The 112,729-nt window shown below is 52.5% G+C and carries 91 protein-coding genes, 2 tRNA genes and 1 pseudogene; 66 read left to right on the top strand and 28 right to left on the bottom strand.

Annotated features, from left to right (window positions below):
* The first annotated feature begins 50 nt into the window (after positions 1 to 50).
* Both EA58_RS21615 and EA58_RS16615 read left to right on the top strand, forming a co-directional pair.
* Positions 51 to 139, top strand: a tRNA-Gly gene (locus EA58_RS21615).
* Positions 140 to 179: 40 nt separating this feature from the next.
* Positions 180 to 255: transfer RNA gene (locus tag EA58_RS16615), tRNA-Gly, on the top strand.
* Between the two features lie 915 nt (positions 256 to 1,170).
* Here the strand turns inward: EA58_RS16615 and queG are convergent.
* Entirely contained in the window at positions 1,171 to 2,304 is a 1,134-nt protein-coding gene (gene queG, locus EA58_RS16620; protein WP_036755383.1) for a tRNA epoxyqueuosine(34) reductase QueG, read from the bottom strand.
* A gap of 188 nt (positions 2,305 to 2,492) precedes the next feature.
* Here queG and EA58_RS16625 point away from each other — a divergent pair, with 188 nt between their 5' ends.
* The 18 genes from EA58_RS16625 (at position 2,493) to rplI (ending at position 20,840) form a co-directional block, all read left to right on the top strand.
* Positions 2,493 to 3,998 (top strand): bifunctional ADP-dependent NAD(P)H-hydrate dehydratase/NAD(P)H-hydrate epimerase, encoded by a 1,506-nt coding sequence (locus EA58_RS16625; RefSeq protein WP_051642167.1) that lies wholly within the window; start codon positions 2,493 to 2,495, stop codon positions 3,996 to 3,998.
* A 14-nt stretch (positions 3,999 to 4,012) separates the two neighbouring features.
* Positions 4,013 to 4,477: a tRNA (adenosine(37)-N6)-threonylcarbamoyltransferase complex ATPase subunit type 1 TsaE gene (gene tsaE, locus EA58_RS16630; RefSeq protein ID WP_036755385.1), complete on the top strand. Its 465-nt coding sequence runs from the start codon at positions 4,013 to 4,015 to the stop codon at positions 4,475 to 4,477.
* Positions 4,478 to 4,481: 4 nt separating this feature from the next.
* Positions 4,482 to 6,179, top strand: coding sequence for an N-acetylmuramoyl-L-alanine amidase (locus EA58_RS16635; RefSeq protein WP_036755387.1), 1,698 nt, complete (start codon positions 4,482 to 4,484; stop codon positions 6,177 to 6,179).
* Positions 6,180 to 6,193: 14 nt separating this feature from the next.
* Positions 6,194 to 8,311, top strand: a complete 2,118-nt coding sequence (mutL, locus tag EA58_RS16640) for a DNA mismatch repair endonuclease MutL (RefSeq protein WP_036755389.1) — start codon at positions 6,194 to 6,196, stop codon at positions 8,309 to 8,311.
* A complete protein-coding gene (gene miaA / locus EA58_RS16645; RefSeq protein WP_036755392.1) occupies positions 8,304 to 9,239 on the top strand; it encodes a tRNA (adenosine(37)-N6)-dimethylallyltransferase MiaA in 936 nt (311 codons plus the stop codon). The genes mutL and miaA overlap by 8 nt, the downstream gene beginning before the upstream one ends.
* A gap of 86 nt (positions 9,240 to 9,325) precedes the next feature.
* The gene (gene hfq / locus EA58_RS16650; RefSeq protein WP_036755395.1) at positions 9,326 to 9,592 is read left to right on the top strand and encodes an RNA chaperone Hfq; all 267 of its coding nucleotides are present in this window, start codon (positions 9,326 to 9,328) and stop codon (positions 9,590 to 9,592) included.
* 25 nt (positions 9,593 to 9,617) lie between these two features.
* Positions 9,618 to 10,907 (top strand): ribosome rescue GTPase HflX, encoded by a 1,290-nt coding sequence (gene hflX, locus EA58_RS16655; protein ID WP_036755398.1) that lies wholly within the window; start codon positions 9,618 to 9,620, stop codon positions 10,905 to 10,907.
* Positions 10,908 to 10,962: 55 nt separating this feature from the next.
* Positions 10,963 to 12,117: an FtsH protease activity modulator HflK gene (gene hflK / locus EA58_RS16660; RefSeq protein WP_036755401.1), complete on the top strand. Its 1,155-nt coding sequence runs from the start codon at positions 10,963 to 10,965 to the stop codon at positions 12,115 to 12,117.
* Between the two features lie 2 nt (positions 12,118 to 12,119).
* On the top strand, positions 12,120 to 13,118 hold the full coding sequence (gene hflC / locus EA58_RS16665; protein ID WP_036755623.1) for a protease modulator HflC: 999 nt from the start codon (positions 12,120 to 12,122) through the stop codon (positions 13,116 to 13,118).
* An 89-nt stretch (positions 13,119 to 13,207) separates the two neighbouring features.
* Positions 13,208 to 13,399 (top strand): DUF2065 domain-containing protein, encoded by a 192-nt coding sequence (locus tag EA58_RS16670; RefSeq protein ID WP_036755404.1) that lies wholly within the window; start codon positions 13,208 to 13,210, stop codon positions 13,397 to 13,399.
* A gap of 122 nt (positions 13,400 to 13,521) precedes the next feature.
* Complete coding sequence (locus tag EA58_RS16675; RefSeq protein WP_036755407.1) at positions 13,522 to 14,820, top strand: adenylosuccinate synthase; 1,299 nt, start codon at positions 13,522 to 13,524, stop codon at positions 14,818 to 14,820.
* A 190-nt stretch (positions 14,821 to 15,010) separates the two neighbouring features.
* The gene (motX, locus tag EA58_RS16680) at positions 15,011 to 15,637 is read left to right on the top strand and encodes a flagellar protein MotX (protein ID WP_036755410.1); all 627 of its coding nucleotides are present in this window, start codon (positions 15,011 to 15,013) and stop codon (positions 15,635 to 15,637) included.
* 258 nt (positions 15,638 to 15,895) lie between these two features.
* A complete protein-coding gene (rnr, locus tag EA58_RS16685) occupies positions 15,896 to 18,439 on the top strand; it encodes a ribonuclease R (protein ID WP_036755412.1) in 2,544 nt (847 codons plus the stop codon).
* Entirely contained in the window at positions 18,439 to 19,176 is a 738-nt protein-coding gene (gene rlmB / locus EA58_RS16690) for a 23S rRNA (guanosine(2251)-2'-O)-methyltransferase RlmB (RefSeq protein WP_036755415.1), read from the top strand. The genes rnr and rlmB overlap by 1 nt, the downstream gene beginning before the upstream one ends.
* Before the next feature lie 235 nt (positions 19,177 to 19,411).
* Positions 19,412 to 19,798: a 30S ribosomal protein S6 gene (rpsF, locus tag EA58_RS16695; protein WP_036755418.1), complete on the top strand. Its 387-nt coding sequence runs from the start codon at positions 19,412 to 19,414 to the stop codon at positions 19,796 to 19,798.
* Positions 19,799 to 19,805: 7 nt separating this feature from the next.
* On the top strand, positions 19,806 to 20,108 hold the full coding sequence (gene priB, locus EA58_RS16700) for a primosomal replication protein N (RefSeq protein ID WP_036755421.1): 303 nt from the start codon (positions 19,806 to 19,808) through the stop codon (positions 20,106 to 20,108).
* A 16-nt stretch (positions 20,109 to 20,124) separates the two neighbouring features.
* A complete protein-coding gene (gene rpsR / locus EA58_RS16705; RefSeq protein ID WP_002539422.1) occupies positions 20,125 to 20,352 on the top strand; it encodes a 30S ribosomal protein S18 in 228 nt (75 codons plus the stop codon).
* A gap of 35 nt (positions 20,353 to 20,387) precedes the next feature.
* Complete coding sequence (rplI, locus tag EA58_RS16710; RefSeq protein WP_036755427.1) at positions 20,388 to 20,840, top strand: 50S ribosomal protein L9; 453 nt, start codon at positions 20,388 to 20,390, stop codon at positions 20,838 to 20,840.
* Between the two features lie 90 nt (positions 20,841 to 20,930).
* Here rplI and EA58_RS16715 read toward each other — a convergent pair whose 3' ends face one another.
* Complete coding sequence (locus tag EA58_RS16715) at positions 20,931 to 21,698, bottom strand: DUF481 domain-containing protein (protein ID WP_235199633.1); 768 nt, start codon at positions 21,696 to 21,698, stop codon at positions 20,931 to 20,933.
* A gap of 285 nt (positions 21,699 to 21,983) precedes the next feature.
* On the opposite strand from EA58_RS16715, the gene EA58_RS16720 reads away from it, so the two are divergent.
* Together EA58_RS16720 and alr are read left to right on the top strand one after the other, a co-directional pair.
* Positions 21,984 to 23,381 carry a replicative DNA helicase gene (locus tag EA58_RS16720; protein ID WP_036755431.1) on the top strand — a complete coding sequence of 466 codons (1,398 nt, stop codon included), beginning with the start codon at positions 21,984 to 21,986 and terminating at the stop codon, positions 23,379 to 23,381.
* Between the two features lie 27 nt (positions 23,382 to 23,408).
* Positions 23,409 to 24,488: an alanine racemase gene (gene alr / locus EA58_RS16725; protein ID WP_036755434.1), complete on the top strand. Its 1,080-nt coding sequence runs from the start codon at positions 23,409 to 23,411 to the stop codon at positions 24,486 to 24,488.
* Positions 24,489 to 24,605: 117 nt separating this feature from the next.
* Here alr and EA58_RS16730 read toward each other — a convergent pair whose 3' ends face one another.
* Positions 24,606 to 26,072 (bottom strand): RimK family protein, encoded by a 1,467-nt coding sequence (locus EA58_RS16730; protein WP_036755437.1) that lies wholly within the window; start codon positions 26,070 to 26,072, stop codon positions 24,606 to 24,608.
* Between the two features lie 75 nt (positions 26,073 to 26,147).
* Between EA58_RS16730 and EA58_RS16735 the strand changes: the two genes are divergently transcribed.
* Complete coding sequence (locus tag EA58_RS16735; RefSeq protein ID WP_036755440.1) at positions 26,148 to 27,263, top strand: GNAT family N-acetyltransferase/peptidase C39 family protein; 1,116 nt, start codon at positions 26,148 to 26,150, stop codon at positions 27,261 to 27,263.
* Here EA58_RS16735 and EA58_RS16740 read toward each other — a convergent pair.
* Positions 27,241 to 27,663, bottom strand: coding sequence for a secondary thiamine-phosphate synthase enzyme YjbQ (locus EA58_RS16740; RefSeq protein ID WP_036755442.1), 423 nt, complete (start codon positions 27,661 to 27,663; stop codon positions 27,241 to 27,243). The genes EA58_RS16735 and EA58_RS16740 overlap by 23 nt on opposite strands.
* A 531-nt stretch (positions 27,664 to 28,194) precedes the next feature.
* Here EA58_RS16740 and pgi point away from each other — a divergent pair.
* Positions 28,195 to 29,847 (top strand): glucose-6-phosphate isomerase, encoded by a 1,653-nt coding sequence (pgi, locus tag EA58_RS16750; RefSeq protein ID WP_036755447.1) that lies wholly within the window; start codon positions 28,195 to 28,197, stop codon positions 29,845 to 29,847.
* A 73-nt stretch (positions 29,848 to 29,920) separates the two neighbouring features.
* Here pgi and EA58_RS16755 read toward each other — a convergent pair whose 3' ends face one another.
* The 4 genes from EA58_RS16755 to ypfJ form a co-directional block, all read right to left on the bottom strand.
* Positions 29,921 to 30,130 (bottom strand): cold-shock protein, encoded by a 210-nt coding sequence (locus EA58_RS16755; RefSeq protein ID WP_036755448.1) that lies wholly within the window; start codon positions 30,128 to 30,130, stop codon positions 29,921 to 29,923.
* A gap of 248 nt (positions 30,131 to 30,378) precedes the next feature.
* The gene (locus EA58_RS16760) at positions 30,379 to 30,843 is read right to left on the bottom strand and encodes a chemotaxis protein CheX (protein WP_036755449.1); all 465 of its coding nucleotides are present in this window, start codon (positions 30,841 to 30,843) and stop codon (positions 30,379 to 30,381) included.
* 36 nt (positions 30,844 to 30,879) lie between these two features.
* Complete coding sequence (zur, locus tag EA58_RS16765) at positions 30,880 to 31,326, bottom strand: zinc uptake transcriptional repressor Zur (RefSeq protein WP_036755450.1); 447 nt, start codon at positions 31,324 to 31,326, stop codon at positions 30,880 to 30,882.
* A gap of 342 nt (positions 31,327 to 31,668) precedes the next feature.
* Positions 31,669 to 32,559, bottom strand: a complete 891-nt coding sequence (gene ypfJ / locus EA58_RS16770; RefSeq protein WP_036755451.1) for a KPN_02809 family neutral zinc metallopeptidase — start codon at positions 32,557 to 32,559, stop codon at positions 31,669 to 31,671.
* Between the two features lie 518 nt (positions 32,560 to 33,077).
* On the opposite strand from ypfJ, the gene EA58_RS16775 reads away from it, so the two are divergent.
* A complete protein-coding gene (locus EA58_RS16775; protein WP_036755453.1) occupies positions 33,078 to 34,649 on the top strand; it encodes a S8 family peptidase in 1,572 nt (523 codons plus the stop codon).
* A gap of 91 nt (positions 34,650 to 34,740) precedes the next feature.
* Here the strand turns inward: EA58_RS16775 and EA58_RS16780 are convergent, their stop codons facing one another.
* The 8 genes from EA58_RS16780 to EA58_RS16815 all read right to left on the bottom strand — a co-directional run bounded on the left by EA58_RS16780 (position 34,741) and on the right by EA58_RS16815 (position 52,560).
* Complete coding sequence (locus EA58_RS16780) at positions 34,741 to 35,049, bottom strand: hypothetical protein (protein WP_036755455.1); 309 nt, start codon at positions 35,047 to 35,049, stop codon at positions 34,741 to 34,743.
* Entirely contained in the window at positions 35,042 to 36,676 is a 1,635-nt protein-coding gene (locus EA58_RS16785; RefSeq protein ID WP_036755457.1) for a hypothetical protein, read from the bottom strand. The genes EA58_RS16780 and EA58_RS16785 overlap by 8 nt, the downstream gene beginning before the upstream one ends.
* Before the next feature lie 33 nt (positions 36,677 to 36,709).
* Positions 36,710 to 37,828: a VWA domain-containing protein gene (locus EA58_RS16790; protein WP_036755459.1), complete on the bottom strand. Its 1,119-nt coding sequence runs from the start codon at positions 37,826 to 37,828 to the stop codon at positions 36,710 to 36,712.
* Positions 37,825 to 40,293, bottom strand: a complete 2,469-nt coding sequence (locus EA58_RS16795) for a DUF5682 family protein (protein ID WP_036755461.1) — start codon at positions 40,291 to 40,293, stop codon at positions 37,825 to 37,827. Before EA58_RS16795 ends, EA58_RS16790 begins: the two co-directional genes overlap by 4 nt.
* Entirely contained in the window at positions 40,286 to 41,383 is a 1,098-nt protein-coding gene (locus EA58_RS16800; RefSeq protein WP_036755463.1) for an ATP-binding protein, read from the bottom strand. Before EA58_RS16800 ends, EA58_RS16795 begins: the two co-directional genes overlap by 8 nt.
* Before the next feature lie 126 nt (positions 41,384 to 41,509).
* Positions 41,510 to 45,133 carry a DUF4132 domain-containing protein gene (locus EA58_RS16805; RefSeq protein ID WP_036755466.1) on the bottom strand — a complete coding sequence of 1,208 codons (3,624 nt, stop codon included), beginning with the start codon at positions 45,131 to 45,133 and terminating at the stop codon, positions 41,510 to 41,512.
* 75 nt (positions 45,134 to 45,208) lie between these two features.
* Positions 45,209 to 48,847, bottom strand: coding sequence for a DUF4132 domain-containing protein (locus EA58_RS16810; protein ID WP_036755468.1), 3,639 nt, complete (start codon positions 48,845 to 48,847; stop codon positions 45,209 to 45,211).
* 77 nt (positions 48,848 to 48,924) lie between these two features.
* On the bottom strand, positions 48,925 to 52,560 hold the full coding sequence (locus tag EA58_RS16815; RefSeq protein WP_036755469.1) for a DUF4132 domain-containing protein: 3,636 nt from the start codon (positions 52,558 to 52,560) through the stop codon (positions 48,925 to 48,927).
* A gap of 292 nt (positions 52,561 to 52,852) precedes the next feature.
* Between EA58_RS16815 and EA58_RS16820 the strand changes: the two genes are divergently transcribed.
* From EA58_RS16820 to yqfB, 3 genes are all read left to right on the top strand, one after another.
* Complete coding sequence (locus EA58_RS16820; RefSeq protein ID WP_036755472.1) at positions 52,853 to 53,296, top strand: hypothetical protein; 444 nt, start codon at positions 52,853 to 52,855, stop codon at positions 53,294 to 53,296.
* A 37-nt stretch (positions 53,297 to 53,333) separates the two neighbouring features.
* On the top strand, positions 53,334 to 53,717 hold the full coding sequence (locus tag EA58_RS16825; RefSeq protein ID WP_036755474.1) for a hypothetical protein: 384 nt from the start codon (positions 53,334 to 53,336) through the stop codon (positions 53,715 to 53,717).
* A gap of 195 nt (positions 53,718 to 53,912) precedes the next feature.
* The gene (gene yqfB, locus EA58_RS16830) at positions 53,913 to 54,230 is read left to right on the top strand and encodes a N(4)-acetylcytidine aminohydrolase (protein WP_036755477.1); all 318 of its coding nucleotides are present in this window, start codon (positions 53,913 to 53,915) and stop codon (positions 54,228 to 54,230) included.
* A 67-nt stretch (positions 54,231 to 54,297) separates the two neighbouring features.
* Here the strand turns inward: yqfB and EA58_RS16835 are convergent, their stop codons facing one another.
* The 5 genes from EA58_RS16835 to EA58_RS16855 all read right to left on the bottom strand — a co-directional run bounded on the left by EA58_RS16835 (position 54,298) and on the right by EA58_RS16855 (position 58,710).
* Entirely contained in the window at positions 54,298 to 54,675 is a 378-nt protein-coding gene (locus EA58_RS16835; protein ID WP_051642168.1) for a hypothetical protein, read from the bottom strand.
* A 175-nt stretch (positions 54,676 to 54,850) separates the two neighbouring features.
* The gene (locus tag EA58_RS16840; RefSeq protein WP_036755479.1) at positions 54,851 to 55,561 is read right to left on the bottom strand and encodes a hypothetical protein; all 711 of its coding nucleotides are present in this window, start codon (positions 55,559 to 55,561) and stop codon (positions 54,851 to 54,853) included.
* 289 nt (positions 55,562 to 55,850) lie between these two features.
* Positions 55,851 to 56,147 (bottom strand): PAAR domain-containing protein, encoded by a 297-nt coding sequence (locus tag EA58_RS16845; RefSeq protein WP_036755482.1) that lies wholly within the window; start codon positions 56,145 to 56,147, stop codon positions 55,851 to 55,853.
* Positions 56,147 to 56,719, bottom strand: a complete 573-nt coding sequence (locus tag EA58_RS16850; RefSeq protein ID WP_036755485.1) for a DUF6931 family protein — start codon at positions 56,717 to 56,719, stop codon at positions 56,147 to 56,149. The genes EA58_RS16845 and EA58_RS16850 overlap by 1 nt, the downstream gene beginning before the upstream one ends.
* Entirely contained in the window at positions 56,719 to 58,710 is a 1,992-nt protein-coding gene (locus EA58_RS16855; RefSeq protein WP_036755488.1) for a type VI secretion system Vgr family protein, read from the bottom strand. The genes EA58_RS16850 and EA58_RS16855 overlap by 1 nt, the downstream gene beginning before the upstream one ends.
* Positions 58,711 to 59,666: 956 nt before the next feature.
* On the opposite strand from EA58_RS16855, the gene EA58_RS16860 reads away from it, so the two are divergent.
* From EA58_RS16860 to EA58_RS16955, 20 genes are all read left to right on the top strand, one after another.
* Positions 59,667 to 61,052, top strand: a complete 1,386-nt coding sequence (locus EA58_RS16860) for a type VI secretion system protein TssA (RefSeq protein ID WP_036755490.1) — start codon at positions 59,667 to 59,669, stop codon at positions 61,050 to 61,052.
* Between the two features lie 31 nt (positions 61,053 to 61,083).
* Entirely contained in the window at positions 61,084 to 61,602 is a 519-nt protein-coding gene (locus EA58_RS16865; RefSeq protein ID WP_036755493.1) for an Hcp family type VI secretion system effector, read from the top strand.
* 70 nt (positions 61,603 to 61,672) lie between these two features.
* Positions 61,673 to 62,182 carry a type VI secretion system contractile sheath small subunit gene (gene tssB, locus EA58_RS16870; RefSeq protein WP_036755496.1) on the top strand — a complete coding sequence of 170 codons (510 nt, stop codon included), beginning with the start codon at positions 61,673 to 61,675 and terminating at the stop codon, positions 62,180 to 62,182.
* Positions 62,182 to 63,663 carry a type VI secretion system contractile sheath large subunit gene (tssC, locus tag EA58_RS16875; RefSeq protein ID WP_036755499.1) on the top strand — a complete coding sequence of 494 codons (1,482 nt, stop codon included), beginning with the start codon at positions 62,182 to 62,184 and terminating at the stop codon, positions 63,661 to 63,663. The genes tssB and tssC overlap by 1 nt, the downstream gene beginning before the upstream one ends.
* A gap of 48 nt (positions 63,664 to 63,711) precedes the next feature.
* Positions 63,712 to 65,073 (top strand): type VI secretion system contractile sheath domain-containing protein, encoded by a 1,362-nt coding sequence (locus EA58_RS16880; protein WP_036755502.1) that lies wholly within the window; start codon positions 63,712 to 63,714, stop codon positions 65,071 to 65,073.
* The gene (gene tssE, locus EA58_RS16885; RefSeq protein ID WP_036755504.1) at positions 65,070 to 65,486 is read left to right on the top strand and encodes a type VI secretion system baseplate subunit TssE; all 417 of its coding nucleotides are present in this window, start codon (positions 65,070 to 65,072) and stop codon (positions 65,484 to 65,486) included. Before EA58_RS16880 ends, tssE begins: the two co-directional genes overlap by 4 nt.
* Complete coding sequence (tssF, locus tag EA58_RS16890; protein WP_036755507.1) at positions 65,479 to 67,284, top strand: type VI secretion system baseplate subunit TssF; 1,806 nt, start codon at positions 65,479 to 65,481, stop codon at positions 67,282 to 67,284. The genes tssE and tssF overlap by 8 nt, the downstream gene beginning before the upstream one ends.
* On the top strand, positions 67,266 to 68,261 hold the full coding sequence (locus tag EA58_RS16895; RefSeq protein WP_036755510.1) for a type VI secretion system baseplate subunit TssG: 996 nt from the start codon (positions 67,266 to 67,268) through the stop codon (positions 68,259 to 68,261). Before tssF ends, EA58_RS16895 begins: the two co-directional genes overlap by 19 nt.
* A complete protein-coding gene (gene tssH / locus EA58_RS16900) occupies positions 68,258 to 70,867 on the top strand; it encodes a type VI secretion system ATPase TssH (RefSeq protein ID WP_036755513.1) in 2,610 nt (869 codons plus the stop codon). Before EA58_RS16895 ends, tssH begins: the two co-directional genes overlap by 4 nt.
* A gap of 143 nt (positions 70,868 to 71,010) precedes the next feature.
* Entirely contained in the window at positions 71,011 to 72,171 is a 1,161-nt protein-coding gene (locus tag EA58_RS16905) for a D-alanine--D-alanine ligase family protein (protein WP_036755516.1), read from the top strand.
* A 3-nt stretch (positions 72,172 to 72,174) separates the two neighbouring features.
* On the top strand, positions 72,175 to 74,448 hold the full coding sequence (locus EA58_RS16910) for an MFS transporter (RefSeq protein WP_036755519.1): 2,274 nt from the start codon (positions 72,175 to 72,177) through the stop codon (positions 74,446 to 74,448).
* Entirely contained in the window at positions 74,445 to 75,584 is a 1,140-nt protein-coding gene (locus EA58_RS16915) for an ABC transporter substrate binding protein (RefSeq protein WP_036755522.1), read from the top strand. The genes EA58_RS16910 and EA58_RS16915 overlap by 4 nt, the downstream gene beginning before the upstream one ends.
* 98 nt (positions 75,585 to 75,682) lie before the next feature.
* On the top strand, positions 75,683 to 76,324 hold the full coding sequence (locus EA58_RS16920; protein WP_152548092.1) for a transporter substrate-binding domain-containing protein: 642 nt from the start codon (positions 75,683 to 75,685) through the stop codon (positions 76,322 to 76,324).
* A 34-nt stretch (positions 76,325 to 76,358) separates the two neighbouring features.
* A complete protein-coding gene (locus EA58_RS16925) occupies positions 76,359 to 77,321 on the top strand; it encodes a type VI secretion system-associated FHA domain protein (protein WP_036755525.1) in 963 nt (320 codons plus the stop codon).
* Positions 77,321 to 77,803, top strand: a complete 483-nt coding sequence (gene tssJ, locus EA58_RS16930; protein ID WP_036755635.1) for a type VI secretion system lipoprotein TssJ — start codon at positions 77,321 to 77,323, stop codon at positions 77,801 to 77,803. Before EA58_RS16925 ends, tssJ begins: the two co-directional genes overlap by 1 nt.
* Positions 77,803 to 79,119 (top strand): type VI secretion system baseplate subunit TssK, encoded by a 1,317-nt coding sequence (tssK, locus tag EA58_RS16935; protein ID WP_036755528.1) that lies wholly within the window; start codon positions 77,803 to 77,805, stop codon positions 79,117 to 79,119. The genes tssJ and tssK overlap by 1 nt, the downstream gene beginning before the upstream one ends.
* A gap of 6 nt (positions 79,120 to 79,125) precedes the next feature.
* Positions 79,126 to 80,268 (top strand): type IVB secretion system protein IcmH/DotU, encoded by a 1,143-nt coding sequence (icmH, locus tag EA58_RS16940; RefSeq protein WP_036755531.1) that lies wholly within the window; start codon positions 79,126 to 79,128, stop codon positions 80,266 to 80,268.
* Position 80,269: 1 nt separating this feature from the next.
* A complete protein-coding gene (tssM, locus tag EA58_RS16945) occupies positions 80,270 to 83,725 on the top strand; it encodes a type VI secretion system membrane subunit TssM (protein ID WP_036755534.1) in 3,456 nt (1,151 codons plus the stop codon).
* Entirely contained in the window at positions 83,725 to 84,342 is a 618-nt protein-coding gene (locus EA58_RS16950; RefSeq protein WP_051642169.1) for a protein kinase domain-containing protein, read from the top strand. Before tssM ends, EA58_RS16950 begins: the two co-directional genes overlap by 1 nt.
* Positions 84,339 to 85,319: a hypothetical protein gene (locus tag EA58_RS16955; protein ID WP_036755537.1), complete on the top strand. Its 981-nt coding sequence runs from the start codon at positions 84,339 to 84,341 to the stop codon at positions 85,317 to 85,319. Before EA58_RS16950 ends, EA58_RS16955 begins: the two co-directional genes overlap by 4 nt.
* 89 nt (positions 85,320 to 85,408) lie before the next feature.
* On the opposite strand, the gene EA58_RS16960 is transcribed toward EA58_RS16955, so the two are convergent.
* A complete protein-coding gene (locus EA58_RS16960; RefSeq protein ID WP_036755540.1) occupies positions 85,409 to 86,374 on the bottom strand; it encodes a GlxA family transcriptional regulator in 966 nt (321 codons plus the stop codon).
* 1,651 nt (positions 86,375 to 88,025) lie between these two features.
* Between EA58_RS16960 and EA58_RS16980 the strand changes: the two genes are divergently transcribed.
* Both EA58_RS16980 and EA58_RS16985 read left to right on the top strand, forming a co-directional pair.
* Positions 88,026 to 88,301: a hypothetical protein gene (locus tag EA58_RS16980; protein ID WP_036755552.1), complete on the top strand. Its 276-nt coding sequence runs from the start codon at positions 88,026 to 88,028 to the stop codon at positions 88,299 to 88,301.
* A gap of 86 nt (positions 88,302 to 88,387) precedes the next feature.
* On the top strand, positions 88,388 to 88,738 hold the full coding sequence (locus EA58_RS16985; protein ID WP_036755555.1) for a hypothetical protein: 351 nt from the start codon (positions 88,388 to 88,390) through the stop codon (positions 88,736 to 88,738).
* A 244-nt stretch (positions 88,739 to 88,982) separates the two neighbouring features.
* Here EA58_RS16985 and EA58_RS16990 read toward each other — a convergent pair.
* Positions 88,983 to 89,890, bottom strand: a pseudogene (locus tag EA58_RS16990) (IS30 family transposase).
* A 161-nt stretch (positions 89,891 to 90,051) separates the two neighbouring features.
* Here EA58_RS16990 and EA58_RS16995 point away from each other — a divergent pair.
* The 9 genes from EA58_RS16995 (at position 90,052) to EA58_RS17035 (ending at position 99,407) form a co-directional block, all read left to right on the top strand.
* A complete protein-coding gene (locus EA58_RS16995; RefSeq protein ID WP_051642170.1) occupies positions 90,052 to 90,513 on the top strand; it encodes a lysozyme in 462 nt (153 codons plus the stop codon).
* Positions 90,500 to 91,324: a hypothetical protein gene (locus EA58_RS17000; RefSeq protein ID WP_036755560.1), complete on the top strand. Its 825-nt coding sequence runs from the start codon at positions 90,500 to 90,502 to the stop codon at positions 91,322 to 91,324. Before EA58_RS16995 ends, EA58_RS17000 begins: the two co-directional genes overlap by 14 nt.
* Positions 91,325 to 92,335: 1,011 nt before the next feature.
* Positions 92,336 to 93,364, top strand: coding sequence for a tRNA dihydrouridine(20/20a) synthase DusA (dusA, locus tag EA58_RS17005; protein WP_036755564.1), 1,029 nt, complete (start codon positions 92,336 to 92,338; stop codon positions 93,362 to 93,364).
* 235 nt (positions 93,365 to 93,599) lie between these two features.
* Complete coding sequence (pspG, locus tag EA58_RS17010) at positions 93,600 to 93,818, top strand: envelope stress response protein PspG (protein ID WP_036755568.1); 219 nt, start codon at positions 93,600 to 93,602, stop codon at positions 93,816 to 93,818.
* A gap of 161 nt (positions 93,819 to 93,979) precedes the next feature.
* Positions 93,980 to 94,636, top strand: coding sequence for a TIGR04219 family outer membrane beta-barrel protein (locus tag EA58_RS17015; protein ID WP_036755571.1), 657 nt, complete (start codon positions 93,980 to 93,982; stop codon positions 94,634 to 94,636).
* 116 nt (positions 94,637 to 94,752) lie between these two features.
* Positions 94,753 to 94,986 (top strand): hypothetical protein, encoded by a 234-nt coding sequence (locus EA58_RS17020; RefSeq protein WP_036755575.1) that lies wholly within the window; start codon positions 94,753 to 94,755, stop codon positions 94,984 to 94,986.
* Positions 94,987 to 95,141: 155 nt separating this feature from the next.
* Positions 95,142 to 96,962, top strand: a complete 1,821-nt coding sequence (locus EA58_RS17025; RefSeq protein WP_036755578.1) for an assimilatory sulfite reductase (NADPH) flavoprotein subunit — start codon at positions 95,142 to 95,144, stop codon at positions 96,960 to 96,962.
* Positions 96,962 to 98,653: an assimilatory sulfite reductase (NADPH) hemoprotein subunit gene (gene cysI, locus EA58_RS17030; RefSeq protein WP_036755581.1), complete on the top strand. Its 1,692-nt coding sequence runs from the start codon at positions 96,962 to 96,964 to the stop codon at positions 98,651 to 98,653. Before EA58_RS17025 ends, cysI begins: the two co-directional genes overlap by 1 nt.
* Positions 98,646 to 99,407, top strand: a complete 762-nt coding sequence (locus EA58_RS17035; RefSeq protein WP_036755584.1) for a phosphoadenylyl-sulfate reductase — start codon at positions 98,646 to 98,648, stop codon at positions 99,405 to 99,407. The genes cysI and EA58_RS17035 overlap by 8 nt, the downstream gene beginning before the upstream one ends.
* 171 nt (positions 99,408 to 99,578) lie before the next feature.
* On the opposite strand, the gene EA58_RS17040 is transcribed toward EA58_RS17035, so the two are convergent.
* Together EA58_RS17040 and EA58_RS17045 are read right to left on the bottom strand one after the other, a co-directional pair.
* A complete protein-coding gene (locus EA58_RS17040) occupies positions 99,579 to 100,067 on the bottom strand; it encodes a DUF2780 domain-containing protein (protein ID WP_327078558.1) in 489 nt (162 codons plus the stop codon).
* A gap of 179 nt (positions 100,068 to 100,246) precedes the next feature.
* Positions 100,247 to 100,867, bottom strand: coding sequence for an FKBP-type peptidyl-prolyl cis-trans isomerase (locus tag EA58_RS17045; protein WP_036755587.1), 621 nt, complete (start codon positions 100,865 to 100,867; stop codon positions 100,247 to 100,249).
* Positions 100,868 to 101,005: 138 nt separating this feature from the next.
* Between EA58_RS17045 and EA58_RS17050 the strand changes: the two genes are divergently transcribed.
* The gene (locus tag EA58_RS17050) at positions 101,006 to 101,683 is read left to right on the top strand and encodes a LysM-like peptidoglycan-binding domain-containing protein (RefSeq protein WP_036755590.1); all 678 of its coding nucleotides are present in this window, start codon (positions 101,006 to 101,008) and stop codon (positions 101,681 to 101,683) included.
* A gap of 41 nt (positions 101,684 to 101,724) precedes the next feature.
* Here EA58_RS17050 and EA58_RS17055 read toward each other — a convergent pair whose 3' ends face one another.
* The 3 genes from EA58_RS17055 to EA58_RS17065 all read right to left on the bottom strand — a co-directional run bounded on the left by EA58_RS17055 (position 101,725) and on the right by EA58_RS17065 (position 104,884).
* Positions 101,725 to 102,189, bottom strand: coding sequence for a GNAT family N-acetyltransferase (locus EA58_RS17055; protein WP_036755593.1), 465 nt, complete (start codon positions 102,187 to 102,189; stop codon positions 101,725 to 101,727).
* Between the two features lie 76 nt (positions 102,190 to 102,265).
* Positions 102,266 to 102,838, bottom strand: coding sequence for a Crp/Fnr family transcriptional regulator (locus EA58_RS17060; RefSeq protein WP_036755596.1), 573 nt, complete (start codon positions 102,836 to 102,838; stop codon positions 102,266 to 102,268).
* Positions 102,839 to 102,928: 90 nt separating this feature from the next.
* Positions 102,929 to 104,884: a bifunctional 2',3'-cyclic-nucleotide 2'-phosphodiesterase/3'-nucleotidase gene (locus EA58_RS17065; protein ID WP_036755599.1), complete on the bottom strand. Its 1,956-nt coding sequence runs from the start codon at positions 104,882 to 104,884 to the stop codon at positions 102,929 to 102,931.
* A gap of 395 nt (positions 104,885 to 105,279) precedes the next feature.
* On the opposite strand from EA58_RS17065, the gene cysG reads away from it, so the two are divergent.
* Genes cysG through cysQ form a run of 6 tightly spaced genes read left to right on the top strand, consistent with a single transcriptional unit; the run spans position 105,280 to position 112,185 of the window.
* On the top strand, positions 105,280 to 106,692 hold the full coding sequence (cysG, locus tag EA58_RS17070) for a siroheme synthase CysG (protein ID WP_036755602.1): 1,413 nt from the start codon (positions 105,280 to 105,282) through the stop codon (positions 106,690 to 106,692).
* A gap of 13 nt (positions 106,693 to 106,705) precedes the next feature.
* The gene (cysD, locus tag EA58_RS17075; protein WP_036755605.1) at positions 106,706 to 107,614 is read left to right on the top strand and encodes a sulfate adenylyltransferase subunit CysD; all 909 of its coding nucleotides are present in this window, start codon (positions 106,706 to 106,708) and stop codon (positions 107,612 to 107,614) included.
* Between the two features lie 11 nt (positions 107,615 to 107,625).
* Positions 107,626 to 109,050 carry a sulfate adenylyltransferase subunit CysN gene (gene cysN, locus EA58_RS17080; protein WP_036755609.1) on the top strand — a complete coding sequence of 475 codons (1,425 nt, stop codon included), beginning with the start codon at positions 107,626 to 107,628 and terminating at the stop codon, positions 109,048 to 109,050.
* A 6-nt stretch (positions 109,051 to 109,056) separates the two neighbouring features.
* Positions 109,057 to 110,784: an SLC13 family permease gene (locus EA58_RS17085; RefSeq protein ID WP_036755611.1), complete on the top strand. Its 1,728-nt coding sequence runs from the start codon at positions 109,057 to 109,059 to the stop codon at positions 110,782 to 110,784.
* Positions 110,785 to 110,808: 24 nt separating this feature from the next.
* Entirely contained in the window at positions 110,809 to 111,426 is a 618-nt protein-coding gene (cysC, locus tag EA58_RS17090) for an adenylyl-sulfate kinase (RefSeq protein ID WP_036755614.1), read from the top strand.
* Positions 111,427 to 111,441: 15 nt separating this feature from the next.
* Positions 111,442 to 112,185 (top strand): 3'(2'),5'-bisphosphate nucleotidase CysQ, encoded by a 744-nt coding sequence (gene cysQ / locus EA58_RS17095; RefSeq protein WP_036755617.1) that lies wholly within the window; start codon positions 111,442 to 111,444, stop codon positions 112,183 to 112,185.
* Positions 112,186 to 112,729: the final 544 nt, after the last annotated feature.

Here is a 112,729-nt window from a genome sequence, read left to right on the forward strand (position 1 = left end):
TGTCGCTCCAAATTAAAAGGTTGTCATCGTGCCTGACGATGAAAAGAGATGCGACACTAGCTCAGTTGGATAAGCGCAGCTTGCCAAGATTGAGGTCACGCTAGCTCCTTGAAGATCAGGAACCTCGTGTGTCGCTCCAAATTGAAAAGCTGTCATCGTGCCTGACGATGAAAAGAGATGCGACACTAGCTCAGTTGGTAGAGCGCAACCTTGCCAAGGTTGAGGTCACGAGTTCGAACCTCGTGTGTCGCTCCAAATTAAAAGGCTGTCATCGTGCCTGACGATGAAAAGAGATGCGACACTCACTCAGTTGGATAAGCGCAGCTTGTCAAGATTGAGGTCACGCTAGCTCCTTGAAGATCAGGAACCTCGTGTGTCGCTCCAAATTTCCTAGGTGATAGGATACTCTCAGTTTGAGTAATTCAAATCTGTAGAATCAAAACCATTACTGTGAAGTAATAGTCTTTGAGGCCAGTTGAACTTTGCCTCGTGAGGTTCAACAGGACAATGTCCAGGCCACCTCAGCTCATGACAGTATTTATGAGCATTAATCAACATCATCCGAAATCAGTGAAAGCAGCCGTAAGGTTGTTTTTTTTGTCTGAGAAGAAGATGCTCTGTACTCCCATACTGAGAAGTATTGGCGACCATCAATGATGAAAATCAAAGCAAGAGAATGCCTGGGCTATCCAGCTGCTTTGATCACGACTCAAAATCCAGTGCACTGAATCTGAGCAGTATTTTTGCTTAGAGGATTGCTGCAAACACATCCCGATCGTTTCGTTGCATAGTATGATGCACAGACTTATCCACATCTTTTAGCCTGTGGGTAAGTTGGTTGATTACATGTGCTGTCTTCTTGTGTATAACTCTGTGTACTTCTAAAGATATCCCCATTATCCCAAGAGATGTAGAAATCCATCAACATGGCAATATGTTGTTTTTATTGGGTTTTTATTGTCTCATTCCTAGGTTGTAAACAGCCTGATCATATAATGATCATAGTGAATAACATTATTTTAGGGATTGCTGGTGGGTTGTGCTTAATAACCAGTGTTCAGAACCAAAATGGTGCAAATGAAATTGTTTTCCACATACAAGAAAGGCTGATCAGGATCGCGTTTTGTAGCCCGTGACTCTCCCTGAGGCAAGTGCGGAGTTCGTTGAAGATTAGGCGTCGCGAGGGAGGCCTTTCTCTACAATGCGGATCAGGCGTTTGGTTTTGTTCGGCAGAATATCGACGCTGGCGGCCGCACGTTTCTCCTGCTGGCGAGTAATGGCCCAGTCAAGATGTTCATCCAGCATGCTGTCCAATCCTTTGCGTTCAATGAGTGCGTCAAGTAGCGACGGGTCGTAAGGTGCATTGCCAATTGCGACGCTGAGGTTTCGGAGCCACTTGATATGGCCGATACGCCGGATGGCTGAGCCTTCAGTCTGTTTCTGAAATGTCGCCTCATCCCATTGGAACAGGGTAAGCAAGTCTTGCTGATAAAGTTGTGGCCGGCAATGGTAGTCCTGCTCGCTTGTGACATCTGCTGCCCGGTTATAGGGGCAGACTAACTGGCAGTCATCACAACCGTAAATCCGGTTGCCCATAGCCTCACGAAATTCTTCAGGGATGACGCCATCCAGCTCAATGGTCAGGTAAGAGATACAACGACGCGCATCAATCACCCCTTCGGCCACAATGGCCTGAGTTGGGCAACTGGTCATACAGGCGACACATTTCCCGCATTGATTCTCAACGGGGCCATCGACTGGCAATGGTAGATCAATCAGCAGTTCGCCAAGAAAAAACCAGGAACCAGCATCTTCACTGAGAATTAATGAATGTTTGCCAGTCCAGCCTAATCCTGCTTTTTCCGCTAATGGTCGTTCCAGGATCGGGGCGGAATCAACGAAAGGCCGGTAACCAAAGCTTCCTACGGCCTGTTCAATTTTCTGCCCAAGCTGTTTGAGGCGGTTGCGGACCAGTTTGTGATAGTCACGGCCCAGCGCATACCGGCTGATGTAGGCTTGATGAGGTTGTTTCAGGGTTTGGGCAAATCCGGCTTCCGGTGGCAGATAATTCATTCGCACACTGATCACCCGGACGGTCCCCGGCAGTAGTTCGGCAGGGCGGGCGCGCATCATGCCATGACGGGCCATCCAGTCCATCTCACCATGGTATCCGGCATCCAGCCAGCGTTGGAGCTGTGCTTCATGCTTCGACAGGTCTACATCGCAGATCCCAACATGCTGAAAACCGAGCGCTTTGCCCCATTGTTTGATATCGCTGGCCAGTTGCTGGAAGTCGAGGGTCATGGTGATGCCGTCTGATGGATAAATCGGGGGCCGGAGTGTAGCACAGTTCGGACCGGGAAAAATAATTCGGAGTGGTGAAAAATAACGCACCGGTCGTTGTGCCTTTTTGCGCTTTTCGGCACTATTTTAGAGTATACGTCTGAGATGGCGTGTCCCTTTCAACAGATAATCACCGGGAAACCATTGAGATGACACATCAGCGCTTACCGCAGATCGCTTTTCGTGCCGCGCAGGTCCGTCAGGGAGAACAGGCGGCTGCACGACAATTGGGGTGGCCCATGTATCAGCTGATGGAAAGTGCCGGGACGGCGGTGTATGAGCATCTCCGCAGTACTTATCCGACAGTGCGTCATCTGCTGGTGTGCTGTGGCGGAGGGAACAATGGTGGCGATGGTTATATTGTGGCACGTCTGGCAAGGTTGCATGGCTTGCGAGTGACGCTTTGGCAGCTCGGTGATGCAGCCCGCTTGCAGGGGGATGCGGCTACGGCAAGGGATGCATGGTTGGCTTGTGGCGGGATCATTCAATCTCCTCAGACGATGATACCGGCCGAAACCGAGGTGATTGTGGATGCGTTGCTCGGAACTGGCCTGAGTGGTGCAGTCCGGCCTGATGCAGCGGCATTGATCGGCACCATTAATGTGACCGGAAAGCCGGTGGTGGCTGTGGATATTCCCTCGGGTCTCTGTGCCGATACCGGTCGCTGTCTGGGCGAAACGGTTCAGGCACATCAGACGGTGACTTTGATTGGTGTGAAACGGGGATTGCTGACCGGACAGGCTGCACAGTACCGGGGAGAGCTGATTTTTGCCGGTCTGGGCGCCGAGACAGCTCTGAAACAGGCCGTGCAATCTGAAGTCAGCATTATTCAGTCGTCTGAGATTCAAGACCTGTTACCGCCCAGAGCTCGAACGGCTCACAAGGGCAGCAATGGCCGGGTTCTGTGTGTGGGAGGGAATCAGGGGATGGGCGGTGCGATTCGCCTGGCCTCGGAAGCCAGCGCCCGCAGTGGTGCCGGTCTGACCGCTGCCACCACACATGCTGACAATGTGCTGGCAATTCTGACCGCCCGGCCTGAGATAATGGCTCAGAGCTGGCAGCAGGATTCAGACGAGTCTGGCCGGATACTGTCTGAACGGATGCGCTGGGCCAATGTGATTGTGATGGGGCCGGGGCTGGGGCAGAATGCCTGGGGGCAGGCACTGTATTGTCAGCTGAATACACTGAGTGATGAACAGGCGCTGGTGCTTGATGCCGATGGATTGAACTTATTGGCCCGTTCGCCAGACTATAAAAAGAACCGAATTTTGACGCCTCATCCAGGGGAGGCAGCCCGATTATTAAATGTATCCGTGGCTGAGGTGGAAGCCGATCGTTTTGCTGCCGCTGAGTTACTGCAACATCGTTATGGTGGTGTGGTCGTTTTGAAAGGTGCCGGCACTGTGGTATTTGATGGTCATCGGCATATGGTTTGCCTAGCCGGGAACCCGGGCATGGCCACAGGCGGAATGGGCGATGTGCTTGTCGGGTTGATTGGAGGCTTACTGGCACAGGGGCTGACATTGTCACAGGCGGCCCGGGTGGGCGTGTGGGTCCACAGTCGTGCGGCGGATCTGGCTGCAGAAGTAGGAGAACGGGGCTTGCTGGCCGGTGATCTCTTTGCGTATATTCGACAATTGATAAATCTAAGATAAAGACAACGACAACAATGCAGACTTTGAAATTAATGTTGGCCGACGAAGCGGCAACCGTTTCTTTTGGTCAACAGCTGGCGCAGGCCTGTGAACGACAAACCACGATTTACCTCCATGGCGATTTGGGAGCCGGAAAGACCACATTTTGTCGTGGTTTCATTCGTGCCTTGGGTCATCAGGGGAATGTGAAAAGTCCGACGTACACCCTGGTTGAACCTTACGAGCTGCCCCCCTGGCAGGTCTATCATTTCGATCTTTACCGTTTGGCTGATCCGGAAGAACTGGAGTTTATGGGCATCCGTGACTATTTCACCACAGATGCCATTTGTCTTGTGGAATGGCCGGAGAAAGGCACTGGTTTACTTCCTCCGCCTGATCTGGATGTTGAGCTGCGTTATGTCGATCAGCATCGTCAGGTCGAAGTCACGGCCAATAACGGGTATGGCATGGCGTTAATTCAGAAACTGGAGCAGAGTTGAGTTCATGGGTTGGCGCAGAAGTTTTTCTTTGTTGGTTCTGTTCGCTGGGCTTTGCAGCACCGCTGTGCTGGCGAATGAAATTGAAGGGATTCGTGTATGGCCAGCCCCGGATGAAACCCGGGTGGTGTTGGACATGGAGGAAGAGCCGACTTTCACCTATTTCACACTGACCAAGCCGGATCGCCTGGTTGTAGATTTGAAAGCGACTTCACTGAAAACCGCTTTACCTGTCCTGGTGAAAGACAGTGACGTGCTGAAAAAAATCCGAAGCAGCAGCCCGCCGGAGAAAGGTACCTACCGGCTGGTTTTTGAAACCCGGACGACCACCTCCCCAAAGATTTTTAAACTGGCACCCACGCCAGATGGTCACTATAGCCACCGTCTGGTGTTGGATTTGCCGCACGCTGCTCAGCCGGACAAGGTCAAACCGACACAGAACAAATCCACGTCTCAGGTCATCAAGAGTATCCATTTGCCCTATGGCTCGGACGATATCATCGTGGCGATCGATGCCGGGCATGGGGGGGAAGACCCGGGCTCGATTGGTCCGAGCCGCAAGTATGAAAAAAATGTCACCCTGAATATTGCCAGGAAAGTCGCTGATCGCATTAATGCGACCCCCGGCATGAAGGCCGTACTCACTCGACGCGGTGACTACTTTGTCAATCTGAATAAGCGCTCGGAAATTGCCCGGAAGAATAAAGCACACCTGCTGGTTTCGATTCATGCCGATGGTTTCCATCAACCGCAGCCTCGTGGTGCATCGGTTTGGGTTCTGAATACCCGTCGTGCGAATACAGAAATCGGCCGCTGGCTGGAACAACATGAGAAGCAGTCGGAACTCCTGGGTGGCGGGGATGTGCTGTCGGGCGGACAGGATGATCAGTATTTGAGCATGGCTGTGCTGGACTTGCAGTTCAGTCATTCCCAGAAAGAGGGCTACGATGTTGCCAGCCGGGTGCTGCGGGAACTGGCGAAGGTGACTCAGTTACATAAGTCAAAACCTGAGCATGCCAGTCTGGCGGTGCTGAAATCACCGGACATTCCTTCACTGCTGGTGGAAACCGGCTTTATCACCAATCCGAAGGAAGAGCGGTTGCTGAACAGCCGCAGTCATCAGAACAAGATCTCTGAAGCCGTCTATAAAGGTGTGTTGGCCTATTTCGATGACAAGCCCCCCGAAGGGACTTTGTTTGCTGCCCGGAAGCATGGGATTAAGCATAAGGTCGCCAATGGGGAATCACTGAGTGTGATCGCGAGTCGATACGGGACGTCAGTTGAAGCGATACGTCAGATGAACCAGTTGTCATCCAGCGTGGTCAAAGTGGGCCAGATCTTGCGGATCCCGGCGGTAAAAACTGCCGCTGGGCATCCGGCCTCAGGGGCTGTCTCTCTTGTTAAAAGCAATGTGATGCATACCGTGCGGCGGGGCGAATTTTTGGGTAAGATTGCCGGCCAGTACAATGTGCCGGTAGACAGCATCCGTCAGGCCAACAAGCTACGCTCAGATGAGCTGGCGATAGGCCAGAAACTCGTGATTCCGGTACAGCGTCAGGTGGTGGAGCACACAGTGCGCCGGGGCGAGTTCCTGGGCAAGATTGCTGCTCACTATGGGGTCAGCATCAATCGTATCCGCGAAGTGAACCAGCTCCGTTCAGATACATTGGCTGTGGGCCAGAAACTCAAGATTCCAAGCAGTTAATTGCAGGTCTGATTATGCCGATTCAGATATTACCCGCCAGACTGGCGAACCAGATCGCCGCCGGTGAAGTGGTTGAACGACCCGCGTCAGTTGTGAAAGAGCTGGTGGAAAATAGTCTGGATGCCGGTGCGACCAAAATTGAAATCGATATCGACAAAGGTGGCAGCCGGACGATTCGGATCCGTGATAACGGTCAGGGGATCCCAAAAGATGAATTGGAACTGGCGCTGAGTCGCCATGCGACGTCTAAAATTTCGACGCTGGATGATCTGGAAGCCATTGCAAGCCTTGGTTTTCGGGGCGAGGCGCTGGCCAGTATTAGCTCGGTGTCGCGATTGACCTTAACATCACGGACTGAATCACAGCCGGAAGCCTGGTCTGCGTATGCGGAAGGCCGGGACATGCAGGTGCAGCTCAAGCCAGCCGCTCACCCGGTGGGAACGACGCTGGAGGTGCTGGATCTGTTTTTCAACACCCCGGCCCGCCGGAAGTTCCTGCGGACCGAGAAAACCGAATTTGCCCATATTGATGAATTACTCAAGCGCATTGCACTCAGTCGGTTTGATGTCAGTATTCTGCTGCGCCATAACGGAAAACTGATCCGACAGTACCGTGCGTCGGAGACTCAGGCGCAGAAAGAGCGCCGTCTGGCGGCCGTCTGTGGTCAGGGTTTTCTGCAGCATGCTGTCTCGCTGGAGCTGGGGCATGGGGATTTACGATTGTCTGGCTGGATCTGTACCCCGCAGGGGGCGAGGGCTCAGAACGACTTGCAGTACTGCTATGTGAATGGCCGGATGATGAAAGATAAGCTGATCAATCATGCGATTCGTCAGGCTTTTGAAGGTGCATTAGCTCCGGAGCAGTATGCAGCCTATGTGCTTTTCATTGAGGTCGATCCCCATCAGGTTGATGTCAACGTCCACCCAGCCAAGCATGAGGTGCGCTTTCATCATGCCCGGCTGGTCCATGATTTTATTTATCAGGGCGTACAAAGTGCCTTGCAACAGACGGTTGTGGAAAGTGATATTTACACCGCACCGGAACGGGCGTCTGCCCGGTCTTATCAGGTCGAAGAGCCTGTACCTGCGGTCAATGCTCCGTCTCAGAATACCGACTTGCAGCCCCCCGCGTCTGATGCACTGGATGCAATTGCCAACACGCCGGCTTACCCGCGTCAGGCACCAGCCGAAACGTGGTTCGAGCAGACCGCGGCAGCAAGTCAGCCAGCCGAACAAGAGAAAACGGGTCGTGACGCAGCCAGTCGGGAACACCGTACATCGCGTGATATGGCTGCTTCGGCTCCACGTCCGGCCAGCAGCCGCAGCACGTCCCCGCGTCAGTTTGGCAACGAATCACCGTCGAAAGCAGAAGTTGCGGCTTATCAGGCACTGATGCAGACGCCGGCACAGGTTCCCTCATCATCGGATCAGCCAAAGCCAGTCTCTGAGCCTGCACCGTCAGTTACGAGTGGGAATGCCTGGCGGGAGGCACCGGCGCCAGTCCAGCGTGGCCCGGTGCAACGTGGTCCGGTACTGAACTCCCAGCCGGAACAGGGATTAGGCAAGGCATTGTCTGTGATTGCCGGGCGCTATCTGCTGGTCACTCATGGAGACGGTGTCGCATTGCTGTCGCTGGAAGAAGCGGAACGGTTGAGAGTTCAAGGCCAGTTGCGCTTTGCCTGCAAAGACGGCCTCAAACCACAGCCATTGCTGATCCCGCTGGCGATTCCGGCAACCCCTGCGTTGTTCCGAAGTGCGGAGCAGCATCGTGCTGTTCTGAATCAGCTGGGGATTCAACTGAGAGGCAAAGGACAGGACAAGCTGGTGATTCTGGCTGTGAGCCAGCCGCTGCGTCAACAGAATCTGCAAGCGGTGATCCCAGCCTTGCTGGAACAACTGAATGTTTTGTCTGAAGCGGGTGACCAGCGAAGTGAAAGTGAATACTGGGAAGCCCTGTTGGCGTGGTTATCGGTTAAACTGGCGGCTGGCAGTGACAAATTCAGCTTGTCTCAGGCCATCACCTTACTGGGTGAACTCGAACAGCTTTGGGGCGATGCCCTGGAAACTTATGATTCCCGGTTGCTGCGTCCGGTAGACCTGCAGCCGGCTTTAGAAGCATTTCAACATGACTAAAACTCTTCCTCAGGCCATTTTTCTGATGGGGCCGACAGCTTCAGGCAAAACAGATCTGGCCATTCGTCTGCGTCAGCAGCTACCCGTCGAGCTGATCAGTGTGGATTCAGCCCTGATTTACCGGGGTATGGATATCGGAACCGCTAAGCCGGATGCGGATGAGCTGGCACAGGCCCCACATCGTTTGCTTGATATCCGTGATCCGTCTCAAAGTTATTCTGCGGCGGATTTTCGTGAAGATGCCCTCAAAGAAATGGCAGATATTGTCAATGCTGGTCGCATACCATTATTGGTGGGCGGCACGATGCTCTATTACAAGGCACTGTTGGAGGGGCTTTCGCCGCTACCAGCGGCAGACCCGGCCATTCGTGCTGAAATTGAGCAACAGGCCAGAGAACGGGGATGGCTGTCTCTGCATGAGGAATTGCAACGGATTGATCCTGTCTCTGCGACACGGATCCATCCAAATGATCCCCAACGCTTGTCGCGGGCATTGGAAGTTTTCCGAATTTCAGGTAAAACTTTAACTGAGTTGACCCAAACGCAGGGGGAAACATTACCTTATCAGGTTCACCAATTTGCGATAACACCCAAGGATAGGGCTATTCTGCATCAGAGGATCGAGCAGCGTTTTGACAAAATGATCAAAGCAGGCTTTGAACAGGAAGTTCGAGCGCTGTATGAGCGAGGGGATCTGCACCCGGATCTTCCTTCTGTTCGCTGTGTAGGTTACCGTCAGATGTGGGATTATTTTGATGGCAATTGCACGCTGGATGAAGCGATTTATCGTGGTATCTGTGCAACCCGTCAGTTAGCCAAGCGGCAAATCACCTGGCTTCGCAGCTGGAAAGATTTGACTTGGTTGGATAGCAGTGATGTAGAGAATGCGTTACAAACAGTCACAAACTCCGTTAGCCGTGAGGTTTGATTAACGTGTATACTCATCCCTGCTTTGCGTATTGTTAATTTTGTTCATTGAAACATACAACTACAATCAAATAAGGAAAAGAAAGAATGGCTAAGGGGCAATCTCTACAAGACCCGTTTTTGAATGCGCTGCGTCGTGAAAGAATCCCGGTTTCGATTTACTTGGTCAATGGTATTAAGCTTCAGGGCCAGATTGAGTCATTTGACCAGTTCGTGATCCTGCTGAAAAACACAGTCAACCAAATGGTTTATAAGCACGCCATTTCTACTGTCGTACCGGCACGTCCGGTGAATCATCACCATTCTGGTGAGCGTCAGGCGTCCGAACGTGGCCAGGAAAAAACAGAAGAATAAGATTCTTCGATAAGGAGTTGATTGCTTGTTTGACCGTTATGAAGCCGGTGAACAGGCAATTCTTGTTCATATCAACTTCACGCAAGAAGGGGAGTGGGAAGATCTCAGCGAGTTCGAAATGCTGGTCTCCTCGGCGGGAGTCAACACGCTGCGTGTGATTACAGGCAGCCGACAGGCTCCCCACCCTAAGTATTACGTGGGAGAAGGTAAAGCACAGGAAATTGCCGATGCGGTCAGAGCCGAAGGGGCCGAGATCGTCATTTTTAACCATTCACTCTCACCTGCCCAGGAGCGAAACCTGGAACGGTTGTGCAAATGCCGGGTTCTGGACAGAACCGGATTGATCCTGGACATCTTTGCTCAGCGTGCGCGAACCCATGAAGGGAAGCTGCAAGTCGAGCTGGCGCAGCTACGTCATATTTCTACCCGCTTGATCCGAGGCTGGACTCACCTTGAACGACAAAAAGGGGGGATTGGTCTGCGCGGTCCGGGGGAAACTCAGCTTGAAACGGACCGTCGTTTGTTGCGGGAACGGATCAAAGCGATCCTACGTCGTCTGGATAAAGTTTCCAAGCAGCGTGATCAGGGGCGACGAGCCAGAAGCCGGGCGGATATTCCGACGATTTCGCTGGTGGGCTATACCAACGCCGGTAAATCGACGCTGTTTAATCAGGTGACGAATGCTGAGGTGTACGCTGCGGATCAACTGTTTGCGACATTGGATCCGACCCTGCGAAAAATTGAAGTGGAAGATGTCGGCACAAGCATTCTGGCAGATACGGTGGGTTTTATCCGCCATTTGCCGCATGACTTGGTGGCTGCATTTAAAGCCACACTCAAAGAAACGCAGGAAGCGACCTTGTTGTTGCATGTGGTGGATGCCAGTGATGAGCGTTACCGTGAAAATATTGATGCGGTCAATGCTGTGCTGGAAGAGATTGAGGCCAGTGACGTTCCTGTTCTGGTTGTCATGAATAAGATCGATAACCTGGAAGACGCTGAACCGCGGATTGAACGCGATGAAGATGGGATTCCACGTCGAGTCTGGGTGTCTGCCCGGGAAAGACTGGGGATTGATCTTCTCTTCACGGCACTAACAGAACGCTTGGCTGGAACGATGGTGATGCACACACTACGTTTGCCGCCGGCAGTCAGCGGGCGTATCCGCAGCAAGTTCTATCAGCTGGGAGCGATTGTTCGGGAAGAGTATGAGCAAGATGGCAGCCTGCTACTGGATGTCCGTCTGCCCATGACGGACTGGGCAAGGTTGCAAAAAAGAGAAGAGCAGGGGCTGGATGACTTTATCCTTGCCTGATGGACTGCTAGAGTAATAAAAAACTGTCGTCATATCATATTGATGGAGTTCTATAATGGCGTGGAATGAGCCTGGAAACAACGGTGGCCGCGATCAGGACCCTTGGGGGAACAAGAATCGTGGTGGCCGGGATCAAGGGCCGCCTGATCTCGATGAAGTGTTTGCAAAACTGAGTCGTAAGTTTGGTGGTATTTTTGGGAACAAGCGAGGACCTTCAGGTGGCGGTAGTGCCGTCGGTCTTGGGGTGATTGCCGCTATCGCTGCTGCGATTTGGGGATTTTCTGGTTTTTATACCGTCGGCGAAGCTGAGCGTGGTGTAGTACTGCGGTTTGGTAAATTCTATGAAATGGTTGATCCGGGTCTGAACTGGAAACCGACTTTCATTGATGATGTTGAGCTGGTGAATGTGCAGGCGATTCGTTCTCTGCGCAGTTCCGGACTCATGCTGACGAAAGATGAAAACGTCCTGAAAGTTGAAATGGAAGTTCAGTACAAGGTGTCTGATGCGCAGAAATATCTGTTCAGCGTGACCAATGCGGACGACAGTCTGCGTCAGGCCACGGATTCAGCTCTGCGTGCGGTTATTGGTGACTCCACGATGGATGAAGCGCTGACGCGTGGTCGTCAGACGATTCGTGCCAATACTCAAACAGATATCGATAAGATTATCGAAACGTACGACATGGGTATTCTGGTTGTGGATGTGAACTTCCAGTCTGCACGTCCGCCGGAAGCGGTGAAGGATGCGTTCGATGATGCAATTGCGGCGCGTGAGGATGAAGAACGTTTTGTTCGTGAAGCGGAAGCTTACAGCAACGACATTCTGCCGAAAGCGACAGGTCGTGCTGAGCGTCTGAAGAAAGAAGCAGAAGGTTACACGGAGCGTGTCGTGAACGGTGCATTGGGTGAGGTGGCTCAGTTTGAGAAACTGCTGCCTGAATACCATGCGGCGAAAGAAGTCACCCGAAACCGTCTGTATCTGGAAACCATGGAACGTGTTTACGGTAATACCAGTAAAGTGATGGTGGATTCAAAGTCAGGCAGCAATCTGCTGTACCTGCCTCTGGATAAGCTGATGAATCAGACAGAGCAAACCAAGAAGCAGGCCAGTCCATCCAGTACCTATGGCATTGAGCTAGAGAAGTCTGAAGATACTTCTTCATCTTCTCCGGCACCACGTGCTGATACGGGTCGTCAGGGGAGATATTAATGATGCGTAAGTTAATGATCCCGCTCGTGGTGATTCTCATCGCTGTGGTGTTGATGTCTATCTTCGTGGTGAAAGAGGGCGAGCGTGGCATTGTGGTTCGTTTTGGTCGAATCATTAAAGATGACACAACCAATATGGCGCAGGTTTATGAACCTGGCTTGCACTTTAAAGTCCCGGTGTTTGACCGTGTGCGTACGCTGGATGCCCGTATCCAGACCATGGATGACCAGGCGGACCGTTTTGTGACGTCTGAGAAAAAAGACGTGATTATCGACACTTACGTGAAGTGGCGTATTCAGGACTTTGGTCAGTACTACCTGGCAACCGGCGGTGGCAATACCTCGACGGCTGAAGGTCTGCTGAAGCGTAAAGTGGTGGATAGCCTGCGTGCACAGATTGGTTCGAAAGAGATCAAGCAAATTGTGTCTGGCCCGGATCGCGGCAATAACGTCGATGAAGGCGCTGTGCCTGAAGAAGATAAAAGTGTCGCGATTGCTTCTGAAATCGTCGAAGAAGTCGCACCGAAGAAAGAGCTGGAAGGCCAGCGTGACAAAATCATGGCTGATGTTCTGGCGGAAACTCAGATCAGTGCCCGTGACTTAGGGATCGAAGTTGTCGACTTCCGGATGAAGAAGATCAACCTGCCAGATGAGATCAGCGAGTCAATTTATCGCCGGATGCGTGCTGAGCGTGAGTCGGTTGCCCGTAAGCACCGTTCTCAGGGCCGTGAGAAAGCGGAAGTGATTCGTGCGCAGTCTGAGCTGGAAGTGGCCAAGATCATCTCGGATGCTGAACGGGTTGCCCGTATTCAACGTGGTGATGCTGATGCGAAAGCAGCAGATATTTACGCGACGGCGTTCAACAAAGATCCAGAGTTCTATAACTTCCTGCGTTCTCTGAAAGCCTATGAAAATAGCTTTAGCTCGAAGCAGGACATTCTGGTCGTGGATCCGAACAGTGAATTCTTCAAGTACATGAAGGAATCCAACAGCGTGAACTAAGACGGTTCGATGCTGACAAAAAGACAAGGCAATTGCCTTGTCTTTTTTTTTGTCTGAAATTGAGAGAAATTCCGCTCAGGAGAAAAAGCATGAAAGTATTCTGGTTGGCAGTCGGGTTGGTTCTGATTCTGGAAGGACTGGGACCGATGCTGGCCCCCAGGGGCTGGCGGGAGATGGTGAGTCAGTTGAGCCGTCAGAATGATCAAACTTTACGTCGGATTGGTGGCTGTTTAGTCGTCGCCGGTGGTGTTATTGCCTATATCATGTTCAATCGGCTGTAAATCTCAACCTGAGGTAATCGTGAAGCTTGCCTTAGGAATTTCTGGCTCATGGTCAAAAAATGACTGCAAGCAAATTTGTAAGGTGCTAGAATCCATTTTTAACAACTGATAGATGAAGAAAGATGGCAAACAATGTAGTCGTTCTCGGCACCCAGTGGGGTGACGAAGGTAAGGGCAAGATCGTTGATCTGCTAACTGAAGATGCACAGTATGTGGTTCGCTACCAGGGTGGCCACAACGCGGGTCATACCCTTGTCATTGACGGTGAGAAAACTGTCCTGCACTTAATCCCTTCAGGCATTCTGCGTGAAAACGTGAAATGCATTATCGGTAACGGTGTTGTCCTTTCTCCTGATGCGCTGCTGAAAGAAATGGAACCGCTGGAAGCCCGTGGTATTCCAGTTCGTGAGCGTTTATTCCTGTCAGAAGCTTGTCCACTTATTCTTCCATATCATATTGCTCTGGATCAGGCGCGTGAACTGGCTCGTGGCAAAAAAGCCATTGGTACGACGGGTCGTGGTATCGGTCCTGCTTATGAAGATAAAGTTGCTCGTCGCGGTCTGCGCGTGGGTGACCTGTTCGATAAGGCGACGTTTGCTGAGAAACTGAAAGAAGTCATGGCTTACCATAACTTCCAGCTGGAGCATTACTACAACGCTGAACCTGTCAGCTACGAAGAAGTGCTGGAAAGTGTAATGGCTCAGGCGGATATCCTGACTGCGATGGTCATTGATGTGACTCAGGAACTGGATGACGCTCGTCAGCGTGGCGACAAAATCATGTTCGAAGGTGCACAAGGCACGCTGCTGGACATCGACCACGGTACATACCCGTATGTCACCTCTTCAAACACGACTGCTGGCGGTGTTGCGGCTGGTTCTGGTTTCGGTCCTCGTCACCTGGGTTACATCCTGGGTATCGCGAAAGCGTACTGTACTCGTGTCGGTGCGGGTCCTTTCCCAACGGAACTGGATGATGCTATCGGTGAGCACCTGGGCGTGAAAGGCAACGAGTTTGGTGCAACCACTGGTCGTAAACGTCGTTGTGGCTGGTTCGATGCCGTTGCAATGCGTCGTGCAGTACAAATCAACTCTGTGTCTGGCTTCTGTCTGACCAAGCTGGATGTGCTGGACGGTCTGGAAGAAATCAAGATCTGTACTGGCTACAAAATGCCAGACGGCAAGATCCTGACTGTTTCACCAATGGCTGCAGATGCGTTTGAAAGTGTCGAGCCAATCTACGAAACGATGCCAGGCTGGACAGAGAACACCTTTGGTGTGAAATCTCTGGAAGAGCTGCCTCAGGCCGCGCTGAACTACATTGCGCGTCTGGAAGCGCTGACTGGTGTGCCAATTGACCTGATTTCAACTGGCCCAGACCGTAACGAAACCATCATCAAGGTTCACCCGTACGCAGGCTAATGCCCCGGTGAATTGAACTGATGCTCAAAAGCCAGCCGTAAGGTTGGCTTTTTGTTTTTCGCTTTCGCAAATTTTGGCTAAAGTCTGAGTTATCACTGCCGATAGATTTCATACGCTGCGTTTCCACCTGAGGTTGATTCAGGAGAAACTGGCTTTGTTGTATGAAGTGTCGATCAAAAGAGAGAGCGGAATGGTTCTGCGTGCAACCGTATTTTCAGCTTTATTGGTGTCCTTGCCAGTAAGCGCCATAACAGATGTTGGTGAAGCTGTCCCTCTGTATTCAGAGGCGGAACTGATCCATCTGTTTGACGACAATCAGCAGTTGCAGCGCGTGAAAGCGGATGACTGCCAGCTGGTGCAGGATATTGAAGCCCGTGCTGAGCGGGTGGAGTCGCCCGCCTATCAGTTTCTCTATGGTGATATGCTGGCCTGGGGCGTCTGTGTGAAACGCGACGTGGAGCAGGGGCTGTATTATATGGAATCGGCTGCGCGGCAAGGGCTACCGTCGGCACTGGAACAACTTGGCCGTTATTATGCCAAAGGCACATTGGTGCAACAGGACAGAGAACGTGCCATTCCTTATCTGCGTGAAGCCGCAGCGATGGGTCATCTGGCCGCCCGTATTGAGTTGGCAGAGTTACTGATCCAGAATTACGGCAGTCCGCTGGATTATGAAGATGCCTACCGCTGGCTCTATCAGTCTGCAACGGCTGATCGTCAAACTCACCGTAAGATCACCAAGTTACGCTACGATTTAGAACAGCGTATGCCATCCAATGTGGTTGCCCGCGCCAAACGCCGCGAGAGTTTCTGGTAATCCTTCTGATCGCGGCGATTTTGGGGCCGCGGTATCTTTTCAGTCAGTGAGCGCTTAGAATGTGTTCTGAGCGGCCTCTGTTTTGTCGCGTAGCCAAGGTTGCCAAATGTCAGGCAACTGCACAGATAATGCGTGCAAGCGACTGATTTACACGCACTGAAAGTTTTCATTGATTGGAGCGGAACTTGACCTGCTCCCCACTAATTTTTGATGGCAGTTATATACTTAGGTTCATTAGCTGCCAATACGGATTATTTTATGTCCAAAGGTACAACTGATTTACCTGTCGATCCTTTCCGCGAGCGGGAAGCTCAGAATTACGAAAATCCCATCCCCAGCCGTGAATTGATTTTAGAAGTCATCCGTGGCTTCAGCACCCCTGTGAATCGTGATCAGCTGTTTACAGCTCTGAAACTGGCCGGTGAAGACCAGTACGAAGGGTTGCGTCGCCGCCTGCGGGCCATGGAACGTGACGGCCAGCTGGTGTATACCCGCCGTCAGTGCTATGCCTTGCCGGAACGGCTGGATCTGATCAAAGGCCATGTGATTGGTCATAAAGATGGCTTCGGATTCCTGCGCCCAGAGGGTAGCGGCATGGCTCGCCAGGATGACTTGCTGCTGCCACCGCATCAGATGCGTGGTGTGATCCACGGTGACTATGTGCTGGTTCAGGTCGCAGGTGTGGATAAGCGCGGCCGCCGTGAAGGGCGGATTGTCCGCGTGCTGCAGGAATACAGTGGCCAGATCGTTGGTCGCTATTTTATTGAAGACGGCATGGGTTTTGTGGTGCCGGATGACTCGCGCATTGCGCAGGATATCGTGATCCCGCAGGATGCCCGTTTGGGTGCCCGGATGGGCAATGTGGTGGTGGTGGAAATCACCCAGCGGGCCACACGTCAGTACAATGCGGTGGGTAAGATTGTTGAAGTGCTGGGCGAGAACATGGCGCCGGGCATGGAAATTGAAATTGCACTGCGCACCTATGATATTCCGCATGTCTGGCCGGAAGAGGTCGAGAAGCAGACTTCGTCACTGAGCGAAGAAGTGCCGGAAGAAGCCAAAAAAGGTCGGGTTGACCTGCGTGACTTGCCGCTGGTCACGATTGACGGCGAAGACGCCCGTGACTTTGATGATGCGGTTTACTGTGAGAAGAAGAAATCTGGTGGCTGGCGTCTGTGGGTTGCGATTGCGGATGTCAGCTATTATGTGCGTCCGGATTCTGCATTAGACAAAGAAGCGATTCAACGCGGGAACTCGGTTTACTTCCCGTCTCAGGTCATTCCGATGCTGCCTGAAGTACTGTCGAATGGTCTGTGCTCATTGAACCCACAGGTTGATCGTCTGTGTATGGTCTGCGAAATGACCATCTCAGCCGCGGGTAAGCTGTCGGGTTACAAACACTATGAAGCGGTCATGAACTCTCATGCCCGTCTGACGTACACCAAAGTCAGCAAGATGCTGGACGGGGATGAACCTCTGCGTGAGCGCTATGCGCCACTGGTCCCGCATCTGGAAGAGCTGTACAAAATGTACAAAGTACTGAAACAGGCTCGGGAAGAGCGGGGTGCCATTGAGTTTGAGACCGTGGAAACCCAGTTCATCTTCAATGCTGATCGGAAGATCGATCGCATTGTGCCGGCGGAGCGGAACGATGCTCATAAGATCATCGAAGAATGTATGATCATGGCAAATGTTGCTTCGGCCAAGCTGGTGGAAAAAGCCAAAGAACCTGCTTTGTACCGGGTGCATGATACCCCCGGGGAAGAACGTCTGACTGGCTTCCGGGATTTCCTGGGTGAACTGGGTCTGAACCTGACCGGTGGGCTGGAGCCTGCGCCGAGTGATTATGCGCATCTGGCTGCGGCGATTCAGAATCGTCCCGATAAAGAACTTATTCAGACCATGCTGCTGCGTTCCATGAAGCAGGCTGTTTATCAGGCAGATAACATTGGTCACTTTGGTTTGGCGCTGAATTCCTATGCGCACTTTACCTCACCGATTCGACGTTATCCGGATCTGGCACTGCACCGTGCTCTCAAGTATTTGATTGCGAAAGAGAACGGTACGAATACCGATCGCTGGACTCCTACAGGTGGCTACCACTATTCCTTCGATGATATGGATGTGTTGGGCGAACAGTGTTCGATGACCGAGCGCCGTGCCGATGATGCGACCCGTGATGTGGCAGACTGGCTCAAGTGTGAATACATGCAGGATCATGTCGGTGATGAGTTTGATGGCGTGATTGCCAATGTCACTGGCTTTGGTTTCTTTGTCCGCCTCAACGAGTTGAATATTGACGGTCTGGTACATATCTCAAATCTGGACAACGACTACTACCAGTATGATCCGATCGGGCAGCGGCTGATTGGGGATGCTTCCGGCAAGATTTATCGCCTTGGTGATGCCGTGAAGGTGAAAGTGGCAGCGATCAACCTCAATGACCGTCAGATTGACTTTGAGTTAGTCGGTGGTGGTCGTCAGGTGCGCCGGAAAGGGAAGACGGCTCAGACCCGTGAAAAGCAGCAGCGAATGCGCAAAGCGGAAGGTCTGCAACGCCAGAGTCTGAAAGTGTTCCGGGTGGAAAATGGTGAAGCCCAGCAAGAGCACAAAGCAGAATCGAAAAAAGAACGTTCTTCCGTGCGTCAGCAACTGAAATCGGGTAAGGTGCCGCGGCCGGACGGTGACGAAGGCAAGCAAGACAAGAAAGCCAAGAAAAAAGATAAGGCAAAGAAGAAATCGGTCAAAGCGCGTAAACAGCGGGCCGGTAAGAAAGAACGAGCGGCGAAGAAGAAAAAATAATGCGTAATGATATGATTTTCGGCATTCATGCCGTGAGCGCAGTGCTGGGTTCCGACCCGGCACGTTTCATTGAAGTCTTTGTGCTGAAAGGGCGTCAGGACGAGCGTTTGCTGCCGCTGCTCAATGAGCTGCAACGTCTGGGTGTGACTATTCAGCAGTCAGGTCGAAAGGCGCTGGATGATAAAGCCGATGGTGGCAGTCATCAGGGGATTGTGGCGCGGGTCAAACCGGGTAAACAGTACAATGAAAACGATCTGGATGACATTGTCTCTCAGAGTGAGAACCCATTACTGCTGGTGCTGGACGGCGTGACCGATCCGCATAATCTCGGCGCCTGCCTGCGTAATGCAGATGCGGCCGGCGTTGCCGCCGTGATTGTGCCGAAGGATCGGGCAGCACAGCTTAATGCCACTGCTTCTAAAGTTGCCTGCGGCGCTGCAGAAGTCGTGCCACTGATCCGGGTGACAAATTTAGCCCGTACCCTGCGTGCACTACAGGAAAAAGGTGTGTGGGTTGTCGGGACTGCCGGTGAAGCCACACATGACCTGTATCAAAGCAAACTGACCGGGCCACTGGCCATTGTGATGGGTGCAGAAGGGGAAGGCATGCGTCGTCTGACCCGTGAGACTTGTGACGATCTGATTAAGATTCCGATGGCTGGCTCTGTTTCCAGTCTGAATGTTTCGGTTGCGACCGGCATCTGCCTGTTTGAGGCGGTGCGTCAGCGTCAGGGATAATAAACCCACAGCGAATACCCAGGCATTGACTGAAACGCCACCCATTGGGTGGCGTTTTTCATGGAATGGAAAAATATTGCTGATCGGCGGTTTGTCGTCACAGTTTTAGTTGCGCTTGTCGGTGTAATTCTGTACTATCTCGCGCCTAAATTCTCGGTTTTATACCCTTAGTTCCTTGCTTCCCCAGGATGACCGAGCCGAACAGGGAAGCTGAATAATCCGTAAGGAGCAACAAATGCGTCATTACGAAATCGTATTTATGGTGCACCCAGATCAAAGCGAGCAAGTTGCTGGCATGATCGAGCGTTACACTGGTGCTATCAAAGATTCTGGCGGTCAGATCCACCGTCTGGAAGATTGGGGCCGTCGTCAACTGGCTTACCCAATCAACAAACTGCACAAAGCTCACTACGTTCTGATGAACGTTGAAGCAGAGCAGTCTGTTATCGACGAGCTGGAGTCTAACTTCCGCTTCAACGACGCTGTGATCCGTAACATGATCATGCGCACTAAAGGCGCTATCACTGAGCCATCTCCAATGATGAAGGCTAAAGAAGAGCGTGCCCCACGTCGTGAAGAGCGTGCAGAAGCACAATCTGAAGACGAAGCTGCAGCTGAGTAATCATTGAATGACCAATCGTCTGGAGTTGTCTGGCACAATCGCCAAACATCCCAAACGAAGTCAGTCCCCGGCCGGCGTACCTCATTGTCACTTTGTGCTTGAGCATCGTTCCAGTCAGGCGGAAGCGGGCTTACCCCGTCAGGTGTATTGCTACATCAACGTGGTAGTCAGCGGTAAAGGTCAGCAAATACTCACTCAAGATTTAGCTGTCGGAAGCAACATTAAAGCCGGGGGATTTATCTCGTGGCAAACCGGCCGGAATGGCATTGGTAAATTAGTGTTGCACGCCGATCACATTGAAAAAATTTAGTTCAGGAGATAAGCCCATGGCACGTTTCTTCCGTCGTCGTAAATTCTGCCGTTTTACTGCAGAAGGCGTACAAGAGATTGACTACAAAGACGTAGCAACTCTGAAAAACTACATCACTGAAGCTGGTAAAATCGTACCAAGCCGTATCACTGGTACTCGTGCGAAGTATCAGCGTCAGCTGGCACGCGCTATCAAGCGTTCACGTTACCTGGCTCTGCTGCCATACACTGACAAACATCAGTAATTGGCCGGTTTCATTAAGTTTAAGAGGACAAGATAATGCAAGTTATTCTACTTGATAAAATCGGTAACCTGGGCAGCCTTGGTGATCAGGTAAGCGTTAAAGCTGGTTATGCTCGTAACTTCCTGATCCCTCAGGGTAAAGCAGTTATGGCGACTAAAGCGAACGTTGAAATGTTCGAAGCACGTCGTGCTGAGCTGGAAGCGAAAGTTGCTGAGCAACTGACTGCTGCTCAAGCGCGCGCTGAGAAAGTTAACGCTCTGGAAGCCGTTGTGATTGCTTCTAAAGCGGGTGACGAAGGTAAACTGTTCGGTTCTATCGGTACTCGTGACATCGCTGATGCAGTGACTGCTGCTGGCGTTGAAGTAGCGAAGAGCGAAGTACGTCTGCCAGAAGGTGCACTGCGCACAACTGGCGAATTCGAGATCAGCCTGCAGCTGCACTCTGACGTATTCGCAACAGTAAACGTGAACGTTGTTGCTGCTGAGTAATCAGTTGCCACGCGTCTGCGAAAAAAACCAGCCTTCGGGCTGGTTTTTTTGTCTCTGAAATCTGCCAGAAAAAATAACGCAGAAAGCAATTTAGTACTGGAACAGCAGATTTATCGTCATCGTTCCGTCGCGTTTTTGCAGACCTTCCGGCACCCAGCTGTTGAACTTCTGGGTATTACTGAGTTTGATGGCAATGTGCTCGGAGACCGCACTGGTCATTGAAACCTGTGTTTCCAGCGTGCTGTTGCTGTTTCCGGCAATGCCGGTCAGTTTGAGGCTCAGCTCGACGTCTTTGGACGGTTTCCAGATGATGCGGGTACTGCCCCGCAGGATCAGTTCGTCGACGGTTTCCGGCACAACAATGTCATCATCGTCGATCTCATCAATATTGGGTTCCTGATGGCGGTAACCTGGTCCGGCTTCGGCTTCCATCATCAGATTTTCCAGCCGGATCACCCGGTAACCCAGACCGGTTGCCAGGGTGAAATCTTTGAAGTAAGGGCCATACTTATCATCAATGTAGCTGGTATTGCCCAATACGTAGGCCCGTTCATTGATGATAAAGTCGCTCTGCAGCTCCACTTGGCCTTTTCGCTTCTTTTCCTTGTTATCCTCTTCGGCCAGCAAGTATTTGGCTTCGGCCTGTTGCCGGAACTGATCTTTCACGTACGTCAGACCCAGACGGGAATTCAGGGATTTCGTATTCGAGTTGCCGGAGAGCGACTGATACCCCAGTTCCACTTCACTGTTCCAGGGCGAGGTGAGCGGCGGAAGTTCGGGGACATCTTCAGCACGGGCAGGCGTGGCAAGAATCAGTCCTGCTGTCAGTACACAAAGCAGTTTGCATGGAATTGCCAAGTGCCCTCCAACGACCGACACAAGAAATGACATAAGGGCACAAAAAAGTGCAGGCGAACACAGACGCAAGTTTTTCTGGGAGGACTTACGTATGAGCGGCGCAGTGTAGCCGAAAAATGTCAGCTTATCGTCAGAATGTCAGCCAATTCGGCATATATTTTGTAGAAGTGCCGTAAGATTGGGCAGGGTGATTCTTTACGGGCGTTTTTGTCGCAATGTCTGCTTGCGGACGGGGATGTTCAGGTATACTAACGGGCCGGATTCAGGTTAAACGTGCAAGTGGTTATGGCAGAAAACAGTAAATCCAATCGAGTGAAAGACAGTCAGATGGACGCCATCAAGATGCCGCCTCATTCTCTGGAGGCAGAGCAGTCGGTATTGGGCGGCCTGTTGCTGGATAATGAGCGCTGGGACAGCGTTGCAGAGAAGGTGGTCTCACGCGACTTCTACAGTCGTCCGCACCGGATGATTTTTGATGCTGCTGCCGGTCTATTGGAATCGGGCCAGCCACTCGATTTGATTACCCTATCAGAACGGCTGGAGCAGTTAGACCAGCTCGATGATGTGGGTGGATTTGCTTATCTGGCGGAACTGGCCAAAAACACGCCCTCGGCGGCGAATATTGCTGCCTATACCGATATTGTTCGTGAGCGGGCGTTGATCCGTGACATGATTGGGGTCGCGAATGAAATTGCCGATGCCGGTTATGATCCGCAGGGCCGAACCAGTGAAGACTTGCTGGATATGGCTGAGAGTAAGGTTTTCGCCATTGCCGAGCAGCGCACCAATGAAAACGAAGGCCCGCAGAACGTCGATACCATCCTGGAAAAAACGCTGGAACGGATTGAGTTGCTGTACCAGTCGCCACAGGATGGGGTGACCGGGGTCTCGACCGGCTTTACCGATCTGAATAAGAAAACTGCGGGTTTGCAGGGGTCGGATCTGATTATCGTCGCAGCCCGTCCGTCGATGGGTAAAACCACCTTTGCGATGAACCTGTGTGAAAATGCGGCGATGGAGCAGGAAAAACCGGTGCTGATCTTCTCGCTGGAGATGCCCTCAGAACAAATCATGATGCGTATGCTGGCCTCGCTGTCGCGGGTCGATCAGACCAAGATCAGGACCGGTCAGCTTGACGACGAAGATTGGGCGCGAATTTCGTCGACCATGGGCATCCTGATGGAAAAGAAAAACATGTACATTGATGACAGCTCGGGCCTGACACCGACGGATGTTCGATCCCGTGCCCGCCGGATCGCCCGTGAACACGGTGGTCTGAGCATGATCATGGTCGACTACCTTCAGCTGATGCGTGTACCGGGTCTGCAGGATAACCGGACGTTGGAGATTGCCGAGATCTCCCGCTCCCTGAAAGCACTGGCGAAAGAGCTGAATGTGCCGGTGGTGGCGCTGTCGCAGCTGAACCGATCGCTGGAGCAACGTGCCGACAAGCGGCCGGTGAACTCGGACTTGCGTGAATCCGGTGCCATCGAGCAGGATGCGGACTTGATCATGTTTATCTACCGTGATGAGGTATATCACGAAGACAGTGCACTCAAAGGCATTGCAGAAATCATCATCGGTAAACAACGTAACGGCCCGATTGGTTCCGTACGTCTCACCTTCCAGGGCCAGTTCTCCCGTTTCGATAACTATGCCGGCCCGGCTTTTGATGATGAGTAATTGAAATCCCCAGTAGTAGGAAAATGAATGAAAGCCGCGACCGCCTATATTGATCTTCAGGCCCTGCGCCAGAACGTTAGTCTGCTCAGACAACAGACTCCGGGTTGTAAATTGCTTGCGATGGTGAAGGCCAACGGATATGGGCACGGATTGGAACAGGTGGCGACCGGACTGCCGGATGCGGATGGCTTCGGGGTGGCTCGGATCGAAGAAGCGCTGTCGCTGCGTGCCTGTGGTGTGGTCAAGCCGATTCTGTTGATGGAAGGATTCTACTCGCCAACCGATTTACCGGTGCTGGTGACCAACAATATTCAGACGGTGGTTCATACGCTGGAACAACTGGAAGCCTTAGAGCAGGCAACTCTGGATACTCCGGTGAAAGTCTGGCTGAAAATTGACAGCGGGATGCACCGGCTGGGTGTTCGCCCGGAAGAGTTTGAGGCCTTTGTCGATCGCTTGCACGCCAGCCCGAACGTGGCGCAGCCACTGCGCTATATGAGTCATTTCGCCTGTGCAGATGAGCTGGACAGTCCGGAGACGAAAGCACAGATTCAAACCTTTATGTCGCTGACGCAAGGCTGTCGCGGAGAACGCTCGCTGGCAAACTCTGCCGGAATTCTGGCCTGGCCTGAGAGCCACCTGAACTGGATTCGTCCGGGGATCATCATGTACGGTATTTCTCCTTTTGCCGACAAGAGCCATTCTGCGGAAGCTTTTGGCATGCAGCCTGTGATGACACTGACCTCCAGCGTGATTGCTGTGCGGACGGTGAAAAAGGGTGAAGCCGTCGGGTATGGGGGCACCTGGATCAGTGAACGGGATACGAAAATTGGTGTGGTTGCGATTGGCTACGGGGATGGCTATCCGCGTACCGCGCCCAATGGCACGCCGGTGTTGATCAATGGTCGTCTGGTGCCGATTGCCGGACGGGTATCGATGGATATGCTGACGGTTGATCTGGGGCCGGATGCGACGGACAAAGTCGGCGATGAAGCGGTTTTATGGGGGCTGGGGCTGCCCGCCGAAGTGGTGGCGGAACATGTGGGGACGATTGCCTATGAGCTGGTCACCAAGCTGACTTCCCGTGTTGCGATGGCCTATCGTTAAGAGACGTTTCAGCACGGAAGCTGTGTCATCAGCAGCGTGCTTATCTTTTTTGCCAAGCCGTGGTGATTGCCACGGCTTGTCTGTTTTGTGCGGGAGGGGTTGGGTGAAATTTGCGTCTCAGAAGCCGCGCAGCTGGATCCGGCGCAGAAACTCAGTCATCACCCGGTCGTAGAGCAAATCACCGAGAAATGCATCTTCGACTTTATGGTCAATACTCGGGTTATCGTTCACTTCAATCACCACCACCTGACCGTTCACTTCTTTGAGATCGACGCCGTACAGGCCGGTACCAATCTGGTTGGCGGCTTTGAGCGCCACATCAATCACGTTCTTCGGCACTTGTTTCAGATCCAGCGTTTCAAAGCCGCCGGAGCTGACCCGGCCGCTGTTGTGGTGCTGGTAAATCTGCCAGTGTCCACGGCTCATATAATACTTACAGGCGAATAACGGCTGACGGTTCAGAATCCCGATCCGCCAGTCGAAGTCTGTTGGCAGAAACTCCTGCGCCAGAATCAGCGTACTGCGGGCAAACAGAGTGTCCATCTGCGTGAGCAGTTCGTCGCGGTTTTTCACCTTGACCACACCTACCGAGAAAGCACCATCCGGCACTTTCAGCACCATCGGATAGCCGATTTCGTTCTCTGCCTGATCCAGCCAGCCGGGGTCGAAACTTTTCAGCACCGCACTTTTGGGTGTCGGTACCTTGTGTAAACGCAGCAGCTCAGTCAGGAAGACCTTGTTGGTGCATTTCATGATGGATTCCGGATCATCCATCACCACCAGTCCCAGCTTCTCGGCTGTTTTCGCGAACCGGTAGGTGAAATTACCGATGTTGGTGGTGGCGCGGATAAAAAGACCGTCAAACTCACCCAAGCGGGATAAATCATCTGGCGTGATCGTTTGCAGGCGCATTCCCAGTCGTTTGGCCGCTTTTTTGAAATTGCTGAGTGCTGTGCTGTCCGATGGTGGCATTTTCTCGCTCGGATCAATCAGCAGCGCCAAATCATAGCGGGCGTTCTTGTTCGGTTTCGGTGAGCGCCACACCTTGTTTGAAAATCGCTCCAGTGCCTCGGCAAATAAATCCTGCTCCGGATCGGTCAGATCCTGGAAGGGATAAGGTGTAATCTGATCGACCTGCCAGTGCGCGTCCGAGCGGCGAATGGTGACTTGAATCACGGGCACCATAAAATGCTCGAACAGGCGGCGGGCAATTTTTTCAAAGCCCGGCACCTTGGACTGGCCGAAATAAATTTTTTCTTCCCGTTGTTCTCCCGGTGCCAGCAACTGGTGGGCAAATGCCTTTTCCAGTTGGTCAGACGGGACGGATAGCAGGAAGGGCTGAGACAGGTCATTGATGGTCATGACCCTTGGGATCACCCTGTGTCCTCTGGCCTCTGCCATGAGTGAGCAATAGTAGCCGCTGCTCATATAGCCGTAGTCGCGGCACAGGTTAATCACCTGCGTCGCCTTGTTTTCACAAAAAGCGCCCTGCTGTAAATAGGTATCAACAGTGACAACCCTGTCGGAGGGAAAATACTGCCGCCAGTCACTGTCGTTGTCGGTAATAATGAGGACTTTAGTCATCTTTTCATTCACCTATAGCCTTGCGGCTAATTTTGGGATTAAATCGAACTAGTCCACTCAAGCGTGAATCAGTCCATGATAGTCCGTATTGCACAGCTTTATGATCTAGTGAGTTTAAATACACTCGAGGCTCAGCTTTTCGACGGAGATCGAATTTCTCCCCGTCAGATGCGGCGGTTTATTCAATCGCCTCAGAGTGTGCTGTTCGTCGCGGAAGATGAAGGCCAAATTGCCGGCTACGGGCTGGTGTTGTTTCACCGGGGGACCCAGCTGGCACGATTGTATTCCCTTGCCGTCGATCCCGTTTATCGAGGCAGGCACATTGCTCAGCAGTTGCTGTCTGCGTGCGAAGCGGCGGCACTGGAAAACGGTTTCAATACATTAAGACTGGAAGTGCGGAATGACAATGTCGCTGCGCGAAATCTCTATGAAAAATGTGGATATCAACCATTAAAAGTTTTAATCCATTATTACGATGATCTGGCGGACGGCGTCCGGATGCAAAAGCGTCTGAGTCCGGTTGAGGCGAAGCACCTGCTGCCGCTACCTTTGTATGTGCAAACAACGCCATTCACCTGTGGGCCATCCTGTCTGATGATGAGCCTGTCTTATCTCGATCCAGACTTTCAGCCCAGCCGGCAAACCGAAATGCAGCTGTGGCGAGAGGCGACCACCATCTTTATGGCATCGGGCCACGGCGGGTGCAGCGGACATGGTCTGGCACTGGCGGCAAACCGTCGTGGCTGTCAGGTTGAACTGTGGACGCAATCTTTATCGACGCCTTTTATCGACAGTGTGCGGGATCCGAAGAAGAAAGAGATTATCGAGCTGGTGCATCAGGATTTTTGCCAGCAACTGGATGAAGCCGGCGTCCCTGTGGTTGATGCCATGCCATCGGTTGAGCAAATTGAGGGCTGGCTCAAGCAGGGGTGCTGTCTGCTGATGCTGATTAGCACTTATCGCTTTAACGGCAGCAAAGAACCACACTGGATTGTGCTGAGCGGGGTCAGTGAGCAGTTCTTTTTCTTTCATGACCCCTACGCAGAAGACAAGACAGACATTGGTCATCGGGCTCATATTCCGCTGAACAAAGCCGGTTTGAGCCAGATCCTCGGTTTTGGCCGCCAGAAGCATACCGCCTGTGTGGTGATTCACCCGACGCAGCCGGTTACGACTCGCCCTGCAGCGTGATGATGACATGGCGGCTGCCGCCGTGGTCGCGATGCTCCCCCAGATAAATGCCCTGCCAGGTGCCCAGCGCCAGCCGGCCGTTGCGGATCGGCAGGGTCAAACTACACCCTAAAGTTGATGCCTTGATGTGCGCCGGCATGTCATCGTCACCTTCATCAGTGTGACGATAATAAGGTGCGCGTTCCGGCACCGACTGGTTAAAGTGGGCTTCCATATCGCTGCGTACCGTCGGATCGGCGTTTTCGTTGACCGTCAGGCTGGCAGAGGTGTGCTGGATAAACAGGTGGGCCAGCCCGATCTGAATGCCGTTGAGTTCTGGCAGTTGCCGTTCAATTTCATCGGTGATGAGGTGAAAACCGCGTGAACGGGGTTTCAATTGGATTGATTTTTGGAACCACATAGTGTCGCGACTCGCTGTTAAAAGTGATTGGCTGGTGGCGAAGATGCCTCCAATATGGCCAGATGATTGCAGACAGGATACCCAAAATTAGCGCTGATCGGGGACTGATTCTCATGATTTTTGCACACATGATTGAAGTGGGAACTGCTCGACCGCTACGTCCAACCCAGATTGGATCAGGTGTTGTTCAATTTCATCAGCGTGATCATTACTGTCACACTGATGGTTTCGCAGAAAATGTTTCATTTTTCAATGTATGCTCTTGTTTTTAGTGGGATATGCACTCAATGCCGAATGTTTTTCTGGTTTCTGTTCATCTGCACCGGCAATGTTCCCGTGATGATGGATGCGCCGAAAGCGTGACCTGGAGCAAAGCAGGGGGGATGTCGCTGGCGGCATAATTAACATTAAGTTGTAAATTTACCAAAATATCGCCATGCTTACGGCTGTGCTTACACCGTTGAATTGGGAAATCATGGGAGCGGCATTGGTCGCGCTGTCGTGAAAAAATAACACATCAGGAACGTCATTATGTTGAAAAACATTAACCCCACGCAAACTCCAGCCTGGCAGGCACTGACTGCTCATTTTGAACAGGCGCAGGATCTGCAGCTCAGCGAGCTGTTTGCGCAGGATCCGTCACGGTTTGAAAAGTTTTCCGCTGCGTTCGGCAACGATATCCTGCTGGATTATTCAAAGAACCTTATCACTGAAGAAACGCTGGCGAAGCTGTTTGATCTGGCTGAACAGACAGAACTGAAAACTGCAATTGGCGCCATGTTCAGCGGTGAGAAAATCAACCGCACCGAAGACCGTGCTGTACTGCACGTGGCGCTGCGTAACCGCAGCAACACGCCCGTGCTGGTCGACGGCGAAGACGTAATGCCTAACGTCAATGCGGTGCTGGCGAAAATGAAGCAGTTCTCGGATCGCATTATCAGCGGTGCGTGGAAAGGGTATACCGGCAAGGAAATCACCGATGTTGTGAACATCGGTATCGGCGGTTCTGATTTGGGCCCATACATGGTGTCTGAAGCGCTGGCTCCTTACAAAACCCGCCTGAATCTGCATTTTGTGTCGAATGTTGACGGCACACATATCGCGGAAACGCTGAAGGGGCTGAACCCGGAAACGACTTTGTTCCTGATTGCATCCAAGACTTTCACTACCCAGGAAACCATGACCAACGCGCACTCTGCACGTGACTGGTTCCTGGCTGAAGCTCAGGATGCATCTCATGTCGCGAAGCACTTTGCGGCACTGTCGACCAATGCTGAAGCAGTGTCTGCATTCGGGATTGATACGGCCAACATGTTCGAGTTCTGGGACTGGGTGGGTGGCCGTTACTCACTGTGGTCTGCGATTGGCCTGTCGATTTGCCTGTCGGTTGGTTACGACAATTTCGAAGCGTTGCTGGCGGGTGCCCATGCGATGGACAAGCACTTTGCTGAAGCGCCGCTGACTGAAAATCTGCCGGTAATTCTGGCGCTGGTTGGCCTGTGGTACAACAACTTCTTCGGTGCAGAGTCGGAAGCCATTCTGCCTTACGACCAGTACATGCACCGTTTTGCTGCGTACTTCCAGCAGGGCAACATGGAGTCGAATGGTAAGTCTGTCGACCGTGGCGGTAAGCCAGTAGATTACCAGACGGGCCCAATCATTTGGGGTGAGCCGGGTACCAATGGTCAGCATGCGTTCTATCAGCTGATTCATCAGGGCACCAAGCTGATCCCATGTGACTTTATTGCACCGGCGGTCAGCCATAACCCGTTGAGCGATCACCATCCGAAACTGATGGCGAACTTCTTTGCGCAGACGGAAGCACTGGCATTTGGTAAAACCCGTGCCCAGGTGGAAGCTGAATTTACCGCAGCCGGGAAGTCTCTGGCGGATGTTGCAGAGCTGGTACCGTTTAAAGTATTTGAAGGTAACCGCCCGACCAACTCAATTCTGGTGAAGCAAATCACGCCACAGACACTGGGCGCACTGATTGCCATGTACGAGCACAAGATCTTCACTCAGGGTGTGATCTGGAATATCTACAGCTTTGATCAGTGGGGTGTGGAGCTGGGCAAACAGCTGGCAAACCAGATCCTGCCTGAACTGGCCGATCAAACCCCGGTGAGCAGCCATGACAGTTCAACCAATGGTCTGATTAACGCCTTCAAGCAATGGCGTCAGTAAGGATTATTCTGACTGAAAAGCAAAAAACGCCGCATGATAGCGGCGTTTTTTATGAGTTGCGCATGCCTTTCGGTTAAGACAGGGCGACCACTTCGCTGGCTTGCGGGCCTTTTTGGCCGTCAGTAACGATAAACTCAACGTTTTGGCCCTCTTTCAGGGTACGACGCCCCTGAGCCTGAATAGCGCTGAAGTGAACGAAAACGTCCTTGCCGTCGGCACCAGAGATAAAGCCAAAACCCTTTTCATCGTTGAACCATTTTACGGTTCCTGTCAGTTTACTCATTTGAAGATCTTTCCTTTGTAATCTCATTTCCTTGCGTTACCCGAAGGCAGGCAACACGAACACTATTGATTGGTATCTTTTTATGTGCATTGATACCTCAACAGTATTTCCAGTCTAGATCGTAACCGGATCGGGGGGCAATCTTTTCTGCGCCAAATATGCAAAAAGGTGAGAGAAAACAGTGCAGCTCGCAACATGAGGTCAGGCCAGTTTGAACTGGCCCGAGAAAAGATGTAATCGGATGGAAATTAGCGGTCGAAGCTGATCTCAATGAAGGCTTTGCCGTATTCAGACTCAAACGGCATGATAATGATCGCCCCTTCACTTTTGTGCGTGATCGTGTGACCTCGACCGGAGACGACGGCGGGTGTGGCCATTTCAAAATCATAGCCTTTTTCTGACAGAATACGCTTGGCACCACCGGTGACCATGTTGGTGATTTCACCGACCATGTCAGTCACTTCATCGTTAATACCATTCGGACGCTCGCCCAGCATACGCTGCATAATCTCAAGTGCCAGGCCTTCATCAAAAGTGATGGACATGGAGCCCCGGGTTTGCGGTCCCACCATGCCAATCAGGCCAGAGACATCACCCCGGGCGATTTCATCTTTTTTCAGCAGAGGTTTTTGCGGGGCCAGCTCCATTGACGCCATGGTCTTGAGCACATTCAGCAGAGAGGCCAGAAATGGGTTTACAAATTCTGCTCGCATAGGATCTGGATTGCCTTGTTGTTGTACGGAAACGGACTACTTCTTCTGTTGGCATGCTTGACACACGCCATGGCTTTCTACGACATGATGAGAAATCTGAAAGCCTTGCTGCTGCGCTTTTAGTTTTAGCATTTTTGCCAGTTCATCATCGTGACATTCCTCCACATGGCTACATTCATCACAAATGAGCAGTTGGGAACAATGGTCGGTATGATCCGGCAGATGACAGGCAATATAGCTGTTTGTGGACTCGACTTTATGAACAAATCCCTGAGCGAGCAGGAAGTCGAGCGCACGATAAACTGTCGGCGGCTTCGCCTGAGGTTCGGACTCCCGCAGCAAATCCAGCAGCTCGTAAGCACTGATCGAACTGCGATGAGACAGAATCAGCGCCAGTACTTTATGACGTTGTGGCGTCAACCGGACTCCCCGTTGTTCACAGAGTTGTTGAGCCTGATTCAGCAGTTGCATATGATTTGCCATACTTCCTCAAAAAAGCGACTAGCGTCATAGTCTATCATAGCATTTTGAAAACCTATCTCGGAGAGGCCCAAACGGTCTTATATGGACAAAATTTTCGTGTAACTGATCACATTCGCATCAGTTTCTGAGCCGTTTGTGGCGTGTGGCTGACCTTCATGGGGTCGGTTTTTTGCCCTCTGCTGCTGCGATTTGCAGACATGTTGCCTGGTGGTGGAGAGAAATGCTTCTCATCCATCATGGCGGTAGTTCTTAAGCGGTGTTCAGGGCGGGGAAGCGGCTCAGGAAGACTGCGATGTCTGCGCGTTCAAGACCGGGGAGAGATGCCGGCCCTGAACAGAACCGTTACTGCATACTCTGGAAAGTCTGGCAGTCCTTGGGGTTGCCAGACGCGAAGCCTTTCTTGAACCAACTGACTCGTTGTGCCGACGTACCGTGGGTAAAAGCGTCCGGCTGGACAGCGCGTCCGGCCATTTCCAGCAATCTATCATCCCCGACAGAACTGGCGGCTTGTAGCCCTTCTTCAATATCGCCCGGCTCCAGCAACTGCATGTCGTGGTGGACATAATAGCCCCAGACGCCGGCATAGCAGTCGGCCTGAAGTTCGAGCATCACGCTGAGGCGGTTGGCTTCGGTCTCGCTGGCCTCTTGCTGTTGTTGTGCGACTTGTTTGTTGGTACCCAGAACATTCTGGACGTGGTGTCCGACTTCATGGGCGATCACATAGGCGAAGGCAAAGTCGCCGGGTGCTCCGAGTTTTTTCAATTCATCCATGAAGCTGAGATCCAGGTAGATCTTGCGATCAGCCGGGCAGTAAAAGGGGCCGGACTGGGCCTGTCCCATACCACAGCCCGTCTGGGTGATGTTGTTGTACAAGACCAGCTGAGGTTCCGGGTACTGCCCATCGAGCAATTGCTTCCACACGGTCTCTGTGGTGCCCAGAATGGCAGCAACGAACTGGGCATCTTCATCCTTGGCAGGCAGGCCGCTGTTTTGGGCGTCCTGCTGCTGAAGCGGTTCTGTTCCCTGCTGAATCCCCATCATGCCGGCACCGCCGGTAAAATATTGATAGGCAAGATAGATGCCGCCAACCACCAGGATCAGCTTGCCCACTTTGGTTTTCAGCAGAAACGGCAGAAATCGCAGTAAAGCTGCGACAGGCAGGCCGGACTGTGCTGGCCCCTGGCCTCGCCGGTCATCAATATTGCTGCTTTGCCGGGTCTTACGCCAACGCATGGCGCGCTCCTCAAAATGATGACGGGGATTCTCTCAGTCTGAACGACAGCATGGAATTTTGCCTGTTACACACTGAGACACCCAATAACTTCTTCTATCAGGACAACGTGTTTTGTCTTTAGATGAAAGATTGTGCTTTACAAACCTGGGTCTGAATTGATTTTTTTCTGTTGTAAATCTTTAAAGACTGCATTTTGTTAAAAAAATGTTCAAAACTCATCGTAGTGTATTGATATTCAAAATAAATCTGTTGGTTTTTTTCTCTGTCACTATTTTTTTACATATGAATCGAAGTGAAATTCACTCGGCCTATTTACATTCGTGGCCAGATAAAACAAGACGTTAGGTTATCTTTGTGGTGTCTCGCAACTTGAATGTAATAACTCTTCTCTCTGTTTCAGTCGAAAAATTCAGTATTTCATACTTATGCATGAGTCAGTTGTTGCGTATAGCTTTTTATGTGTGCCTGCAGTGGTAAGGCATTTCCTCAAAACGGATAACAGAGAAAAGGAATCACAATGTATAAGACAATGCTAGGTTGCTGTATCACGTCTGCACTGGCGCTTGCCAGTGTCTCGGTCTGGGCAGAAGACGCTCAGGCGGTTGTCAGTGGAGACTATCAGGCTGCGCTGATTCAGGCGGCACCAGAAAAAGCGGTTGCGAATCAGTATATTGTTGTGCTGAAAGAGCCTGCTTTTATCGGCAATGATCAGGCTGCCCGAGCTGATTTCGTCACGCGTACGGTGGAAAGCATGGCTGCGATGCATGCGGTGAAAGCGGCGCGGGTATTCGATGCGGCCCTGAGCGGGTTTGTCGCAGAGCTGACACCGGCTCAGGTGGCGGCTCTGCGTCAGGACGGCCAGGTTGATTATATTGAGCAGGATCAGGTGATCTCGCTGGACCCGGTTTATCCGGAGGCGATTGATGCGCAGCAGAGTAATGCGACCTGGGGATTAGACCGGGTGGATCAGCGCAACCTGCCGCTCAATGGCAGCTATGTGGCCCAGTACAACGGTACCGGCGTCACCGCTTATGTGATCGATACCGGGGTGACCACCACCCACAGCGAGTTTGGCGGCCGTGCCCGTTCGGGTTACGACTTTGTGGACAATGACTCCAATGCCACCGACTGTAACGGTCATGGTACACATGTTGCCGGAACAATCGGGGGAACCACCTATGGTGTCGCCAAGAATGTCAGCATTGTGGGCGTCCGGGTGCTGAGCTGTAGTGGTTCAGGCACCACCTCTGGCGTGATTGCCGGGGTCGACTGGGTGAAACAGAATGCGAACGGCCCGTCTGTGGCAAACATGAGTCTGGGCGGCGGGATTTCGACGGCACTGGACAGCGCCATCAACAGTGCGATCAGCTCTGGCGTCAGCTTTATGCTGGCTGCGGGTAATGAGAATCAGGATGCCTGTAATGTGTCTCCGGCCCGTGTTGCTGCCGGTGTCACTGTCGGCTCCACCACCAGCTCGGATCAGCGTTCCAGCTTCTCGAACTGGGGTAGCTGTGTTGATCTCTTTGCACCGGGTTCATCCATTACCTCCGCCTGGTATGACGGCAGCTATAAAACCATCAGTGGGACTTCCATGGCAACACCACATGTTGCCGGGATCGGCGCCCTGTATCTGGATGAAAATCCGGGTCTGAGCCCATCTCAGCTCAGCCAGTTGCTGGTTCAGCGCGGCACGAGCGGCAAAGTGAGCGATACCCGCAATACGGTGAACAAGCTGGCTTACAGCGGCACCGACAGCGATGGCGGTGATCCGGGTACGCCGACTGACGGTAAGCTGGAAAATGGCAAAGCGGTCACTGGACTGAGCGGGCAGTACGGCAGTGAGAAGCACTTCTACATTGATGTAACGGCTGGCCGTACGCTGACCGTCAGAACTTCAGGTGGCTCCGGCGATGCCGATCTGTATGTGCGATTCGGTCAGAAAGCGTCGAAAAGCAGCTGGGACTGTCGTCCGTACCGTTCGGGTAACGGTGAAACCTGTACCATCACCCCGTCAAAATCCGGCCGCTATCACGTGATGCTGCATGGCTATAACGCATACAGCGGACTGACGTTGCAGGCCAGTTTCTAAGGCGTCCTGCATCTGAAGCGAATCGTCTTGTGTTCTATACCACTGTCTCGCCCCGGGCTGTCTTGCCGGGGCGTTTTTTATGCCGGAGGCGTCATGGCTCAGTCGACATATCTTTTACCATCGATGCCAGTTGTAGCCCTGCGGCCTGTCGTTTCAGCAGATGCATCTTCATGATCAGTTGCTGGAAAACCTGCGCCTGTTGCTTTGAACTGATCGTGTGATCGGTCAGCTGGGCCGCCAGTGAGGCAAGGTCGGAAAAACCGAGCAGTTCCGCCTGCGTCTGCCAATGCCGGACGAACTGAAGGCTGTGTCTGGCTGGGGTACTCAACCCTTGGGCCAGATATCGCTCAGCCCAGGTTTGCCAGTCCTGAAGAAAAGAAGTGAGTGTCAGTTCAGTCATGTAGATACTCCTTCCGGGTTTCCTGAATCAAGGTGTCATTGAGGAGAGAGATGAGCTGGAGCCGGGGGGCGTCCGACCCGATTTGCCATCGCCCGAACAGGACCATCTCGTCCGCTGAATCCCAGCGTTTCTGGATGTCAGGCGTCCATTCAGGGGCTGGTATCTCGACAGTGATTCTAGACCCGCACGGGCTCTGGCATTCGCCTCGCCATCGGTCTATGGACGGGTAAAATACAAAGGGTTGTCGGCATTCGGAGACGACCCAACCCAGATAATCCCGGTGTGCCGGAGCTGTAGGGGCTGCAAGCCGTGCGGCCAGCCTTTGCCACTGCGCCTGGATTGATATCGCAGGGAGTTCGCTCAGCATCTGAATTGAAACGGGTTGTCCCAGTTTGAGGCTGCGGGTTTGGGAGGCATTGATACTGCCGTCCTCGCTGGTTGCACCGGCAAATTCAAATGTCCGGAAAGTGACGGCACTGAGCGGATACGTCCCCAGCGGGCTGTCGTGAAACCCCTGATGCGGTGACCATGAGGGATCGATGCCGTGCCTGCGACTTGAAGAAACGGTATAAAAATCTGCTAACTGCGGGTCATAGCAATAGTACCGGAACCCCCGTCCGCCTTGTTGGTCATCCCAGAACACCACATGCAGACCGATGAGTGTCATCTTCGGTTGTGGACGATATAACCGGCGATGCTGGCCGGCCAGCACACTCAGCGGCTGCGGCAGCACAGGCTGACTGAGTGCATGCAGATGCAGCAGGGTTTCTGCGACTTGATCAAGCAAGCGGGTGTGGGAAGCCTGATGATATTTTTTCAGAATCTGACGCAAACTTTCAATGACACCGCTGAGCAGGGCCGCGGGTCTGGGCAGATCGGCCTGATTGAGTTCAGTGCAATACCCGGCCCCCTGATCGACCTGTGTTTGCAGCAGTTCGGCGGTGCCGGTCTGTGTCAGGGTCTGGAGCCAGTTGAGGACGCTGCTGACAAGTTCGGCTTGTTCTGGGTTCAGGGTATCGAATGCAGCTTCTGATTCTGCCGAAAAAGTGTTGTGTGTTATGGAAAGCATCAGGATTGCCAGCGCGCGGTGCACACAGGCGGTCTCTTTACAGCTGCAGAGTACAGCAGACCATTCGCCGGTGGCGGGCAGATGCAGCAGATAGGATTTCTGACTTTGCAGGGTCACATTCACGACGCAATGGTCGGTCTGCGGCTCAAAAGTGACCAGCGCGCCTTTCTGGTAAAGCTTGATCGCCTGCGTGGCATTGCCGCGGCCATAAGTCTGATCGAGCGCTTCTCGTGATGTAATACACCAGCGTTCGGGCTGAAATGGCTCTGCGGGCGGCGCTGTTTCGTTTTCGTTCAGTTCACGCAGCTTCAGCAGAAAGGCAAGCTGGTGGACACAACTGCCCAGGGTGCCGCACTGGCAACTGAACTGTGCCAGATCGGTGTCTGCTAAAGTCACGTCAAAGTTGTCGATGCTGAGGGTCAGCGGCAGTGACGGATCAGCCGGTGAAATGCCCGGATGTTTGTCCGCGATTTTCCCGGCTCGTCGGAACAGCCCTTTGCTGGTCCAGTTGATCAGGTATTCGTCGGTTAACTGGCGTGTCCAGTCAGATAAGCTCATGGTGTCTTTCTCTTATCTCAGTTGTGCTTCAGGCTATCGAATGACATCGGCGACCCATTGACTCAGGTTTTCCGGCGTCATAGATGCGATTGGCATGTCCATTTTCAGCAAGCGATCAATGATGTGGTGGTCGTAACTGGCCGCCCCGTTTGAATCCATGGCGGTGAGGCCAAGCAAGGTCACACCGGCCTCCTGCATTTTCGCGACCTGATGATACAGATTGGTTGGGGAGCCCCCTTCATAGAAATCGCTGATCAGCACGACAATGGAACGGTGCGGCTGGGTGATCTGTTCCCGGGTATATTGCATCGCTTTGCCAATATCGGTGCCGCCGCCCAGTTGAACAGACAGCAGATTTCGGACCGGATCATCAATAAATTCCGACATGTCGACCACCCGGGTATCGAACAGCACCAGCCGGACTTTCAGAACCGATAATCGGCAGAAAATAGCGGCGACCACAGTGGCGTGGATCAGATTGTTGAGCATGGAACCGCTCTGATCCACCACAAGGTGAATGTCCCAGCACACCTGGCTGACCTGGCTTTGGTAGAAAAACATGCGTTCCGGCAGGAGAGCTTGTTCGTCTGGCTGATAGTGCTTGAGGTTTCGCATCAGGCTGCTGCGCCAGTCCGTCAGGGCGACCGGCATTTTCCGGCTGCTTCGAAAAGGTGTGCGCTGGCGGGCAAAGGGCGACTGTACCGGCTGCGCCAGAACTTCTTCCAGTTCAGCACAAACCTGAGCCACAATGGCTTCGATTTCTTTTTCCAGAGAGGCTGGGATTTGTGCACGAAACGCCAGAATTGTCTGCAATAGTCCGATATTCGGTTTCATGGCAGCCAGAATCTCTTTATCCAGCAATAACTCCTGAAGGCCGTACCGTTCAATCCCTTCTTTTTGCAGGATTTCGGCAGCCGGAACCGGGAAAGCTTTCCGGACCTGATTGAGCCAGGTCACGGGTCTTGGCATCCCGGAAACGGTGCCTCCCTGCAGGCCGTTTCCTTGCTGGCCGCCACCCCGGCCCTGATACTCATGGGCGTACAGGGTGTCGAGGCATTCATCCCGCGCTGTATCTTCGCCGGATAGCGCGTGCGGATGGGCACTGCCCAGGATTAGCCGCCAGCGTCGGGACAGTTCATCGTGTGTATTCATTTGTTCATCCCCCAATGGATCTGGCTGGTGCGCCATTGCTCCCGTAGCTGTTGTGCAGCCAGCAGTGTGTCTTGCGAAACGGCCGGGATTTGCGCAGGCAAATTGAGGTGGGTTTCCCAGATGCAAATCTGGCTGAATTCAGCGACTTCCCGGGGGGTTAGCTGGGTAAATGCCCGCCGCAGGGCCGGAAGACAGGTGAGAAAGCTGGTTTCATCAAGTTGCGACAGCTGATGATTCAGTGCCGACAGCATCGGATCAGGCTGCAGGAGCTGACTTTTGTTGGTCGTCAGCAGGCCGGAGAGGAAATCGCCGACGGCTTCGGGTTCGCTGTGCTGCCGGGAAAACGCTTGTGCCAGACAATCTTCCAGTGAATCGGTTAACTGGTCGTGGCGAATCAAAACCCCGGCACAGGCACCGATCAGCCCTGCTGAATCGGACAGACGATAGCAGGCTTCGATCGCATCCATGAAGTAGGTTGCCGGACAGAGCGTCGGATACTGGCGCGTCATGAAAGACAGATCGGCAATCCAGCCGGCGCTGGCTTCTGTTGCGTAGCTGTTGTCGATACGTGGCAGCCGGGCGCAGAGCCGAATAAAGGTGTGCCGGATTAATCCCGCCAGATCGTCGGTGGAAACAGTGCTGAAAATCCCGCCGCCGTGGCAGCAGGTCAGTAAGATCTGCAGAGACTGATGCAGGGCTGAGAGGTTGGTTTCCTGTTCCAGCAGTTGCTGAACCCGGTGAAATATCGGGCGCAGCCATTGCTGGATACCCATCTGCATGGCCTGAAGCAGCAGGGATACCATGTCAATGGAGCCTGGGTCATCTTGCTCAAATGCGACTTGCAGCTTGTTGCGGGCTGCATCCACAATACTGGCCCCCAGATGGCTGGATTCGATCAGCGCAGCGTCCGTTTCGGTCTGCCACTGGCACTGCCATCGCTCCCGGACCAGATGGAGTGATGCCGGATCGCTGACATCCGGACCAGCCATCAGACGGGCATACGGGATAGTGAGAAAACGCAGCCGATGCAGAAACTGAGACACTGCCCGATGTTTGGGTTTGCGGTAAATCGACAGATCTTTTTTCACCGCGCCAGCCTGAAAATTGGTTGGCAGACCGAGCTGGGTTGTGAGCAGGCGGAAATCCTGGATCAACGGCGCGACCGGCAGTCCGGGAGGCACGTGGCCAATAGCTGTCACATCAAAGTAATCATCCAGCCACTGGCGGAAAAAGGTGTCTGAAGGCTGGTGGGACTTCAGCAAAGTTGCGGTCAACGATTCTCTGAGTTCGGAGCGCCCGGCCGGAATGCCGCGTAAGTTTGCCAGTTGCTGGCTCATCACCAGTGCGTCGGTCAGTTGCGGCAGAGCGACGGGATAGTTTTTCTGCTGCAGGAAGGTCATGAACCCGGTCGTCAGATCCGTGTGGTAGCGGCGTGTGAAATCTTCAGGCAGTGGCCCCGGTTGCCGGGACAGGCGCTGCCAGAGCTGTTGATAATAGCCGCAGTCTGTCAGCCCTGCCGGATAGCCGTGTTTTTTACTGAATCGGCTCAATGCATAAGGGATCAGGTGGGAGCCGGATTCCCAGTGTTCGGGCAATGGCTGGGGGGCTGGCACCGATATCGGTTCCGGTATCGGTTTCGGTGACAAATCGTCGGACGCCAGAAAGTGCGCAATTCCCAGGCAGTGATAGCCGCCACAGACCACCAGCACCCGCTTGCCTTCAGTCAGATAAGGCCGGATCTGCTGCGCCATGAACTGTTCACGCTGCAAAGTTTCCGGGTCGCTGTCGACAGAAAGGTTTCGCATCAGCAGGCAAAAGTGATGCATCTGCGAGAAGAATTCATTCGGGGAAGCCTCACCCGCAGATTCGAAATGGCGATCCCACCACTGATCGAAGTCGTCACAATCGCTTTCAGCCAGCAGGGCCGAGAGATATTCGCCTTCTTCTAATTTTCTGTTGTCGTACAGTAACTGATCCCGTTCAGTGTCTGCTGCTGCGCCGGGCATCCGGGCGGCATAGGGTAAATCTATAAACTGACAGGGCACCTGCGCCTGTTTGGCCAGTTGGATAGCCTGCCATTCCGGCGACATCTCTGCGAACGGAATAAAGACCCGGCTCGCCTTCAACTGACGTGTCGCAGCGGGTTCGTCAGCATCAGGGGCGGGCTCAGCCGAAGCGACTCGCTCAGACGCGGTCTTTGGCGGCGTGGTCTCTGGCGATGTGCTCTCCCGGAGATAACTGTAAATCGCCAGCGGCAGTTGCGTCTGATCATCTTGCAGAAACGGGATCAGAAAACTGGCATCGTGCGGCCCTTCAATCAGCACCACGTCGGGTTGGTGCTGTCTGAACAGACGACCAAGCTGCCAGCTGCACATCGGGCTGTGGTGGCGCACCGGCGCCCAGATCAGCTGCGGGTCAGCCCGGAGCGCTGTCAGACACGTCTGTAATCCGGACGATTCAGCCATGGTTCTGACACCCGTCCAGAAACGCCTGCCACTGAGGTTCGTCTGCCCGTTTCCGTTTGATCACCCGAATGTAGTCGTCAAAACATTCACGGTCTTTCTCATTGTCTTTGATGATGGTCCCGAGCATAAAGGCGGGCAGATGGGCTGCGGAGACCTGTTGATCCCCGAAATAGTGACTGCTGATGGCCGCGTTGTAGGCGACGTTGATCGCTTCGGCCAGTGACAGCAGGGTCGTTGGTGACGTCACCGCCAGTCCGGAGACTTTGCCACTGCGCAGCTCGTCAAAGACGGTGATCAGCAGTTCTGTAGTGTCCTGATCAATCTGAATGTCCAGCGCATCTTGCTGAAGACGGCGGTTCACCTGCGTCATCACCAGTTCCGTCTTTTGTTTTTTGGTACTGATAGGTTGCAGCGTTTCAAAGTTGAAGCGGCGTTTCAGTGCCGAAGACATCTGGTTTACACCCCGATCATGGAGATTGGCGGTGGCGATGATGTTAAAGCCGGGCTGGGACAGCATGTAGGCTTCATCGCTGTCTTTGAGTTCCGGGATTTGCAGGATGCGGTCAGACATCACCGGGATCAGGTTGTCCTGAACCTCGGTCGGGCAGCGGGTAATTTCCTCAAACCGCATCAATCGGCCCTGTTGCATCGCGTGAAAAAGCGGGCCGGGCACCATGGCATCCAGACTCGGGCCATCTTTCAGCAGTGCGGCGTAGTTCCAGCTGTAGCGGATATTCTCTTCAAACAGTCCGGCACTGCCCTGGACGGTCAGGGTACTCTGGCCGGAAATTGCGGCAGCAAGCAATTCTGACAGCAAGGACTTCGCGGTGCCCGGCTCGCCGACCAGCATCAGCCCCTGCTGGCTCATCAGGGTCACAATGGCACGCTCGACGACGGCGTCGTTGCCGTAAATTTTTCGGCTGATGGTGGTGCCCTGAACCGGCTCATTGTTGCTGCCGAGAATGAAGGTACGGACCATGCGCGGGCTGAGTTGCCAGCCTGTCGGCTTCTGGCCCTGATCGGCTTTGCGCAGCGCAGCCAGCTCTGTGGCATGGAGGGTTTCTGCGGGGAGTCGTTGTACGTTTTGCATCGGTTTCTCTCGTCGGAAAAGGCTGTGGTGAATGCGTGCTTTATCACAGCCGTGATTTGTCAAAATTGCTATTTGTCAAAATAAAGAACTGCCAGTCCTGTGGCGTGGCTGGCAGCCCGGTTCGGGTTACAGAAAAGCTTTCTTGGCTTCCAGCAGTAACTCGCGGACAACCCGCTCCGGTATATCGTCGACCGTCAGCCGGATATCAGCATATTTATGATCCTGTAAGTCATCGTAGACATAGCTGCCCCGGTTCAGATGACCGGTCCGGTAAAACTCAACCGTTTGGGCGGTAACGGTGTCTTCATCGCTTTCATAGCCATAACCGCTGTGCCAGATGTCTCCATCGAAGGTGATTTCAATCCCGACATTGAGCCCGTCCAGTTCCTTATAGATTTCATCGAATGAGCCGCCATCCCGTACGGAACCGACCGACCAGCCGCATTTACGCAGGCGGTTGATCACCGTGGCCGGTGTTTTTCGGCTGAAACATGGTGCGCTGTACTGATTGCTGGTGGCTGGTTTGAGCTGGACGACGTCTCGCGACAGCTGACCAAACAGAGGCTCCAGATTCCAGTCGTCAACATAGTTTTGCCAGTCAGCCAGTTGTTCTGCGGTCAGCTCGATGGGATGAACCAGCCCGACATGGGCCTCGGCGGAGATCGCAACCGGCTCATCTGCCATATCAACCGGGGTCGGATTGGGCAGGAAAGTGCGGATGAGCTGACCATTTTCATAGACGCCCCAGATCAGCTGACTGGCAATTTTGTGCATCACCGGATTACCCAGAAACAGAACCTGCCAGCGCTCGAAAGACCACATCCGCCAGGCAACAAAGGCATCTTCCATGCGTTTGGTTTGCAGGCTGATCATCTCTTTTAGCAGCTTTTTCAGTGCATTGAAGTGCTGTTTGGTTTGTTCTGCCTGCTCGGCGTCATCGTTCGGTTTCGGCTTCGGCAGGGTTTTGCTGAGTTTGCCGTCCGGCTTGCGGATGACGAATTTCAGATCGCCATTGAGGATCAGCGACAGGGTCTGGCCGCAGTAATCGAGCGGAATGTGGTCGCCGTCAAAGCCCAGATCGTCCACCAGTTGATCGCCGAGTTCCTCTTTGGTGATCCCCGCCTGCTGAGCACCGATGGCAAAGGCTTCCTGACCGGCATCTTTGATACTCTGCTTTTTCGCATTGCGGCAGATGCGGTCAATTTCTATGTATGCCTGTGTCTGGCCGCTGAGGCCCATCATTTTAATCAGGTGCCCGGCCAATTGGTGCTTCGCGCTGCCTGCGATTTTTTCAATGAGCGTTGCCAGCGCTTTCATCACACTGGTGTCGCCGTGAATTGCCGGAATGGACAGCAGCCATTTGTTTTGGGGGGGGATGTCCGACCCGAATCTGCTCAGGATACTGTGTGCGAACTGCGACAGGGATTCCGGCGACAACACCGAGGTGATGGCCGCTGCTTCCTGACTGTTCTGATACCCGTCGAGGCCCTGATAGATCAGGCACAGCTGCATGGCGGCATCGTCTGATGGTCTGCCATCCAGCCGCGCCGGCAGCATCAGCTGGCTGAAGTCCACCGGTGATTTTTTCGGTCTGTGATAGCTGTCGGCCAGATAGGCATCCAGATCGAATGTGCCGTCAGCCGTGGTGTACAGCGTTCTGATATCAAGCTGCCCTTGGGTGATAAGGAGGGTTCGGGAAGAAGGCACTTTGGCAAGCATCAGACACTGGCTCGCGGTCTCTGAATCAATCCCGAGTTCGCACAGGACGTCAATGGCATTGATTTCCTGCTGGGCACTGTAGGTGGCGATGTCGCTGATGACGGTGTCTTTCACGACCTGCCGGTACTCTTCCGATAAGCTCAGAATACAGGCTTTCGTCGCCGCAATGGCCCCTTTGTGTTTTTCGTTGAGCAGCCCTAACAGACGCACGGCCTCTGCGTCTGACTGGATCCGGTGCCTGAAGAAGGGCAGTAATATGGCTTTGTATTTCGCGGGCAGGCGCGCCATGTGCTGGATGACGGGCATGCCGTGTTGTTGCAGATAACACAATTCGATCTGCGCATGGTGACGCAAATACTTCACCTCCTCCCAGTCGTAATAGCCGTACCGCCGATCTTCATTGGCCGCAATGAAAGCTTCGGTGTATTCCGCATAACCTTTGATGGCAATGGCAGAATATGCGGGTTGTTCGAGTACGACATCTGAGATCAGACGCAACGGCGTGCCGGTGTACAGGCGCTGCGCCGCGCGAAGATAAGGAGAGAACAAGGCATTGTTTTTTCCGTTCAGCATCAGGCGGGTGAAGCGCTGCAAATGCGGGTCGGACAGCGTGCTGAGTCTGGGAAATTCCGCGTTTTTCTGAAGAGACAGGCGGCTGATGTTCGCCTCGTTTTCTCCCGTGAGGACATAGGCAATCAGCGATTCGCTATCGTTGTCATTTTTCGTCAGCCCATCGTTGCAGGCATCGCGCAGCAGCTGTCGATCCCGCTCGGTTTTCTGTTCGTCCAGACTGCCGTCCTCAGTCAGCGACGCGATCACGGCATAGCCCAGTTCAGCATCAAAGGCGCTGCGGGGCTCGAAGCATGTCCAGAGACAGGGGGCGCCAAACTCCCGGATTAGCGCCTGAATCATCCGGACGTGCGGGTTTTCCCGCCAGAGGTCGGCGGGTTTGTGCGCAAAGGTTTCGGGATAGTGCTCGAAGTTATACCGCAGCACGTAAGCAATCAGCGGTTCCTGAAGCTCAGGAGCCTGAGCGATACCAGCGCGAAGGCCCTCGATGACAGAATCCGGATACAGCCAGCCGTCCCGGTGATAGCAATCCGTCAGAAAATGCCGCTGGATCCAGAGATACGGGTCGAGCTGGAAAATCAGCGATTTCAGCGCGTTGGCCGCAGTGGATTGCTGAATCAGGTCATCGTTGCTGTGACACAGATAGTCAAAGAGATCGCTGAAGTCGGGATCAGCTTCCAGCAGGACATTTGCGGTACGGCCATGGGCCAGGATCGGTTGATGGGGGAGTGCGGCCCGGAGGATTGCCACGTCTCTGTCCCGGTCGCCCTGACCTTTCAGGAGGGCGATCAGCGACTGAATGGCATCGGATGGCAGCGCTGTCCGGTACTTCAGGCCGAACTGTCTGATGGTTCCGTGATAATCCGGAATATTTGCGTCACGGACATGATCACGGGCCAGCGCTTCAAGATAGGTGAGCAGCAGCGACTCAAAGCGGACGGCATCCTTGTCGCTGACGGCCTGTTTCAGCTCCGGAAACAGGATGTGGCGGCAATACAGATGGGACGAATGGTTATAATGCCCCTCACTTTTCAGCCGCTCATCGCTCAGGAAGATTTTCAGGTCTTCATGGGTGAAAGTGTCGAGAAGCTGCGTCATTCCCCAGTCGTTCAGCATCCGGTTCATGCGTCGGAAATCGAATTTGAGCAGGCCCTGAAAGGTCGGCATCAACTGGCGCAGTAATGCCAGATCCACCCGGTGCAGCCAGTTCATCTCATTCACTGAGGTGATCAGCGCATGCAGGTAGCGGGCAATATGCTCAGGGGTATCGTCCAGCTCATCCAGATACTCATCAAAAAAGTCGAAGATGTAGTGCGTTGGAATACTTGAGTTGGCCGGGCAGTCCGCATAAGGGGTATCACTGTAGACAAATTTGCGGATTTTGGCGGCCGTCAGTTTGGAGACGTCGTCGCGGTAACCCTTTCCCTGTTCTAGCTGGTCAATCACGTCACTGATGTTCATGTCTTGTGTTCCGAATCAAATAAAACGATGTATCCAGCCAGCCCTGATGCACAGCGGCTGGCTTTCCTGCGGTGATTACCGGAAGGCGCTTCTGGCTTCCAGCAGTAACTCGCGGGCAACCCGTGTCGGGAGATCGTCGACCGCCAGACGCAGGCTGGCGTATGCCTTGTCCTGTAAGTCGTCGTAAACGTAACTGCCTCGCGGTAGCTGACCCGTGCGGTAAAATTCAATGGTTTTGGCGGTGACACTGGGTTCATCGCTTTCGTAACCGTCACTGCTGTGCCAGATGTATTCGTCGAAGGTGATTTCAATCCCCACACTGAGGCCATCCAGTTCTTTGTAGATTTCGTCAAAAGAACCGCCATCTCTGACGGAACCAACCGACCAGCCGTTTTTACGCAGCCGGTTGATCACGGTCGCAGGCGATTTTCGGCCGAAATCCGACACTGTGTACTGAGTGCTGTTGGCTGGCTTGAGCTGAACCGCCTCTCGTGTCAGCTGGCTAAACAGGGGCGTCAGATTCCAGTCATCCACATAGCTTTGCCAGGCGGCCAGTTGTTCCGAAGACAGCTCCGTCGGATGCACCAGGCCGACTCTGGCGTCCGGCCGGATCGCTACCGGTTCATCTGCGGTATCCACGGGGGCCGGATTGGGCAGGAAAGTGCAGATGAGCTGATCATCTTCATAAACGCCCCAGACCAGCTGTCCGGCAATTTTGTGCATCACTGGGTTGCCCAGAAGCAGTGCCTGCCAGCGCTCGAAAGACCAGGTTCGCCAGGCAACGAACGCATCTTCCATGCGTTTCACCTGCAGTTCGACCATGGCTTTCAGCAGCTTTTTCAAGGTGTTGAAGTGTTGTTTCGCCTGTTTTGCCTGCTCGGCGTCATCGCCCTGTTTCGGCTTCGGCAGGGTTTTGCTGAGTTTGCCGTCCGGCTTGCGGATCACGAATTTGAGTTCGTCATTGAGGAGCAGTGACAGGGTCTGGCCGCAGTAGTCGAACGGAATGTGGTCGCCCTTGAAACCCAGATCGTCCACCAGTTGATCACCGAGTTCCTCTGGCGTGATCCCTGCTTGTCTGGCACCGATGGCAAAGGCTTCCCGGGCGGCATCTTTCACGCTTTGTTTTTTACTGTTGCGGCTGATGCGATCAATGGCCATGAAGGCAACCATCTGATCACTCAGCCCCATGAGTTTCATCGTGTGACCCGCCAGCTGGTGCTTCGAGCCACCGGCATATTTTTCAAGCAGCGTTGCCAGGGCTTCCATCACACGGGTATCGCCATGAATGGCCGGAATTGCCAGCAACCATTTGTTTTTGGTTGTGATTTTTCCGCCGTAAGCGCTGAGGAGACTGTGCGCGAATTGCGCCAGCGAATCGGGTGTGAAAGTGCTGGCAATGGCACGGGCTTCCTGAGGGAGACGATAACCTTCGTGGTGTTGATAAATCAGACAAAGCTGCATGACGGCATCATGTGCAGCTTTGCCATCAGTCCGGACCGGCAGGTGCAGCGGCTCGAAATCCACCGGTGATTTTTTCGGCGGGTGATAGTTGCTGGCCAGATAGGCATCGAGGTCAAACTGCCCGGCCGCATTGGTGTAAACAGTACTGAAATCAATTGGACCGTGTTCGATCAGCAGGGCGCGGGAAGCGGCTGCACCGACTTTGTCGAACAACTGACGGGCGGTTTGCGTATTGACGCCAGCCGTACAGATGAGTTCGATGGCATGCACCTCCTGCTGGGGGCTGAAGGTCGTCAGGTCTTCAATCATCTGATGGATGACCGCAGCCCGAATCGGATGCGGTAACGACCCAATGCAGTCTTTCACCGCGGCAATGGCGCCTTTGTGTTTGTCTTTGAGCAGGGCAACCAGCAACTGCGCTTCTTCCATATCTGTGATCTGGCCTTTGAAAAACGGCAGCACAATGGTTTTCAACCGCGCGGACAGTTTCGTCAGCAGATGCATGACAGCCACGCCATGCTGATGCAGATATTGCAGTTCATTGGCAGCAATATGACGGCGGAATTTGACGTTGTGCCATTCATACTCATCTGAACGGCGATCGTTGATTTGGGCAAATGATTCGGCAAAGTCGGCGTAAACCGGGAAAGCAATGGCCTGGTATTCAGGCCGCTCAAGCACAATCGCTGAGATCAGGCGATGTGGGGTCGCTGTAAATTTCCGCTCCGCCGCGTGAAAGAAGTCGGCAAAAAGGGCGTTGTTTTTTCCGTTCAGCATCACCCGGGTGAGGCGTTGTAATTGCAGATCTTCCAGATAGCAGACTTGCGGGAACTCGCTGTCTTCCGCAAGTCGAAGTGCAAGCGTGCCGATTGCTGCTTCATGTTCCCCGGTCAGAAGGTATTCAGCGAACTGCTCGGCATCCTGTGTATTGGCTGTCAGTATTGGGCTGAATGACAGGATCCACTGTCGATCGCGTTCGGCTTTCTGAGCGGCCAGCTGATCGTCTGCGGCAAGCCGGTTCAGGGTGTAGTAACCCCGCAGTTCTGCAATGGTATTGCGGGGTTCGAAACCATCCCAGATAGTTTGGGCACCATAGGTTTCAATCAGTGCCAGCAGAATCTGATCATGCGGGTTGGGTTTTCGGGCATCGGCCGGGATGCGATAGAAAGAACAGGCATAGTGTTCGATGCTGTAACGCGCAATGAACGCAACGAGTGGTACCTGAATGTCCGGATTTTCGGCCACGGCCTGATTGAGTGCTTCAAGAACCTCACGTTTGCTCGACCACCGGCAATCGGGGAAGCCGCTTAACCTGAGCTGTTTTTTAAACCCAATCGAAGGTTCCAGCCGGAAGACGAGTTGCTTCAGATGGTTGGCCGCAACAGATTGTTGGACGATGGGGTCTTTGCTGTCACTGAGAAAGTGGAATAAATCGGTGAAATCTTCGTCGGCTTCCAGCAGGGTAAAAGCGGCCTGCTGATGATGGAAAAGGGGCTTCCGGTGCAGATGCGCCCGGATCAGCGCTGGGGTCTGCTCCCAGTCGCCCTGTCCACGCAGCAGTTCGGTGAGCGCTGTGATTGCTTCGACCGGCAGTGCAGCCCGGTACTGGCTGATATTGTTCTTGTCCAGCTCATCGGCATCGGGGAACGAGTCACAATTCGCATAATCACTGGTTAAATCCTGCAGGTAAGTGATCAGCGCTTCCTCAAAATGCGCGGCGTCACGTCGCACCAACGCCTGTTTCATTTCAGGAAATAAAATTCCCCGGCAGTAGAGGTGGTGAGGCCAGTGATAGTGTCCGTTGGTTTTATGGCGCTCATCAGCGAAAAACGTGCGCAGGTCGTCCTCTCTGAAGATGGATCGAAGCTGGTTGATCCCGGCATCCGTGCCGAAGTAGTCGGTGAATATTTCCGTCATGAGCGAAAAGTCGGCTTTGATGCAGTTCTGAAATGTCGGCATGACGGCGCGGAGTTTATTAATTCTGACACTTTTGAGCCATTGCTGATTTTCGGTCGACAGGACGAATGCATGTAGGAAACGGGCAATGTGGTCCGGTGAATCGTTCAGCGTTGCCAGCATTTGATTGAGAAAGGTTTCTAAATAAAAAGGAGGTAAGCTGGGGGTTGTCTGAAATTGATTCAACCCGGCATTGCTGTAAACAAAGTCGCGGATTTTTCGGATGGCTTCGACGTCGTCCGGGCAATCGCACAGCGGATTGTCCTGGAGCTGGTCGAGTACCGTGCTGATATTCATTCTTTTGTCCTGAGCGTGAGTAAAGCAGAGAAACAAGCCAGCCCGTCAGGTGAGGGCTGGCTGGATGAGACACCGTGTTACAGGAAGGCTTTTTTGGCTTCCAGCAACAGCTCGCGGGCAACCCGCTCCGGCAGGTCGTCGGCTGTCAGGCGAAGATGTGCGTATTCTTCTTCCTGCAGGTCATCGTAGACATAGCTGCCCCGGTGCAGACGGCCGGGACGGTAGAACTCGACGGTTTTCGCGGTGACTGTTAATTCATGACTTTCGTAGCCGTATCCGCCATGCCAGATACTTTCATCGAAGGTGATTTCAATCCCGACGTCGAGTCCGTCCAGCTCTTTGTACATTTCGTCAAAAGAGCCGGCATCGCGCACCGAACCGACTGCCCAGCCGTTTTTACGCAGTCGGTTGACGACGGTGGATGGTGACTTGCGGCTGAAACACGGCACATGGTACTGATTGCCCTTGGCCGGTTGCAGTTCGACGACATCCCGCGACAGCTGGCCAAACAGCGGTTCCAGATTCCAGTCGTCAAAGTAGCCCTGCCAGGCTGCCAGTTGTTCGGAAGACAGTTCGGTCGGATGGACCAGCCCGATGTGGCCGTTGGCCGGGAACGCGAACGGTTCATCTTCCATGTCGACCGGTTCCGGGTTTGGCAGGAAGGTACTGACGAGCTGGTTGTTCTCATACACCCCCCAGACCAGCTGGCTGGCGATTTTGTTCATCACCGGATTGACCAGAAACAGTTCACGCCAGCGCTCAAAGGACCACATCCGCCAGGCCACAAAAGCATCTTCCATGCGTTTGACTTGCAGACCAACCATGTCTTTCAGCAGCTTTTTCAGTGCGTTGAAATGCTGCTTGGCTTGCTCCGCCTGTTCGGCATCATCATCTTGCTTGGGTTTTGGCAGCGTTTTGGTGAGTTTGCCGTCTGGTTTGCGGATGACAAATTTCAGTTCTTCATTGAGGATCAGTGCCAGCGTCTGACCACAGTATTCGAGCGGAATCTGGTCACCGACAAAGCCCAGATCGTCCACCAGCTGATCGCCGAGTTCGTCTTTGGTGATCCCGGCTTGCTTCGCGCCGATGACAAAGGCTTCGTTGGCGGCGTCTTTGACACTTTGCTTTTTGGTATTGCGGCAGATCCGGTCGATTTCCATGTACGCCTGCGTTTGGCCGCTGAGTCCCATCAGTTTCATCAGGTGGCCAGCCAGCTGATGTTTTGAACCGTTGGCGAATTTTTCCGTCAGGGTTGCGAGGGCTTTCATCACGCTGGCATCGCCATGAATTGCAGGAATCGTCATGATCCATTTATTCTTGGCCGTGACTTTCGGGCCATAGCCACTCAGCAGGCTGTGTGCGAACTGCGACAGTGATGCCGGTGTGAAGGCGCCTGCAATGGCATGGGCTTCCTGACTGTTGCGATAACCTTCGTGATTCTGATAAATCAGGCACAGCTGCATCACGGCGTCGTTTGCCGGTTGACCGTCGATACGTTCCGGCAGCGGCAGGAGGCTGAGATCGAGCGGTGCTTTTTTCGGCGCAGTGTAGCTTTCTGCCAGATAGGCATCCAGATCAAACTGACCATCCGCGCGAACATATAATTGCGTGAAATCGAGATTCCCTTTTTCAACCAGTAACGTTCGGGATGCCGTTGACTGAACCCGTTCCAACAGTGCTCGGGCCATGTCTGAATCGATATCCGGTTCACACAGCACTTCAATTGCATTGACTTCCTGCTGCGCATTGAAGGACGCAAGTTCCGCCAGGATTTTCTCTCGTACAGTCTGGCGTAATGTCTCCGGCAGGGCGTTCAGGCATGCCTTGGTGGCGGCAATCACCCCTTTCTGTTTTTCTTTCAATAAATCAACCAGTAACAGTGCCTCATCTGTAACGGTGATCCGCCCTTTCAGCATGGGCAGCAGAATGACTTTATACTTGGTAGACTGTTTGGAGAGCTGGGACACACAGGCCATGCCATGCTGCATCAGATAATCCAGTTCCTCTGCGGCAATGTGATGAGTAAACTCGATCCCCTGCCAGCGATATCCGTCATCACCGATTTCATTTCGTTCTGCAAAGGCTTCGGCGAATTCGGCATAGGCTTTGAAAGCAATATCGTGATAGGCCGGTTTTTCAAGCACCACATCTGAAATCAACCGTAACGGCACTGAAGAGAACAGCCGGAGAGCACCGATGAGATAGCGCGGGAAGAGCTTGGTGTTTTTGCCGTTCAGCATCACACGGGTGAGTCGTTGCAGCCGCGAATCTTCCAGATAACAGACCGTTCCGAAACGACATTCAGGATTGATTGCTAATTTGCTGATCTGGCTTTCATTCTCTCCGGTGATGAGATAGTTAAACAGCAACTGTGCATCTTTGTCGTTTTTGGTGAATCGGGCACTGAGTCCCGTCAGCCACTGGCGATCGTAGTCATCTTTCAGTTCAGACAGGCTGCCATCTTCTGCCAGGGAGGCAAGCGTGTAATACCCCAGCCGCTGCTCAATGATGCTTCTGGGGGCGTACATTTCCCAGATGTACCGGGTACCATACTGCGCGAACAAGGCGCGAATCAGCTGATTGTGCGGGTTGTTTTCCGGTGTGCCTGCTGGTGTGCGTCCGTACGCGCAGTCATAATGTTCAAAGGTATAGCGCAGGGTAAAGGCAATGAGCTGATCTTTTTTGTCCGGGGCCGCTTCAATCGCGGCGGTCAGTTCTTCCATCACCTCATCTTCATCAGACCAGCTGCAATAGTGGTAACACTCGTGCATGAAATGCTGCTCAACCCACACGTTCGGATCCAGTAAAAAGACCAGCTGCTTCAGATTGGTGGCGGCCGTGGAGTGCACGACAATCTCGTCTTCACTGTCACACAGCCAACTGAACAGGGCGGAAAAATCCTCATCGGCTTCCAGCAGGGTATAGGCGGTCCGGTCATTTTTATAGATAGGTTCGTGATTCAGGTGGCTGCGGATCAGTTCCGGATCCTGATCCCAGTTTCCCTGTCCCTGTAAGAGGGCGGTCAGTGCCTGAATCGCTTCGGGCGGCAGTGAAGTGCGGTATTGCTTGTTGTCACCGTCGCGTTCTCTTCTGCGTAAACTGGGAATGTAGGTGGCATTGGCATAGTCGTGCGCCAGTGCTTGCAGGTAAGTGATCAGCAGCGTCTCGAAACGGGCTGGATCTTTGTCTGCCACCGCCTCTTCGAGTTCAGGAAACCAGACATAGCGGCAGTACAGGTGGTGTTTATCGTTGTAATGCCCGTTTGTTTTGAGGCTGTCATTTTCCAGAAATGCGCGGATCTCCGCTTTTGAGAAGTTCTCTCTGAGCCGTTCGATCCCATCTTCGGCATCATATTCATCATCGTAAAGGCGTTTCATCAGCTGAGACGGAGACATGATGTAGTCGTGGAAGGTGGGCATCCATTGCTTCAGTTGCCCGATATTAACGTCGGTCACCCATGATTTGTTTTCCACCGAGAGGGCCAGTGCGTGCAAATACCGGGCGATATGTTCAGGGGTATCTTCCAGCTCTTCCAGAGACTCCCTGAAGAATTGGGACATGAAAAATCCGGGCATGGTCGGATTCGGCGGAAAATCGGCGTAGTCCATGTCGCCGTAAACAAAGTTGCGAATGTTGATCACACTTTGTTCGGGGACTAAGCGCTGGTAGTAGCCGCTCTCCCGCAGTGCGTCAATCACCTGACTGATATTCATTGTTTGTCCCTTAGCATGCTTCATTTGCCGGATTTTTCAGGCAAATCGGTGGATTCTGCTGCGTCGTCGCAGCTATTTATCGTCTTCTGTATTAGTAAAACGTCAGAATGTATAAAACTTTGTGCATGGCGCTGTGATGATGTGCTTATTTTTGAATAAAGATCGCAAAAAGTCAGCTAACTAATTGTCTTTATTTATTTTTTGATAATTTTTGGCCGCAAGTCACTGTTTTCATTTATTCCGATTCTGTACCGGTTCTGTAGGGTTTCGGGATCTCAGAGGATGGCTGCAGATGCGTCAGGCGGGTTTACATCACATTGAATCGAGTCCACAACGAGCACAGGCACAGGGCTTTCAACGCGAAAAGTCACAAGGTGCGCATGCGCAAGGCATACAGTCGCATGGCGGCAAGGTCAGTTTGTCCCGGCTGTTTCAGCTAATCATTGGCGGTGGGCTGATGGTGCTGGGCGCTTATGTCCTGATGTTGCTGGCGCTGAACCTGAATGACTATATTCAGGACTTTCCGGGTAGCCCGGTGCATCAGTACCTGATTGATTCGCAGGAACAGGGGTTCTTTCTGGCCTTTGGCAACAATGACATCAGAGTTTCGCAATCTTTCATGAATGTCATCGCTCTGTTCTTCAGTTTTTATATTCTGAAAATCTGGGTCAGCGTTGGTAAGACCCTGGTACAGACCGGAAAATTCTTGCTGGAAGACAAGAAAGATCAGGCTTGATCCAAGGTGATCAATTGGGTGGTCAGGGGATCAAAGTATGAACAGGCTTCGTCAGTATCGGCGGGTGATTTACATTCAGGTCGCTCAGGATCAGGTAACGGTCACGGATGCCAGAACCGGAAAAAGTGTCACGGAAAATTCAGAGATGCCTTTTTCCAGCCGGCGTTTGGCTGTCGGCCACTTTTACCGGGCGGCGGATACGCTCAAGCGTGCTTACCTTCAGCTGTACCCGCGATCTTTTTCCTTGCTGGAACCTATCATTGTGATACATCAGCGGTATTTGTGTGAAGAGGGCTTATCTCTTGTGGAAGAGCGGGTGCTGCTGGAACTCTCTGGCCTGATCAAAAGCCGGTATCGGTATATCTGGCAGGGGGAACCATTGTCTCCAGCGCAGTTACTGGCAGGGGAATATCAATCATGATGCGACGATGCTGCCCTGATCGGGCTGGTCCGTACTTTCACGTCCTATGATATTGTGACAGGCACGATGATCGATGCGTCGGCAATTCTGGTGGGGGTGGCGCTATCCGTGCTGCCCCTGATTTATGCCGCCGGGATTGCCCTGTTCCTGACGCCGCTGAAGCACACCGAGCCATCCTAATTCGGGAGATACCTGATGAATGCACCCACCACCATGACGTTTTTTGCCCGTTTTGAAGCCGATATTCTGTCGGGCCGTAAAACCATCACCATCCGGGATGTTTCAGAAAGCCATTATGTGCCGGGCAGTGTTGTGCAGGTTTCCACGCTGGAAGAAGACCGGGACTTTTGTCGGCTTGAAATTCTTGCTGTCGAACCAATTCTGTTTCAGGATTTATCTGATTTTCATGCCCGGCAGGAAAATATGACGCTGGCCGAGCTGAAAACCGTGATCCGGGAAATTTATCCGGATGATGATCAGTTGTACGTGATCACTTACCGGCTGGTCGGGTGACTCCAGCCGCATAACACGCAGCTGTGATCAAACGAAAAGCCCCAGGAGATGGGGCTTAGAAGCACAATTACATTGGGATGTAATCAATAAAGATTTTCGAAATTTTTCCGTCCAGCCCATTGTTGTAATAACTTTCGCACTTCACTTTTCCGTCAGCGTATTCACCGCCGGAGTTGAAGGTTCCCACTGTGGCCGCAGACACCGGGCCCATGATGGTAATGCGAGCCCAATCGTCACTCTCAGAAGCGGAAGGGCTATCGTAGACTTTGATGATGGTAATGCCACTTGGAATATTCTGAAGCTTCAGAGAACGCGCTTCGTCGTTTGAGAAGCCATAATCACCATCTTGGCAGTCGATATTATAGTTTTTACCGCCGCTGAGTGTGTTGCCAACCTGATCCTGAGTACCGCCATTTCCTTCCCAAAAAGTAATTTCACCAGCCATATCTGTTCTCCTTGATGTTGTTGTTTGTGCACTTGATATGCATCAACAACAATAGGTGGGGAATTGAAAAAGACACAATTTTTGACAAAAATTCATGCTTTTGTTGAGGCGGATGAGGGGGGGTAAAGGCTGCGCAGGGAAACAAAGCCTGTCAGCAAGACAGGCAAATCAGCTCTCACTTCAGCGGCAGCCCTTTCACCGCTTGAACGGCCGCATCTGACTCAGTCAGGGCAACATGGATTTTCTGCCCGGTATTGGTGGCCAGATAAGGGACTGATGCAGCCACCAAAACCGGGAATACCCGCCGCAGATCATTCTGTGTATCTGAGCTGAAAACTGTGGTTTTCCATAAAGGCACCGGTGCTTCTGAATGAGACTGCTTGTCGAAAGTTACCCCTTCGATCTGGACATACTTCAGGTAAGTGGTTTCAGATGCTGTGTAAGTCTGATATCCCGTGATCCCGTAAGACGGGGTGTTCATGGTCGTCCCGGTCTGCGACGTCATACTGCCGAATGTACTGGTGGTCTTATAGCTGTTCGCAAAGGCGACGCCGGTTTGTCCCCATGTCGGGAGTTGATACGAATAGTGCTGGGTTTGGGGTTCACCAATGCCGTAAGACAAAAAGATCACCTGTTCCGCCGCCTCAGGCGTGGTTGCGGCGACGTAACCTTTGGCTTGCAGCACCCGCACCAGAGAAGCCGAATATTCTTTGAACTGAAGGTCATTCACCGAAACGCCCTCTTGGCCGGGCAGCACCACATAGGTTTTTGCGTGTGGTGCGGTATCGGAGGTTAAGGAATCAATGACCACGTTGAATGTCGGCTTTCCAAGGGTTGAACAACCCGACAGTCCCAGAAACAGGACCAAAATCAGTAAATGTTGCATGTTATTTTAGGTTTCTACACGTCAGTAAAATCTGAGGAAAGCATATTACTCAAAAGCATGGATTGAAAACACGAAGAACACGGGGGTGCAAAGTGCATGATTTTTTATTGCTGAAGGTGTGTCAGGATAAAACTGGCACGGGTGATGTGCCTTTCTGGCGCAGACGATTGTTCAGCGACTCTGAAAATCAGAGGTGAAATCATGTGCCTTGATGCAACGATCTGCCTTGATTCAATGAGCCACCTTGATTCAATCAACCGCCTTGATTGAGTCAGCCGCCTTGATTGAGTCAGCCGCCAATCAGCACGGTTGGCATGCCCATCACAATTGTCCCGCCGTGGGCGGTCTGATCGCCCATCCGGGCGGCCGGTTTATTGTTGATCAGCACGGTGGCACTGCCTTTGACCACACTGTCTGGCGGGCCGACACACACGCACATTTGCCCCAGTGTTGCGGCGGGCAGGTTGCCAATCAGGACGGTTGTCGGTAACGGCAGCAACGGGCCGCCCACATGTGGAATCGGCACCGGTGCCGGGGTTTGCATGGGACACATATGCATGTCGGTCGCGCGGGCTGCGGGTAACATCAGGACACCTCATGCTCGCCATTACCGCCAGCGGCGATATTCAGACCCATATCGATAAAATCTCGGTAACGTTGTTTGGCGGCTTCGCCGTCTGGAAGTACTGCGCTCAGGTTGATACAGCCGGCCACGGCCTGCGCGTACAGATACGGAGGCGGCGGCATCACCGGATCGTTGGGTTTGGTCATACTGCCACCACTCCAGAAAGCAGATTGTGCGGCCCAGCCAGCCCCGGATTCGAGTCCGGCCAGTTCGGCCATCTGTTCCGCATGACGACGGCTGGTTTCATCCGGGGTATGGACCCAGGCTTTTGCGGCGCGAACCGCATTGGCTTCGTCTTCATTCCAGTCTGTACGAGTCGCGGCGCAGCAAGCGGCCCACCAGACCGATTCGCGGACCGGCAGGGCATGGGCGAGAAAGGTGACGGCATCAGCAAACATTTCCTGCGCCATCGCCATACCAATCAATTCTCTGGGGGAGGTGTTTTCTGCCGCCAGTTGACTGAACGGAGGCGTTGGTGAGTAGAACGCAACAATGTCTTTGGCACTTTGATATGGAATTTTGCGTAAAGTCATTAGTTTACCTTGGCTATCGCCCCTTGAATCTGCACCATAGCGCCGGCTTTGACCTGAGTCATAGCGCTGCCTTCCACCGTCACAATTGCGGCTTTGACATCGGCTTTGCCTTGCCCTTCGACAGTGACCATGGCTGCTTTCATTTCAGCTTTTGCTTGTCCGGTTATCGCCACTTGCGGGGCATTAATCTTAATGCCGCTGGCGCTGATTTCAATTTTGCTGGTGCCGACTTTCAGCTCAATCTTGCTTTTTCCGCTCAGCGAAATGGTGCTGCCATCGATGGTGACTGAGGACTTAGCGGACAGCCCCATATTGGCGCTTGCCTTCAGGTTGAGATCTTTCCCGCTGTCGCCGGTCCAGTCTTCTTTGCTTTTGGTGGTGATGGTTTTGTCACTTTCAACCTGGATGGCGTCTTTAGCACTCAGAGTCACCGTCTTTTCGACCTGTGTGTTTTTCGTACCTTTGATGGTCGTCAGATGATCGTTGTTGGCCTCCACCAGCAGATCTTTTTCTGCATGCAGGAAAATATGCTCTTTGTCTTTCTGATCCTCAAAGCGCAGTTCATTGCCTTGTGTGCTGTTCCCTTTGGGGGTTGAGCGGGTTTTCAGGCCACTTTGTGATGCCGTGCTGTAAGGCGCGGCATTTTTCGTGTTGTAGAGAGAGCCGGTGACGACCGGGCGATCCGGATCGCCGTCAATGTACTGCACCAGCACTTCATCGCCGACGCGAGGCGTAAACTGAGCGCCAAACCCTTTGCTGGCCAGCCCCTGTGACACCGGCAGCCAGCACGAGCTGTTTTCATCATTTTTACCCTGTCTGTCCCAGTGGAGCTGGACTTTGATGCGTCCGGCTTTATCGCGATAAATTTCTTCGCCACTGGGCCCGGTGACCGACGCCGTGTGGATGCTGTGGACTTTCGGTTTTTCCTGAACCCGCGGACGAAACACTGAGGATGTCGGAATGCAGCTGAACTGGTTGCGGTATACCGGTGTTAAGCTCCCTTCATCGGTCGAAATATGGTGGGTGAGACGCGTGACGATGTATTCCTGATTCATCGCACTGAGCGGGTGTTGATTCAGGCGGAACTTATACCCACAGGCCACGGCCGCGATACTGGAGCTGGCTTTGGAGACAGATTTTTCGGCATCCAGCGCTTCCATCTGCCGTTTGGCGGCATCGCGGGCTTCGTTTTTATTGTCCAGACCTAAACCGAACCAGGCTTGTTCAAGACCAGCCGGCGCGGTGTTCAATGCGCTCTTGCGCTCACCACTGTCGAAGACTTCTGCCAGTGCCTGGGTGTGATCTGCTAAAGAGACTTTGGCGCTGCCGAGACGTGTGGCATGACTCCAGTGGCTGAGTGCGCGGTGCGACGCCTGACTGCCATCCTGATAGTAAAGCGTGGGTTCAGGCATGGATTCAAAACGCTGGTTGGCGTCGGCAATCACGACGGCAGGTTTTCCAGACGCATGACGGATATGAAAGTGCCACCCTTCGCTGGCGAGCAGACGGCGGATGAATTGCTGATCGGTTTCGTCTAGCTGAACACAGTATTCATGCTGTTTGCCGCTGCCTGAGAGCGCAAAAGTGAAATAGTTTTTAAAATCAGAGTCGCCGAGCAAGGTTTCCAGAATTTGTTTGGTGGTCATATTCTGAAATATCTGACGCTGACGGCGGTAAGCCAGCAGTGACAACGGGTCGGCAACTTCGATCTGATAGAAATAAAGCTGCTTTTCCTGACTGAACCCGGTGAATTCGATCGACGTACACAGTCCTGAGAAGCAACGGGTTTCCTGAGATTGCTCAAATGAGATAGAGACGTTTTTGCCGAGGTGGCTCTCTTTGATCTCCGCGCTTGAAGCGACAGACAGGGAAAAGCGGCAACCTTCAGAAATTGCTTCTTCACCCGTGAAATGGGTGACAACATATTGTTTATTGTCCGAGAGTGTCACGGTCAGCGGACGACTTTTTGAAAGCAATTCACTGCTGGTCATATTTCTTCATTTCCTGTAAGCGAAAAGTGGTTTTTTGCTTCAATAAAAATCACATCAACATCAAAGTGAACGCTTGATAAACACTTCGGTGAATCAGTATTGGAAGAGAGTGAAGGTCAAAGAGTAAAGCGCAATCATTCGTTAATTTATGGTTTGTGTGTTTGGAATTCAAGCCATCAAACGTCATTTATGTCTTGCCTGATGTTTTTTTATGGGGTGCGGTTCAAATGTAATCGATTATTTTCAGGTAGAGTAAAAATACTAAATTAACTTTATTCACAATATTATCCATTTTCGGATTTTCGATTGAACAATGTTTATATGAAACATTATCCATTCTGTTTTTTCTTTTACGTATGCTGCGGTAAGGATGTGTGAAATGGACATCAGTGATAGAGGGGTGATTTGCATTTAAGTTGCTGTTTTTATTTGAGTTAGCTTCTGTTTTTCAACGGTTTGTATCATTTCTGATGACCTAAATGCCACCTAAATGTGGCGTGAATGTGCCTTTTTAATATGGAATGTCTGGATATAATTGACTCAATTTTGAATCCGAAAATCGCCTGAATTAAAAAATAAAAACGAATGAAATTAAAGGTGAGTTTGATGGTCAAAATAAAGATATTAGCTATCTGGTCTGATTTGTTTTAACCGAAAAGTATGTTCTCAATTTTATTTTAAGACTCATCAGAATGTGATGTTTTAATATTTCGCTAAATTAGAATTTACGCATATTAGTTTTTTTCTGGTCTCTGGGTTCATCGGTTTTTCATCATGTTTATCTGCTCGTTTCGGCGATAGATAAAAAATGTGACGTATATTAATCGACATGCTGTGATTTCAGTCATTACAGCGGGTGAGGAATTCTTTTGCTCAAACCCTGACTGGGAACGGTCTTGCAAATTCACAGCGCAAGTGCACAACGCAAATTGACAACAAGCATACGCAGGTAAAGCATGCCGTTTTCGAAATTACAGATTGAACAGCTCTCAGCACCCATCGCATCAGACGCCGTTTGTGGACGTTATCTCAAACTGGATAAAAGTGCTTTTCGCCCGCTGAGAAACGAATTCAATGTCGCGCAGACCGCACTGCGCAAGCTGAGCCAGAACCCAGATGAAGATGAGATAGAAGCGCTGCAAAAAGCCTGTCTGGCCAGTTGGGAGACCCTTTCTGCGACTTTGTTGAATCAATTTCAGACCACCACCCGGGATATTGAGCTGATCGCCTGGTTTATTACCGCTCAGGTTTTGCTGGATGCATCGCTGGACAGTGCGGCAAACGCGCTGGAATGGCTGGCCGGTCTGACTGAACAGCACTGGGATCAACTGAACCCGGTGTTGCCTCAGGAAAATCTCAAGTCACAAGCACCGGACCAACAGGCGCGTGAGCAGGCTGAAGCCAAGGTGAAAGCCTTTTTCCAGTTGATTGGCGACAGTGAAGAAAGCTCAATTCTTTATGCGCCACTGCTCCAACAGACGCTGGTTGGAAACATGTCGTTTTACGACTACCTCAGTGCGGAACGGCGAGGAGAGCTGAGCCAGCTTAAAGGGCAGGTTGCCGCCCTGGTGGCACAGCAACGGACGGAGATTCAGCAACGCCTGGACAACACGGTTCGCTGTGTTGAGCAAGTTGAGCGCTTAAGTGCGGCGGTACAACAGCAGACGCAAAGTGCAGGTGCCACCGCGGTCAACTTTGGTTTCGTCAAAGCCTTGTTTACCCGGTTAGAGCAGGCGCTGCATCAGCTATCCGGTATGAAACCGTCTCAGAAAGCCGGCACTGCTCCCGTTGTGACAACGGCAGGACAACCGGAAAGTACGGCGGAAATTCAGGAAGTGAACGATTTTGCACCGTCTCAGGCCGCGCCGGCTTATACCCTGTCCGGTGCGCCTTTGAGTCTGAGTGCCGGTAATCTTCCTCAGGTCGCACTGGCGAACAATATGAACCGCGATCTGGCCTTCCACCTGCTGCGTGAAATTTCAGACTATTTTCGCCAGAGCGAGCCGCACAGCCCGGTGTCATTTCTGCTGGAAAAAGCCATCCGCTGGGGCTATCTGCCGCTGCCGGAGCTGCTGCAGGAAATGATGGCTGAGCAAGGCGAAGATACCTTAAGCAAAATTTTTAATGCCGCCGGCCTGAATCATCTTGATCAGGTACAGCTGCCTGACGTGGCGCTTCCAACGGCCGGCGTTGAAAACACTTCGGTACACGAAAAGACTCCTCCCGTAACTGAGTCGACGCGTATTGAAAAGCATGTATCACAGACTTCCACTGCTGATACCCAACTCCAACAAAAAAGTGAAAGTCACGAGCAACCGGGCTCAACAGCCCTGCGTTGGTAAGTGAACATCTTATAGATAAGGAAGAACGAATATGGCAAGTATCTACATGCGTATTGATGGCGTCGATGTGAAAGGCGGTGCCACGGTTGAAGGTCTGGAAGGTAACGGCTGGTTTGCTATCTCTTCCTATTCCTGGGGCGGTGTTCGTAACGTCGCGATGGACATCGGTAATGGTAACAACGCGGACTCCGGCATGGTGGCCATGAGCGAAGTGAACCTGTCAAAACAGGTTGATGGCGCTTCAGAAGACCTGCTGTCTTTCCTGTTTAACCCGGGTAAAGAAGGGAAAACCGTTGAGATCGCATTCACCAAGCCTGAGTCAGACGGCTCCGGTGCAAAACTGTACTTCCAGGTGAAACTGTCGAATGCACGTCTGGTGTCTTACAACGTGAGCGGCAGCGATGGCACTCAGCCATACGAGAGCATTTCTCTGTCTTACGTTGAGATTTCTCAGAAGCACAACTACGAGCTGGAAGGCGGTGAAGTCAAAGATGGCGGCATCGTGACTTACAACCTGCCACAGGGCAAGTTGCTGTCAGGCTCTAAATAACCTTTGCCGGAAGCTCCATCTGAGATGGAGCTTCTTCTCTCGATGCAAATTCTGAACTAGGGACACCGTTATGGCATTGAATTCACAACATAAACGCGTCAGCAAAAACCGCGTCAGCATTACCTACGATGTTGAAACGAATGGCTCAGTCGAGACCAAAGAGCTACCGTTCGTGGTCGGCGTGATCGGTGACTTCTCCGGCCACAAACCAGAGTCTGAAAAAGTGGATCTTGAAGAGCGTGAGTTTACCGGTATCGATAAAGACAACTTCGATACGGTGATGGGCACCATCCATCCGCGTCTTTCGTACAAAGTCGACAATAAACTGGCCAACGATGACAGCCAGTTCGAAGTGAATTTGAGCTTCCGCTCGATGAAAGATTTCCACCCGGAGAATCTGGTTGAACAGATTGATCCGCTGAAACAACTGGTTGAAACCCGGAATCAACTGAAAGTACTGCTGAGCAAAGCGGATCGTTCACGCGATCTGGAGCGTTTGCTGAAGGAAGTGCTGCAAAGTGCGGATGCCATTCAAGGGCTTGCGCAGGAACTGGGTCTGGATAAAGAGGGAGCGGAATAATGTCTGTCGAACAACAAACCGCCACGCAGGGCGCTGCTGAAGCTGAAGCGTCGCTGAGTTTTCTTGATCGTGCCATCACCGCAACCGCACAAACACCGGTGGATACCACCAAAGAATTGCTGAGCATTCTGACGTCGCAGGCACTGGAAGGCACGGTGACCTGGGACAAAAACCTGACGCTGACGATTGAGAAAGCCATCAGCGCACTGGATGAAAAAATTTCAGAACAGTTGTCTTCGGTCATGAAGAACAATGACTTCCAGAAACTGGAAGGCACCTGGCTGGGCTTGCAGAAGCTGGTCAAAAACAGCGAACTCGGTCCGGATCTGAAGATCAAACTGGCCGACTACACCAAAGATGAGCTGCTTGAGCAGTTTGAAGACGCGCCGGCGATCGATCGCAGCCGCTTTTTCACCATGGTCTATCAGGAAGAGTTCGGCACAGCAGGCGGCCAGCCTTACGGTGTTCTGCTGGGAGATTACGAATTCGGTTACGGCGACGAAGACGTCGCATTGCTGCGTTATATGGGCGAAGTGGCTTCAGCATCTCATGCACCCTTCATCGCTGCCGCCAATGCCAGCATGTTTGATTTCAACTCGTTTGCCACCTTTGCAGACGGGAAACCAGTCGCAGCAGGGTTTGACTCCCCGGCTTACGCGAGCTGGAACGCATTCCGCGCCAGCGATGATTCACGCTATGTCGCGCTGACGCTGCCGAAAACCATGGCGCGCCTGCCGTACGGTTCCGCGACCATTCCGGTGAAATCATTCGATTTTGAAGAGCTGAAGACCCGTGACAACGGCCAGCAAATCGTTTCTTCAGACAAAGATTTCGTCTGGAGTAACGCGGCATACGAATTTGGTCTGCTGCTGACGCAGGCATACACCCAGTACGGTTGGTGTACGGCCATTCGCGGCACGGAAAACGGCGGTAAAGTCGAAAACCTGCCGAACTTCACCTACCACTCGGATGCCGGTGATCTGCTCCAGCAGTGTCCGACGCAGGTGAACCTGACTGATGAGCGCGAAAAAGAGCTCAGCGATCTGGGCTTCCTGCCGCTGGTTCACTATAAAAACACCAACTACGCGGTGTTCATGGGTGCACAGACGACGCATAAGCCGAAAACCTATACCGACGCGGATGCGACGGCCAACGCCGCGATTTCAGCACGTCTGCCGTACACCATGGCCAGCAGCCGAATCGCCCAGTACCTGAAGGTGATGGGGCGTGACCGGATTGGTTCGAACCTGGATCCGAACGATGTTGAGAAAGATCTCAACACCTGGATTCACCAGTACGTGAACCCGAACGCCATCGGCAACGAAGCCAAAGCGCGTCACCCGCTGGTGGAAGCGAAAGTGACCGTTGAAGAGCAGGCCGGTCGTCCGGGCGCGTATTCTGCGGTTGCCTATCTTCGCCCTTGGTTACAGATGGAAGAATTGACGACCTCGCTTCGTATGGTCGCCAATATTCCGGGTTAATCCGATTCGGAGGCGGACAGCCTCCGAATGTTTTGAATTGAGCAGTCGATGACAACACACCCTCAGCACACAGCGATGCCCCCAATGCTTGCGAACCTGCCCTGGCAGGCGCTGTTGGCGTGCGCCAGGAACCAGTCGACGGCTCAATTCAAAGCCCAACTGACTCGTCTGATTGCCGAGCTGGACAAGGCCGTGAGTGAGCAGTTATCGGCCGTGATTCAGCATGAACACTTTAAGCAGTTAGAAGCGTCCTGGCTTGGACTCGCTTCGCTGACTGCACTGCCGGTCTCTCAGCGCCGGGTCAAAATCAAACTGCTCGATCTGAGCTGGCACATGGTCTCAAGTGACCTCAATTACTCGTTCGATCTCAAACAGAGTGCGCTGTACAAAAAACTCTATGCCAGAGAGTTTGATACCGCAGGCGGCACGCCATTTGGCATGGTGATGGTCGATCACAAAGTGACCTCTGATTACGGGGATGAGCTGGGCTACGATGACCTGTATACCCTGCAGTTGCTCTCTGAACTGGGCGAACTGGCCTTGTGTCCGGTCGTGATGGGCGTGGATGAGCACTTCTTTGGTGACGATCAGAGCCGTCAGCTGCATGACAGCGCGAGAGCGGAGCGGATCGTCAACAGCCGTGATTTTGCTTCCTGGCAACTGCTGCGTGATAAACCTTCTGCACGTTTTCTGCATCTGGTGTTGCCGGAATATTTACAGCGCCCGCCTTATCAACAGTACCCCGCAGGTTTCCTCTTCAGTGAAACGCAGGGCCGTGAGCAGGCATTGTGGGGCAACAGCGCTTACCTGCTGACCAGCAATGTCATCCGCGAATTTGACCGGATCAGCTGGTTTGGTTTCCTGCGTTCTTACGATGAGTTTGCTGCGTTCGGCGCGATTGTGGCGTCGTCGGCGTCGGTCCAGGCCAAAGTCGACCTGTATAGCGAAGATGACGGCTTCTGGGCGCAGCAGGGGTTTGTTCCGCTGACCAGTTTATATCTGAGCGGACACAAAGGCTTTTTCAGTAATCAGTCGGTCTGGCGTGCGCCGAATGAAGCGACCCGCCAGCTTGGCATGCTGCAGACGAACCTGATGGCGTGCCGGTTTGGTCATTACATCAAAGCACAGATTCGGGATCAGATTGGCCGTTATGACAGCGCGGAAGATTGTAAGCGCAGTCTGGAGCGCTGGCTACAGAACTACATCAGTGAAGTGGATTACGGCGAAGACTCAATCATGGCGCGCTATCCGCTGAAGTCCTGTCAGGTCCGGATCGAGGAATCGCCTCATGACCGGACCCGCTACCTGTGTGAAATCATGCTTCAGCCGCAGTATCAGTACGAAATGATGGATGCTCAGGTGGTGCTGACGACCTCTGTATCCGGTCAGGATATCGGAGCACGCCCATGAGCCTCATGGCCAAGCTGACGCAGCACTGGAACGACGACATCGACAGTGTGCGTGACGCCATTGTCGACAACGTCTGTACGCTGATCTCCAGCCGTGCACCGATCTGGCCGGCCACGGACAACAGTGGCGAAGGGACCATCACCAATCTGGGGATGCGGAATCTGGCCCGCTCACAGAGTAAGTCGAACAGTGATGTGATCGTGACAGAAATTGCCAGTTTGATCCGCCTGTATGAACCACGCCTGAGTCAGGTTGAGATCGAGGTTCAGGCGCATCAATCGGCCCAGAATCAGCTGTGTTTTCGTCTTTCGGCAGTGATGCATTCTGAGCTGGGTGAAGAAGCGATTGTGCTGGACTCCTTTCTGGATCTTGGCAGCAACAAACTCGATGTAAGGAAGTCGAATCTTGTCTGATTCTTTGCTCTCATATTTTGAACAGGAACTGCGTTTCATCCGCGATGAAGCCACTGAGTTTTCGGCGCGTCATCCGGGCGCGGCGCGTGCGCTCGGCATTCGCAAAGACAGCATCGATGATCCGCAAATTGCCCGTCTGGTGGAAAGCGTCGCCCTGCTCAACGGTCGTCTTCAGCAGCGTCTGGATGACTCATTTCCGGAGCTGACGGAAAGTCTGGTTCGGTTGCTGTTTCCCCATTATCTGCGCCCGGTGCCGTCTTACACCCTGCTTGATTTTGAGATCTCACCAGACGCGAATGCCGTGCACCAGATTCCAGCGGGCACCGAATTTGAGCTGGCGGATGAGCAGGGGGAAAGTGCCATTTTTCGCTCGACTCAAACCGTCACGCTGCTGCCTCTCACCATCCGCAGTGCGGAGGTAACCTTTGCGCCATTTGATATGGCCAAACCGGCAGGGGCAGAGCATGCCAAAGCGATGATTGAGCTGACGATTGCTGCCACGGATGAGGGATGTGACCTGTCTGCGCTGGATATTCGTGATCTGAGACTGCACCTGAAAGGTGACAGTCATTTCACCCTGCGTCTGTACGACCTGCTGTCTCAGGGCACGTCACAAGTGCGGATTTGCAGTGCGGTTAACCGTTCGGGTAACCGTTCAGATTCGCGTTTTGATCTGGGGCCGGCAGCATTGCGCCCGGTGGGTTTTGATGTCGAAGATACTGTCCTGCCGTATCAGGCCGCCAGTTTTGGTGGCTTTAAGCTCCTGACCGAATTTTTTATGTTCCCCGAACGCTTTCACGGATTCAGTCTTGATGTGCGGGACGCATTACAGCAGGTGACGGGCAGTGCGTTCCGGGTGCAGATTTTTGTCGAAGAGCTGAGTGTTGAACTGGCCCGTACCTTGAATGCCCAGCATTTTTCTCTGTTCTCGACGCCACTGGTCAACCTGCACCAGCAAGCATCGGAACCTTTGCAGATCGACTTTTTCCACAAACAGTACCCGGTCCATCTGGATGCCAGTCAGGGCAAAGTGCTGGAAGTGTTTTCCGTGGACGAAGTGCTCGATGTCACCGCGGGTGACCCGGTGCGCGTGCCGCAGATTTACAGCGAAAAATTTGACCGTGCAGAAACGGGGCTGCGCTGGCAACTGGTGCAGAACTTTCATGAACGGGGTGTGCTCGATAGCAGCCTGAAAGTGGCAGACCCGGAGCATCATCATGCGACCGGTTCACCGCGCGTGTGGCAGGTCAGTGCGACGGCAACCGACGGTGTCCGGGCCGGTTCGCTGCCGGTCAACAGCCGCGTGACCTGCCGTGAGTCGCTGACGATTCCGGCGCGGATGCAGTTGTTGCGTCGTCCGTCACTGCCGGTTAGAAGCCGGGATGCGAATCAGAATGTGTGGGCCTTGCTGTGTCATCTGCATTTCAATTACCACGCCATTCTGGGGACAGAGAATCCGGCGGCGACGCTGAAAAATGTGTTCGACCTCTATAACCACAATCAGAGTGCACAAAACTATCTGTACATCGAGTCCGTGCAGAAAATCGCGCAGGAACAAGTGGTCGCGCCGATTCGGGTTTCCGGAAAAACCTGTTTTGCGTACGGCACCAAGATTACCGTGACCCTGGCACCGGCCAATGTGAACGGCGGGCTCGCCTTGTTCAGCCGTCTGCTGGACCACTTTTTTGCATACTTTGCCGGGTTCAACAGCTTCACTCAGGTTGATATCTGTCTGGAAGGCCAGGACGGGGTGTTTATGGCATTTCCGAGGAGAACCGGATGCAAGAGTCTGCTGTAAACCGTCTGCTGAGCGGTCAGTTCAGCGTTGCGCTGGAGAAAGCCTGGCAGGTGTTCAAGCATCAGGCGGCGCTGTCCGACCGTCGTCCGGCGATCCGCTTCAGTGCTGAACTGTTGCCGGCTTACTATCCCAGTGAAGTGACTGGGGTTGAAGTAAATGCCGTCTCGAATTACACCCTGAAGACGTCCCTGTCGGCCTTGTCCGGCAGTCAGGGCATCATGCCCCGCGCCATGTTTCAAGAAGCCCTCAGTGCGCATTTTGATCTGGGGGAACAGGCACCGATCGACTTTTTTGACACCTTCAACAACCGCTATTTCCGTCTTTATTGCCAGGTCCAGCACAAGCATGACCTGACGGCCCAGATTGAAGAAGCGTCGTTTGGCTGGAACCGTCATCGGCTGTCGGTCACCGGAATGCTGGCGAATCTGGCCGGGCAAAGCGGTCATGAAAATCCGATCCCGGACAGCCATCTGATTCAGTATACCGGGCTGCTGGGGATGAAGCTGACGTGTCCGCTGGCACTGAAAGCCATGCTGGAAGATTACTTTTCGGCAGAGTTTGCGATTGAGCGCAGCGCGCTGGAATACCTGCCGTTGACGCCCTGTTCCCTGACACAGATTGGGAAAACCGGACAGAACCGGCAACTGGGCATGGGCGCGCTGGTCGGGAAAACCACGCCGATGGCCGGACAGAAACTGAAGATCAAAATCTGCCCGAGAGATTACGAACACTATCTGGCGATACGCCATGACAACGCCATGATCCGCGCGCTGGACCATCTGGTGCGCAGCTACATGGGGGTGAATACCAAATACGCCCTGTATATGAAAGTGAACAGCGAGTATCTGCCGCGCGTGAAATTGTCCGGGCGCAGTGACAGCGCATTACGCATCGGCCAGTCGGCCTGGATGAATCATCAAACGGATCGCCGACAGTATGTCGAGATGCCACTGACGTTCAGTGAGGAAAACGCATGATCAATATCGAATTACAGAGTCTGGTTCAACGACTGACCCCGTTACTGAAAAACGCGCTTGAAGCGGCCGCAGGCGAGTGCGTCAGTCGCGGTCACTTTTCTATTGAACCGCAACACTGGTTTCTGCACCTGCTGCAACAGTCCAAAGGCTGGGAAACCGCACTGAATCAGGCGTCGGTGGCCAAGGAAGCCTTGCTGGAAGGGCTGAACACCTATCTGTCTGGTCTGTCGCGGGGCAATGATGCGTCACCGTCGCTGTCGCCTGAGCTGGTGGAGCTGCTGAAAGATGCCTGGATGATTGCCTCACTCAATCAGAAGCAATTGAGTGTCAATGAATTTCACTTGCTGATGGTGCTGAAGCAGCGCCGTGAGCAAGGTGCTTACAACGGCCTGCTCAGTCAGTGGGTCACCGTGCTGTCCTCGGAATGGCTGCGCAGCCAGTCGCTGGCGGTGAGTGCGCCCAGTGAGATGAACACCGGTGCGGTTTCCCATGCCGCTGCTGCGGCTGGAGAGTCCGCGACACCGGCGCTGGACAAATACTCGCAAAACCTGACCGAAGCGGCGCGAAGTGGCCGTCTGGATCCGATCTCAGGCCGGGGCGATGAGATTCGCAAAGCGATCGATATTTTGTGCCGCCGTCGTCAGAACAGTCCGATTCTGGTCGGCGATCCGGGCGTGGGTAAAACGGCAATCGTCGAAGGTCTGGCGCAGCAAATTGTTGATGGCAATGTGCCACCGGCGCTGGCGAATGTGGAACTGCGCAGTCTGGATCTGTCGCTGTTGCAGGCCGGTGCCAGTATCAAAGGCGAGTTCGAAAACCGCCTGAAAGATGTCATCAATGAGATCAAACAATCCAGTACTCCGATCATCATGTTCATTGATGAAGCGCACACCCTGATTGGTGCTGGCGGGACCGCCGGCCAGAACGACGCGGCCAATATTCTGAAACCTGCGCTGGCGCGGGGAGAGTTCCGTTCGCTCGCGGCGACCACCTGGGCCGAGTATAAACAGTATTTTGAATCGGATGCGGCACTGACCCGTCGTTTTCAGGTGGTGGCGGTCGGCGAACCCAGTGAAGCCGATGCGGTGCACATGCTGCGCGGGGTGAAAAAGAGCCTTGAGCAGCACCATAACGTCAAAGTGATGCAGGAAGCGATCGATGCGGCGGTGTCGCTGTCGGTGCGTTACCTGCCAGAGCGTAAATTGCCCGATAAAGCCATCAGCCTGCTTGATACCGCGTGTTCGCGGATCGGCCTGAGCCAGAGTGCGACGCCGCGTCAGATGGAATCCATTGCTGAGCAGATTCGCTATGCGGACAACGAAATTGAAACCCTGACGCACGAAGCGGCGTTGTGGTCACTGGAGGACTCGCGTCTGAATGAAGCGAAGCTGCGCCGTGAAACGCTGGCTGAGCAGCACGATGAGATTGCCCGCCGCTGGGCGCAGGAGTCTCAGCTGGTGGAAGAAATTCTCGCGCTTCAGTCAGCACTGGACGCGCAGTTCCTGGCTGGCGAAGACCTGGAAGCCGGCAGTGAACGGGTGCATCTGGCCGAAAAAATGGCGCAGCTGCATGCCATTCAGGGCGAGCAGCCACTGGTGCTGCCGCAGGTCACGCAGCAGACCATCGCGGAAGTGGTGGCACTGTGGACGGGGATTCCGGTCGGCAACATGCTGAGCGCGGAAGTGGAGCGCCTGATGCATCTGGAATCTCAGATTGGTCAGCGGGTGATTGGTCAGGTGACGCCGATTGCGGAAATTGCTCAGGCGATTCGTATGGCCCGGGCCGGGCTGACTGATCCGCGTAAACCTGTGGGTGTCTTTCTGATGTGCGGCCCGAGCGGGGTCGGCAAAACCGAGACCGCGCTGGCGCTGACGGATCTGTTATATGGCGGTGAGCGCAACATCACCACCATCAATATGACTGAGTTTAAAGAAGAACATAAAGTCTCGATGCTGCTGGGCTCACCAGCCGGCTATGTCGGATACGGCAAAGGCGGTGTGCTGACAGAAGCGGTGCGCAAGAATCCGTATTCTGTGCTGCTGCTGGATGAGATGGAAAAAGCACACCCGGGTGTGCACGACATCTTCTATCAGATCTTTGATAAAGGGACGATCTCTGACAGTGAAGGCCGCGAAATTGATTTTCGCAACACCATCATCATCATGACGTCGAATGCCGCCGATAGCGCAGTCGTCCATGCGTGCCAGAATGGCCGTCCTTCAGTGCCTGAACTGACGCAGACGATTTTCCCGGAGCTGCAAAAATTCTTCAAACCGGCGTTTCTGGGCCGCGCGACCATCGTGCCTTACTTCCCGCTCAATGATGAGGAAATGGCGCAGATCGCGACCTTGTCTCTGAACCGCATCCGCAAACGCATTGCGGCACATTACGGTGCCAGCTTTGAATACCATCCGGATGTGGTGCAGCTGCTGGTCGCACTGAATCAGTCTCCGGAAACCGGTGCCCGCGCGGTTGAGCAGTTGATTAACCGGCAACTGATGCCAGAACTGGCGAATCAGTGCATCGTGCGTCTGAGTGAAAGCAAGCCGGTCAAAGCGGTGCGGGTCGACGTCGAAGACGGTCGGTTTCAGATTCACATCGACTGACAGGTGCGGATGGCATGGGTCATCCGCACCGGTAAACACAACAAATACAACAATCAATACAACAACAATCAGAACACCAATTGTTGCCGCAGCAGATGCCAGACGTCTGACTTATTGAGCAACGCATACGACGGGTAAATGACATGACACATTCAGTTTTTTCGCAGACACAACTGGCGTGGATACGCCGGCATCTGAAAGTGGCCGTGATTCATGGGGGCGACAAAACGCAAACCGGCAGTTTTATTTTTGAAAATCTCAGCCCGCGTTCAACCAAAACCTACGCACCGGTCGCCCATGATATTGCTCGGGCGCTCGCGGAATCCGGTTTTTGTCAGGTTGAAGTGCTTGCGGAAGACATTCATCTGGCTCAGCAATTGCGTGAAAAAGGCATTGATCTGGTGATCACCAACAGTGGCGGTCTGCAAGGGTTTGACTCGATGTGCCATTTGCCCTCCATGCTGGAGATGCTGGGCGTGCCGTACGTCGGGCATTCGCCGATGACCGCTGGGATTCTCGATAACAAACACCTGTTCAAGCATGAGATCAAAGCGGCCGGATTACCGACAGCGCCGTTTGTGACTGTGGGTATTGATGAAACCTTCGAGGATCCGGGCAAGCAGTCTGCCATTGATGACATTGCGGCGTGCTTTCACGAGGGGTTTATCGTCAAGCCGGTCTCTGGGCGCGCCTCGGTGCATGTTTACCCGGTGTTTGACCGCGGTGAGCTGGCAGCGGTGGTGGAAAAAGTCCGTTTGGCAACCAACAACACGGTGATGATTGAACCGTTTCTCAGCGGGCGCGAATTTGTGGTTGCGGTTGCCGGAGAGTATGTCTTTAAAGACGGCAGGCTGACGCAGTCGACGACGCCGCTGGCGTTTTCGATCACCGAGCGTTTGCTTGACGCGGACGAACCGATTTTCACCTCGATGGATGTCAAACCGATCACTCAGGACCGTCTGGTGTCGGTCAACGAAGAACCGCTGCGCGGTCAGCTGGCGGCAATTGGTCAGAAGATTTATCGCCAGCTTGGCTTGCAGACGCTGGTTCGGGTGGATTTGCGCATGGACAAACAGGGCAATCTGTATGTGCTGGAAACCAATCCCAAACCCGATCTGAAGCGGCCGGAAGGGAACCAGGTCAGTCTGGTTTGCCATGATCTGGCACGTGAGGGGATGAGCTATACAGATCTGGTTCAGTCGCTGGTGTTCAACCGCCTGTCCTTCCTGAAAGCCAGACGTCCGCTGGCGCTGGCCCACTGTCTGACGGCGCAGTTCGATGCGCTGGCAGATGTTCAGGGGTGATGATTGAACGCGATGAAGCCATACAGCCGATTGCTGCTCGGTGCCCTGCTGGTCGTTTTGTCTCTGTCACTGATTTGGGTGGTCGGCTACGCGCAGGCGTTGAAAAGTTATCAGCAGCAAAGCCGCGATGCGGTTCTGGCCCAGACAGAAGCGGCAAAAATCAATATTGAGCAGATCCTCAGCTCGGGCGTGCCGCTGCATGAGATTGCCGGGCTGGAAAAAATGCTGACGCCGATTGCACAGTCAGATGCATCGGTCGTGGATTTACGGGTCATCTCGGGTCAGCAGGCGCTGTATCGCTACACCACTGAGCCGATGGAAGGCAGTCTGGTGACGCTGCCGCTCAACAACAAATTTACGCAGGCGGGCGTGCTGGAAATTCTGCTCAGCAGTGATGAGACCGAAAAAGTCATTGAGGCACACTTTCAGCCCATGTTGCTGCTGGTGGTGTTGCTGGCCGGGCTGTTTGTCTGGCTGGTGCTGCGCAGTGCCCGTCCGAACCGTTATCTGACGGCGTTTGGTCTGGTGTTTGCGGTGATGTCGCTCAGTGTGATTCTCATGGTGGGCGTGTTGTATCAGTCGGGGTTGCAGCATAAAGCAGACTCGATGGCCAGCATTGTGACGCAGCGTCTGGCACCTGTCCTCCGGCTGGGGATCAGCCCGCATCAGGTCAGCGGAATGGATACCATGCTGGACAGCTTTCGCCAGTCCAACCCGGAAGTTTCCCGCATCACCGTGACGCATAACGAAGCGATCATCGCCCGCAGCCAGAGCCCGTCAGACATGCTGTCGGCGGAGGAGATGGCTCAGTTTTCGGTGGCGGATCACCGGGGTAATCTGGTGACAATCGCATTTGAGCCGAAGGCGGTGCTGGCTCAGTTGGCGCACATCCTGAAAAATTTTGCCATTTTGTTCGCCGGTTGCGCCCTGATTTGTGTTGCATTTGTCCGGCTGCTCAGTCACGCCGGGACGCAGTCACACGGCGAGCAGGTGCTGGCAAAGGTCAAACCCTTGCTGCTGGTGACGGTACTGATGGAAGCGCTGATGGCACCGGTATTACCGCAGTACCTGTCTGAGGTTGCGGTGCAGAACGGTGGCACAGCACATGGGTCGTCGTATTTCTTCACGCTGTATTTTGTCGGATTTGCAGCCATGTTATTGCCTGCGGCACGCATGGTAGAGGTGTTTGATATCCGTCGCGTGCTGAACGCAGGGATTGCCTGTTCTGCGATCGGTTGTCTGATGCTGGCCTTTGACGCACAGCTCTGGTCTGTACTTGTTGCCCGGCTGATATCCGGTATCGGTCAGGCAATGATTTTTATTGCTGCGCAGGGGTACTTGCTGCGGTTCAGCGATCAATCGAACAAAACGCAGGCCGCCGGCATCATCGTTTTTAGTTTTAACGCGGGCCTGATTGCCGGTGCGGCGATCGGGGCCTTGCTGGCGGAATCGCTGGGTGTCCAGGGGATCTTTTTGCTGTCGGCGTCGGTCGGGGGGCTGATGTTCCTGTTTGCATTGAGTCTGCCGGCTATTTCTATGAAGACAGGGTCTCAGAAGGCCGGGAACCTGGAATCAGGGCACCAGCATTCAGGGCTTCAGTCTTCAGCGAACAGCGCCACACCGTCTCACGGTTCACTGGCAGAGAACCTGCGGGTCATGGTGCAGGACTCGTTGGCGCTGATCCGCGTGCCGTCTTTTGTCCGGGCCATGCTGCTGGTCGGGATTCCGACCAAGATGATGCTGACTGGTGTGGTGTCGTTTGCGGTGCCGATTCTGCTCTCGAAACAGGGCGTAGCGAAAGAGAGTATCGGCCAGGTGCTGATGGCTTACGCCTTTGCCGTGTTGTTTGTCAGCGGGAAAGTTTCCCCGCTGATTGACCGGATGGGGTCGGCGAAATGGGCCTTGTGCTTAGGCAATGGCGTTGCTGCCGTGTCTCTGGTGGTGCTGGCGTCGGCTTTCTCGCTTGAAAATACCACTGTGCTGGTGGCAACCGCCACGGCTGCGATGCTGATCATGGGCGTCTCGCATGGCCTGATCAACGCACCTGTGGTCACGCATGTGGTGTCAGTGGCCAGCGAAAGTCATGCCAACGCTGTGGCATCGACCTACCGCTTTCTCGAGCGGATCGGGCATGTGGCGGGGGCCATTGTTGTCGGTGCGTTGCTGGCACAATTTGGCCAGTTGTCGGCATTCTGGAGTCTGGCGGCCTTCTTTGCGCTGGCCGGGTTACTGATGTGGTGCGCTGATCGCACACCGACGCAGGAGGCGACCGCATGATTAGACCACTGATTTTAATCGCCGGGATGTTGTTTTCCGCGCTGGTTTGGGCGCAGTGGCCGCAGTGGCTGGGTGAACAGCTCAGTGAGCAACATCAGCCCCGCTGGGAGATTGAAGCCGGAGCTGACTCGGTCACCTTCACACCGCGCGGGGCGCATCCGCAGGTGTGGGTGCTGATGTCGCGCAAGGCCAGCGCTTACGACACCGCACTGTCTTCTTTACTGACGACATTTCGCCGTGACCTGCCCAGTGCCTCGTTCCGGGTGTTTGTACTACCGCAGGAACCGTCAGAACTGGTGCGCTGGACCAAACGTGCAGAGCGGGAAGCCAGCCTGATTTACAGTGTTGGCTCCCAGGCCACAGTGTCACTGTACCGTGTCTATGCCGGGGGCAAACTGCCGGTGGTTTCGGTGAACGCAAAAGACCCGGTGTTGCTCGGCCTGTCCGACGGGTATGCCAGCAGCGGGAACAACTTTGCGTTTACGTCGCTGAATTTGCCCGCGGACATCACGTTCAGCTTTTTGCGCCGTTTTCGCCCGCAACTGACTCAGATTGGCGTGCTGTACGCCAGCGCGAACACCAGTGCCTATCTGACGCAGTATCTGCCGCTGAAAACGGAAGCCGAACGCCGGGGTGTCCGTGTTTTTCCGATCGAGGTGGATGAAAGTCACCCAGATCAGGGGCTGGAAAAGGTTTTGAAAAAACAAATGGCTGCGATGAGAACACAGGACGAACACCTGGCGCAATCGCTGTTGTGGCTGACCGGCAGTTCGAGTCTGCTGGAGCGCATTGGTGAGATCAACGCTCAGTCCGGGGGCTTACCTCTGCTGACGGCGGTGCCGGATGCGGTGAATGGTTCAGCGCAGAGTGCCCTGATGTCTGTGGGCGTCGGTTTTGAAAACAATGCGCATCAGGCCGCGCTGTACGGGATCCGTATTTTGCGTGATCACACGTTGCCTGCTGCGTTGCCGGTGGGGGTTCTGTCGCCGCCGGACATTTCGATCAACTTCCAGCAGGCTGAACGGGTGCAGACGCCGGTGCCCTTTGTCCTGATTGAAATGGCGAGTGAACTCTATGCCCGTGACGGCAGCAGAGTCCGGGCAGCAGGCATGAGTATGGAGAATTCGCAGCCATGAATGACCGATTTTGGACCACCCTGATGGGGATGTGTGTGATCAACCTGTGTGTGATCAGTTTATGTGTACTCAGCCTGTGTGTATTCAGTCCCGGCGCGATGGCATACAACCGCCCGGAGCGGCTGTTGCTGGCGACGCAGGCATGGTTCCCGTACCAGTATCAGGAAAACGGCGTGATGAAAGGGCCGGGAATCGACAAAGTGAAGTGTGTACTGCGTGTGATGGCGCAGCCCTATCAACTGACAATGACGAAATGGGATCGGGCACAGCTGCAAACCGAAGTGGGTTCTCAGCATGGATTTTTCCTGGCCTCTCATAACAGCAAGCGGGATGAGTATGCGGTGTCCTCTGAGCCGCTGGCGGAGCAGAAGTGGAGCTGGTTTTCTCTGTCAGATGCCGCTGATTTCAACAGCGCCATGTTTCAGTCGCAGGTAGAAGTGGCGGCGTTGTTCGGCTCTAACAAATGGTACTGGCTGCAGAAGAATGGCTATCAGGTCACCAAGAAGCCGCGCACACCGGAAGCGTTGCTGTCGCTGATGCTCAACGGTGACGTTGGGGCCATCCTCGGCAACGATGCCGTGATTGAACAGACCATTCAGAAAATGGGCATCAGTTACCGGGCGATTACCCGGACCCGGGTGAAGTCTCAGCCGCTGGGCGTCTACTTCTCGAAAACATTTGTTCAACAGTATCCCCGTTTTCTGACGGAGTTTAACCTCGCTGCCAGACAGTGTCGTTAAGCGGCGTCGCGGAATTTAAGCAAAGGTAAATCATATGCCGCTATCAATCAGAATTATCAGTTCTCCGGACGGCGAAAGTATTGCGCAGTGGAATCAGGCTTTTCCTGAAGAAGGGGGCGATATCGGCCGTTCCTTCGGCGCGACGATGCAGCTCAGCGATGCCACGCGGGAAGTGTCGGGGACGCACGCAATTATCCGAAAGACCTCGCGTGGTTATCAGATTGCCGACAACAGCACAAACGGGGTGTTTATCAACGGTTCAGACGAGCCGTTGGGGAAAGGCAATCAGTCCACGCTCAGCGACGGTGATGTGCTGGACATCGGCCGCTATCGCTTGCTGGTGTCGTGTTTTATTCCGGAAAAAGCCAAAGCACAGCCGTCGCCAGATGCTGCGGCTCTGTCTCCCTTTGGTGATGATCCGTTCCGGACGGAGCCGGTTGCCACCGCGCCGGTTCAGGTGGATGCGCCGGAAGAACCGGATTGGAATCGTTCGGATGTTGACGTGGTCGATGACGATCCGTTTCTGAGCGAGGATGTCTCCCGGGAACGTCAGCGCCTCAGGCTCGATCTGGATTTCCAGACGGAAGAAGACGACCCGCTGGCGGAGGATATTTATCAGACGGCATTGCCCCAGACGGCAATGCCTCAGATCTCGTTGCCGGCGCAGAATTCGCAGACATCTCCGTTTGCTTCGCAGCCGGTTCAGGCTGCGCTGACGGAGTTTCGTCGGCATGAGCAACGTCTACAGCAACAGACCGACAAGGCGCTGGAAATGGCGCTGACCCGTCTGCTGGCAGATATCTCGCCGCAGGCGATGGAGTCGATGTTTGACGATCTCTCCGGTTCCGGCCTGTGGCCGCGCAAACCGAAGTACTGGGAGATGTATAAGCGTTATTTTTCGCGTCAGGTCGAGAACCGGGACTGGCAGGTGAAATTCCACGCCTATTTTCAGGACGCCCTGCGTCTGCAACGCAACCTGGAAGGAGAGAAATCATGATGCGTCAGCTCAGTCTGCGGTTGCTGACTCTGGTGTTGCTGCCCCTGATGTTGTCAGGATGCAGCCTCTGGAGCGAGGACCTGACGGCACCGCAACTGGTGGTGAATATCCGGGCGGCGTCGAACATTAATCCGAATGTTGAAGGCAAACCGTCTCCGGTCGAGTTGCGTCTGTATCAGCTGACCGACAGTCAGGCCTTCAATCAGGCGGATTTCCTTCAGATTTACAACGATGAACAGGGTGTGCTGAAAGCGGAACTGCTGCTGACCCGCCAACTGTCCAGCGTGTTACAGGGTGAATCGCGTCAGGAAGTGCTGCCGCTGGCCGCAGAAACCAAGTATATCGGTGTGATTGCGGGCTTTGCGGACTACCGTGAAGCCAAAAACAAGGTGATTTATAAACCGCTGGTGGTCAGCTCGGCGGCCATCAACATCAACATTGACGGCATCAACCTGTCTGTATCGGGTGAAGAGGAAGACTAATGGATAACAATAAAGTCGTCTGGAGTGAGGGAATGTTTCTCTCACCGCAACATTTTCAGCAGCAAGAGCGCTACATCGAACATTTTGCCCGTGAATTTGCCGGGCAGATCAGCCCGCAGTCTTTTGGTCTGACCCAACTGGAACTGGACCGCTCGTTGCTGAACATCGGGAAGGTCTCGGTGCGTCGTGCACGCGGCATTTTCCCGGACGGGACCCCGTTTGAGATTCAGCAATCGCTGGTTCTTGATGTCGCGAAAAATACCAGTCACAAAAAAGTTTATCTGGCCCTGCCGGTGACGCGTCCCGGTGCGGTCGATGTCGGTGAAGACCGACGCCTGCGCCACAGTGCTACTGAGCATCCGGTCTTTGATACCAGCCGTGAGCACAGTGATCCGGTGCCGCTTGAGCTGGCAACCCTGAATATCGAACTCAAGCTGGAAGGCGATGAGCTGCAGGACTACACCCTGATTGCGGTCGCGGAAATCAGTGAGCATAAATCGGAAGGGGCGGTGGTGCTGAATCAGGCTTTTATTCCGCAGAGTCTGCACTTCGGGGTGTCCAGCTATCTGAAAGACAGCGTCGCCGACGTGTTTGCACAGGTGCAGTATCGTGCGCGCGCCATCTCGGCCCGTTTACAGGCAGAAACCAGCAGTAAGAGTTATCAGGCGCTGATGCGCGATTATCTGTGGCTGCAAGTGCTGGGCACCTGGATGCCGAAGCTGGAACAGTGGAACAGTGATGGCACGCTGCTGACCCGTCATCTGTATCTGGAATGCGCGTCGATGGCCGGGCAGATGCAGGGACTGGAAGGCAAAATGCCGAAGTCGTTTCCGCTCTGGAATCAGCATGATCTCTATGGGATTTTCTCTGCGGTTTTTTCAGAGTTACTGGTGCTGCTGCGCGAAGTACAGATCGATAACGTGACCACGCTGAAGTGGGATCGTCAGTTGTTCGTGACCCGCCGCCTGCTGCGAACGCTGGTTCAGGACCGCAGTCTGTACCATCAGGGACGCTTTATTCTGGTCGCGACCTCGTCGATCGGTGCCGCGCGGTTGGGCGAGGAGTTTCCCCGTGCCACCAAACTGGCCGGAAACAGTGACATTGCCGGTCTGGTGCGCAACGCCTTATCCGGGGTGGCACTGCGTCATTTGCCGTACGCACCGTCTGAGCTGAAGTCCCGTCATGATGCGGCCTATTTTGAAGTCGATACCAAGTCGGAACTGTGGCAGTCGCTGGTCAAAAAAGACGAAGCGATTGCGCTCCATATCGACGAGCGCATTGAAGACATCCACGTTGAATTTCATGTGATCAGGTAGGTCGTAGTGGCAGGACTTTTTAACGAAGAACCGACGGTTCAGATCCGCCGCGTCGCGGACAATCCGGCACGAACGCAGCGCGTGGCCAAAACCAGTCAGGCAGACATTTCCGGCACGGAACGTCTGATTGAAAGCTTTGCGGTGTACGGCAGCCCGTTGCTCAATGCTGCGACGGAACTGCTGGGAATTCTGGTGACGGTACCGCGTCAGGGGTCGCCGCGTGATATTGACCGTTTCCGTCAGAAGCTGCTGGATGCCATTGCGCTGTTTCGGCAGCGCGGGCTGTATCTGGAATATCATCCGAGCATCATTGATAAAAGCTGTTTTGTACTGTGCGCTGCGTTTGATGAGGCCATTCTCTACACCGCGTGGGGAGAGCGGGCGCGCTGGGAGAATCATTCGCTGCTCAGCAAAGTGTTTTCCCAGCGTAATGGCGGGGAAGCCTTTTTCGCGCTGCTGGAAAAAGCCAGTCAGCAACCGGGCAAACTGGTCGATTTTATCGAGTTGCAGTACGTGTTGCTGATGCTCGGTTTCAAAGGCCGTTACCGTCATGATGACGAAAGTCCGCTGCACGAAATCAAATCTGACGTGTATGCCCTGATTCGCCATTACCGCAGTGACAGTGCGTTGCCGGTGCCCCGAACGCCGGAACTGATTGAAGACAGACAGCCCTGGCGCATGCTGAGCATGGGGAAAACACTGGGACTGGCGACCCTGATTGCTGCGGCCGGCTATGGTGCATCCGAATACTGGTACGCCAACCGCAGTCAGCCGATTCTGGAGCAGTTCAGCACCATTGATATGTCCGGTGTGAATCTCAAGCGGTCGGAACAGGCGCTGGTTTACCTCAGTACCGATGAAGACATTGGTCGTGCCCCGCCTGACCTGACGGCCAGTGCCGCCAAACCGGACAAAGCAACGGCCCAGCAATGGGAAATTGTGCTGGCCGTGTTTTCCCGTGCGGATGATGCGGCGCGTCTTGCCTCGGAGCTGAAACAGGGCGGATACGATTCGTTCACCCGCGAAACATCGCACGGCATCGAGCTGTTTATTCGCGCCGGCGACAACCTGGCGGCGATCCGCAAGCTGAAGAATGAGCTCAATGTACGCCTGGATCTCAACGCGACGATAAGAAGAGCGCAGAAATAAGATGATCAAGAAAATACTCGCATGGATACTGGCTGTCGGGATGGTTGGCGCGTGCACCGCCCTCTGGCTGTGGCTGCCGGAGACGGCCCCGCAGTGGCTGAAATGGGTCGCCTTGACCGTGACCTTTCTCGTGGTCGGTCTGGTGATTTTCTGGTGGTGGAAACAGGCCCGCAATGTCTCGCAGGATCAGGCACTGCACGACCAGCAGGTGTTGCTGAAGCAGGACACCAGTGTGATCCGGCAACTTTTCCGTCTGGCGACCAGGAAAATTCGCGGTCATGGCCGCAATAAGCTGGAGAGTGTCTACAGCCTGCCTTGGTATCTGCTGCTGGGCGGTGAGAAAGACGCCAAAAGCGCCCTGCTGCTGCAAAACGGTTTTGAGCCGGTGACGGAGCGTCATCTGGAAGAGAGCGACACCGAGCAGTATCTGCGATTCTGGAGCAATGACCACGCGGTTGTGATTGAAGCCGGTCACCGCATTTTCGACAGCGAAGGGGTCGATGAAGCCTTGTGGCAGGTGCTGGCCCAGCAATTGCTGAAGTATCGGCCTCGTCAGGGGCTGAACGGGATCGTCAATGTCATTGGCTGCGACCGTCTGCTTCAGGGGGATCGCAAAGCGCGTCAGAAGCTGGCTGGTATTTATCAGGAAGCGGCACTGTCGATGGGCGGCGCGCTGAACGTTCATTTGCCGGTCTACAGTGTCTTTTCCAAAGCGGATGCCATTGCCGACTTTATCGAATTCTTTGAAGGATTTTCCGGTTGTGATGTCGAGAACCCGTTTGGGGTGACATTTGCCTGCGACACTGACCGTCGTTACAACAAGCATGACTTTGAACTGCAAAGTAAAGCACTGCTGAAAACCCTCGCGGAACAGCAGTTCGAACTGCTGCGCAATATCAGCAGTGAGAAGTCCGGCTCTGTGATCGCCCTGCCTTACCAGTTGCGGATTTTCTTTGAGCGGGTCAATGAACTGCTGACCGACATCGGCCGTGAGAACCGGGTTCGTGAAGCGGTCTGGATTCGTGGTGCTTACCTGCTCTCATCCGGACAAAAAGGGGCGGAACACGATCTGCTGACGCAGGTGGTGGCCGAACGTGCCGAGTTCAATTCGCAGAGTACGCGAGAGCAATTGCCGGGCCGTCGCAGTTACTTTACCTCGCGTCTGTTCAGCCATGTCATTCTGCCGGAAAGAACCATCACCGGGGTCAACGAGTGGCGTCATGCCGGTTATCTGGCGGTGCGTTCTCTGGCCGTCGTCGCTGTCGTCGGGGTGTTGTCTGCGGCCGGTCTGATGTTGAAAGACAACTGGAACCAGGATGAACGGTGGCGCGCCGATGCGATGACCCAATTACGCTTATACGGCAGTGATCTCCTGCGTCTGGAACAGAATTTCGCTATGGCGGATATGATCGCCGTGCTGAATGAACTGCGGACCGTGGCTGTGGAAGGGATTCAGCCGAAAGCCTGGTATCAGCAGGTCAGTATCAAACAGGGGGATACCGCAGCCCGTATTTACCGGACTTATCAGGAGCAGTTGAACCTGATCCTGCTGCCGAAACTGGAAGAGCTGATCAGCAGCGAACTCTATGTTTACGTGAACCTTGGCAACCCGAGCAAAATTTTTGAGATTCTGCGTTACTACCAGATGTTGTTTGACCGCCAGCAGCTCGATATTGAAGGCATGCAGACCTACCTGCTGGATAACCTGAAAGATCAGGGCAATGTGTCTTCAGACGATATCAATACGCTGTCTCTGCTGATTGAAGATCTGTTCAACAGTGATTATGACCAGCGCCTGTCGCCGAACGATGAACTGATTGCAGTTGCGACCAACAATCTGGAAGGGCTGTCGCCTGAGCGCCTGATCTATGCCCGGATAAAAAGCCTGCCGGAGTACCGCGCACAGGTCGATATCCGCCGTCAGCTCGGGGAAAAATTCGACAGCATGTTCGCTTTCTCTGACGGCTTTCACGGCTATCTGATCCCGGAAATCTTTACCAAACAGGGATACAGCCAGATCGATCTGAGTGCCAAGTCTGACTTGCTGCGACGTCAACTGAGCGAATTCAAAGCGATTCAGGGGGATATGTCCGGTGCGTCAATCACGGAGCTGACCGATCTGAGCAAACAGATTCAGCGACTCTATTTCGCAGATTACATCTACTACTGGAAAGATCTGATCAACAACATCCATATCCGCCAGTTTAATAGCCCGGTGGAATTCGCTTACGCGCTGCGTAGTGCGCGTGAACCGGCGACCAGTCCGGTTCTGGATGTGCTGGATGCCGTGGTGGTGAATACCACGCTGGCCGTCGAAGAACAGCCCGATACCAAAAGCAATGCGCGTGTCGCCAGTCAACTGGGGCTGAAAAAGGCGGCCAAAGGTCTGCGTAAGGCCGACAAACTGAACCGTGCCGTTGGCGACAAGCTGCTGCGTTTACAGCCTTCGTTCGTGGTCAATGAGGCATTTCTGTCGTTTGCCAATTATGTCAACGGCAGCGGTAAAGCCGGTGATGCCGTGCCGCTCGATGGTTTAATCGAACAGTTTGATGCCCTTAACACTTACTACGACTCGGCGCTGTCCAGTGCCAATCCGGGCAAGGCATTCCACGGTTATGCGCTGGCGCATGCGGAAGGCAGTCAGGATGCGATTGTGGCGTTCCAGCGTCTTGGCGCGAAAGCACCGGGACCGGTGGCGGAGTGGACCAAAAACATCAGTGCTCAGGCGTGGCATCAGGTGGTGGCTGGCAGTGCGGGTTACCTGAATAAACAGTGGGACGAACAGGTGTATCAGTTCTACGTGGCTGCCATTGAAGGCCGTTTCCCGTTCGCACTTCAGGGGCGTGGTGAAGTGAATCTGAATGATTTTGCGCTGTTCTTCAAACCGCAGGGACGGGTTGAACAGTTCGTGGATCAGTTCCTCAAGCCGTTTGTGTATTGGGATAACGGTGTGCTGAAGTTGCACGAAGTCGATGGCGAAACCCTGCCGATCAGCTCGAACAGCCGCCAGCAGCTACAACGGGCACAGAAACTGAGCAAAACCTTCTTTGGCCCGACCGGTCAGGAACTGGCGCTGAAACTGAGTCTGAAAGCCAGTTCGATGAGCACGGATGTCACCGAGTTTCAGTTGCGTGAAGCGGAAAGCGTGTTCGCTTACAAACACGGCCCACGGGTCTGGCGTGAAGTGGACTGGCCGACCACTGGGGTCGACGGGTATCTGAGCGCGAACTTTTATAAGGGCGACAACCGGGTGGCGACACAGTCGTACACCGGTCAGTGGGCGCTGTTCCGGGCACTGTTTGACGGAGACAGCAGCGCCACGGCAAGCCGTCTGGTGCGCAAGCTGAATTATAAGATCAGTGAGAACAATATCGTGCTGGATTACACCCTGCGTGATTCCGGGCAGACGCTGGATAAATCACTGTTCACACACTTTAACCTGCCGAAGCAGTTGTGATGAATGCAGAGGAAAACCCGGTGAGACACACCGGGTCTTTCGGTGAAACAGTGACTTACGTGAAGCGCTATACGTCATCGGCAGCTATGTGGCAGGAATGGCAGGCGCTGAATGAATGTCGCGGCCCCGGTATTCAGCGTGCAATTTCAATTGATCCGGAGGCACAAAGTTTAACGCTGGCCTTTGAGCCCGCTGCTGTGCCGCTGAGTTCATTCGGCAAAGCAGATCTGAGGCTGTTGATTGCAGTTTTGCCTGCGATCGTGTCCGTGATTCAGCACTGTCACGATCGGGGTTGGGTACACGGGGACATTAAGCCCTCGAACATGCTTTATGTTCCCGCAACACAAACGATTCGATTGATCGATTTCGGTGCGAGTCATCGCATCGGCACTTCCCGGGAAGCGCTCTCTGAGTGGCAGGCAACACCCATGTTCGCTTCGCCGCAGCAGATGAGTGGGGAAGGGCTGGTGCACACGGGAGATGACTGGTACGCGCTGATGAAAATCATCGATCAGGTCATGCCTTTGGTGCATGACCGCCTTTTACGCCGGACGATTCGGGGCGTCCGGGCCGGTGTTGTAGCCGATTTTCAATATTCTGAGAGAACAATAAGATGATAGATGATTTACAAAATGCGACATCTTTAGGCAAAACCATCTACGACCAGGCAACGACCGGTGAGTTTAACGGCGTCGCCATCGGAGACAGCGCGTTTGATTTCACGACTGGGGTGTTCGACAACTCGCCGCTCGGTCAGGCTATTGATATCCCGGTAGAAAAAATTGAGCTGGGATTCAGCAAGCTTGAAAAAACACGAGCGGTGGAAGAGGTGAAACAGAAGTTTCACATCTACATCAGTCAGAAAACAGCCAACAGCGTTTCTGCATTTACGACGCCGAGCGTACTGGCTGCAGACCGGCGTTCTCAGTTGCAGGGCAAGACAGGTCAGGACTGGCTGACCGGTGCACAGCAAATCTATGCCAAGCATCAGGGGGAGCGCCTCTATAAAATGCAGCGTAAAGCTCAGGATATGGCTCGCTCGCTGAAGAAAAATCCAATGAAGCTGGCGAAAGTGCCGCTGAGCGTGGTGCCACTCGGAGAGATCGCCAAACTGGGCATCAAAGCCGGGGAGTATGCGGTCGGTAAATTCACCGCGAAACGCCGTGCGCGGAAAAAAGGAGAGTATACCTCCTCAGGCAACAGTCAGGTGCTGGAAGCCAAACTGGGTCGGCAGGAGTACAACCGCAAAAAGGCCAAATGGCAGGCAAAAGACATTGCCGATCTGGGGCCGCAAATTCAGCGCAACCTGTATAAGCTGAAACAGTCGGTGGAGATTCTGAACGCACGGAAAGAACAGATGAACCTGTGCAGCCAGAAGTATCTGCAGGATCCGACCAATGCGGCTGCCAAGGGTGCGCTAGTGAAATGTCGGGAAGATGCGGCGATGAGCCTGTATGAGGTGAAACACTACGTTGAGAAAATCTCAGGGATGTGTAAAGCCATGGAGGCAACCGCATTCACGATTAATGCTTATATGGAAGGTCTGGATCAGATCACGGATCAGTCTGAAAAAGACATCCTGAACACCTTCTGATGAAAAGAACAAAGGCCGTGAGGAATCACGGCTTTTGTTGTCACCTCTAAACCACCACCGATGGCGGTGGTGATTGTTTGTTGGTCGCCCTAGCGCTGATAACGCTTCCGGTACTCCAGCGGTGTCATGTCGTTGGACTTTTTAAACAGTTCCCTGAAATAGCGGACGTCTTCATAACCAACTTCACGGCTGATGTCTTCAATGGTTTGCTTGGTTTTTTCCAGCTTGTCTTTTGCGATGGATAAACGGATCTGCTGAATGTACTGAATCGGTGTCTGCCCCGTGGCCAGTTTAAAGCGACGCTTCATCTGCCGTTCACTCAGGTGAACCCGCTGACTCAGCACGTTGACTGAAAATTCAAGTGTCGGGCTGCTGTGCATCCAGTCTTGCAATTGATGAATCAGCGTATCGTTGTGCTGACGGTAAGGAATAAAGTTCGCCAGCGCTTTCTGCTGAACCTGATCGGTGTCGCCAAAAACAAACTGATGGCAGCTTTCGCGGATCGTCAGGCCGAAAACCTGCTCGACGATCAGCATCATCACATCACTATAGCCACTGATCCCCGAGGTACAGTAGCGCTTCTGGTCACAGGTGACGCGCCGATCCACTTGCAGACGGGTGTTCGGAAACATGTCGCGAAACAGATTGGCAAAGTGCCAGTGCGTGGTGGCGGTCCGGTTTTCCAGCATCTTTGCTTTGGCCAGCACAAATGCCCCGGAACAGATCGACACGATCGGAATGTCGTGTGACTCAAATTGTTTCAGCCAGTCCAGCGTGGCATCTTCCAGCGTTTCTAAGTTGGTGTCCGGAAAGCCGAGGGAGCCGACCAGCAGGATATCGGTTTGTCTGACTTTTTCGATGTCGATCGTGGGAGAGATGATGACGCCGCCCAGTCCCCGGATAGGTTGGTTGTCCTGAGTGACAATGTGAATGACGGGTTCGGGTGCGCCGGCAAGCTGCGCAGCAACAGTCAAAACTTCAATGGGCCCGGAAACTGATGTTGTGGGGGCATCCGCGAATGCCAGGGCGGTGAGTGTGATTGTTTTTCTTTCCACAGGATACCTTGTCAAATGAGAGAAACACCCATGCCCTCCCGCCGTTGTCTTCGGTAAATCCCGGCGGTACAGCACGGAAAAAGCTCGTCAGCGTGTATGTCTTCCCATCATTGTTGAAGTCAATGGTGAGTGGCAGGGGATGACAACACACAATGTTCACGTCACCTCGTTATCGTTTGTATCATATTTTGCATAGATATGTTTGGAAGGTGACTCATAACAACAATGAATTGTTCTACACGAAAATCTGAAAGTTGAACCTGAATTCTCCCGTTTTTTATCAAATTCCCCCACAGCTTCAACATAACGGCCAAATCTGATTGTCAGAACAGTAAAAGCATGCGTGCATATTGAAGCATCGCCTGTGCCTTTCCGGTTAGCTATCGTCTAAGTTACTGATGATCCTGTCAAGAAAGTTGTGAGCAACAAATTGAGAAACTTGTGTGTTTTCAATCAATCGTTTTGTAAAAAAGCCTTTCTTTGATGAAGACGTTTTCTGATCTACGTTACTGAAGTCTATTTTTATCGTTTGTCAGTGGTGACGGAACGGTTTGATATTGCATCTGCCTGTTCAGATTTTCTACTGAATCGAGATCTGCCCCTTCATATATTGGAATTGATATGGCCTCAGTCCACGCCTTATTTCTAACGCTGCGGTTTTATCGCACTCGTGGTCAAATACGAGGTGTTGCCAGATAAAAGCGCATGTCATGAGAACAATGTCAGCTTTTGTTGCTGGGAAAGGTTTGGCTTTGTTCGGTGTGTTTATTTTAGTCAATACGCCCCGAAATTTTCTGACGAGGTATCTCAACGCCCTCTTTGTTAGTCGGTCACGTATTGGTCGTCTCGGTTAGGTAATGTTCAACAGAACTTGAAGGCGTATCGCTTGGCTTGATCGTTGTCGGCTATTATTTCTACGCTCAAGATTTTGCTTGGGTTGAAATTCTCAAGACTATCAATTATGCGATTTAATCTCTATTGGTCGCCAAGCGTAATGAAGCTGCTGTTGCTTGGCGTCCTCAGGGAATTTTATGCGGCCATTAAATTCCTTAATGGGATGTTCTTCTGCTTTTTTAAATCCGTTTATATATTTGAATTTTCTTATATAAGGGAATGCTAAATATTTTTGAGATATGACTCGCATTTCATGATTTTGACAGAAAATTTACAGCCAATGTGTTGATATAGTGCGTTTTTTTGAACGGAAGTCTCAAAACGGTGAGCGGATTAGTCAGGTTTAGGGTGGCGTCGTGGTTGACGGTTGCATTCTTCTGATAAATCTGAATTTAACAGAGATGATGTATTTAAAGTGTTTCATCAAATGTTAGATGAAGAAATAAGGTCAGCTCGTGTGTCTGAAGATATCAATGATGGTGAACTGACTCTGGGAAATTCCCACGAATGCGACTGCTTGGTGAACGAGCAATACAAGGATGGCAAAAACTTTGTAGCCCTACTGTGGGTTATGAACAGAGTCGTGGGCCAAAGTGAACAGGGGCAGCGAACGTTGAGTCTGGAGACAATTGACGAAAAGTCTCTAAGCTTCCCGAACAAATGAATCATCGATTTCACAACGGTCAACGTTGGGTGAGATTGAAAAAATACTCATGCGAAAACTGATAAAACACACTGTTGACAAAGAGGTTAAATAATGAACGACTCAATTAAGATGGCTAAGTTAAATAATCAAATGAAAAATCCAGTTGTCGCTTTGGCGCTTGGCTTTTTTATTCCAGGTGCAGCACAAATGTATGCGGGAAGTGTCCTGTGGGGTGTGATTAACCTAGTTATCATTGTGGTTTGTGCAATTACAGTGATTGCTTCTCCAGTATCGTTTGTACTTTGGCTCGTATCAATGTTTATGGGTTACAAAGGCACCAAGAAATTTAACGATAATCTATTGAGTGCAGCAGAAGCGTCGAATTAATTGATTCGGTGTTTAGATTTGTTTTCGAGAAGGTGCTCTTTCGGGCATCTTTATTTTGGTGTTAAACGTATTTTTTTGGTGTTGAGATGAATTTGTTAAGTCAATTAAAGAAGACGATCGTCTTTTTTGTGGTTGTCATCTTGTCTGGGTGTGGTGGTCATGGGTTTGAAGGTGAATATAAAGCCAAAGTAGAATCCGTATTTGGTAGCGGGTTTGATTCTTTTTTTAATGATGAATCATCAAGTGAGAGTAATTTGATCATCGGTAAGGACTTTATCAAAGTTGATGGGGAAAGGATTGATTTTGATAGCATCAGTGTCAGAGATAATAAATTAGTGCTTGAAACTGAAGATTCGGAAGATTTTATGACGATCGTGAATGAAAAAACTCTAATTCTCGATCAAGGTGTCGTGAGCATCACATACATTAAAATTTGATAGCCTGAATATGAGGTGACTTACATTGATATGTATGTCACCTGGGACACTCATCATTCTATGCAGTGATACGCCTTTCACGGGGCGATACGAATTGATTTTGGTGAAAGCACATTTATCAATAAGTTTGAGCGTTTATCAAGGGTGTCTATCGCTTTATTCCGGCGATCATTACAGAACAATTGATTGATCTTACCCAGTCAGTGGATGTACCGAGAATTCAACTCTCAAGTGCAACACTCTCTTATGCAGCCTGGCGTAATTCTTCAAAAACGACTCTAGGCTGCCTGAACCCAAGACATTTCCTTGGCCTGAGATTTATTCGTGTTTGGGCTTGTTCTATATGCTCATTGCTCACGGAGCGTAAATCGGTGCCTTTCGGGATATATTGCCTGAGCAACCCATTGAAATTTTCATTCAGTCCTCGCTCCCAAGATGAGTAAGGGTGAGCAAAGTAAGTCTTTGTATCCAGCGCTTTTGCGATTGCCTCATGACCTGCAAATTCACCACCATTGTCGAAAGTAATCGTATGAACATGCTCCTTATAAGGCGTGAGCATCTCAATGATGGCGTCTTTAACCACATCTGCTTTTTTGCTGAGGACTCGTTTCACTAAATAGAGCTTATTTTTTCGCTCTGAGAGGGTCACTAAAACACCTGTACCTTGTTTGCCCAGAACCGTGTCGGCCTCCCAGTCACCCAGACGCTCACGCGTGTCAACGACGGCAGGACGCTCATCAATGGAAATAAGATTAACTATCTGTTTCGTAACCGAATTTCTACCTCGGCGATAACGTTTGTGTCCCTGTCGCAAGTGTTTATATAACAGACCGCCTTGTGCCTTATTTTTAGCGATATGCTGATAAATCCACTCGGACTGACAGGTAAATGGATTCGTTTAGCAATGGCACTGATTTGTTCAGGACTCCAGTCCCAACCCAGTCCCATTTCGACAAACCAAACGGTATTCTTTGAGACACGATACTTGGAAGCACGGCTCCGTCGTTGGTCACTTTACCTGTGTGCAACATCAGGCTTGTAGCTGCTCCCGTTCGCGTTTCTCTTCAGCTCTCGGCAGATGGTTGAACGGTGAACATTCACTCGCTCAGCTATCGCTGATTGCGAATAACCTTCTGCAAGCAGCGCTGAAATCTAGTATCTTTGACCTTCGGTCAGTTGTTGGTAGCTCATGGTAATACTGCTTTGATTTTGGCGATGAGAAGCATACCACTATCAGCAGCTGACTTTCTCTCACCATCTCAACCATGAGTGTTGCATTTATTATCTGAATTCAGGAACAAGGTAAAAATTACTTGAAGGCTGTAGAAGAGTTGAGACTTGAACCTTATGATGATCAAACAGGGAATGCAATTACATCGTGGGTTGTTGGTGCAACAATTGGGTATGGGCACTTGATTTTAAATAATCAGTGGGACAATTTTAAAGATGGTATTAATAGCCTACAAGCTGATCGTTTATTTGAACTTGATATCGCGCCATACATAGAAACGGTAAATAGTGCTATTACGGCTAGTATGAATCAGTATCAATTAGATGCAGCAGTGATATTATGCTACAATATTGGCCGAGGAGCATTTAGATCATCTTCCGTAGTCAAACTGATAAACAATCCCAATGCTGTGACTAGTTATTCCAGCCTAGAAAATGCGTGGAAAGCATGGAATAAATCACAAGGTGTCATAAATCAAGGTTTAGTTAATAGACGTAATTCAGAATGGAATATATACAGTCAAGGTATATATGAACGATGGTGATAATCTTATGTGCATAGTAAAGAAATTAGTTGGGATAATAATTTTTTCGGTTTCATACCCTACATTTGCCACTGAATATAATCCATTCGAGACCGATTGTGGGAATATCTCAGTCAATGAATACTTTTCAAATTACCAAGTGTATGATTTGAATATGTATAGAGGTAGCTTGCAAACTGAAGAGGAAGCGAGAGATTGGGCTGGTAAGGGTGCAATAGTTAAACAAGATATGTTCCAAATCAGAAATATAAAAATTTCGAATCCACACTATGAAATTAAGTGTTACAAACCATTTATTGAAGGTGAAGTGCCACTTCCTAGTCAAAGATTGAGCAATTTCTACGGCGTTGGGATAGAGAGAAAAAGGATTGATATTTTATATGTTTATGACCCTAAATTGAAAAGAGAGACCCCAAGTACTCAGTTTGACATTGTTGGAAAAGAGCTATGGTGGCTACCAAATGGATGGCTATACAAACTAAAAACCCGCCAAGATAATACATCACTCTGTGACGATACAGAAATGGCTGAATTCTCATGCCAGCTTACAAATAAAAAATATGTCTCTTTATGCGAATCGCCTGAGATAAAAATGCTGCAATATAAATATGGTACTTCTGGTAAGGTTGAACTGGTATATCCTAATCAGTATGAAGCGCCTATCAAGTGGCAACCATTTGAATCTACAATCGTTTCCTTTGAACGAGGGCAATACAAGTATCGGATAGACTCACAACATAAGGGATATGTGTTGTTTGTGACCAAAGGGAACAAAACGATATATTCTAAGCAGTGTAAGCGCGTCTTTTAGATGTAGTAGCTTATTGTGGACTACTCAAACTTCCAATAACAATGGCCAGTATCATTTTAAGGCTGGCCTCAAACACCGATGAACTTACTGTGGCATGAACCATCCAATTCGATGCTTAATATCTCATCACCAATTTCATCAAATAAAAATAATCCGTCGAGTTGACTACAGATGAAATTACTCAGCGCAGAGTTTGATATGTTAATTTTTTCACTCTAAACAATACCGACTATTTCCCAATGTCTATCCCCGGTTTCTCTGAAGAAATTTTAACTTTTCATGAACCTGATTAGGAAATAGCTCGGTATAAATCTGTCAAAGTGTATTCAGATTCCTGTGATATGTGACCTAGGCTACTTTTTTCAATTGAGTAGCCATGTCTCAAATAGTCGACTGGCTCCTTTTCGGTAAGTATTCACCAGTCAGGGCGACCGCATGAGTTATCATATTGTTAATCGCAACATAGTGATAACTTGTTGTGTTTGTCATAAACCAATTGATCGTTTAATTATTGAATAAAGCCTACCAACAATGATTGATTAAAACAGACCGTTATCAATATAGACGCAACATTTAACAGTCATTATTGAAACAAAAATCAACTCATGCGGTTGCCCTGCTCACCAACCACTTCAAAATCACAACTCATAACTTTTTCTTTGCTCAGCTCCCAAGGCTGTTAGCTGTCCTTGTCACTGGTGACAGACAGCCCATGCATTTGAAAAATGCAGGTGTCTCGTCATCACTGAAAACCATTCTTAAGCGCAGGGTATATCCAACCACAGTTGTAGCGCTGCCGCCCTTCTCCTTTTTCCTGAAACTTTCCTTGTCTGTATGTATAATGCGCCCCTGCTTTGAACGAAGAGAGTTGCTTTGTACCGCAGCCTGCCGGGGGCGGGATGGTCTGCCTTGATTTAAATCAGGGTGTCGCTGTCCTATGCTGAAAGGGGCCTGTGAGGGGTACTGTGAACGGAATTCGGGCAATTTCAATGAAGTTACAGGAAATTCAGAATGACGCAAGAAACTGAAAAAACACAGCAAAATCACGGCACTGCTGGTGATTACCCTTCCTGCCGTTTTTCCGTGGCACCCATGTTGGACTGGACTGACCGCCATTGCCGTTACTTCCATCGTCTGTTGTCGGAGCATGCGCTGCTGTATACCGAGATGGTGACGACCGGGGCGATTATTCACGGTAAGGGTGACTTTCTGGCGTATAACGAGGAAGAGCACCCGCTGGCATTGCAGCTCGGTGGCTCCAATCCGGCGGATCTGGCGCATTGTGCCAAGCTGGCGCAGGAGCGCGGCTATGATGAGGTGAACCTGAATGTGGGTTGCCCGTCGGATCGTGTGCAGAACGGCCGCTTTGGTGCTTGCCTGATGGGCGAGGCGGATCTGGTGGCACAGTGTGTGTCGGCGATGCGTGACGTGGTTGATATTCCGGTGACGGTGAAAACCCGGATCGGGATTGATGAGCAGGATTCGTATCAGTTCCTGGTTGATTTTGTCGGTACGGTGTCGGAAAAAGGCGGTTGTGACAATTTCACCATTCACGCCCGTAAAGCCTGGCTGAGTGGTTTGAGCCCGAAAGAAAACCGGGAGATCCCGCCGCTGGATTATCCGCGTGTTTATCAGCTCAAGCAGGACTTTCCACACCTGACCATGGCGATTAATGGCGGCGTGAAGACGCTGGCCGAGATTGAAAGTCATCTGGCACATCTGGATGGGGTGATGGTCGGACGTGAGGCGTATCAGAATCCGTATATGCTGGCTGAGCTGGATCAGGCATTATTCGGCTGCGAGCGCCCAATCAGGAAGCGCCGTGACGTGGTTGAGGCCATGTATCCGTACATTGAACGTCAGTTGGCGAACGGCTCTTATCTGGGACATATCACCCGCCACATGCTGGGTCTGTTCCAGAATATGCCGGGCGCACGTCAGTGGCGTCGTCATATCAGTGAAAATGCCCACAAACCGGGTGCCGGCATTGAAGTGGTGCAGCAGGCACTGGACAAAATTCCTGCGCATCTGGATGTGTGATCCGCAAGCATACAGGATGGTGAATTTGACCGAAGCGATTGGTGAAATTCGCTCATCCATGCTGAAGACGCCGCTGCCTTGAGTTGCGGCGTTTTTGTATCTGGTTGATAGATAAGGGTTTGGTTCGTTTCGGGAGGTTGGCCCGAAACCTGCTAAGTGATCTGTATTATGATTCGCAGACACAGGATGAACTGTGTTCTGACTGAAAATTTCTGATGAAAATGGAGAGATGAGAATGGTTGAATTTTTATTTTTACTGGTATTTGCCGGTGTGTTGGTGATGACGGGAGTCAGTCTGCTGGGCGTGATGGTTGCCATTGCGGCTGGGTTTGTAGTGATGGCGCTGGCGGGATTGCTGGGCGTGGTCATCAAGCTGTTGCCCTGGATTATTTTGATTGCCATCGGGGTTTGGTTGTACCGTAAATCACGTCACGGTAACCCCTACCGTCGCTGAGATGTGTGGGATATGCATAGACGCAAATAACAGCGTGTTCAAAAAGTGAGCTTGACCCAAATCCCTGATTCTCATTGACGAAATGCGGTTTTCTTAAACAGCATCTGGTATAGTCTGGCGCAGCAAAAGCAAAGCAAAAGATAACGAGCGGAGACTCAAAAATGAAAAAAACGATGCTTTCAGCAGCGGCCGTAGCAGTGGCGCTGGCGACAGCTGTACCAGCCCAGGCTGATATGCTGTTAGGCGGTACTGTGGGCGCGGATGCGTGGTTTAGCAGTGCTGAAATTAACGACGCTGTAGACGGTGGCGATAACACAGTTCCTTCGTTCTACGCCTCGTTTGAACATTTTGTTCCACTGATTCCAAATGCGCGCATTGCTTATGCCAATATCGAAGCAGACGCTGTGGCATTTAAACAAACAGACCTGACGGCTTATTACGAGATTCTGGATAACGATCTGGTTTCTGTTGATGTGGGTGTGTCTCTGATTAAATTCGCTGATGGTGAATATAATGCACAGGGCCACGTTCAGACCTTCAACGATGAGTGGCAGCCTGCCATTTACGGTAACGTTGAGATTGGTTTCCCGATGACCCCGCTGACTGCCTTTGCAGAAGGGAACATGGGCGAATTTGACGGCACCAGCACGCTGGATGCGAAAGCTGGCCTGAAGTTCACCATTCCACTGGTTGCGGCCGATCTGAACCTGCGCGGTGGTTACCGTGTGATGGACTACGATTTTGACGCGATCAACAACCCGCTGGGTGGCAAAGTGAAACTGGACGGTTTCTTTGCCGGTGTCGAAGTCGATTTCTGATCGACGGGACAGATCAATGCCGAAAAAAGCCATGCTTGAAGCATGGCTTTTTTTGTTGCCTGTTTTTCCAGTTATGAGCCATGTTTAAAAAGGGCAATCACGCAGGAATCAGGCCGATGACAATTACCGAGTTACAGCGTTTGTACGCCAACAGTGAAATTGTAGAAGCGGTTATTGAGCCATCACTCCAGGCAAATGGTTGGGTGGTGGAATTTCGTCATCGCCGAGGTGGCTTTGTCACCCTGACCGACGGTGCTGGCAGTGAAAAGTGCTACCGGGACATCGATACCGCCACTGAGCGGGCATTCGAAGTCGGTTTTCACCAGGTTCGTATCGCGGATCATTTCTGATCTCTGTGTTGCCCAATCGCCAGATTGGGCACGTTTTCTCCTTTCCGGTCTTTTCTCTCTTCCAAAAAGTTATAAAACATTCTTATCTATTCTTTCTTGTTATTTCGTCGAATAGCTAATCTACCCATTACGCAATGTAAAGGGATCGTCGTGTCATGTTACTTAAGGAACTCTCGGCTTTAGCCAGCCCTCTCAATGATCAGCAGATCGGTCAGTTGCAACAGGCAGTCGCAGAACTGTCACCTCAGCAGCTGGCCTGGATCAGTGGTTATTTCTGGGGACTCAGTCAAACCCAATCGGTCGGCCAGCAGCCTGCCGGTCAGCCTGTGGCCGCAGTTGCGGCGAAACCGGCTGGCAAACTGACTATTATTTACGCCTCTCAGACCGGGAACGCCAAAGGCGTGGCTCAGGCGCTGAAGGATGAAGCGGTTGCTGCCGGTATTCAGGCGGATGTATTTGCCGCAGGAGACTACAAAGGTAAAAACCTCACCAAAGAAACCCATGTGGTGATTGTTGCTTCCACGCACGGTGAAGGGGAAGCGCCGGATGACGCCATAGAACTGCATGAATTCCTGCAGTCCAAGCGTGCACCGAAGCTGCCAAACCTGAACTATGCCGTGCTGGGACTGGGCGACTCCAGTTATGAATTCTTCTGTCAGACGGCAAAAGATTTCGACAGCTATCTGAGCAAGCTGGGTGCCAAACCATTTGTGGATCGGATCGACTGCGATGTGGATTACGATGCGCCGGCAGCGGAATGGCGAGCGAAAGCACTGGAAACCATCAAAGATGAACTTCAGGGCGGCGGTGATGCGGAAGTGGTGCAATTGCCGGTCGGGCAGAGTGCGCCAGCGGCCGTTTCTCAGTTCAACAAACAGAATCCGTATTCTGCTGAGTTATTGCTCAGCCAGAAGATCACGGGCCGCGATTCAGGTAAAGATGTCCGCCACGTCGAAATCGATCTGGGTGAGTCTGGCCTGACTTACCAGCCGGGTGATGCATTGGGTGTCTGGTATGACAATGACCCGGCACTGGCGGAAGCGCTGGCCGCGAAAGTTGGTCTGACCGGAGAAGAAAGCGTTGAGGTAGAGGGTGCCACCCTGAGCCTGAAAGACGCGCTGGTCAGCAAATATGAGATCACGGCTGCCAATCCGCAACTGGTGACTAAATTTGCTGAGCTGTCTGGCAGCAAGAAGCTGCAAAAGCTGGTGGAAGACAAAGATAAGTTGCGTGAATACGCGGCCAATACTCAGGTGATTGATGTCTTTGCCGAGAAGAAAACCCAGCTCACCACCGAGCAGCTGCAAGGCTTGCTGCGCCGCCTGACGCCGCGTCTGTACTCCATTGCTTCCAGTCAGGAAGAAGTGGGAGAAGAAGTACACCTGACGGTCGGCCTGGTGGAATACCAGCAGGGCGAAGAAAGCCGCTTTGGCGGAGCGTCCGGTTATCTGGCACACCGTCTGGAAGAAGGTGCGAATGTCCGGGTCTTCGTGGAAGGCAATAACAACTTTAAATTGCCGGCCGATGATCAGACACCAGTGATCATGATTGGTCCGGGAACAGGCATCGCACCTTTCCGTGCATTTATTCAGGAACGCGATAACCGTGATGCAGACGGGAAAAACTGGCTGTTCTTTGGCGACCGCACCTTTACGGATGATTTCCTGTATCAGGTGGAGTGGCAGAAATACCTGAAAGATGGGGTTCTCACCCGACTGGACGTGGCTTTCAGCCGTGACCAGCAAGAAAAAGTTTATGTCCAGCACCGCATTCTGGAGAACGCGGCGGAAGTATGGCAATGGCTGCAGGAAGGCGCCCATCTCTATGTTTGTGGTGACGCGAACCGGATGGCCAAAGATGTGCATGAAGCACTCATCACTGTGGCCGAGCAGCAGGGCGGCAAGAGCCGTGAAGATGCAGAGCAATATTTGAATGATTTGCGTAAAGCCAAACGCTACCAGAAGGATGTGTACTAATGACTGATAAACTGTCCGATAACGAACGTCTGAAACGCGAAAGTGACTTCCTGCGCGGGACTATTAAAGAGGATCTTCAGGACCGCATTACCGGTGGCTTTACCGCAGATAACTTCCAGCTGATCCGTTTCCACGGGATGTATCAACAGGACGACCGCGATATTCGTCCTGAGCGTCAGAAGCAGAAACTGGAACCGCTGCATAACGTGATGCTGCGTGCCCGGATGCCGGGCGGGATCATTACGCCAAAGCAATGGCTGGCGATTGATCAGTTCTCGAAGGACAAAACCATGTACGGCAGTATTCGTCTGACGACCCGCCAGACGTTCCAGTTCCATGGCGTACTGAAACCGAACATCAAGCTGATGCACCAGACGCTGAACGATTACGGCATTGACTCGATTGCGACCGCTGGTGACGTGAACCGAAACGTACTGTGTACCTCGAACCCGGTTGAGTCTGAGCTGCACCAGCAAGCGTACGAGTGGGCCAAGAAAATCAGTGAGCATCTGCTGCCGAAAACCCGCGCTTATGCGGAAATCTGGCTGAATGGTGAGAAGCTGGAAGGCCAGAAAGATGAAGAGCCAATTCTGGGCTCGAACTATCTGCCACGTAAGTTCAAGACCACGGTTGTGATCCCGCCGCAGAATGATGTGGATGTTCACGCGAACGACCTGAACTTCGTCGCGATTGCGGAAGACGGTCAGCTGGTCGGCTTTAACGTGCTGGTTGGCGGCGGTCTGGCGATGACCCACGGTGATACCGCGACTTACCCGCGCCGCGCTGACGACTTTGGATTCGTGCCGCTGGAGAAAACTCTGGATGTTGCCGCAGCCGTTGTGACCACACAGCGTGACTGGGGGAACCGTTCAAACCGGAAGAACGCGAAAACCAAGTACACGCTGGATCGTGTGGGTGTTGATGTCTTCAAGGCTGAAGTCGAAAAACGTGCCGGTGTGACATTCGAAGAAAGCCGTCCGTATGAATTTACCGGTCGAGGCGATCGTTTTGGCTGGGTCAACGGTATCGACGGGAAGTACCACCTGACGCTGTTTATTGAAAACGGCCGTCTGCTGGACTATCCGGACAAACCGCTGAAAACCGGTGTGGCAGAGATTGCGAAAATCCATAAAGGCGATTTCCGCATGACGTCTAACCAGAACCTGATTATTGCCGGCGTCGCACCAGAAGATAAAGCAACGATCGAACAGATCGCCCGTGAACACGGCCTGATCGACGATGGTGTCAGTGTTCAGCGTCAGAATTCAATGGCCTGTGTGTCGCTGCCGACCTGTCCGCTGGCGATGGCTGAAGCGGAACGCTTCCTGCCTGAATTCGTGAGTGACTTTGAAGGTCTGCTGGCAAAACATGGCCTGAGCAAAGATGAGCACATCATTCTGCGGGTCACCGGTTGTCCGAACGGCTGTGGCCGCGCGATGCTGGCGGAAATCGGTCTGGTGGGTAAAGCGCCGGGTCGTTATAACCTGCATCTGGGCGGCAATGTAAACGGGACACGGATTCCGAAGATGTACCGTGAAAACATCACCGTTGATGAAATCATGACTGAGTTAGACCAACTGGTTGGTCGCTGGGCGACTGAGCGGGAAGCCGGTGAAGGGTTTGGTGATTTCACCATTCGTGCTGGCATCATTGCCCCGGTTGAGGTCTCTGTGAGGGATTTTTATGCCTAAATATGCGTTGGCGGATCTGCTGAATGCGACGAAAGTTGAGCAGATCCTTCGGCTGGTGGAAATCAACGCCGAGCTGGAGCAGATGACTGCCCAGGAGCGGGTTCGCTGGGCGCTGGAATTTCTCGACGGCAATTTTGCGCTGGCGTCCAGTTTCGGCATTCAGTCAGCAGTGATGCTGCATCTGGTGACGCAGGAATCGCCAAATATCCCGGTGATCCTGACCGATACCGGCTATCTGTTCCCGGAAACCTATCAGTTCATCGATTTTCTGACGGAGCGCCTGTCGCTGAACCTGAAAGTCTATCGTGCTGAACTGAATCCGGCCTGGCAGGAAGCCCGGTATGGTCAGCTATGGACGCAGGGCGTGGAAGGTATCAAGCAATACAATAAGATCAACAAGGTGGAACCGATGCGCCGTGCGCTGGAAGAGCAGCAGGTCAAGACCTGGTTCTCTGGCTTGCGTCGTGAGCAGTCTTCCACCCGGGCAACATTGCCGGTACTGGCGATTCAGAATGGCAAGTTCAAGTTCTTGCCACTGATCGACTGGACCGAGCAGGACATTGATGCTTATCTGCTGAAGCACGATTTGCCTTATCACCCACTGCGAGCGCAGGGATATCGCTCAATGGGGGATGTACATACCACGGTAAAATGGGAACCGGGGATGAAGGAAGAAGATACACGCTTCTTCGGACTGAAGCGGGAGTGTGGTTTGCACGAAAGTGACGTGGAGAGCGATGGCTCCGGCATTTAAGCCAGGGTTCAAAGCGTCATGCTTTACATTGTGGATATGAAAAAACCTGACTGGGAAACTGGTCAGGTTTTTTTGTTTGAGAATCAGAAAATTGACCTGTGGCTGACAGCAGAAATGAGCGAACTCGGTACGCTCGCCCGTGGTCTGCCAGGGCCGCCGTTCGCGAGTTGGCTAGCTGGCTGGGGTCCAGATTTTGGTCAGGGTATCGATCAGACCGGCACTGGCACCCTGGGTGCCTAGAAATTGAGTGATGATCGGCACGAACTGACTGATCATGCCAGCGTCTAAGCCCAGTGCGGTAAAGACAGGGCCAAGTGCATCCATGTTGTTCAGCATGCCACCCAGACCGGCTGGAATTGCATCGATCAGGTTTTCGGAGCCCGGGATCAGTTTGGTCAGTTCAGAGGCCTGATCACCGCTTAACTGACTGGCTGCCATGGACAGCAGTGCACCGGCACCACCCGCTGCCTGTTCAGTGCTGACGCCCAGTTGGTCTGTGAGCATGCTGGCGAGTGGATTGTCGGCCAGTGCTTCCATTTTGTCGTCGCCACCGCCGAACAGGTCAGAAAGACTAAAGGCGTGGGCAGCAGGCATGAGCGCCAGACAGGCGATGACGGGCAATGCAACCAGTCCCATGCGTTGGACAAAAGCTCGGATCATAGTGTTCTCCTTAGAATGAGGATCGTGATTAGGTTTCCGCGGGGGAGCCACAGCTACTCTAAGCGTAGTCGGGAAAAGAAAAAAGAGGGCACTTTGTCAGTTTATTGTCAGGGCATGTGGTTGATATGAGACAAAAAAACGGCGCCGAAGCACCGTTTTTTCAGAGAAGGCGACAGGACTTACAGGATGTCCAGCAGCTCAACTTCGAAGACCAGTGCTGCGAAAGGAGGAATCGCTGCACCTGCACCACGCTCGCCGTAGGCCAGGTTTTGTGGGATGTACAGTTTCCACTTCGAGCCGACAGGCATCATTTGCAGGGCTTCCACCCAACCTGCGATTACGCCGGTAACCGGGAATTCTGCTGGCTGACCGCGAGTGACAGAGCTGTCGAATACAGTGCCGTCAGTCAGCTGACCGTGGTAGTGAACACGAACTTGTTTGTCAGACGTTGGGATTTCGCCGTTGCCTTCAACCAGAACTTCGTACTGAAGACCAGATTCAGTAACTGTTACTTCAGGGCGCAGTGCGTTATCTTTGAGGAAGGCTTCGCCTTCAGCAGCGGCGGCTTTTGCTTGCTCCTGACGAGCTTCTTCCGCACGAGTGTGCAGATCACGCAGTGCGTTGTTGATGTCGTCGACAGGAATTTCTGGCATGTCACCAGTCAGCGAGGTTGCGATGCCTTTGGCGATAGCAGCAACGTTCAGGCCTTCCAGGCCGCTTTGAGCCAGTTGCTGGCCCATTTGCAGACCAATACCGTAGCTCGCTTTAGTTTCAACTGTATCTAGTTTAACGTCAGACATAGTGTCGTCTCTTTTATGTCGAGTGAATTAAGCGGGCAGGATAACAGTTTCAGCCCTCAGGGGTAAACTTTTGTGAACAGGGGTCGCAACAAAGCGTGATCCCGTAGTTTTGGCGCAGAGTGATGGAGAGTAGTTGTTATGGGACAAGCGAAACGCCGTAACCGGAATAAAACAGCACTGGCACTGCCAAAGGTGCCGTGGGCAGAATGGAAAAAACGACTCGGCGATCTGAACTGGCGTGCGGCATGTCTGGCGAAGTGGCAGACAGTCAGACAGCATGTCGTACCCTACTGGCAGCAGTTGCCCGGGTTTCACCGTAAAGCGCTGATGGTGCTGGTCCCGGTTGTTTTTATCCTGTTCCTGCTGCCTGACTCAGAACCTGAACTGAATATTCCCGGCAGTCAGCCGGTCCGCCAGGAATTGGATTTGAATTTGGGGGAAGCCCCCCGTTTACCGGTCGGACAGCGCCCGGAACCGCCATCACCGGCTCGTTCGGCGCAGCGTCAGTCATCTGTTGCCCAGCCTCAGACTCCGGAAACTTCGTCATCATCAACAGCGTGGCAGAGTTATGAAGTGAAGCAGGGTGAGACTCTGGCGACGATTTTCCGAGCCCAATCCCTGCCGTTAACGGATCTGTACGCGATTGCGGCAATCGAAGGAAAAGATAAGCCGCTGAGCCAAATCAAATCGGGTCAGTTGATGCGTTACAAGCAGCGGGACAATGGCGACCTGGATGTGTTGCAGATCGAAAGCCGCAGTGGCGATCCGGTGATGTTCTTCCGTCGCTCCGATGGGAGCTTTGCCCGCGGCAAATAATCTGCACCCAAGTATCCGGACGATACTTGGGTCAACAACGCTCAGGCGGCGGGCTGGTTTTTGGTCAGCCGCATATCAATGTGAGGAATGCCATCTTCCAGGTATTCTTCAGAAAACGCGGTAAAACCGAATCGGCCATAATAGTTTTGCAGGTGCGATTGGGCACCAATTTCAATCGTCTCTCCCGGCCATAGCTGCTCCGCGTATGCCAGTCCCTGACGGAGCAGTTCGCTGCCCAGCCCCCGGCCTCGTGCCGCTTCTGAAGTGATCACCCGGCCGATGCTGACACCGTCATACGTGAGCCCGGCCGGTAACAGCCTCAGGTAGGCCATCAGGGTGTCGTTCTCATAAGCCACCACATGGTAGACGCCCGGTACTTTGTCGTGGCCATCGATTTCCGGGTAAGGGCAGTTCTGCTCAACCACGAAAACATCGACCCGGAGTTTCAGGATGTCATAAAGTTGATCGGTCGTCAGTTGGTCAAACCCCAGACATTGCCATTGCATCGTGCGTTCTCCTCATCAATATCTTTGTTAACAGGCAGCATATGAGGTGACGGCAAACGATGCAATCCCCGGATGATTACGATGACGTTTTGCTCAGATGGCGCTTCAGACTGTTGAGCTGGCTCAGAGTGAGACCCAGAAAGGAAGCCAGTTGCGGTTCGGAAATTGCGCCAGCCAATTCTCCCAGACTGTCGGTGAACAACGCATAGCGCCGAGCCGGGCTGTACAGTCGCATAAATTGTTCTTTTTGTTCCCGGAACAGCAGTTGTCTTTCTGTGAGCGCCATATAGAGTTCAGGGCTGTGTTCACGCCAGCGGAGGATCAAATCGATCGGCAGTGTCAGGATCTGGCAGGCTGACAGGGTTTCCAGCAGATAAGGAGAGCCTTCTTCTGTCAGCAGGCTTTCAAAGCCGATGAGTAGCTCCTGTTCCCAGTAGAAATCCCGGGTGATTGCTTCTCCATCCGCCGTGAGGTAACAGGCATGGCATAAGCCGTCGAGCAGGAAATAAGCCTGCGTTGCCGGTTCTCCCTGATTGATCAGAATATGCCGGGTCGGTAACTCCAGCGGTTCCGCCAGGTTTAAAGCCTGTTCAATGGTGGCCGGATCGGCACCGTGCAGTTCAAGAAATTGCGCGAGTGGAGAGGTCATAGTGGTGTGTCGTTGGTGATTGTTTCATGAAAGCTTATCAAAAAATACCGCGACAGGTGTCGCGGTATCAATGAAAGGAGGTGGTCAGGCTCAGCCTTGCAGATTAATTCGGTACACCGCAAAGCCTTCGGCGTTGGTTGAAACCTGCTTCATCGGATACTGGCCTTTGACTTTGATAAAGTCAGTTGCCTTGGTGCTTGGCGAAGTTTCAAAGCGAATATCCAGCGATGTTGCACTTTTCAGTGGTGTAAAACGCCAGTTATTGTCGGCACTTGGCACAACTTGTCCTTTGTCTTTACTGACCCGGCTGATGTAATTGGCCAGCACGGTGCGGTTTTCATCCGGGGCAGAGAAGGCGACATACTGCTCACCGGTTCCGGCAAATTTAGCGCTGTAGGCCCGGTAATTGTTGGTGGCAATCATGAATGGCTGGGCCGGATCGAGCGCTTTGCCCTGATAGGTCAGTTGCTTGATGCGTTCCGCTTTCGGATTTACCAGTTTGCAATCACCGTCATAACGGGCGGGTTGTGACACATCAATCTGATACTGCACGCCGTCAATCACATCAAAGTTATAGGTGCGAAAGTCTTCCCAGTTGATCAAAGATTGTGGGGCACTGGATGTCAGGTCAATCTGATTGAACTGACCGGCAGCACACTCCAGCCATTCTTTCACTTCTTTTCCGGTCACTTTCAGTGCGACCAGGGTATTCGGGTAGAGGTAGAGGTCGGCTGCGTTGCGGAAAGTCAGCTGGCCGGCTTCGACTTCGGTGTAGTTGCCCGGATCATTTGCCCGGCCTCCGGCTTTGAACGGCGCGGCTGCCGACAGCACCGGAATCCCGTCCAGATTCGGGTCGCCCTGAATGAAGCGTTCCACATAATCTTTCTGAGCCATGTTGACGATCTGCACTGTTGGGTCGTCCTGAACCAGTGCCAGATAGCTGTACATCACATCACTGGCTTTGCCGATGGGCTGATTCACGAATTGACGTGTCCCTTTGTGGTCATTGGCCACGGCAGCCAGCAACTTGCTGTCGGCTGTCACCAGTGCTTTACCATTTTCGAAGATTGGGCGAGCTTCGGTCTGACCTTGTGTCACCGTCCATTTCCCGTTTTGTTGCATCAGCACCAGATCAATCACACCCAGATGATCGCCCCAACGTCCCGGCATCACAGACGGTACGCCGTTGATGGTTCCGGTCGCGAGATCGGTCTTCGGCAGGCTGGCGAAAGTATTGCTCGGGAATACAGCATGGGAGTGACCAAAGGCAATGGCATCAATGCCAGCCACCTCGGTGAGGTAGTACACTGAGTTTTCTGCCATCGCATGGTATGGATCGGCGGAGACACCTGAGTGGGGAATTGCCACGATCACATCTGCGCCTTCAGCTTTCATTTTCGGGACAAAGTATTCCGCGGTTTGTTTGATATCTTTTGCTTCGACTTTGCCTTCCAGATTCTTTTTATCCCAGATCAGGATCTGAGGTGGAACAAAGCCGATGTAGCCAATCTTGATGTCATGCACATCCCCGTTTGTATCTTTCAGGCGGTAGGATTTGATCAGGTATGGCTGAAAAAGGTTCTTGCCCGTTTTAAGGTCATACACATTGGCATTGATATAAGGGAAGTTCGCCCCTTGCAGGGCTGTTTTCAGGAAATCTAAGCCGTAATTGAACTCGTGGTTTCCGATGTTCCCGACTTCGTAATCCAGTTGGTTCATCGCTTTATAAACCGGGTGAACATCGCCGGCTTTCAGTCCTTTGTCGGCCATGTAGTCGCCCATTGGACTGCCTTGGATCAGGTCACCGTTATCAACCAGGACACTGTTGGTCACTTCTTTTCTGGCTTGTTCGACCAGCGTAGCGGTGCGGACCAGACCTGTTTTTTCTGTGGCTTTGTCTTTGTAGTAGTCGTAGTCCATGACATTGGCGTGAATGTCAGTCGTTTCGAGAATACGCAGCTGAATGGTGTCTGCCAGTGCAGGACCAGCCGTGGCCAGCAGTGCACCCAGTACGGCGATGGAAAGTGGTTTGACGCTTAAAGACATGATTTTCACCGTGATTATGAACAATAGGAACGCGCTAAAGGTAGCAAAAATACGGTTTCTGAATTGCAAGTGCTTGTCAGTTATGTGACACGAGTTTCGTTTGATGCGTATGTAAGCGGTTGGGGCGATGGGAAGTCAGGCGAGGTGTTTCTGCGTCCTTGCGTTAGAACAGAATGGCATAAGATAAGCAATTGCGGAGTGTGTCGAGCTGAAAAATGAGTTGTTTTATAAGGTGTTAGCCCGGATATCCGGCCTGAGTCAGACAGATGCATCCTGAAAGGCGCGAAAGTCGTTCAGGCTAAACTTTTGGGAATAAAAAATGAAATTTTAGAATTTCAGGTAATATCCTGCCCCGTCTATAGTGCTGTTAATTACAGCGAGTATGAGCAGCGACTATGGACTATTTACCAATTTTTGCCGATTTAAAGCGTCGTCCATGCCTGGTAGTAGGCGGTGGAGAAGTAGCCTGGCGTAAAACCCGAATGCTGCTGAAAGCCGGTGCCGACGTCCGTGTGATTGCTCCTGAGCTGAATGCTGATTTTCAACAGGCGATCAAAAACGGTCAGGTGACGCTTCTGGCTGATCAATTTACGCCTGAGCATCTCGATGGCATCTTCCTGGCGATTGCTGCCACGGATCGCAAAGCCATCAATGCACTGGTGTACCAGTCTGCCAATCAACGCCAGGTACTGGTCAATGTGGTGGATGATACCCAACGCTGCAGCTTTATTGTGCCTTCGATTGTCGATCGCTCCCCGATTATTGTCGCGATTTCTTCTTCTGGCAAAGCGCCGGTGCTGGCTCGTCTGGTTCGCGAGAAGCTGGAAGCTCTGTTACCCCAGCATCTCGGAAAAATGGCCACACTGGCGGGAAATTTCCGGGATCGTCTGAAAAATACCGTGAAAAGTCTGACGGCACGCCGTCTGTTCTGGGAGCAGGCCTTTGATGGCCGTTTTGCAGAGCTGGTTGCGGCGGGTCGAGAGCAGGAAGCCGAACAGGAGCTGATCCGTCAGTCCCAACAAGTTGCCATACAGGGACAGGTTGCCTTGATTGGTGCGGGTCCTGGCGATGCCGGTTTACTGACGCTCCGCGCCCTGCAACTGATGCAACAGGCAGATGTGGTGCTGTACGACTACTTAGTCTCCGATGAAATCATGGATCTGGTCCGCCGGGATGCCGAGCTGGTCTGCGTCGGCAAACGTGCCGGTTTCCACAGTGTGCCTCAGGAAGAAACCAACCGCCTGCTGGTGGAATATGCCAGCCAGGGTAAACGCGTGGTACGACTGAAAGGGGGAGATCCTTTCATGTTTGGCCGGGGTGGTGAAGAACTGGAAGTACTCTTTGATGCCGGGATTCCGTTTCAGGTCGTTCCGGGAATTACGGCGGCTGCAGGCGCGACTGCCTATGCCGGGATTCCGCTGACACACCGTGATTACGCTCAGAGTGCCATGTTTATCACCGGTCATACCAAGCCGGACAGCGATACGCTCGACTGGTCCACACTGGCGCGTGGCAAGCAGACGCTGGTGATCTATATGGGCCTGATGAAGTCGAGCCACATCCAGCAACAGTTAATTGAACATGGCCGTGCCGCAGAAACACCGATTGCTATTATTGAGAGAGGCACGCAGGCATCGCAAAAAATTTACAAAGGTCAGTTGAGTGAATTGGCTCAACTGGCAGAGCACGCGGAATCACCATCACTCATTGTGGTGGGTGAAGTGGTGAACCTCGCGCAGAAATTACATTGGTTCGGAAAGCAGGAACAACAAGGGCAACCACACCCCGCTGTCGTGAGCCTGGCTTAACATGGAGAGAAAGATGGATCCGAAACGCCTTACCCACCTTAAGCAGCTCGAAGCGGAGAGTATTCATATCATCCGTGAAGTCGCCGCTGAGTTCGATAACCCAGTGATGATGTACTCCATCGGTAAAGATTCATCGGTGATGCTACACCTGGCCCGTAAAGCTTTTTATCCGGGAAAAATCCCGTTTCCACTGTTGCACGTGGATACCGACTGGAAATTCCGCGAGATGATCGCCTTTCGCGATGCCACAGCAAAAAAATACGGTTTCGATTTGCTGGTGCACAAAAATCCGGAAGGGATGGCGATGGGGATCAGCCCATTTGAGCATGGCTCTTCCAAGCATACGGACATCATGAAAACCCAGGGTCTGAAGCAGGCACTGAACAAATATGGCTTTGATGCTGCCTTTGGCGGTGCCCGTCGTGATGAAGAGAAATCCCGTGCGAAAGAGCGTGTGTATTCTTTCCGGGATAAAAACCACACCTGGGATCCGAAGAACCAGCGTCCTGAACTGTGGCGGACTTATAACGGCCAGATCAACAAAGGCGAAAGTATTCGTGTTTTCCCGCTGTCGAACTGGACCGAACTGGATATTTGGCAATACATCTATCTGGAAGGCATTGAGATTGTCCCGTTGTATCTGTCTCAGGTACGTCCTGTCGTTGAACGCGATGGCATGCTGATCATGGTCGATGATGACCGCATGAAACTGCGTCCGGGTGAAGAGATTCAACAGAAGAGCGTGCGTTTCCGGACGCTGGGCTGTTACCCGCTGACCGGTGCGATTGAATCTGAGGCCAGCACTTTGCCGGAAATCATTGAAGAAATGCTGGTTGCGACCTCCAGTGAGCGTCAGGGACGGGCGATCGATCACGATCAGTCTGGTTCCATGGAATTGAAGAAACGTCAGGGTTATTTCTAAGGAGTCGGGACATGAACAGCGCAATTCAACAACAAGTGGCTGAGCTGGGCATTGAAGCCTATTTGGATCAGCACCAGAATAAGTCTCTGCTTCGTTTCCTGACCTGTGGTTCAGTGGATGACGGTAAAAGTACCCTGATTGGCCGTTTGCTGCATGATTCTCAGCAAATTTATGAAGATCAGCTGGCCGCAATTCATGCGGACAGCCAGAAAGTCGGTACCACAGGCAGCAAGCCGGATCTGGCTTTGCTGGTGGATGGTCTGCAGGCTGAGCGTGAGCAAGGGATCACCATTGATGTGGCTTACCGCTATTTCTCGACCCAGAAACGCAAATTTATTATTGCCGACACGCCGGGACATGAGCAGTACACTCGGAACATGGCGACCGGTGCATCAACCTGTGATGTCGCGGTGATTCTGATTGATGCCCGTAAAGGTGTGCTGGATCAGACCCGCCGTCATTCTTACATTGCCAGCCTGCTGGGGATTCGCCAGTTTGTGGTGGCTGTGAATAAGATGGATCTGGTGGGCTTTGAACAAGCACGTTTTGAGCAGATCCGTGATGATTATCTGACGTTTGCTGAAAAACTAAATTCGGATATCAATATCCAGCTGGTGCCACTGTCGGCGCTGGACGGAGATAATGTTGTGACGCTCAGTGAACATACGCCTTGGTATCAGGGTGAGTCGCTGCTGTCATTACTGGAAGACGTTGAAGTCAATCAGAAAGACGATGGCGAACTGCGCTTCCCGGTTCAATATGTAAATCGTCCGAATCTGGATTTCCGAGGCTTCGCCGGCACGCTGGCATCAGGGACTGTGAAAGTCGGGGATGCCGTGAAAGTGTTGCCGTCAGGGAAGACATCAACGGTTGCCCGCATTGTCACTTTTGATGGTGATCTGACGGAAGCACATTCAGGTCAGGCCATCACACTGACGCTGAACGATGAAATTGATATCAGCCGTGGCGATACGATTGTTCACGCGGGAGATGAAGTGCCGCTGAGTAACCAGCTTCTGGCTGACATTGTCTGGATGGCTGAAGCGCCTCTGGAAGCTGGCCGTCACTACGATATCAAAGTTGCAGGGAAGAAAACCGTGGGTTCGGTGAGTGCAATTCGTCATCAGGTGGATATCAATAACCTTGAGACCTTTACTACAGATGTATTGCCATTGAACGGAATCGGCTTGTGTGAAGTTTCGTTGAATGAGTCAATTACGATTGATTCATATCAGGACTGCGCTGACACCGGTGGTTTCATTCTCATCGACCGTCTGACGAATGTGACTGTGGGGGCGGGGATGGTGCGTGAAGCACTGGCAGAATTTGCACCGACTCAGCAGGATTACAGTGCGTTTGAAGTCGAACTGAATGCCCTGATCCGCAAGCACTTCCCGCACTGGGGTGCCAAAGATCTCAGTAAGTTGCTGGGGTAATTGCCTATGGCATGGGAACAAGCCCTGGTACTGGCCATGCTGGTGGTGATCGTCACCTGTCTGATCACCACCAGAATTAAACCTGCGTTCTTGTTTGCAGGGGCGGCTTTTGTCGGTTTTCAAACCGGGATGATCGAGCTGTCGACCTTGGCTGGTAACTTCACCAATGCGTCGTTGCTGACTCTGGTTTTGTTGATCCTTGTTTCTATTGCACTGGAAAAAACGCGCCTGATCAGTTGGGTCGGGCGCCAGATCTCTCAAGGGGGACAGACGTCAGTTGTTGCCAAACTTGGCCTGTCGACGGCGTTTTTGTCCTCTTTTACAAATAACACGGCTGTGGTGGTGTCTCTGATTGGAGCGGTGAAACGTAATCAGCGCCATGCGCCGTCCCGCTTGTTGATTCCGCTTTCTTATACTGCCATTTTGGGTGGAACACTGACTTTAATTGGCACTTCAACGAACTTAATCGTTAACAGCTTTGTTGAAGATGCGGGATTACCCAGTCTGGGATTTTTTGCCCCATCAATGATTGGACTGGCGGTTTTACTGACTGGGCTGGTGATCTTGATCCCTTTGAGCCATCTGTTGCCAACCTATGATGACAGTAGTCAGGACGAACTCCCTTACTTTCTTGAAGCCAGGATCACTGAGGGGTCGCCACTGGCTGGAAAAACGGTCGCAGAAAATGGTTTGCGTGCCCTGCGTCGTCTGTTTTTGGCTGAAATTATTCGTGATGGTCAAACTATTGCGCCGGTCTGTCCTGAGACGGTGCTGCATGTCGGCGATAATCTGCTGTTTTGCGGCGACGTCGAAAGTGTTACGACGCTGCAGGAAATCGAGGGGTTGAAATTATTCGGCCAGCATCATCTGAATGGTCAGTCGATGATGGAGGTGGTTGTCAGCCACTCCGCGGGAATTCGGGGAAAATCGCTCAAAGATGTCCGCTTTCGTGAGCGCTTTGATGCGGTTGTTGTTGCGATTCGCCGCGGACATGAACGATTGGCGGGTGGGTTAGGTAATATTGAGCTGCACCCGGGGGATACCTTGGTGATTGTACCCGGTAAAACCTTTCATGAGAAAAAACAGACGCTCAACCGTGAGTTCGTTCTGATCAATGGTTTGGACTCCAGCGCCCGTCTGGATAGTTCAAAAAGCATGGCGGTTCTTGGTGGGTTTGTTGCGGTGATTGCCGCTGCTTTATTGGATATTCTGCCATTAATTAAAGGACTGGCGGGCTATCTGCTGGTGCTGCTTGCAACTGGCATGATCAGTTTTGCCGAAATCCGCCGTCGTTTCCCAATTGATATTGTTGTGATTGTTGGCTCTGCGTTATCACTTGCTCAGTTAATGCTGACCAGTGGCCTTTCGGAGCGGATGGGTAACCTGATGATGACATCTTTTAATGGCTGGGGGGTGTACGGTGGCTTAGTGGCCGTATATCTGCTGACCTTATTGATGACAGAGCTGGTAACGAACAATGCAGCCGCAGCATTATCATTCCCCTTGGCTTACAGCCTGGCGCTGAGTTACGGCGTCGATCCGATGCCATTTATCATGGCTGTTCTGTTCGGGGCCAGTGCCAGCTTTATTTCTCCTTATGGTTATCAGACGAATCTGCTCGTTTACACCGTAGGGAATTATAAACTGCGTGACTATCTGAGAATCGGGTTGCCATTTTCTGTCATGTATTCAGTGGTCGTACTGGCCCTGATCCCGCAGTTTTTTCCTTTTTAATGTGTTTTAGCAACGGAGTGTACAATGACCGCTGTCGTTCAACCCCATGAAAATGAAAATGTGGTCTGGCACAATCACCAGACAGATAAAGCACAGCGTGCTCAGCTGAAAAATCAAAAACCCTGTGTGCTCTGGTTTACCGGGTTGAGTGGTGCAGGCAAATCGACAGTTGCAGGCGCATTGGAAAATCGTCTGGCAGAGCAGGGATTTCATACTTATTTGCTGGATGGTGATAATGTCCGTCATGGCTTGTGTCAGGATCTCGGCTTCTCATCAGAGGATCGAAAAGAAAACATCCGCCGTATTGGTGAAGTGGCAAAACTGATGGCGGATGCTGGTCTGATTGTATTGACTGCATTTATCTCTCCTCACCGCGCAGAACGTCAGTTGGTCAGAGATCTGCTGCCGGAAGGTGAATTCATCGAAGTTTTTGTCGATACACCCCTGGCTGAATGCGAGAAACGTGACCCGAAAGGTCTGTATAAAAAAGCCAGGGCTGGTGAAATTAAAGATTTTACTGGCATTGATTCTGAGTATCAGCCACCAGAAACCCCAGAGATTCATCTTCACGCGGGAGAGACATCGGTGGATACGCTGGTCACTCTGTGTATGGAAGCGTTAAAACAGCGTCATATTATATAAGACAAGGAGTCAAGCGTGAGCGTACTACTGGAGCCTATCTATCAGATTGCCCTGGAAGCCGGGCAAGTCATTATGGATTACTATCACAGCAATGTTCAGGTTAAAGAAAAAGCCGATAGCAGTCCTGTGACGGAAGCGGATCTGGCCGCGAACGCAGTGATTGTCCGACACCTGTCAGAGCTAACACCTGAGATTCCCATTCTTTCTGAAGAGTCTGCCCACACGGAATGGCAGCAGCGTCAACACTGGGAATCTTTTTGGCTGGTGGATCCACTGGATGGAACAAAAGAGTTCCTGCGTAAAAACGGTGAGTTCACGGTGAATATTGCATTGATCAAACAGGGAAGGTCCGTGCTGGCCGTTGTACATGCGCCGGCACTGGATAAAACATGGTTGGGTGACAGTCATAAAGCCTGGCTGCAAACCAAAGCTGGGCGTGATCAGATCCGTACCAGAGAAGCAACTATTCCGACTGTCGTTGGCAGTCGTTCGCATCCAAGTCCGGATATGGCCGACTTTTTAGAGAAATTGGGCCAACACAAAATGACGGAAGTCGGATCATCACTGAAGTTTTGTTTGGTTGCTGAAGGACGCGCACAATACTATCCGCGGTTGGGGCCAACCATGATGTGGGATACTGCTGCCGGGCAGTGTATTGCAGAAAGTGCTGGTGCGAAGGTCACTTTATTGAACGAATCGCCGTTGCAATATCACCGTGAAGATCTGTTGAACCCATTCTTTCTTGTTTCCTACAAGTAATCGACTCAGTCCGCCTAGTATTACGGCGGACTTTTTTATTGAATCTGTCTTTTTTTAATCGATTTAGCGGGAATATCCCTGTCTTTGGGTTAATGCTATTCGCATCGACATCTCTCTGAGTGCCATGATTGCTGCTTTTCTGTGTTTTTTAGCTGTTTCAGGTTAAAAGATCACCTTTCGCGATAAAATGATAAAAAAACACTTGCTGCATCTGAATTACTCCCTATAATGCCGCCTCACTGACAGGGCACAACAGCATTTGAATAAGTTCTTCGTAACTTGTGAATAACTTGTGGTGAACTGAAAGGTGCGCAAAATAGGTAATAAAATCTGGTTGACAGTGTTTTTTATCTTTGTAAAATGCGCGCTCTTGCTGAAATATGTAATCAAGGTGATGAATCTTGATGTTTTCTTAAGTGAGTGCTTGGTTAGGAAGGGTTTTGGAAATTATTTTCAAAATAGTGCTTGACTAAGAAAATTGGCTCGGTATTATACGCAGCCTCTGACCGACGAGATAAACGTTGAGTCAACGTTCTTTAACAAT

It is taken from the genome of Photobacterium galatheae, from assembly GCF_000695255.1.
Lineage (GTDB): Bacteria > Pseudomonadota > Gammaproteobacteria > Enterobacterales > Vibrionaceae > Photobacterium > Photobacterium galatheae.

Excerpts from the sequence above, each read along its gene's own strand:
- EA58_RS16815 (WP_036755469.1), bottom strand. The coding sequence starts at position 52,560 with ATGAATATCAGTCAGGTGATTGACGCACTGCGGGAGAGCGGCTACTAC.
- hflK (WP_036755401.1), top strand. The coding sequence starts at position 10,963 with ATGGCGTGGAATGAGCCTGGAAACAACGGTGGCCGCGATCAGGACCCT.
- EA58_RS16735 (WP_036755440.1), top strand. The coding sequence starts at position 26,148 with ATGATAGTCCGTATTGCACAGCTTTATGATCTAGTGAGTTTAAATACA.
- alr (WP_036755434.1), top strand. The coding sequence starts at position 23,409 with ATGAAAGCCGCGACCGCCTATATTGATCTTCAGGCCCTGCGCCAGAAC.
- EA58_RS16635 (WP_036755387.1), top strand. The coding sequence starts at position 4,482 with ATGGGTTGGCGCAGAAGTTTTTCTTTGTTGGTTCTGTTCGCTGGGCTT.
- tssK (WP_036755528.1), top strand. The coding sequence starts at position 77,803 with ATGGATAACAATAAAGTCGTCTGGAGTGAGGGAATGTTTCTCTCACCG.
- tssJ (WP_036755635.1), top strand. The coding sequence starts at position 77,321 with ATGCGTCAGCTCAGTCTGCGGTTGCTGACTCTGGTGTTGCTGCCCCTG.
- EA58_RS16865 (WP_036755493.1), top strand. The coding sequence starts at position 61,084 with ATGGCAAGTATCTACATGCGTATTGATGGCGTCGATGTGAAAGGCGGT.
- dusA (WP_036755564.1), top strand. The coding sequence starts at position 92,336 with ATGACGCAAGAAACTGAAAAAACACAGCAAAATCACGGCACTGCTGGT.
- EA58_RS17015 (WP_036755571.1), top strand. The coding sequence starts at position 93,980 with ATGAAAAAAACGATGCTTTCAGCAGCGGCCGTAGCAGTGGCGCTGGCG.
- EA58_RS16880 (WP_036755502.1), top strand. The coding sequence starts at position 63,712 with ATGACAACACACCCTCAGCACACAGCGATGCCCCCAATGCTTGCGAAC.
- EA58_RS16955 (WP_036755537.1), top strand. The coding sequence starts at position 84,339 with ATGATAGATGATTTACAAAATGCGACATCTTTAGGCAAAACCATCTAC.
- EA58_RS16925 (WP_036755525.1), top strand. The coding sequence starts at position 76,359 with ATGCCGCTATCAATCAGAATTATCAGTTCTCCGGACGGCGAAAGTATT.
- ypfJ (WP_036755451.1), bottom strand. The coding sequence starts at position 32,559 with ATGCGTTGGCGTAAGACCCGGCAAAGCAGCAATATTGATGACCGGCGA.
- EA58_RS16950 (WP_051642169.1), top strand. The coding sequence starts at position 83,725 with ATGAATGCAGAGGAAAACCCGGTGAGACACACCGGGTCTTTCGGTGAA.
- mutL (WP_036755389.1), top strand. The coding sequence starts at position 6,194 with ATGCCGATTCAGATATTACCCGCCAGACTGGCGAACCAGATCGCCGCC.
- EA58_RS16985 (WP_036755555.1), top strand. The coding sequence starts at position 88,388 with ATGAATTTGTTAAGTCAATTAAAGAAGACGATCGTCTTTTTTGTGGTT.
- EA58_RS17045 (WP_036755587.1), bottom strand. The coding sequence starts at position 100,867 with ATGTCTGACGTTAAACTAGATACAGTTGAAACTAAAGCGAGCTACGGT.
- queG (WP_036755383.1), bottom strand. The coding sequence starts at position 2,304 with ATGACCCTCGACTTCCAGCAACTGGCCAGCGATATCAAACAATGGGGC.
- EA58_RS16820 (WP_036755472.1), top strand. The coding sequence starts at position 52,853 with ATGCGTCAGGCGGGTTTACATCACATTGAATCGAGTCCACAACGAGCA.
- EA58_RS16905 (WP_036755516.1), top strand. The coding sequence starts at position 71,011 with ATGACACATTCAGTTTTTTCGCAGACACAACTGGCGTGGATACGCCGG.
- EA58_RS17065 (WP_036755599.1), bottom strand. The coding sequence starts at position 104,884 with ATGTCTTTAAGCGTCAAACCACTTTCCATCGCCGTACTGGGTGCACTG.
- cysC (WP_036755614.1), top strand. The coding sequence starts at position 110,809 with ATGACCGCTGTCGTTCAACCCCATGAAAATGAAAATGTGGTCTGGCAC.
- hfq (WP_036755395.1), top strand. The coding sequence starts at position 9,326 with ATGGCTAAGGGGCAATCTCTACAAGACCCGTTTTTGAATGCGCTGCGT.
- EA58_RS17055 (WP_036755593.1), bottom strand. The coding sequence starts at position 102,189 with ATGCAATGGCAATGTCTGGGGTTTGACCAACTGACGACCGATCAACTT.
- EA58_RS16855 (WP_036755488.1), bottom strand. The coding sequence starts at position 58,710 with ATGACCAGCAGTGAATTGCTTTCAAAAAGTCGTCCGCTGACCGTGACA.
- EA58_RS17020 (WP_036755575.1), top strand. The coding sequence starts at position 94,753 with ATGACAATTACCGAGTTACAGCGTTTGTACGCCAACAGTGAAATTGTA.
- EA58_RS16675 (WP_036755407.1), top strand. The coding sequence starts at position 13,522 with ATGGCAAACAATGTAGTCGTTCTCGGCACCCAGTGGGGTGACGAAGGT.
- rplI (WP_036755427.1), top strand. The coding sequence starts at position 20,388 with ATGCAAGTTATTCTACTTGATAAAATCGGTAACCTGGGCAGCCTTGGT.
- EA58_RS16805 (WP_036755466.1), bottom strand. The coding sequence starts at position 45,133 with ATGAACATCAGTGACGTGATTGACCAGCTAGAACAGGGAAAGGGTTAC.
- EA58_RS16740 (WP_036755442.1), bottom strand. The coding sequence starts at position 27,663 with ATGTGGTTCCAAAAATCAATCCAATTGAAACCCCGTTCACGCGGTTTT.
- EA58_RS16670 (WP_036755404.1), top strand. The coding sequence starts at position 13,208 with ATGAAAGTATTCTGGTTGGCAGTCGGGTTGGTTCTGATTCTGGAAGGA.
- EA58_RS16840 (WP_036755479.1), bottom strand. The coding sequence starts at position 55,561 with ATGCAACATTTACTGATTTTGGTCCTGTTTCTGGGACTGTCGGGTTGT.
- cysI (WP_036755581.1), top strand. The coding sequence starts at position 96,962 with ATGACTGATAAACTGTCCGATAACGAACGTCTGAAACGCGAAAGTGAC.
- EA58_RS16920 (WP_152548092.1), top strand. The coding sequence starts at position 75,683 with ATGGCATACAACCGCCCGGAGCGGCTGTTGCTGGCGACGCAGGCATGG.
- EA58_RS16800 (WP_036755463.1), bottom strand. The coding sequence starts at position 41,383 with ATGCAAAACGTACAACGACTCCCCGCAGAAACCCTCCATGCCACAGAG.
- motX (WP_036755410.1), top strand. The coding sequence starts at position 15,011 with ATGGTTCTGCGTGCAACCGTATTTTCAGCTTTATTGGTGTCCTTGCCA.
- EA58_RS17040 (WP_327078558.1), bottom strand. The coding sequence starts at position 100,067 with ATGATCCGAGCTTTTGTCCAACGCATGGGACTGGTTGCATTGCCCGTC.
- miaA (WP_036755392.1), top strand. The coding sequence starts at position 8,304 with ATGACTAAAACTCTTCCTCAGGCCATTTTTCTGATGGGGCCGACAGCT.
- EA58_RS16730 (WP_036755437.1), bottom strand. The coding sequence starts at position 26,072 with ATGACTAAAGTCCTCATTATTACCGACAACGACAGTGACTGGCGGCAG.
- EA58_RS17035 (WP_036755584.1), top strand. The coding sequence starts at position 98,646 with ATGCCTAAATATGCGTTGGCGGATCTGCTGAATGCGACGAAAGTTGAG.
- EA58_RS16780 (WP_036755455.1), bottom strand. The coding sequence starts at position 35,049 with ATGACTGAACTGACACTCACTTCTTTTCTTCAGGACTGGCAAACCTGG.
- EA58_RS17050 (WP_036755590.1), top strand. The coding sequence starts at position 101,006 with ATGGGACAAGCGAAACGCCGTAACCGGAATAAAACAGCACTGGCACTG.
- EA58_RS16860 (WP_036755490.1), top strand. The coding sequence starts at position 59,667 with ATGCCGTTTTCGAAATTACAGATTGAACAGCTCTCAGCACCCATCGCA.
- rpsF (WP_036755418.1), top strand. The coding sequence starts at position 19,412 with ATGCGTCATTACGAAATCGTATTTATGGTGCACCCAGATCAAAGCGAG.
- zur (WP_036755450.1), bottom strand. The coding sequence starts at position 31,326 with ATGGCAAATCATATGCAACTGCTGAATCAGGCTCAACAACTCTGTGAA.
- cysD (WP_036755605.1), top strand. The coding sequence starts at position 106,706 with ATGGATCCGAAACGCCTTACCCACCTTAAGCAGCTCGAAGCGGAGAGT.
- yqfB (WP_036755477.1), top strand. The coding sequence starts at position 53,913 with ATGAATGCACCCACCACCATGACGTTTTTTGCCCGTTTTGAAGCCGAT.
- cysN (WP_036755609.1), top strand. The coding sequence starts at position 107,626 with ATGAACAGCGCAATTCAACAACAAGTGGCTGAGCTGGGCATTGAAGCC.
- tssB (WP_036755496.1), top strand. The coding sequence starts at position 61,673 with ATGGCATTGAATTCACAACATAAACGCGTCAGCAAAAACCGCGTCAGC.
- EA58_RS16775 (WP_036755453.1), top strand. The coding sequence starts at position 33,078 with ATGTATAAGACAATGCTAGGTTGCTGTATCACGTCTGCACTGGCGCTT.
- tssH (WP_036755513.1), top strand. The coding sequence starts at position 68,258 with ATGATCAATATCGAATTACAGAGTCTGGTTCAACGACTGACCCCGTTA.
- cysG (WP_036755602.1), top strand. The coding sequence starts at position 105,280 with ATGGACTATTTACCAATTTTTGCCGATTTAAAGCGTCGTCCATGCCTG.
- pspG (WP_036755568.1), top strand. The coding sequence starts at position 93,600 with ATGGTTGAATTTTTATTTTTACTGGTATTTGCCGGTGTGTTGGTGATG.
- EA58_RS17025 (WP_036755578.1), top strand. The coding sequence starts at position 95,142 with ATGTTACTTAAGGAACTCTCGGCTTTAGCCAGCCCTCTCAATGATCAG.
- hflC (WP_036755623.1), top strand. The coding sequence starts at position 12,120 with ATGCGTAAGTTAATGATCCCGCTCGTGGTGATTCTCATCGCTGTGGTG.
- EA58_RS16755 (WP_036755448.1), bottom strand. The coding sequence starts at position 30,130 with ATGAGTAAACTGACAGGAACCGTAAAATGGTTCAACGATGAAAAGGGT.
- tssC (WP_036755499.1), top strand. The coding sequence starts at position 62,182 with ATGTCTGTCGAACAACAAACCGCCACGCAGGGCGCTGCTGAAGCTGAA.
- EA58_RS16625 (WP_051642167.1), top strand. The coding sequence starts at position 2,493 with ATGACACATCAGCGCTTACCGCAGATCGCTTTTCGTGCCGCGCAGGTC.
- tssE (WP_036755504.1), top strand. The coding sequence starts at position 65,070 with ATGAGCCTCATGGCCAAGCTGACGCAGCACTGGAACGACGACATCGAC.
- EA58_RS17060 (WP_036755596.1), bottom strand. The coding sequence starts at position 102,838 with ATGACCTCTCCACTCGCGCAATTTCTTGAACTGCACGGTGCCGATCCG.
- priB (WP_036755421.1), top strand. The coding sequence starts at position 19,806 with ATGACCAATCGTCTGGAGTTGTCTGGCACAATCGCCAAACATCCCAAA.
- EA58_RS16785 (WP_036755457.1), bottom strand. The coding sequence starts at position 36,676 with ATGAGCTTATCTGACTGGACACGCCAGTTAACCGACGAATACCTGATC.
- EA58_RS16895 (WP_036755510.1), top strand. The coding sequence starts at position 67,266 with ATGCAAGAGTCTGCTGTAAACCGTCTGCTGAGCGGTCAGTTCAGCGTT.
- rlmB (WP_036755415.1), top strand. The coding sequence starts at position 18,439 with ATGCGTAATGATATGATTTTCGGCATTCATGCCGTGAGCGCAGTGCTG.
- EA58_RS16850 (WP_036755485.1), bottom strand. The coding sequence starts at position 56,719 with ATGACTTTACGCAAAATTCCATATCAAAGTGCCAAAGACATTGTTGCG.
- rpsR (WP_002539422.1), top strand. The coding sequence starts at position 20,125 with ATGGCACGTTTCTTCCGTCGTCGTAAATTCTGCCGTTTTACTGCAGAA.
- EA58_RS16790 (WP_036755459.1), bottom strand. The coding sequence starts at position 37,828 with ATGAATACACACGATGAACTGTCCCGACGCTGGCGGCTAATCCTGGGC.
- rnr (WP_036755412.1), top strand. The coding sequence starts at position 15,896 with ATGTCCAAAGGTACAACTGATTTACCTGTCGATCCTTTCCGCGAGCGG.
- EA58_RS16835 (WP_051642168.1), bottom strand. The coding sequence starts at position 54,675 with ATGGCTGGTGAAATTACTTTTTGGGAAGGAAATGGCGGTACTCAGGAT.
- EA58_RS16915 (WP_036755522.1), top strand. The coding sequence starts at position 74,445 with ATGATTAGACCACTGATTTTAATCGCCGGGATGTTGTTTTCCGCGCTG.
- EA58_RS16760 (WP_036755449.1), bottom strand. The coding sequence starts at position 30,843 with ATGCGAGCAGAATTTGTAAACCCATTTCTGGCCTCTCTGCTGAATGTG.
- EA58_RS17000 (WP_036755560.1), top strand. The coding sequence starts at position 90,500 with ATGAACGATGGTGATAATCTTATGTGCATAGTAAAGAAATTAGTTGGG.
- EA58_RS17085 (WP_036755611.1), top strand. The coding sequence starts at position 109,057 with ATGGCATGGGAACAAGCCCTGGTACTGGCCATGCTGGTGGTGATCGTC.
- EA58_RS16845 (WP_036755482.1), bottom strand. The coding sequence starts at position 56,147 with ATGTTACCCGCAGCCCGCGCGACCGACATGCATATGTGTCCCATGCAA.
- EA58_RS16795 (WP_036755461.1), bottom strand. The coding sequence starts at position 40,293 with ATGGCTGAATCGTCCGGATTACAGACGTGTCTGACAGCGCTCCGGGCT.
- tsaE (WP_036755385.1), top strand. The coding sequence starts at position 4,013 with ATGCAGACTTTGAAATTAATGTTGGCCGACGAAGCGGCAACCGTTTCT.
- EA58_RS16825 (WP_036755474.1), top strand. The coding sequence starts at position 53,334 with ATGAACAGGCTTCGTCAGTATCGGCGGGTGATTTACATTCAGGTCGCT.
- tssM (WP_036755534.1), top strand. The coding sequence starts at position 80,270 with ATGATCAAGAAAATACTCGCATGGATACTGGCTGTCGGGATGGTTGGC.
- EA58_RS16810 (WP_036755468.1), bottom strand. The coding sequence starts at position 48,847 with ATGAATATCAGCACGGTACTCGACCAGCTCCAGGACAATCCGCTGTGC.
- EA58_RS16720 (WP_036755431.1), top strand. The coding sequence starts at position 21,984 with ATGGCAGAAAACAGTAAATCCAATCGAGTGAAAGACAGTCAGATGGAC.
- pgi (WP_036755447.1), top strand. The coding sequence starts at position 28,195 with ATGTTGAAAAACATTAACCCCACGCAAACTCCAGCCTGGCAGGCACTG.
- EA58_RS16980 (WP_036755552.1), top strand. The coding sequence starts at position 88,026 with ATGAACGACTCAATTAAGATGGCTAAGTTAAATAATCAAATGAAAAAT.